General features: G+C 70.1%; 109 protein-coding genes, 3 tRNA genes and 1 pseudogene (2 of these 113 only partly in view). 62 read left to right on the top strand and 51 right to left on the bottom strand.

Annotation, left to right across the window (positions count from 1 at the left end):
• The 5 genes in view from NUH29_RS11225 to pknB are tightly spaced (at most 52 nt apart) and all read left to right on the top strand, a layout consistent with a single transcriptional unit that may run on beyond the window.
• Positions 1-613: the final stretch of a PP2C family protein-serine/threonine phosphatase gene (locus NUH29_RS11225; protein WP_258799220.1), read on the top strand. The gene continues 638 nt to the left of window position 1, outside the view; only the last 613 of its 1,251 coding nucleotides appear in the window; its start codon lies off the left edge, out of view; it ends in the stop codon at positions 611-613.
• 25 nt (positions 614-638) lie between these two features.
• Positions 639-2,039 (top strand): FtsW/RodA/SpoVE family cell cycle protein, encoded by a 1,401-nt coding sequence (locus tag NUH29_RS11220; protein WP_373317453.1) that lies wholly within the window; start codon positions 639-641, stop codon positions 2,037-2,039.
• The gene (locus NUH29_RS11215; RefSeq protein WP_258799219.1) at positions 2,036-3,493 is read left to right on the top strand and encodes a peptidoglycan D,D-transpeptidase FtsI family protein; all 1,458 of its coding nucleotides are present in this window, start codon (positions 2,036-2,038) and stop codon (positions 3,491-3,493) included. The genes NUH29_RS11220 and NUH29_RS11215 overlap by 4 nt, the downstream gene beginning before the upstream one ends.
• Positions 3,490-5,127 carry a protein kinase domain-containing protein gene (locus NUH29_RS11210; protein WP_258799217.1) on the top strand — a complete coding sequence of 546 codons (1,638 nt, stop codon included), beginning with the start codon at positions 3,490-3,492 and terminating at the stop codon, positions 5,125-5,127. Before NUH29_RS11215 ends, NUH29_RS11210 begins: the two co-directional genes overlap by 4 nt.
• 52 nt (positions 5,128-5,179) lie before the next feature.
• Positions 5,180-6,898 (top strand): Stk1 family PASTA domain-containing Ser/Thr kinase, encoded by a 1,719-nt coding sequence (gene pknB, locus NUH29_RS11205; protein WP_308445772.1) that lies wholly within the window; start codon positions 5,180-5,182, stop codon positions 6,896-6,898.
• Between the two features lie 25 nt (positions 6,899-6,923).
• Here the strand turns inward: pknB and NUH29_RS11200 are convergent, their stop codons facing one another.
• From NUH29_RS11200 to NUH29_RS11190, 3 genes are read right to left on the bottom strand one after another with little or no spacing between them, the layout of a single operon-like run.
• A complete protein-coding gene (locus NUH29_RS11200; RefSeq protein WP_258799214.1) occupies positions 6,924-7,562 on the bottom strand; it encodes an anthranilate synthase component II in 639 nt (212 codons plus the stop codon).
• On the bottom strand, positions 7,559-7,717 hold the full coding sequence (locus tag NUH29_RS11195; RefSeq protein WP_258799212.1) for a hypothetical protein: 159 nt from the start codon (positions 7,715-7,717) through the stop codon (positions 7,559-7,561). Before NUH29_RS11195 ends, NUH29_RS11200 begins: the two co-directional genes overlap by 4 nt.
• The gene (locus tag NUH29_RS11190) at positions 7,717-8,592 is read right to left on the bottom strand and encodes a class E sortase (RefSeq protein WP_258799211.1); all 876 of its coding nucleotides are present in this window, start codon (positions 8,590-8,592) and stop codon (positions 7,717-7,719) included. Before NUH29_RS11190 ends, NUH29_RS11195 begins: the two co-directional genes overlap by 1 nt.
• 72 nt (positions 8,593-8,664) lie before the next feature.
• Between NUH29_RS11190 and NUH29_RS11185 the strand changes: the two genes are divergently transcribed.
• Positions 8,665-8,907, top strand: a complete 243-nt coding sequence (locus tag NUH29_RS11185) for a cell division protein CrgA (RefSeq protein ID WP_258799210.1) — start codon at positions 8,665-8,667, stop codon at positions 8,905-8,907.
• Between the two features lie 81 nt (positions 8,908-8,988).
• Here NUH29_RS11185 and NUH29_RS11180 read toward each other — a convergent pair whose 3' ends face one another.
• Together NUH29_RS11180 and NUH29_RS11175 are read right to left on the bottom strand one after the other, a co-directional pair.
• Complete coding sequence (locus NUH29_RS11180) at positions 8,989-9,915, bottom strand: rhomboid family intramembrane serine protease (protein ID WP_258799209.1); 927 nt, start codon at positions 9,913-9,915, stop codon at positions 8,989-8,991.
• Complete coding sequence (locus NUH29_RS11175) at positions 9,912-10,451, bottom strand: peptidylprolyl isomerase (RefSeq protein WP_258799208.1); 540 nt, start codon at positions 10,449-10,451, stop codon at positions 9,912-9,914. The genes NUH29_RS11180 and NUH29_RS11175 overlap by 4 nt, the downstream gene beginning before the upstream one ends.
• A 66-nt stretch (positions 10,452-10,517) precedes the next feature.
• Here NUH29_RS11175 and NUH29_RS11170 point away from each other — a divergent pair, with 66 nt between their 5' ends.
• From NUH29_RS11170 to NUH29_RS11160, 3 genes are all read left to right on the top strand, one after another.
• A complete protein-coding gene (locus tag NUH29_RS11170; protein WP_258799207.1) occupies positions 10,518-11,090 on the top strand; it encodes a hypothetical protein in 573 nt (190 codons plus the stop codon).
• 74 nt (positions 11,091-11,164) lie between these two features.
• On the top strand, positions 11,165-12,001 hold the full coding sequence (locus tag NUH29_RS11165; RefSeq protein WP_258799206.1) for a TPM domain-containing protein: 837 nt from the start codon (positions 11,165-11,167) through the stop codon (positions 11,999-12,001).
• Between the two features lie 134 nt (positions 12,002-12,135).
• On the top strand, positions 12,136-14,094 hold the full coding sequence (locus NUH29_RS11160; RefSeq protein ID WP_308445771.1) for an amidase: 1,959 nt from the start codon (positions 12,136-12,138) through the stop codon (positions 14,092-14,094).
• 24 nt (positions 14,095-14,118) lie between these two features.
• On the opposite strand, the gene NUH29_RS11155 is transcribed toward NUH29_RS11160, so the two are convergent.
• The gene (locus NUH29_RS11155; protein WP_258799205.1) at positions 14,119-14,871 is read right to left on the bottom strand and encodes an SDR family NAD(P)-dependent oxidoreductase; all 753 of its coding nucleotides are present in this window, start codon (positions 14,869-14,871) and stop codon (positions 14,119-14,121) included.
• Positions 14,868-15,713 (bottom strand): fumarylacetoacetate hydrolase family protein, encoded by an 846-nt coding sequence (locus NUH29_RS11150; protein ID WP_258799203.1) that lies wholly within the window; start codon positions 15,711-15,713, stop codon positions 14,868-14,870. Before NUH29_RS11150 ends, NUH29_RS11155 begins: the two co-directional genes overlap by 4 nt.
• 149 nt (positions 15,714-15,862) lie before the next feature.
• Between NUH29_RS11150 and NUH29_RS11145 the strand changes: the two genes are divergently transcribed.
• Positions 15,863-17,017, top strand: a complete 1,155-nt coding sequence (locus tag NUH29_RS11145; RefSeq protein ID WP_258799201.1) for an SGNH/GDSL hydrolase family protein — start codon at positions 15,863-15,865, stop codon at positions 17,015-17,017.
• Positions 17,018-17,092: 75 nt separating this feature from the next.
• Here the strand turns inward: NUH29_RS11145 and NUH29_RS11140 are convergent, their stop codons facing one another.
• From NUH29_RS11140 to NUH29_RS11110, 7 genes are all read right to left on the bottom strand, one after another.
• Positions 17,093-21,298 (bottom strand): carbohydrate-binding protein, encoded by a 4,206-nt coding sequence (locus NUH29_RS11140; RefSeq protein WP_258799199.1) that lies wholly within the window; start codon positions 21,296-21,298, stop codon positions 17,093-17,095.
• Positions 21,299-21,468: 170 nt separating this feature from the next.
• A complete protein-coding gene (locus NUH29_RS11135; protein WP_258799196.1) occupies positions 21,469-24,471 on the bottom strand; it encodes an alpha-mannosidase in 3,003 nt (1,000 codons plus the stop codon).
• A 51-nt stretch (positions 24,472-24,522) separates the two neighbouring features.
• Positions 24,523-25,779 carry an amylo-alpha-1,6-glucosidase gene (locus NUH29_RS11130; protein ID WP_258799194.1) on the bottom strand — a complete coding sequence of 419 codons (1,257 nt, stop codon included), beginning with the start codon at positions 25,777-25,779 and terminating at the stop codon, positions 24,523-24,525.
• A complete protein-coding gene (locus tag NUH29_RS11125; RefSeq protein ID WP_258799193.1) occupies positions 25,779-26,732 on the bottom strand; it encodes an aldo/keto reductase in 954 nt (317 codons plus the stop codon). The genes NUH29_RS11130 and NUH29_RS11125 overlap by 1 nt, the downstream gene beginning before the upstream one ends.
• A gap of 34 nt (positions 26,733-26,766) precedes the next feature.
• Positions 26,767-27,612, bottom strand: a complete 846-nt coding sequence (locus NUH29_RS11120) for an alpha/beta hydrolase family protein (protein ID WP_258799192.1) — start codon at positions 27,610-27,612, stop codon at positions 26,767-26,769.
• Positions 27,609-28,367: an RraA family protein gene (locus NUH29_RS11115; protein ID WP_258799191.1), complete on the bottom strand. Its 759-nt coding sequence runs from the start codon at positions 28,365-28,367 to the stop codon at positions 27,609-27,611. Before NUH29_RS11115 ends, NUH29_RS11120 begins: the two co-directional genes overlap by 4 nt.
• Complete coding sequence (locus tag NUH29_RS11110) at positions 28,360-30,261, bottom strand: DUF8034 domain-containing protein (protein WP_258799190.1); 1,902 nt, start codon at positions 30,259-30,261, stop codon at positions 28,360-28,362. The genes NUH29_RS11115 and NUH29_RS11110 overlap by 8 nt, the downstream gene beginning before the upstream one ends.
• Before the next feature lie 86 nt (positions 30,262-30,347).
• Between NUH29_RS11110 and NUH29_RS11105 the strand changes: the two genes are divergently transcribed.
• Positions 30,348-31,172 (top strand): amidohydrolase family protein, encoded by an 825-nt coding sequence (locus tag NUH29_RS11105; RefSeq protein ID WP_258799189.1) that lies wholly within the window; start codon positions 30,348-30,350, stop codon positions 31,170-31,172.
• A 3-nt stretch (positions 31,173-31,175) separates the two neighbouring features.
• Here NUH29_RS11105 and NUH29_RS11100 read toward each other — a convergent pair whose 3' ends face one another.
• From NUH29_RS11100 to NUH29_RS11090, 3 genes are read right to left on the bottom strand one after another with little or no spacing between them, the layout of a single operon-like run.
• Positions 31,176-32,066 (bottom strand): carbohydrate ABC transporter permease, encoded by an 891-nt coding sequence (locus NUH29_RS11100; RefSeq protein ID WP_258799188.1) that lies wholly within the window; start codon positions 32,064-32,066, stop codon positions 31,176-31,178.
• A complete protein-coding gene (locus NUH29_RS11095) occupies positions 32,063-32,992 on the bottom strand; it encodes a carbohydrate ABC transporter permease (RefSeq protein ID WP_258799187.1) in 930 nt (309 codons plus the stop codon). The genes NUH29_RS11100 and NUH29_RS11095 overlap by 4 nt, the downstream gene beginning before the upstream one ends.
• Positions 32,989-34,257 (bottom strand): ABC transporter substrate-binding protein, encoded by a 1,269-nt coding sequence (locus NUH29_RS11090; RefSeq protein WP_258799186.1) that lies wholly within the window; start codon positions 34,255-34,257, stop codon positions 32,989-32,991. Before NUH29_RS11090 ends, NUH29_RS11095 begins: the two co-directional genes overlap by 4 nt.
• A gap of 136 nt (positions 34,258-34,393) precedes the next feature.
• On the opposite strand from NUH29_RS11090, the gene NUH29_RS11085 reads away from it, so the two are divergent.
• Complete coding sequence (locus tag NUH29_RS11085; RefSeq protein ID WP_258799184.1) at positions 34,394-35,047, top strand: GntR family transcriptional regulator; 654 nt, start codon at positions 34,394-34,396, stop codon at positions 35,045-35,047.
• Here NUH29_RS11085 and NUH29_RS11080 read toward each other — a convergent pair.
• Both NUH29_RS11080 and NUH29_RS11075 read right to left on the bottom strand, forming a co-directional pair.
• On the bottom strand, positions 35,036-36,580 hold the full coding sequence (locus NUH29_RS11080) for a sulfatase family protein (RefSeq protein WP_258799183.1): 1,545 nt from the start codon (positions 36,578-36,580) through the stop codon (positions 35,036-35,038). The two genes, NUH29_RS11085 and NUH29_RS11080, sit on opposite strands and share 12 nt — an antisense overlap.
• Positions 36,581-36,702: 122 nt before the next feature.
• Positions 36,703-36,778, bottom strand: a tRNA-Ala gene (locus NUH29_RS11075).
• A gap of 116 nt (positions 36,779-36,894) precedes the next feature.
• On the opposite strand from NUH29_RS11075, the gene NUH29_RS11070 reads away from it, so the two are divergent.
• Complete coding sequence (locus tag NUH29_RS11070) at positions 36,895-37,842, top strand: quinone oxidoreductase family protein (RefSeq protein WP_258799182.1); 948 nt, start codon at positions 36,895-36,897, stop codon at positions 37,840-37,842.
• Positions 37,843-38,014: 172 nt separating this feature from the next.
• On the opposite strand, the gene NUH29_RS11065 is transcribed toward NUH29_RS11070, so the two are convergent.
• From NUH29_RS11065 to dnaA, 9 genes are all read right to left on the bottom strand, one after another.
• Positions 38,015-38,088, bottom strand: a tRNA-Ile gene (locus tag NUH29_RS11065).
• Between the two features lie 67 nt (positions 38,089-38,155).
• On the bottom strand, positions 38,156-38,563 hold the full coding sequence (locus NUH29_RS11060) for a DUF3566 domain-containing protein (protein ID WP_258799180.1): 408 nt from the start codon (positions 38,561-38,563) through the stop codon (positions 38,156-38,158).
• Positions 38,560-41,184 carry a DNA gyrase subunit A gene (gyrA, locus tag NUH29_RS11055; RefSeq protein ID WP_258799178.1) on the bottom strand — a complete coding sequence of 875 codons (2,625 nt, stop codon included), beginning with the start codon at positions 41,182-41,184 and terminating at the stop codon, positions 38,560-38,562. The genes NUH29_RS11060 and gyrA overlap by 4 nt, the downstream gene beginning before the upstream one ends.
• Before the next feature lie 62 nt (positions 41,185-41,246).
• The gene (gene gyrB, locus NUH29_RS11050; protein WP_258799177.1) at positions 41,247-43,238 is read right to left on the bottom strand and encodes a DNA topoisomerase (ATP-hydrolyzing) subunit B; all 1,992 of its coding nucleotides are present in this window, start codon (positions 43,236-43,238) and stop codon (positions 41,247-41,249) included.
• A gap of 148 nt (positions 43,239-43,386) precedes the next feature.
• Positions 43,387-43,884 (bottom strand): DciA family protein, encoded by a 498-nt coding sequence (locus NUH29_RS11045; protein WP_258799176.1) that lies wholly within the window; start codon positions 43,882-43,884, stop codon positions 43,387-43,389.
• A complete protein-coding gene (gene recF / locus NUH29_RS11040) occupies positions 43,881-45,053 on the bottom strand; it encodes a DNA replication/repair protein RecF (protein ID WP_258799175.1) in 1,173 nt (390 codons plus the stop codon). The genes NUH29_RS11045 and recF overlap by 4 nt, the downstream gene beginning before the upstream one ends.
• A gap of 8 nt (positions 45,054-45,061) precedes the next feature.
• Positions 45,062-45,946 (bottom strand): phosphogluconate dehydrogenase (NAD(+)-dependent, decarboxylating), encoded by an 885-nt coding sequence (gnd, locus tag NUH29_RS11035; RefSeq protein WP_258799174.1) that lies wholly within the window; start codon positions 45,944-45,946, stop codon positions 45,062-45,064.
• Between the two features lie 35 nt (positions 45,947-45,981).
• Positions 45,982-47,130 carry a DNA polymerase III subunit beta gene (gene dnaN, locus NUH29_RS11030; RefSeq protein WP_258799173.1) on the bottom strand — a complete coding sequence of 383 codons (1,149 nt, stop codon included), beginning with the start codon at positions 47,128-47,130 and terminating at the stop codon, positions 45,982-45,984.
• Positions 47,131-47,497: 367 nt separating this feature from the next.
• The gene (gene dnaA, locus NUH29_RS11025; RefSeq protein ID WP_258799172.1) at positions 47,498-48,898 is read right to left on the bottom strand and encodes a chromosomal replication initiator protein DnaA; all 1,401 of its coding nucleotides are present in this window, start codon (positions 48,896-48,898) and stop codon (positions 47,498-47,500) included.
• Between the two features lie 286 nt (positions 48,899-49,184).
• Here dnaA and rpmH point away from each other — a divergent pair, with 286 nt between their 5' ends.
• The 9 genes and pseudogenes from rpmH to NUH29_RS10980 all read left to right on the top strand — a co-directional run bounded on the left by rpmH (position 49,185) and on the right by NUH29_RS10980 (position 55,007).
• Positions 49,185-49,322 carry a 50S ribosomal protein L34 gene (gene rpmH / locus NUH29_RS11020; RefSeq protein WP_021010601.1) on the top strand — a complete coding sequence of 46 codons (138 nt, stop codon included), beginning with the start codon at positions 49,185-49,187 and terminating at the stop codon, positions 49,320-49,322.
• Positions 49,323-49,331: 9 nt separating this feature from the next.
• A complete protein-coding gene (gene rnpA / locus NUH29_RS11015) occupies positions 49,332-49,670 on the top strand; it encodes a ribonuclease P protein component (protein ID WP_258799171.1) in 339 nt (112 codons plus the stop codon).
• Positions 49,667-49,981 (top strand): membrane protein insertion efficiency factor YidD, encoded by a 315-nt coding sequence (gene yidD, locus NUH29_RS11010; RefSeq protein WP_258799170.1) that lies wholly within the window; start codon positions 49,667-49,669, stop codon positions 49,979-49,981. The genes rnpA and yidD overlap by 4 nt, the downstream gene beginning before the upstream one ends.
• Before the next feature lie 9 nt (positions 49,982-49,990).
• Positions 49,991-50,965: a membrane protein insertase YidC gene (yidC, locus tag NUH29_RS11005; protein ID WP_258799169.1), complete on the top strand. Its 975-nt coding sequence runs from the start codon at positions 49,991-49,993 to the stop codon at positions 50,963-50,965.
• Entirely contained in the window at positions 50,962-51,462 is a 501-nt protein-coding gene (locus tag NUH29_RS11000; RefSeq protein WP_258799168.1) for a Jag family protein, read from the top strand. The genes yidC and NUH29_RS11000 overlap by 4 nt, the downstream gene beginning before the upstream one ends.
• A 34-nt stretch (positions 51,463-51,496) precedes the next feature.
• Positions 51,497-52,123 (top strand): 16S rRNA (guanine(527)-N(7))-methyltransferase RsmG, encoded by a 627-nt coding sequence (gene rsmG, locus NUH29_RS10995; protein ID WP_258799167.1) that lies wholly within the window; start codon positions 51,497-51,499, stop codon positions 52,121-52,123.
• Between the two features lie 443 nt (positions 52,124-52,566).
• A pseudogene (locus NUH29_RS10990) lies at positions 52,567-52,800 on the top strand (GIY-YIG nuclease family protein); the annotation flags it as partial.
• Positions 52,801-53,118: 318 nt separating this feature from the next.
• Positions 53,119-54,054: a ParA family protein gene (locus tag NUH29_RS10985; RefSeq protein WP_258799166.1), complete on the top strand. Its 936-nt coding sequence runs from the start codon at positions 53,119-53,121 to the stop codon at positions 54,052-54,054.
• Positions 54,054-55,007: a ParB/RepB/Spo0J family partition protein gene (locus tag NUH29_RS10980; protein ID WP_258799164.1), complete on the top strand. Its 954-nt coding sequence runs from the start codon at positions 54,054-54,056 to the stop codon at positions 55,005-55,007. Before NUH29_RS10985 ends, NUH29_RS10980 begins: the two co-directional genes overlap by 1 nt.
• Positions 55,008-55,028: 21 nt before the next feature.
• Here NUH29_RS10980 and NUH29_RS10975 read toward each other — a convergent pair whose 3' ends face one another.
• From NUH29_RS10975 to NUH29_RS10950, 6 genes are all read right to left on the bottom strand, one after another.
• Positions 55,029-55,982 carry a D-alanine--D-alanine ligase family protein gene (locus NUH29_RS10975; protein WP_258799163.1) on the bottom strand — a complete coding sequence of 318 codons (954 nt, stop codon included), beginning with the start codon at positions 55,980-55,982 and terminating at the stop codon, positions 55,029-55,031.
• Positions 55,983-55,995: 13 nt separating this feature from the next.
• Entirely contained in the window at positions 55,996-57,297 is a 1,302-nt protein-coding gene (locus tag NUH29_RS10970) for an aminotransferase-like domain-containing protein (RefSeq protein ID WP_258799162.1), read from the bottom strand.
• Between the two features lie 96 nt (positions 57,298-57,393).
• On the bottom strand, positions 57,394-57,717 hold the full coding sequence (gene trxA, locus NUH29_RS10965) for a thioredoxin (protein ID WP_258799161.1): 324 nt from the start codon (positions 57,715-57,717) through the stop codon (positions 57,394-57,396).
• 54 nt (positions 57,718-57,771) lie between these two features.
• Positions 57,772-58,731 (bottom strand): thioredoxin-disulfide reductase, encoded by a 960-nt coding sequence (trxB, locus tag NUH29_RS10960; RefSeq protein ID WP_258799160.1) that lies wholly within the window; start codon positions 58,729-58,731, stop codon positions 57,772-57,774.
• Positions 58,732-58,820: 89 nt separating this feature from the next.
• A complete protein-coding gene (gene murJ / locus NUH29_RS10955) occupies positions 58,821-60,473 on the bottom strand; it encodes a murein biosynthesis integral membrane protein MurJ (RefSeq protein ID WP_258799159.1) in 1,653 nt (550 codons plus the stop codon).
• Positions 60,466-62,196: a DUF6049 family protein gene (locus tag NUH29_RS10950; protein WP_258799158.1), complete on the bottom strand. Its 1,731-nt coding sequence runs from the start codon at positions 62,194-62,196 to the stop codon at positions 60,466-60,468. Before NUH29_RS10950 ends, murJ begins: the two co-directional genes overlap by 8 nt.
• Before the next feature lie 63 nt (positions 62,197-62,259).
• On the opposite strand from NUH29_RS10950, the gene NUH29_RS10945 reads away from it, so the two are divergent.
• The 6 genes from NUH29_RS10945 (at position 62,260) to dnaB (ending at position 67,277) form a co-directional block, all read left to right on the top strand.
• Entirely contained in the window at positions 62,260-63,687 is a 1,428-nt protein-coding gene (locus NUH29_RS10945) for a CCA tRNA nucleotidyltransferase (protein WP_258799157.1), read from the top strand.
• A gap of 125 nt (positions 63,688-63,812) precedes the next feature.
• On the top strand, positions 63,813-64,214 hold the full coding sequence (gene rpsF / locus NUH29_RS10940) for a 30S ribosomal protein S6 (RefSeq protein WP_258799156.1): 402 nt from the start codon (positions 63,813-63,815) through the stop codon (positions 64,212-64,214).
• A gap of 3 nt (positions 64,215-64,217) precedes the next feature.
• Entirely contained in the window at positions 64,218-64,706 is a 489-nt protein-coding gene (locus NUH29_RS10935) for a single-stranded DNA-binding protein (protein WP_258799155.1), read from the top strand.
• Positions 64,707-64,747: 41 nt separating this feature from the next.
• Complete coding sequence (gene rpsR / locus NUH29_RS10930; RefSeq protein ID WP_187675098.1) at positions 64,748-65,011, top strand: 30S ribosomal protein S18; 264 nt, start codon at positions 64,748-64,750, stop codon at positions 65,009-65,011.
• 9 nt (positions 65,012-65,020) lie between these two features.
• Positions 65,021-65,473: a 50S ribosomal protein L9 gene (gene rplI / locus NUH29_RS10925; protein WP_258799153.1), complete on the top strand. Its 453-nt coding sequence runs from the start codon at positions 65,021-65,023 to the stop codon at positions 65,471-65,473.
• Between the two features lie 427 nt (positions 65,474-65,900).
• Complete coding sequence (gene dnaB, locus NUH29_RS10920; protein ID WP_258799152.1) at positions 65,901-67,277, top strand: replicative DNA helicase; 1,377 nt, start codon at positions 65,901-65,903, stop codon at positions 67,275-67,277.
• A gap of 7 nt (positions 67,278-67,284) precedes the next feature.
• Here the strand turns inward: dnaB and NUH29_RS10915 are convergent, their stop codons facing one another.
• Complete coding sequence (locus NUH29_RS10915; RefSeq protein WP_258799151.1) at positions 67,285-67,656, bottom strand: UBP-type zinc finger domain-containing protein; 372 nt, start codon at positions 67,654-67,656, stop codon at positions 67,285-67,287.
• A 103-nt stretch (positions 67,657-67,759) separates the two neighbouring features.
• Here NUH29_RS10915 and nhaA point away from each other — a divergent pair, with 103 nt between their 5' ends.
• Genes nhaA through NUH29_RS10890 form a run of 5 tightly spaced genes read left to right on the top strand, consistent with a single transcriptional unit; the run spans position 67,760 to position 73,183 of the window.
• Positions 67,760-69,652 (top strand): Na+/H+ antiporter NhaA, encoded by a 1,893-nt coding sequence (gene nhaA / locus NUH29_RS10910; protein ID WP_258799150.1) that lies wholly within the window; start codon positions 67,760-67,762, stop codon positions 69,650-69,652.
• Position 69,653: 1 nt separating this feature from the next.
• Complete coding sequence (locus tag NUH29_RS10905; protein ID WP_258799149.1) at positions 69,654-71,285, top strand: FAD-dependent oxidoreductase; 1,632 nt, start codon at positions 69,654-69,656, stop codon at positions 71,283-71,285.
• Positions 71,286-71,320: 35 nt separating this feature from the next.
• Complete coding sequence (locus tag NUH29_RS10900; RefSeq protein ID WP_258799148.1) at positions 71,321-72,211, top strand: TIGR01777 family oxidoreductase; 891 nt, start codon at positions 71,321-71,323, stop codon at positions 72,209-72,211.
• Positions 72,212-72,248: 37 nt separating this feature from the next.
• Positions 72,249-72,878, top strand: coding sequence for an HdeD family acid-resistance protein (locus NUH29_RS10895; RefSeq protein WP_258799147.1), 630 nt, complete (start codon positions 72,249-72,251; stop codon positions 72,876-72,878).
• A complete protein-coding gene (locus NUH29_RS10890) occupies positions 72,875-73,183 on the top strand; it encodes an ABC transporter ATP-binding protein (RefSeq protein WP_258799146.1) in 309 nt (102 codons plus the stop codon). The genes NUH29_RS10895 and NUH29_RS10890 overlap by 4 nt, the downstream gene beginning before the upstream one ends.
• Before the next feature lie 169 nt (positions 73,184-73,352).
• Here the strand turns inward: NUH29_RS10890 and purB are convergent, their stop codons facing one another.
• Both purB and NUH29_RS10880 read right to left on the bottom strand, forming a co-directional pair.
• Complete coding sequence (gene purB, locus NUH29_RS10885; RefSeq protein ID WP_258799145.1) at positions 73,353-74,735, bottom strand: adenylosuccinate lyase; 1,383 nt, start codon at positions 74,733-74,735, stop codon at positions 73,353-73,355.
• Entirely contained in the window at positions 74,732-75,256 is a 525-nt protein-coding gene (locus NUH29_RS10880; RefSeq protein ID WP_258799144.1) for a low molecular weight protein-tyrosine-phosphatase, read from the bottom strand. Before NUH29_RS10880 ends, purB begins: the two co-directional genes overlap by 4 nt.
• 145 nt (positions 75,257-75,401) lie before the next feature.
• Between NUH29_RS10880 and NUH29_RS10875 the strand changes: the two genes are divergently transcribed.
• Both NUH29_RS10875 and NUH29_RS10870 read left to right on the top strand, forming a co-directional pair.
• A complete protein-coding gene (locus tag NUH29_RS10875; protein ID WP_258799142.1) occupies positions 75,402-75,650 on the top strand; it encodes a hypothetical protein in 249 nt (82 codons plus the stop codon).
• Positions 75,637-77,097, top strand: coding sequence for a hypothetical protein (locus tag NUH29_RS10870; RefSeq protein WP_258799141.1), 1,461 nt, complete (start codon positions 75,637-75,639; stop codon positions 77,095-77,097). The genes NUH29_RS10875 and NUH29_RS10870 overlap by 14 nt, the downstream gene beginning before the upstream one ends.
• Here NUH29_RS10870 and NUH29_RS10865 read toward each other — a convergent pair.
• A complete protein-coding gene (locus tag NUH29_RS10865) occupies positions 77,066-77,476 on the bottom strand; it encodes a phage holin family protein (protein ID WP_258799140.1) in 411 nt (136 codons plus the stop codon). The genes NUH29_RS10870 and NUH29_RS10865 overlap by 32 nt on opposite strands.
• 58 nt (positions 77,477-77,534) lie before the next feature.
• Here NUH29_RS10865 and NUH29_RS10860 point away from each other — a divergent pair, with 58 nt between their 5' ends.
• The 5 genes from NUH29_RS10860 (at position 77,535) to NUH29_RS10840 (ending at position 83,010) form a co-directional block, all read left to right on the top strand.
• Entirely contained in the window at positions 77,535-78,590 is a 1,056-nt protein-coding gene (locus NUH29_RS10860; RefSeq protein ID WP_258799139.1) for a histidinol-phosphate transaminase, read from the top strand.
• Between the two features lie 35 nt (positions 78,591-78,625).
• Positions 78,626-79,744, top strand: a complete 1,119-nt coding sequence (locus NUH29_RS10855) for a thiamine pyrophosphate-dependent dehydrogenase E1 component subunit alpha (RefSeq protein ID WP_258799138.1) — start codon at positions 78,626-78,628, stop codon at positions 79,742-79,744.
• Positions 79,741-80,721 (top strand): alpha-ketoacid dehydrogenase subunit beta, encoded by a 981-nt coding sequence (locus NUH29_RS10850; protein WP_258799137.1) that lies wholly within the window; start codon positions 79,741-79,743, stop codon positions 80,719-80,721. Before NUH29_RS10855 ends, NUH29_RS10850 begins: the two co-directional genes overlap by 4 nt.
• A gap of 26 nt (positions 80,722-80,747) precedes the next feature.
• Positions 80,748-82,076: a dihydrolipoamide acetyltransferase family protein gene (locus NUH29_RS10845; RefSeq protein WP_258799136.1), complete on the top strand. Its 1,329-nt coding sequence runs from the start codon at positions 80,748-80,750 to the stop codon at positions 82,074-82,076.
• Positions 82,077-82,167: 91 nt separating this feature from the next.
• Entirely contained in the window at positions 82,168-83,010 is an 843-nt protein-coding gene (locus tag NUH29_RS10840; RefSeq protein WP_258799135.1) for a DUF8757 domain-containing protein, read from the top strand.
• Here NUH29_RS10840 and NUH29_RS10835 read toward each other — a convergent pair.
• Entirely contained in the window at positions 82,993-83,424 is a 432-nt protein-coding gene (locus NUH29_RS10835) for a DUF488 domain-containing protein (RefSeq protein WP_258799134.1), read from the bottom strand. The genes NUH29_RS10840 and NUH29_RS10835 overlap by 18 nt on opposite strands.
• A gap of 328 nt (positions 83,425-83,752) precedes the next feature.
• Between NUH29_RS10835 and NUH29_RS10830 the strand changes: the two genes are divergently transcribed.
• The 6 genes from NUH29_RS10830 (at position 83,753) to rpsN (ending at position 86,707) form a co-directional block, all read left to right on the top strand.
• Positions 83,753-84,559, top strand: a complete 807-nt coding sequence (locus NUH29_RS10830; protein WP_258799133.1) for a metal ABC transporter ATP-binding protein — start codon at positions 83,753-83,755, stop codon at positions 84,557-84,559.
• The gene (locus tag NUH29_RS10825; RefSeq protein WP_258799132.1) at positions 84,556-85,425 is read left to right on the top strand and encodes a metal ABC transporter permease; all 870 of its coding nucleotides are present in this window, start codon (positions 84,556-84,558) and stop codon (positions 85,423-85,425) included. Before NUH29_RS10830 ends, NUH29_RS10825 begins: the two co-directional genes overlap by 4 nt.
• Positions 85,422-85,817 (top strand): Fur family transcriptional regulator, encoded by a 396-nt coding sequence (locus tag NUH29_RS10820; RefSeq protein WP_258799130.1) that lies wholly within the window; start codon positions 85,422-85,424, stop codon positions 85,815-85,817. Before NUH29_RS10825 ends, NUH29_RS10820 begins: the two co-directional genes overlap by 4 nt.
• Before the next feature lie 174 nt (positions 85,818-85,991).
• Positions 85,992-86,228 carry a 50S ribosomal protein L28 gene (rpmB, locus tag NUH29_RS10815; RefSeq protein ID WP_258799129.1) on the top strand — a complete coding sequence of 79 codons (237 nt, stop codon included), beginning with the start codon at positions 85,992-85,994 and terminating at the stop codon, positions 86,226-86,228.
• Positions 86,228-86,398: a 50S ribosomal protein L33 gene (gene rpmG / locus NUH29_RS10810; protein ID WP_120762131.1), complete on the top strand. Its 171-nt coding sequence runs from the start codon at positions 86,228-86,230 to the stop codon at positions 86,396-86,398. The genes rpmB and rpmG overlap by 1 nt, the downstream gene beginning before the upstream one ends.
• 3 nt (positions 86,399-86,401) lie before the next feature.
• Positions 86,402-86,707 (top strand): 30S ribosomal protein S14, encoded by a 306-nt coding sequence (gene rpsN, locus NUH29_RS10805; protein WP_258799128.1) that lies wholly within the window; start codon positions 86,402-86,404, stop codon positions 86,705-86,707.
• Between the two features lie 10 nt (positions 86,708-86,717).
• Here rpsN and NUH29_RS10800 read toward each other — a convergent pair whose 3' ends face one another.
• The gene (locus NUH29_RS10800) at positions 86,718-88,208 is read right to left on the bottom strand and encodes a carboxylesterase/lipase family protein (protein ID WP_258799127.1); all 1,491 of its coding nucleotides are present in this window, start codon (positions 88,206-88,208) and stop codon (positions 86,718-86,720) included.
• A gap of 228 nt (positions 88,209-88,436) precedes the next feature.
• On the opposite strand from NUH29_RS10800, the gene NUH29_RS10795 reads away from it, so the two are divergent.
• Together NUH29_RS10795 and NUH29_RS10790 are read left to right on the top strand one after the other, a co-directional pair.
• Positions 88,437-88,721, top strand: coding sequence for an HU family DNA-binding protein (locus tag NUH29_RS10795; RefSeq protein ID WP_258799125.1), 285 nt, complete (start codon positions 88,437-88,439; stop codon positions 88,719-88,721).
• A 103-nt stretch (positions 88,722-88,824) separates the two neighbouring features.
• Complete coding sequence (locus tag NUH29_RS10790; protein WP_258799124.1) at positions 88,825-90,792, top strand: bifunctional copper resistance protein CopD/cytochrome c oxidase assembly protein; 1,968 nt, start codon at positions 88,825-88,827, stop codon at positions 90,790-90,792.
• A 53-nt stretch (positions 90,793-90,845) separates the two neighbouring features.
• Here the strand turns inward: NUH29_RS10790 and NUH29_RS10785 are convergent, their stop codons facing one another.
• On the bottom strand, positions 90,846-91,790 hold the full coding sequence (locus tag NUH29_RS10785; protein ID WP_258799123.1) for a hypothetical protein: 945 nt from the start codon (positions 91,788-91,790) through the stop codon (positions 90,846-90,848).
• A gap of 59 nt (positions 91,791-91,849) precedes the next feature.
• On the opposite strand from NUH29_RS10785, the gene NUH29_RS10780 reads away from it, so the two are divergent.
• Complete coding sequence (locus NUH29_RS10780; RefSeq protein WP_258799122.1) at positions 91,850-93,142, top strand: ATP-dependent DNA helicase; 1,293 nt, start codon at positions 91,850-91,852, stop codon at positions 93,140-93,142.
• 30 nt (positions 93,143-93,172) lie between these two features.
• Here NUH29_RS10780 and NUH29_RS10775 read toward each other — a convergent pair whose 3' ends face one another.
• The 3 genes from NUH29_RS10775 to NUH29_RS10765 form a co-directional block, all read right to left on the bottom strand.
• On the bottom strand, positions 93,173-93,826 hold the full coding sequence (locus tag NUH29_RS10775) for a biliverdin-producing heme oxygenase (RefSeq protein WP_258799121.1): 654 nt from the start codon (positions 93,824-93,826) through the stop codon (positions 93,173-93,175).
• Between the two features lie 61 nt (positions 93,827-93,887).
• A complete protein-coding gene (locus NUH29_RS10770; RefSeq protein WP_258799120.1) occupies positions 93,888-94,274 on the bottom strand; it encodes a DUF4383 domain-containing protein in 387 nt (128 codons plus the stop codon).
• Between the two features lie 7 nt (positions 94,275-94,281).
• Positions 94,282-94,581, bottom strand: coding sequence for a DUF2470 domain-containing protein (locus NUH29_RS10765; RefSeq protein ID WP_258799119.1), 300 nt, complete (start codon positions 94,579-94,581; stop codon positions 94,282-94,284).
• Positions 94,582-94,632: 51 nt separating this feature from the next.
• On the opposite strand from NUH29_RS10765, the gene NUH29_RS10760 reads away from it, so the two are divergent.
• From NUH29_RS10760 to NUH29_RS10745, 4 genes are all read left to right on the top strand, one after another.
• On the top strand, positions 94,633-95,838 hold the full coding sequence (locus NUH29_RS10760; protein WP_258799118.1) for a cysteine desulfurase-like protein: 1,206 nt from the start codon (positions 94,633-94,635) through the stop codon (positions 95,836-95,838).
• A gap of 11 nt (positions 95,839-95,849) precedes the next feature.
• A complete protein-coding gene (locus tag NUH29_RS10755; protein WP_258799117.1) occupies positions 95,850-97,658 on the top strand; it encodes an SLC13 family permease in 1,809 nt (602 codons plus the stop codon).
• Between the two features lie 64 nt (positions 97,659-97,722).
• Positions 97,723-98,364 (top strand): winged helix-turn-helix domain-containing protein, encoded by a 642-nt coding sequence (locus tag NUH29_RS10750; RefSeq protein WP_258799116.1) that lies wholly within the window; start codon positions 97,723-97,725, stop codon positions 98,362-98,364.
• Positions 98,361-98,579: a hypothetical protein gene (locus tag NUH29_RS10745; RefSeq protein ID WP_258799115.1), complete on the top strand. Its 219-nt coding sequence runs from the start codon at positions 98,361-98,363 to the stop codon at positions 98,577-98,579. The genes NUH29_RS10750 and NUH29_RS10745 overlap by 4 nt, the downstream gene beginning before the upstream one ends.
• Positions 98,580-98,714: 135 nt before the next feature.
• On the opposite strand, the gene NUH29_RS10740 is transcribed toward NUH29_RS10745, so the two are convergent.
• A tRNA-Gly gene (locus NUH29_RS10740) sits at positions 98,715-98,785 on the bottom strand.
• 30 nt (positions 98,786-98,815) lie between these two features.
• On the bottom strand, positions 98,816-99,472 hold the full coding sequence (locus tag NUH29_RS10735; RefSeq protein ID WP_258799114.1) for a DUF4386 domain-containing protein: 657 nt from the start codon (positions 99,470-99,472) through the stop codon (positions 98,816-98,818).
• Between the two features lie 87 nt (positions 99,473-99,559).
• Between NUH29_RS10735 and NUH29_RS10730 the strand changes: the two genes are divergently transcribed.
• Together NUH29_RS10730 and dcd are read left to right on the top strand one after the other, a co-directional pair.
• On the top strand, positions 99,560-100,237 hold the full coding sequence (locus tag NUH29_RS10730; protein WP_258799113.1) for a TetR/AcrR family transcriptional regulator: 678 nt from the start codon (positions 99,560-99,562) through the stop codon (positions 100,235-100,237).
• Between the two features lie 16 nt (positions 100,238-100,253).
• A complete protein-coding gene (gene dcd / locus NUH29_RS10725; protein WP_258799112.1) occupies positions 100,254-100,859 on the top strand; it encodes a dCTP deaminase in 606 nt (201 codons plus the stop codon).
• A 3-nt stretch (positions 100,860-100,862) separates the two neighbouring features.
• Here the strand turns inward: dcd and idi are convergent, their stop codons facing one another.
• Positions 100,863-101,399 carry an isopentenyl-diphosphate Delta-isomerase gene (gene idi / locus NUH29_RS10720; RefSeq protein ID WP_258799110.1) on the bottom strand — a complete coding sequence of 179 codons (537 nt, stop codon included), beginning with the start codon at positions 101,397-101,399 and terminating at the stop codon, positions 100,863-100,865.
• 72 nt (positions 101,400-101,471) lie between these two features.
• On the opposite strand from idi, the gene NUH29_RS10715 reads away from it, so the two are divergent.
• Complete coding sequence (locus NUH29_RS10715; protein WP_258799109.1) at positions 101,472-102,560, top strand: ATP-binding protein; 1,089 nt, start codon at positions 101,472-101,474, stop codon at positions 102,558-102,560.
• 6 nt (positions 102,561-102,566) lie between these two features.
• On the opposite strand, the gene NUH29_RS10710 is transcribed toward NUH29_RS10715, so the two are convergent.
• Together NUH29_RS10710 and NUH29_RS10705 are read right to left on the bottom strand one after the other, a co-directional pair.
• Positions 102,567-102,980 carry a MarR family winged helix-turn-helix transcriptional regulator gene (locus NUH29_RS10710; RefSeq protein WP_258799108.1) on the bottom strand — a complete coding sequence of 138 codons (414 nt, stop codon included), beginning with the start codon at positions 102,978-102,980 and terminating at the stop codon, positions 102,567-102,569.
• A 175-nt stretch (positions 102,981-103,155) separates the two neighbouring features.
• The gene (locus tag NUH29_RS10705; RefSeq protein WP_258799107.1) at positions 103,156-104,589 is read right to left on the bottom strand and encodes an MFS transporter; all 1,434 of its coding nucleotides are present in this window, start codon (positions 104,587-104,589) and stop codon (positions 103,156-103,158) included.
• Between the two features lie 183 nt (positions 104,590-104,772).
• Between NUH29_RS10705 and dnaK the strand changes: the two genes are divergently transcribed.
• Genes dnaK through NUH29_RS10680 form a run of 5 tightly spaced genes read left to right on the top strand, consistent with a single transcriptional unit; the run spans position 104,773 to position 109,344 of the window.
• Complete coding sequence (dnaK, locus tag NUH29_RS10700; protein ID WP_258799106.1) at positions 104,773-106,623, top strand: molecular chaperone DnaK; 1,851 nt, start codon at positions 104,773-104,775, stop codon at positions 106,621-106,623.
• A gap of 2 nt (positions 106,624-106,625) precedes the next feature.
• Positions 106,626-107,228: a nucleotide exchange factor GrpE gene (locus NUH29_RS10695; protein ID WP_258799105.1), complete on the top strand. Its 603-nt coding sequence runs from the start codon at positions 106,626-106,628 to the stop codon at positions 107,226-107,228.
• A 15-nt stretch (positions 107,229-107,243) separates the two neighbouring features.
• Positions 107,244-108,215 (top strand): DnaJ C-terminal domain-containing protein, encoded by a 972-nt coding sequence (locus NUH29_RS10690; protein ID WP_258799104.1) that lies wholly within the window; start codon positions 107,244-107,246, stop codon positions 108,213-108,215.
• The gene (locus tag NUH29_RS10685; RefSeq protein WP_258799264.1) at positions 108,215-108,637 is read left to right on the top strand and encodes a heat shock protein transcriptional repressor HspR; all 423 of its coding nucleotides are present in this window, start codon (positions 108,215-108,217) and stop codon (positions 108,635-108,637) included. The genes NUH29_RS10690 and NUH29_RS10685 overlap by 1 nt, the downstream gene beginning before the upstream one ends.
• On the top strand, positions 108,634-109,344 hold the full coding sequence (locus NUH29_RS10680) for a potassium channel family protein (RefSeq protein ID WP_258799103.1): 711 nt from the start codon (positions 108,634-108,636) through the stop codon (positions 109,342-109,344). The genes NUH29_RS10685 and NUH29_RS10680 overlap by 4 nt, the downstream gene beginning before the upstream one ends.
• Here NUH29_RS10680 and NUH29_RS10675 read toward each other — a convergent pair.
• The gene (locus NUH29_RS10675) at positions 109,341-109,730 is read right to left on the bottom strand and encodes an SHOCT domain-containing protein (protein ID WP_258799102.1); all 390 of its coding nucleotides are present in this window, start codon (positions 109,728-109,730) and stop codon (positions 109,341-109,343) included. The two genes, NUH29_RS10680 and NUH29_RS10675, sit on opposite strands and share 4 nt — an antisense overlap.
• A 195-nt stretch (positions 109,731-109,925) precedes the next feature.
• Here NUH29_RS10675 and NUH29_RS10670 point away from each other — a divergent pair, with 195 nt between their 5' ends.
• Positions 109,926-112,097: an ATP-dependent Clp protease ATP-binding subunit gene (locus NUH29_RS10670; protein WP_308445768.1), complete on the top strand. Its 2,172-nt coding sequence runs from the start codon at positions 109,926-109,928 to the stop codon at positions 112,095-112,097.
• 7 nt (positions 112,098-112,104) lie between these two features.
• Here NUH29_RS10670 and acs read toward each other — a convergent pair whose 3' ends face one another.
• Positions 112,105-113,120 carry the 3' portion of an acetate--CoA ligase gene (gene acs, locus NUH29_RS10665; RefSeq protein ID WP_258799101.1) on the bottom strand. Its footprint extends 958 nt past the window's final position, so 1,016 of the gene's 1,974 nt are visible here — the last part of the coding sequence; its start codon lies off the right edge, out of view; the stop codon is at positions 112,105-112,107.

Below are 113,120 nucleotides of genomic sequence, written 5' to 3'. Positions count from 1 at the left end.
GGGCGCGGCGGACCGTCTCGTCAAGGAGAGCCTCGACCACGGCGCGCCCGACAACGTCACGGTGGTGCTCGTCGACATCGACGACTCCGACGGGGCATCCGGCGCCCCGCCGATCTTCGTCGGCTCGGCGGCGCATCCGCTCACCTTCGGCAAGGAGGAGGAGGAGGTGCGGCGCCCCATCCGCCTCCCCACCCTGCTGCTGCACCCGCTCAAGGCGGTGCCGCCGGAGGACGCCCACTTCGAACCGGAGAGCGAGAGCTACCTCGACGAGCTCATCGAGGAGGACCGCCGCCGCGCCATCCGCCGCCGGATCCTGTGGGGCGTCGGGGTGGGCCTCGCCGCGGCGGCCATCGTGCTGGCCGGCTGGCTCGGCTACCGCTGGACCCAGATGCACTACTACGTCGGCGTCGACGGCGGCAACGTCGCCATCTTCCAGGGGGTGCAGCAGTCGATCGGGCCGATCTCGCTGTCGCACGTGTACCAGACCACCTCGATCCCGGTCGACGATCTGCCGACCTACCAGCAGGAGGCCGTCGAGGCGACGATCAGCGCCGACAGCCTGCGCGACGCGCACGACATCGTCGACCGTCTGTCGGCGGCGGCGGGGGATTGACGTGAGCGCCCCGCAGACGAGCGCGATCGGCGGGCCCGCGACGCAGGGCTCCGCGCCGATCACCACGACCATCCGCATCCGGTTGCGCACGCCGGCGCGACTGCGCAACCTGGAGCTGCTGTTGCTGCTCGTCGCGCTCGCGACCTCGGCGGCGGCGCTCGCCCTCGTCGACCTGGGGGCGGTCGGCGAGATCGACGCCGCCATGTTCGCGCTGTGCGGGATCCCCGTCGTGCTCGTTCTCGTGCTGCACCTCGTCGAGCGCGTCGTGGCGCCCGAGGGCGACCCGTTCGTGGTGCCGATCGCGACCGTGCTGACGGGACTCGGCGTCGCCATGATCCACCGCCTCGACATCGCCGAGGGCCACGACGGATGGGCGGCCTACGGCGTGCGGCAGGTTGTCTGGGCCGCCATCGCCATCGCCATCGCGATCGCCGGCCTGCTGCTCGTGCGCAACCACCGGGTGCTGCAGCGCTACCGCTACATCGCGATGTTCCTCGGCGTCGTGCTGCTGCTGCTGCCGGTCATCCCCGTGATCGGCGAGACCGGGGCCAACGCCGACGTCTGGGTGCGGATCGGAGTCTTCTCGTTCCAGCCGGGCGAGTTCGCGAAGATCCTGCTGGCGATCTTCTTCGCCGGGTACCTCGTCACGGCGCGCGACTCGCTCTCCATGGTCGGGCGCACGTTCCTCGGGCTGCGCCTGCCGCGCGCCCGCGACCTCGGCCCGATCCTGGTGGTCTGGGTGCTGTCGATGGGCGTCATCGTCATCCAGCGGGACCTCGGCACCGCGCTGCTGTACTTCGGCCTCTTCCTCGTGATGCTCTACGTGGCGACGGGGCGGGCCAGCTGGATCCTGATCGGGCTCGCGCTGTTCGCGGGGGGCGCCTGGGTGGCCGCCCGTCTGCTCCCCTACGTCGCGGCGCGGTTCGAGAACTGGCTCGACGCCTTCAACCCCGAGGTCTACGACCGCGACGGCGGCAGCTACCAGCTGGTGCAGGGCATCTTCGGCCTCGCCGACGGCGGTCTCATCGGCACCGGCCTCGGCCGGGGTCGCCCCGACCTGGTGCCGCTCGCCGAGAGCGACTACATCATCGCGAGCCTCGGCGAGGAGCTCGGACTGATCGGCGTCTTCGCCATCCTGTGCCTCTACCTGATCTTCGTGGCCCGCGGTTTCCGCATCGGCGTGGCCGGTCAGGACGACTTCGGCCGCCTGCTCGCGGTCGGCCTCTCGTTCGTGGTGGGCCTGCAGGTCTTCATCGTGATCGGGGGCGTCACGCGGATCATCCCCCTCACCGGTCTCACGACCCCGTTCCTGGCGGCGGGCGGCTCGTCGCTCGTCGCCAACTGGCTCATCGTCGCCCTGCTGCTGCGGCTCTCCGACTCGGTCCGGCAGCAGCCGCACGCGGTCGTCGACGGGGGTGGGGCGTGAACAAGGAGCTCCGCCGCGTCAGCGTGCTCATCCTCGCGATGTTCCTCGCGCTGTGCACCTCGACCACCGTCATCCAGGTCGTGCAGCAGGAGTCGCTGCAGGCCGACTCCCGCAACGTGCGCACCCTCTACGCGAGCTTCTCGGTCGAGCGCGGCCAGATCCTCGCGGGGGACACGGTCATCGCGCAGTCCGTCGCGAGCAGCGACCAGTACAAGTACCAGCGGGTGTACCCGCAGGGTGAGCTGTACGCGCCCGTCACCGGCTACTTCACCCTCAACGGCGAGAACACCGGACTCGAGGGCGCCCTCAACGACTACCTGAGCGGGCGGGCGAACGAGCAGTTCCTCGACCGCCTGAACGCCATCCTGACGGGCCAGAACCCCCGCGGCGCCACCGTGCAGACCACGATCGACCCGGTCGTGCAGCAGGCGGCGTGGGATGCGCTCGGCGATCTCCAGGGCGCGATCGTGGCGATCGAGCCGTCGACCGGCCGCATCCTCGCGATGGTGTCGAAGCCCTCGTTCGACCCGAACCTCCTCGCGGGTCACGTGCAGTCGGATGTGCTGGCCAACTACGACCAGCTGCTCACCGACCCGACGGAGCCGCTGGTCAACCGCACCATCGCGGGCGATCTGAACCCGCCGGGCTCGACCTTCAAACTCGTCATGTCGTCGGCGGCGCTCTCGAGCGGCGACTACACGCCCGACAGCCAGCTGCCGAACCCGCCGAGCTTCGTGCTCCCCGGCACCAGCACGACGATCACCAACTCGGGCGGCAGTGCGTGCGGGGGCGGCGAGACCACGAGCATCGCGACGGCGCTGCGCCTGTCGTGCAACATCCCGTTCGCGAACCTCGGCTCGCAGCTCGGCTACGACACCATCCACGACCAGGCGGTCGCGTACGGATTCGAGGACCCCGACATCCAGGTGCCCATGGCGGTCACCCCGAGCGTGTTCCCCGAGCCGGAGAGCGAGGCGCAGCTGATGCTCCAGTCGTTCGGGCAGGGCAACGACCGGGTCACGCCCCTGCAGGTGGCGATGGTGTCCGCCGCGATCGCGAACGGGGGAGAGCTCATGAGCCCGACGCTCCTCCAGCGGGTCACCGCTCCGGATCTGTCCGTGCTGCAGGACTTCGCCCCGACCGTGTACGGGCACCCGATCAGCGCCGAGGTGGCCGCGACCATGACCCAGCTCATGGTCGCCAATGTCGCGAGCGGCGTGGCCAGTGGTGCCAGAATCGATGGTGTCGACGTCGCGGGCAAGTCGGGCACAGCACAGAACGGCAAGGACGACCCCTACACGCTCTGGTACACCGGATTCGCCCCCGCCGACGACCCCCAGGTCGCGGTCGCGGTGCTGCTCGAAGACGGGGCAGGTCTTGGTCAACACGGATCCGGCAACGGCAATGCCGGTCCGATCGCGAAGAAGGTCATAGAGGCGGTGCTGAACAGATGAGACCCACGAGCGGGCTCACCTTCGGGGGGCGATACCAGCTGTCGAGCCGGATCGCGATCGGCGGCATGGGCGAGGTGTGGCAAGCCACCGACCTCGTGATCGGACGCACCGTCGCGATCAAGATCCTGAAGGACGAGTACCTCGGCGACCCGGGCTTCCTCGAGCGCTTCCGCGCCGAGGCCCGCCACGCCGCGCTCGTGAACCACGAGGGCATCGCGAACGTCTTCGACTACGGCGAGGAGGACGGCTCCGCCTACCTCGTCATGGAGCTCGTCCCGGGCGAGGCGCTGTCGACCGTGCTCGAGCGCGAGAAGGTGCTGTCGACCGACCGGGTGCTCGACATCGTGGCCCAGACGGCATCCGCGCTGCAGGCCGCCCACTCGGCGGGGCTCGTGCACCGCGACATCAAGCCCGGCAACCTGCTCATCACGCCCGACGGGCGCGTGAAGATCACCGACTTCGGCATCGCGCGGATCGCCGACCAGGTGCCGCTGACCGCCACCGGTCAGGTGATGGGCACCGTGCAATACCTCTCGCCGGAGCAGGCGAGCGGCCACCCCGCCTCGCCGTCCACCGACATCTACTCCCTCGGCATCGTCGCCTACGAGGCGCTCGCCGGACGCCGACCGTTCACCGGCGAGTCCCAGGTCGCGATCGCGATGGCGCAGATCAACGAGGCGCCGCCGGACCTCCCGGTGACCGTCTCGGAGCCGGTGCGCAACCTGGTCTACTCGTGCATCGCGAAGCGCCCCGAGGACCGTCCGGCGACGGCCGCCCACCTGGCCCGGGCCGCGCAGGCCCTGCGGCGCGGCGATGTCGCGGGCGCCGCGGCCGCCGTGCCGGGTGTCGCCGCCGGGGCCGTCGCCCTGGCCGCCGCGTCCACCGCCGCCACGCGCATCATGCCGTCCGCCGCGCCGACGGCGACCACCCCCACCCCCGAGACCCGCCGCCGCAGCCCGTGGATGTGGCCGCTCATCGCGATCGTCTCCCTGCTCGCGGTCGCCCTCATCGCGATCATCATCGTGTTCGCGGTGCAGCCGAGCGGCCCCGATGGTCCCACCACGCCGGCCCCGACGACCCCGACGACCCCGAGCCAGACGCCCACACCCAGCAAGACCCCCGACACCGTGCAGATCACGCGCGCGGACTACGTCGGCCTGCCGGTCGACGAGGCATCCGACAAGCTGACCTCCATCCCCGGCGCCGACTTCAGCGTCACCGTGGTGCAGGGTTCCGCGGCCCCGTCGCCCGACAAGGTGAACACGGTGCAGGCCATCGACCCGGTCGGCAACGTGCCCAAGGGCTCCACGATCACCCTCACCGCCTACGGCGCCTTCCCGGCTCCCGTCGCCCCACCGACGCCCACCGCGTCGTCGACGACGGGCGACCCGGGAGACGGGATCACCCTGTCGTTCGCGAAGTACACCTCGTGCCCCGCGGGTTACGCGCTCACCGGTTACACGTTCACGCTGGAGAACGCGACCGCACCCGGCGGCACGACCGTCGACGCGAACGCGACCTCGATCGACATCGCGCTGGGCACCACGGGCGAGGCGAAGGCGAGCTACGTCGCGAACTGCGCGAGCGGCATCACGTCCCAGCCGTCGGGGCAGGTCACGATCACCGTGAACTGAGATCCGTCTTCCGACGGATCGACCCCCGCCGGGCCCCGGCTAGACTGACCGCGTGAGTGATGGGGTGATCGAGAGCGTTCGCACGCTCGCCGGTCGCTACGAGATCGGCAAGCTGCTCGGTCGCGGCGGCATGGCGGAGGTGCACGAGGGGCTCGACACCCGCCTCAACCGCCGGGTCGCCATCAAGCTCCTGCGCCCGTCGCTCGCCACCGACCCCGCGTTCCGCACCCGCTTCCGCCAGGAGGCGCAGGCCGCCGCCCGCATGGCCCACCCCACGATCGTGCGGGTCTTCGACGCCGGCGAGGAGACCGTGCGCGGTGCGGACGGCCACGAGGTGCAGCTGCCCTTCATCGTCATGGAGCGCATCGAGGGCAAGCTGCTCTCGGACCTGATCCGCAGCGGGCCGGTCGCCGCCGACGAGGCGGCCCGCATCACGGCGGGCATCCTCACGGCGCTCGAGTACTCGCACCGTGCCGGGGTGGTGCACCGCGACATCAAGCCCGGCAACGTCATGCTCACCCCGAACGGCCAGATCAAGGTCATGGACTTCGGCATCGCCCGCGCCATCTCCGAGTCGTCGGCGAACGTCGCGCAGACCAGCGCGGTGCTGGGAACCGCCAGCTACTTCTCGCCCGAGCAGGCACGGGGCGAGAGCGTCGATGCGCGCACCGACCTCTACTCCACCGGCGTCGTGCTCTACGAGCTGCTCACCGGCCGCACGCCGTTCCAGGGCGACAGCCCGGTCGCGGTCGCGTACCAGCACGTGAGCGAGCTGCCCACGCCGCCGGGCGCGGTGAACCCGTCCGTGTCGCCCGCGATGAGCGCGGTGGTCATGCACGCGCTCGCGAAGGACCGCTTCGACCGGTTCCAGACCGCGGCGGAGTTCCGCGCAGACCTGGAGGTGGCGGCGGGTGGCAAGGTCCCCGACCGCGCCCCCGTGAGCGACGACTTCAACGCGACGCTGTTCGGGGTGAACCCGAACTCGACCGCCGCCTCGGAGGCGACGCTGCGGCGGCTCGCGAACGACGAGAACCGCCCGACCCGCACCCAGAGCCGCCCCCCGGTGGCCTGGATCTGGGGCGGGATCGCGGTCATGGTCGTCATCATCGTGGCCGCCATGTTCTGGGTGTTCAGCCTCTCGCCCACCGACCTCGCTGCCGGCACCTCGATCGAGGTGCCGAAGGTCGCGGGACAGCAGGCCGAGGCCGGGATGCAGACCCTCACCGACGCGGGGTTGACCCCCGACCGCGTCGATCAGGCCGACGCGGATGTGGCGGCGGGTGTGATCATCTCGACCAGCATCGAGCCGGGCACGCGCGTGAACCGCGGCGAGACGATCGACGTCTACGTCTCGACCGGGCCGCCGTCGGTGTCGCTCCCCGCTCTCACCTACCTCGCCGAGCAGGACGCGATCGCCAAGATCGGCGAAGCCGGGCTCGTCTACGGCACCAGCACCCAGGCGTACTCGCCGAACGTGCCCGCGGGCCAGGTGATCGCGGTCACGATCGACGACGACCCCACGCCGCTCACCGGCGCTCAGCGGGTGGACGCGGGCAGCACCGTGAACCTCGTGATCTCCAACGGCCTCGTGAACGTGCCCGAGGTGGTCGGGCGGCCGATCTCCGAGGCGCAGAGCTCGCTGCAGGCCCTGCAGCTGACGGTCAAGCTCGCACCGGACCCTGGCTGCAGCGGTCAGAAGGTGACGAGCCAGTCGGGCAAGGGCGACATGCCGCAGCGCTCGACCGTCACCCTCGGCTACTGCGCCGGCTGACCTCGCCGAACTCGCCCGGCCGACCTCAGCCGAGCTTGACGAGCGGGCTCAGCGAGACCGCACGCTCCGCAGCCTCCGGGAGCCCGGTGGTCGCGAGCCAGTTGCCCAGCATCCGGTAGCCGCCCTCGGTAAGCACCGATTCGGGGTGGAACTGCACCCCGAAGACGGGAGCCTCGCGGTGGCGCAGGCCCATGATGATGCCGCCGTCGGTGCGTGCGGTCACCTCGAGCTCGCCGGGCACCGTGCCGTCGACGACGGCGAGCGAGTGGTACCGCGTGGCGCGGAACGGTTGCGGCACGCCGGTGAAGAAGTCGGAGTCGTCGTGTCGGATGAGCGAGGTCTTCCCGTGCATGAGCTCGTCGGCGTGGGTCACGGTGGCGCCGAGCGCCTCGGCGATCGCCTGGTGTCCGAGGCAGACCCCCAGCAGAGGCGAACCCGCTGCGAGCGCGGCGTGCACGATCGGGATGGACACCCCCGCGTCGGCCGGGGTCCCCGGACCGGGTGAGAGCAGCACCGCGTCGTACTCGGCGATCCGGCCGGCCGCGTCCTCGGCGGCGAAGGCGTCGTTCCGGACGACGTCGGTCTCGGCCCCGAGCTGCAGCAGGTAGCCGTTGAGCGTGTAGACGAAGGAGTCGTAGTTGTCGACGACGAGTACGCGGGTCACTGCTCCACCGTCACTTCCTGCACCGCCACGAACTGCTCCACCCAGGGGAACACCCAGAATATGAGAGCGGCGAGCACGGCGACCAGCAGGACGAGCAGGATCAGCACCCGCACCCACCAGGGTCCGGGGAGCACGCGCCACAGGGCTCCGTACATCAGCCTGCTCCGTTCACGGTCGCGGCGATCTCCGCCGGGGCGCCCTTGTCGGGTGCGGACGGGTCGCGGGGATAGAACCGGTCGAAGACACCGTAGGCGATGATGCGCTCGCGCGAGGTGTACTGCGGATTGCAGCTCGTCAGGGTGATGTAGCGCTCGGTCGCGGGGGTCTCGGGCGACTGGGGAACCGCGTCGAGCACCCCGACCCCGGTCGGGTGCACGTACTCGAGATTGCGGAAGCTGTACTGGTACCAGCCATCGGCGGTCTCGACGAAGATGTGGTCGCCGAGCTGCAGTTCGTTGATGTGGTGCAGCGAACCGCCGTGACCCATCCGATGGGCCGCGATGGCGAAGTTGCCGACCGCGCCGGGCATCTGGGTGGAGGGGTAGTGCCCGAGCTTGCCCTTGTCGAGCACGTCGGCGGTGCCGACGCCTTCGGCGATGGTGCGGGCGTAGTCGGAGCCCCACCGCGGCACCATCAGGATGGCGAAGTTCTTGTCGACGGCCGGCGCGGTGCCGACCGGGATCACGGTGTCCACCGGCTCCGGATCCTCGGACGGCTCGGGGGTGGCGCTCGTCGAGGGGCTGGGGGTGGCCGACGGCGTCGGGGTCTCCTGCGCCTGCTCGTTCCACTCCTGGCTCAGCTGACCCGCCTGCTGCTTGACCTCGTTGCCGACCAGGTACTCGCTGATCCAGAGCTGCCAGACGATGTAGAGCAGCACGACCAGCCCCGCCGTGATGAGCAGCTCACCGAGCACACCGACCACGGAGGTGCGGCGCCCGCGGCGTGCCCGCCGCCGCTCGTGCTCGCGCCGCGACCGTCGCCCGCCGTCCACGGCGGGGACCGACGGCGCGGTCTCGGGCCCGGCGCTCATGCACCGATTCTACGTGCCCCCCACCGGGCGCTCTCGCCGGGTTCCCCGGACGGCCAGGCTATGATTCTCGGCATGGCCCGTCCCAAGACCCGTACCAAGCCGGCCGCGCAGGAGACCGCGAAGGGCGAGGACGCCCCGAACCCGGTGTGGTTCAAGCCGGTCATGTTCGGCTTCATGCTCATCGGCCTCGCCTGGATCATCGTCTTCTACGTGAGCCAGAACTCGCTTCCGATCCCGCAGCTCGGCGCGGGCAACATCCTCATCGGCTTCGGCATCATGTTCGTCGGCTTCCTGATGACGACCCGGTGGCGCTGAGCGCTAATTACACGCGTGTGATTCTGTCCACACTGTGGACGCAGCTGTGGACAACCGGGCCGGACGCCCCGCGCTCCGCGACTAGCCGAGGTTGACGACGACGGCGACCGCCGCCAGCGCGATCGCCCCCGCGGCGATGATCAGGTACGGCGTCGACGGCTTCGAGCGGGCCCGGTCGTCGTAGAACTGCAGCAGATACGTCGACCCCGCACCCGCGAGCAGGCCGCCGATGATGAGCGGCAGCGAACCGCCTCCCAGGGCGAGGTTGATCACGAGGTTGATCGCCAGCACGACGAGGATCTGCATCCGCGCCGGCGGGTACGACCACATGAGCACCGCGTACGACCCGAGCAGGCCGAACAGGCCGGCGCCGAGGCCCGAAGCCAGGCCGCCGAAGATGAGCTGGGCGGATGCGCCGAAGACCGACGCCGCGAAGAACACGGTGAGGAAGCGGGTGCGTCCGAAGTTGCGTTCCACCGACGGCGCGAACAGCAGCCAGAAGAAGATGCTGATCGCGAAGAGCAGGATCCCCGACAGCGAGAACGCCGCGTAGTAGGCGAAGGGGAACGTCAGGAAGCGCCACAGCTGCCAGCCCGCGCCGGGGTAGGCGGCGAGCAGCACGAAGGGCAGGTTCGCGGTGAACAACCCGACGAGCCACAGCAGCACCGCCGTGCCCGCGAACACCCAGCTGAGCGGCGGCGACTCGCCGCCCGGGCGCAGCAGGCCGGTCACCCATCCGGAGAACCCGGATCCGGTCGACGCGGCCGGGGTGCGCCGGGCGGCCGCGCGCTTGCGCGCGGGTTTGGTGTGGGTGGGGGTCCACTGGGCGGACCCGCCGGCCTCCCGGACGCAGTCCGGGCACTGCACGCCGACCGGCGCGAGGATCTGGCACTCCGGGCAGATGGTGCGGCCGCAGCGCTGGCAGAGCACCCAGCTCTGCCGATCCGGATGGCGGTAGCAGACGGACGGGTCGTCCTCGATCTGCTCGCCGAAGCGAGGTGAGCTCACCGGGCCTCGACGTCGATGCCGGTGATCACGACATCCTCGAGCGGCTTGTCGCGCCCGTCGGTGGGAACGGCCTCGATCGCGTCGACGACGCGCTTCGAGGACTCGTCGGCCACCTCGCCGAAGATGGTGTGCTTGCCGTTGAGCCAGGGCGTCGGCACCGTCGTGATGAAGAACTGCGACCCGTTGGTGCCGCGGCCCATCTGCGTGCCGGCGTTCGCCATGGCGAGCAGGTACGGGGTGCTGAAGACGAGCTCCGGGTGGATCTCGTCGTCGAACTGGTAGCCCGGACCGCCGATGCCCTGGCCGAGCGGGTCGCCGCCCTGCAGCATGAAGTCCTTGATGATGCGGTGGAAGATGACGCCGTCGTAGAGCGGTGCGGTCGACACCTCTCCCGTGCCCGGGTGCTTCCACTCCTTCGCGCCGGTCGCGAGACCGACGAAGTTGTCGACGGTGACGGGCGCGTGGTTGCCGAAGAGGTTGACGGTGATGTCGCCCAGAGTCGTGTGGATGGTCGCGACGGCGGTGGGAAGTGGCATTCGCCCATTGTTTCACACGGGCCCCATGGCAGGATGGGAGGACGCCGAGCCGCAACGGAGGTCGTCATGGCACTGTCCCGCACGCGTCAGAAGGAGCTGAAGAAGCTCAAGCGCTCGGCCGATGATCTCTGGGATCAGCAGCGCGAGGCGCTCGACCAGGCCAGCTACGTGCTGCGGGAGGCCACCCGCCAGGCTCGCGCGCTCTCCCGCGAGGAGGTCGCACCCCGCGTCGCCGGCGTGTACAGCGACCACGTGCAGCCGGTCGTCGCGACGGGCATCGCCGGGGCGCGCACCGCGAGCGGAGCGGTGAAGGACAAGGTCGTCGGGGATGTCATCCCCGCGCTGTCGGGCGCGGTCGGATCGGCGATCGCGGTCATCGAGGCCGTGCGTGATCCGCGCGTGCGCGAGGTCGTGCGCTCCGCGGCCCGCTCCGGGGGCAAGATCGTCCCGATCGCGCAGCCCAAGAAGGGCCCCGGGCCCGGCACCTTCATCCTCATCGGGCTCGGCGTCGTCGCGGTCGCCGCCGTCGGCTACGCGGCGTGGCAGACCCTGCGCGCCGACGAGGACCTCTGGATCGAGGATCTGGCCGACGTCGGTGCGATCGACGTCGGCGAGGACGACGACGAGGACGAGTTCTGAGCGCACCCGGGGAGCCGCCGAGCGACCCTCCCGTCGACGACGGCTCGCAACCACCACTCGCGCCCCAGCGCTGCGTGAACTGCGGGTCGACGCAGCTGCACCAGGACACCGACGGCGTCTGGCACTGCGACTTCTGTCGGTCCACGTTCCGTGCAGACGACCCCGCGATGATCGTCGTCGACTCCCCGGATGTGCAGCAGGCGGGCGAGAACGTCGTCGACACCGCCGACATGCTGACCTACGACCAGCAGCAGGTGGTGGCCGCGCACCTGCACGGCATCCGCACGGAGCACGACATCGTGGTCGTGGTCGAGACGGTCAACACGATCACCGAGAACGTGGAGTACTACGCGCGCCGGCGCGCGCAGGAACTGGGCGTCGGTGACGACGCGACCGACAACGGCATCTACATCCTGCTCGTGCGCTCGCCGCGCCGCATCCAGGTGCAGGCCGGCAACGGCGTCTCGACCTACCTGAGCGGTGGCGACATCGACGCGGTCGTCAAGGCGGCGATGGTGCCGAAGTTCCGCGGCGGCGACTTCGTGGCCGGCATCGAGGCGGGCGCGGACGCCCTCGTCGACACCTACCTCGGCAACAAGGCCACCAACACCATCCGCACCGGGTCGCGTGCGTCCGGCAGCAGTTCGAGCAGCACGCGCTCGTTCCGCGGGTCGCCCTCCCGGCTGCGCCGCACCGGCTTCCCCGTGGCGGGCCTCGTGATCGTCATCGTCGTCGTCGTGATGATGTTCTGGATCGGCATCGGATCGGGCGGCGGAGGCGGAGGCGGCGGGTACGACTCCGGATACGACTCGGGCTACGACTCCGGTGGCGGCGGCTTCGACTCGGGCGGAGGCTCGGACTTCGGAGGCGGCGACTTCGACTCCGGCTCCGGCGGCGGCTCCGACTGGTAGCCGCCGGCCGGCCGCGCCCGCGAGGAAGACCGCCGTCCCGACGCCCGCGGGCGCAGCGCCCCCGGCCGTCTTCGTCGTCCGGGGCACCGGGCGGCGCGGGGTGGAAGATGGTCTCACGAGAGAAGGGCTGCGGGATGGTCGGGTTGGATGTCGTGGAGGCCGGGGTGCCGCGGCTGCTCGCCGCGCTGGATGCCGGCGAGGTCACGAGCGTCGACCTGATGTGCGCGTACCTCAACCGCATCGCGTACTACGACCGCACCGGACTGTGCCTGCACGCGATCGCCGTGCTCAACCCGGACTGCCTTGCAGAGGCCGCCGCATCCGACGCCCGGCGCCGGGCGGGCACCGCCGGGCCGCTCGAGGGCATCCCGTTCACCGTCAAGGACAGCTACAAGGTGGCCGGGCTGACGGTGGCGTCCGGATCGCCGGCGCTTGCGGATCTCGTCGCCACCGAGGATGCCGCGACGGTCGCCCAGTTGCGCGCCGCCGGTGCGGTGCTGCTCGGCAAGACCAACATGCCGCCCATGGCGGCGGGCGGAGTGCAGCCCGGCGTCTACGACTACGCGCGCAGCCCGTACAACCCGCAGTACCTCACCGCCGCCTACGGTTCCGGATCGTCGAACGGCTCGGGCACGGCGACCGCCGCCAGCATGTGCGCCTTCGGGATGGCGGAGGAGACGGTGTCGTCCGGACGCTCCCCGGCATCCAACAACGCCCTCGTCGCCTACACGCCCTCCCGTGGGGTGCTCTCGATCCGCGGCAACTGGCCGCTTCGCCCGAGCTGCGACGTGGTCGTCCCGCATACCCGCGCGGTCGACGACCTCCTGCCGCTGCTCGAGGTGCTGGCCGTGACGGATCCGGTGCGCCGTGGCGACTTCTGGCGCCAGCAGAGCACCGTCGAGCTGCCGTCCCCGGAGTCGGTGCTGCCCGCGCCGCTCGTCCGGCCTCGCCCGGAGCGACTCGACGGGGTGCGCATCGGTGTGCCGCGGATGTTCATCGGCGATGACGACCGGATGCCCGATCCGCCCGTCATCCGGGCGTCGGTGCGGCGACTCTGGGACCGGGCCGCCGGCGACCTGCGCGCTCTCGGAGCGGAGGTCGTCGAGGTCGACTTCCCGGTTCAGACGAACTACGAGGAGAGCCTCCCCGACGCGGAGGGGCTCGTGGCGCGCGGTCTCGTGCCCGCCGTGTGGAGGGCGCTCGAGGGCAGCACCATCACGGCGATGGCGCTCGACCAGTTCCTGCGCGACAACGGCGACCCGCTGCTGTCGAGCTGGGCGGACGTCGACGGCGACACGGTGTTCCCGGCGGAGGATGCACCCGTTCCGGTGTGGATCACGCGGGCCCGCGGCGGATTCGACTGGCAGCGGCTGGCGGAGCTCGTGAAGCAGGGGCTGCCCGCGGAGTACGACGAGATCCCGGAGCTCGCGCACCTGCTCACCGGCCTCGAGGAGGCGCGGCGGGTCGATTTCGAGGAATGGATGCGCGCCGAGCGACTGGACCTCGTCGTGTTCCCCGCGGCGGGCGACGTCGGGCGCGACGACCTCTTCACGCGACCCGAGAGTCTCGAGGCCGCGTCGCGCAACGGCGTCGTGTACTCGACGACGAACCGGGTGCTGCGGCACCTCGGCATCCCGAGCGTCACGGTGCCGATGGGCTTCATGTCGGACATCCAGATGCCGGTCGGGTTGACCTTCGCGGGCGCCGCCTACACCGATGACCGTCTCCTCGACGTCGCGAGCGCCTACGAGCGCGCGACCCGGCGACGGGAGGGCGGCGCGTTCCTGACCCCGAGCCTGCCGAGCAATGTCGTCGAGGCGGGGGAGCGGGGGGAGCCCGCCGATGCGGATCCCGCGTTCTCGGTGTCGATCGCCCGTGGCGTGCGTCAGTGGGAGATCGAAGTGCGGACGGCGGGGGTCGGTCCCGCAGAGGTCTGGGTCGATGGCCACATCCTCCGTGCGGTCGACGGGGAGCCCGGCGCGTACGCGGGCCGGGTGTCGCTGTCGCGCGCCCGCCTCACCGAGGAGGTGTTCGTGCTCCTGAAGGCGGGAGGACGGGCGGCGATGCGGCTGGAGCCGCTGCCGGCCGCCTAGCTGCCGCGTCGATCGGATGGCATCTCAGCCGACCGGACGCATGCGCAAGTGCGTCACGCCGGCGTCGACGTCGAGGGAGGTTCCGGTGGTCGAGCCCGACGATGGTGACGCGAGATACATGATTGCGCGCGCGACTTCCTCCGGGGTGACCATGCGGCCGGTGGCCTGACGCGCGTCGAGGGCGGCACGCTCCGCCACGGGGTCGTCGAACTGCTGAAGGTAGCCCTCAACGAAGGGGGTCGCAACAGTGGCGGGCGAGACCGCATTCACCCGGATGCCCTCGCGCACGTGATCCGTCGCCATCGCGAAGGTCAGCGCGAGCACCGCGCCTTTCGACGCCGAGTACAGCGCCCGATCCGGCAGCCCGTTGCGCGCGGCGATCGACGACACGTTGATGATCGACGCCGCAGGGGATCGGCGGAGGTGGGGCAAGGCGGCGGCGCTCGCACGCGCCATCCCGACGACGTTGATGTCGAGCACGCGCTGCCACTCGGCGTCGCTGGAGTCTTCGACGGTGCCGATCGCCGAGACACCGGCATTGTTGACGAGCACGTCAATTCGGCCGAAGCGGGCCGCGACGGCGTCGATGGCCGCGGTGAGCAACTCGCGGTTCCGCACATCGGCGGTGAAGCCGATCAGCGGAGATTCGACCGAATCCGGCGCGAGATCCAGCACCGCGACCTGCGCTCCGGCTTCGGAGAAGGCTCGCGCCGTCGCGAGACCGATGCCCGAAGCCCCGCCGGTCACGACGACGACCAGACCAGCGAAGTCGCTCATGCGGCGACGCACCGTTGACGGGCTGAACCGAGGTGCTCGATCTCAAGGTCGACGACGTCGCCGGGCCGAAGGTAGGTCGCCGCGGGGTCGCCGAGCGCGACGCCGGCCGGGGTTCCGGTGTTGATCAAGTCTCCGGGGTGCAGGACCATGAACTGCGACAGATACCGCACGATCTCGACGACGGGGAAGATCATGTCGGCGGTGGTGCCGTCCTGACGACGGATGCCGTTGACATCGAGTCGCATGGCCAACGACTGCGGGTCGGGCATCTCGCGCGCCGGCACGAGATAGGGCCCCAACGGGTTGAAGGTCTCGCAGCTCTTCCCTTTGTCCCACTGCCCGCCGCGCTCGAGTTGGAACTCGCGCTCCGAGACGTCGTGCGAGAGCACGTAGCCACTGATCGCCTCTGCCGCCGCCTCGACGCTGTCGAGGTACCGCGCGGTCCGCCCGATCACCACGCCGAGCTCCACCTCCCAGTCGGTCTTCGTCGAGCGGCGCGGGATGCGCACGTCGTCGAACGGACCGACGATCGTCGAGGGGTCTTTGAGGAAGACGATGGGCTCACTCGGGATGCTGGCTCCCGTCTCTTCGGCGTGGTCCCGATAGTTGAGGCCGATGCAGACGATCTTTCCCGGGCGAGCTATCGGCGGACCGAACCGCATCCCGGCGGACACGGGATCCAGAATCCGGTCGTGCAACGCTCGGCGCACCTCCGTCGCTGGATCGGCGGCCAGGAAGTCGGCGTCGATGTCGGCGGTGAGGGGGCGCAGATCGAAGGTCGACCCCTCGTCGTCGACGACGGGGATCTCCGCCCCCGGGTCACCGAGTCGCGCGAACCTCATCGGGCGTCGCCCATCGCGGGCAGCGTCATCGCATTCCTCCGTTATCGGTTATCGATAGACTCAATCTAATGGTTTCCCCATTCCCGAGCAAACGAGGGTCTCGCACGGCCGATGTTCGGGACCGTGATCAGACGAAGGAGAAGTGACCCGTGAACGAGGTGCTTGCCGGTGCGGTCCGCGGCGCGATGTCGGTGAACGTGGATGAACGGGGCGTCGCCATCCGGCGGCTTCCCGACTGGACCCGCGCCCAGTACGGCAACGCCGGGTGGGTGGATCGTGTCTCCGCCCACACATCGGGAGTTCGGCTCGAATGGGAGACGGCGGCGAGCTGGATCGAACTCGAGGCCGTCTTCACCCGTTTCACTGTCGACTTGGCCGTGGCGAGCCCCGACCCGGTCGTCGTGGCGGCCGTCGACGGGCATCCGGATGTCGTCATCACCGTGCCGTTCACCGGACCGGTCCTGCCCGACGACGCCACCAGCAGCCTGGCGTTGGGCGACCAAGTGCCGATCGAGCCGATCGCCGAGTCGCGGGAGTGCGTCGTGCGCATTCCCCTCCCGGAGAGCCCGGTCCCGCGGAAGGTGGTGGTCTGGCTGCCCCATCGGCACGCCACGACGCTCCGGTATGCGACCGCCGATGCAGCCCTGCACGAGACGGCCAACTCCACCGCTCCTCGCTGGGTGCACTACGGCAGCTCGATCAGCCACGGCGGCGAGGCGGACACCCCCGCGGATGTCTGGCCCGTGGTGGCTGCGCGACGCCTCGGCCTCGACCTCGTGAACTTCGGTTTGGCGGGGCAGGCGCACCTGGACCCGTTCGTCGCGCGTTCGATCGCCGATACCCCCGCGGATCTGATCTCGCTCAAGATCGGCATCAACGTCGTCAACGGGGCCACGTTCCGCAAGCGGAGTTTCGTCCCGGCGGTCCATGGCTTCCTCGACCTCGTGCGGGAGGGACACCCGACGACGCCGATCGTCGTGGTGTCGCCCATCCACTGCCCCGCCCACGAGGACTCCCCCGGGCCCACGGTGTTCGGGGCGGACGGGGTGGCGCGCAGTGCCGGGTTTCCGGTCACGCCCGGCGACGGGCAACTGACCCTGGTCGCCATCCGACGTCTGCTCGAGGAACTCGTCGCGGCGCGCACCGCACAGGGAGACCCGAACCTCAGCTATCTCGACGGATTGACGCTGCTCGGCACCGACGACGTCGACCTGCTCCTCGATGGGCTGCACCCGGGAAGCGCCGGGCTCCGGCAGATCGGAGAGCGCTTCGCGGCCCACGACCTGCCCCTCCGGCGCAGCTGACTCGTTCGCCGGATGGGCGTTCAGGCGGCGTCCCGATCGCTCAGATCCACCTGCTGTGACGGAGGACGATGTCGGTCACCTCGACGGCCGGCTGCTGTCCCTGCGCAGGACCACCCGGGACGTCGACACGTTGTCGGCTTGGTCGCGCGCGGTCATCTGGAGGTAGTAGCTGCCGTCCGGCAGCTCGTCCCAATCGACCTCCGGGATCACGAGCTCACCGCTCTGCGGCTTGTACGCATAGGCTGCGATGCCCGGAACCGCCACCCCGTCCCGGGTATAGAGCTGCGCGTGGTACGCGAGGGGATTCTCCTCGACGACGGTCACGCGCACATCCTGGGTGCCGGCCACGAACTGACCGTCCTCCAGATCGGTCGAGATGACCGGCGCGACGTGGTCGAGGACTCCGCCGACGAACGTGAACGCGCGCAGGTTCCCGGCGGTGATCCCGGTTCCCGGGAAGACCAGGTACAGATCGTGCACACCGCGCACGCCGCCGATCTCGGTCGACTGCGTCGTGTAGACGTTGAAGGTTCCGGTGTTGGCGACCGTGAGGGTGCCGATCAGGGGACCGTCGGCGGCGTCGAGCCGGAACTCGACGGCACGACCGGCATTGTTCGCGTTCACGCCGATCTCGACGTCGACCCTGTCCACCCCGGTCCCGAAGTCGACATTGCGGTACTCGGCCCATCCGCCGAGCCCGGTGTTCTTGATCTGGGTCCCGTTGAGGTCGAGCACAGGGTAACTCTTGGCGTCGTAGTCGCCGCCGTCGGTCCGGGCGCGGGCATCCCGGTTACGGATGGTCGTGATTCCGTCGACCGAAACCCCGTCGTACGTCACCCGGGCGGTGACCGTCACGGTGCCGACCGTGAGCACTGAGACCACTCCGTCGGCGGAGACGGTCGCGACGCCGGCATCCGAGGACAGGTACTCGACCTCGGCAGCGCTCAGATCCAAGTCGGCCCCGCTCAGCAGCGACGCGCTCAGGTCCAGCGGGGCGCTCGTTCCCGCCGACACCCGCTCGGGGAGGTCGACCGACACCGACGCGAGGCGATCCTGGACGACCTCCACGAGCAGCAGGAGTCGGATGACGTCGTCGCCTTCTCGGACACGCACGTCGATCGCGGTCGATCCGAACTCGACGCCGGTGAGTTCCAGCCGTGTCGCGGGAGACGGAGCGGTGCACGCGCCGGCGTCGCTGTCGACGGTGACGATCGAGTCGTCGACATCGCAGTAGCCGACCTCCGCCGATCCCGGGTCGACACCCAGACGCGCCAGGAGTTCCGGGAGCAGGTCGACGGGATGCCCGGGTAGGACCCCCCGACGCAGAGCCGTGTCGAAATCCACGAGCACGCTCGCATGACGGACGAGGGTGGCGCCGTCGCGTGTGGCCGTCGCCGTGATCTCGGCGAGACCGGCCCCCGCACCGGTGACGACGCCGGACGCCGACACCGTGGCGACCGACGGGGTGTCGGACCCGTATTCGAGGGAGTCGGGATCGACCACGAACCCGTCGGCATCGCGAGCGAGGACGGTCAGCGCGACCGACTCGCCGACGCCCACTCGTACCGCGCCGTCGCCGGCCGACGGGTCGGTGCCGAGCGCGATCTGAGACATCGGCTGCCCGCGGGTGAACGGATGATCCGCGGCCAGGCCGATCGAAGTCGTGTCGATGTCGTGGATGTCCAGCGACCGCGCGGGAGAGTCGTACGCCATCTGATACGGGTGCATACCGTCCTCGACGAAGTCGGCGTCGGCGATCAGCGACTGCTGATCGAACTGTCCCTGCGCGATCCACTCGTTCAGGTCGGCTGCCCCGACGACACCCTCGACCTCGGGAACGCCGCCCTCGGCCAGGAAGAGGTTCAGGTCCGCGTCACCGATCGCGACCGCGGCGCCGCCGTCGGAGACGTAGGCGTTGCGTCCGCAGTTCTGCACGACGTTGTGAGTGATCGAGATGTCGGTGCCGTTGGAGAACACCCCGAGCGTGTTCGGGCAGTCGACGAGGACGTTGTTGTCGAATCTCGCTCGGGCCTTCGAGACGAACATGGTGTCGATCCACCCGTCGAAGCCGTCTTCGGCCTTCTGCAGGTTGGAGAAGAGGTTGTCGGCGACGAGGACATCGGAGTTCAGATCGCTGCCGTCGAGGTAGACGCCGCCGACGCCGTGGTTGAGCCCGGGCCAGGCGCGGAATCCGCTGTGGTGCACCCAGTTATGGACCACCTCCATCCCGCCGCCGTTGATGCCCCAGAGGTAGATCGGCGCGCAGTCCGAGCAGTCGGATGTCGCGTCGGAGATGTCGTTGTGGTCGACGGACACGTTCAGGGTATGCACGAAGTCTGCCTGGTTCTCCGCGGTGACCAGGATGCCGTCGATCTCGCGCCCGATCGGCGGAGGGTTGCCGTTCACCGAGATCCCGCCGCGAGCGGTGTGCGCCACCCGGTTGTGACTGACAGTGAGGTCACCGGTGTCGCTGACGAAGATGCCGGGTGCGTCGTGCACGGCGAGCTGCCCGGAGTCGTGGATGTCGTTGTTCGAGATGTCGTTGTCGCGGCTCACGTAGGAGCTCGTATACACCGGCCCGGCGATCCGCACACCCGCCATCCCGGTGTTCGCGATCTCGCTGTTCCGGATCGCGGATCCGATCGCCGTTCCGTTGAAGCTGATGCCGTTGACTCCGGAGTTGAGGATCCGGCCACCGTCGAAGACGATGCCCTCGGCATCCTTCACGAAGACGGTCGCCGGATCCGGGTTCGTTTCCGTGGCGACGTAGTTGTTCGGCACGCGGTAGATCTCCTCGGGTGCGTCCGAGTTCATGACGGTGAGTCCGGAGAACGTGATGTCCCGCGCGAGCGTTGTCGGGGAGTCGCCCCGGACTTCGATCACCCGGGTGAGGGTCGGGACCTCGACAGCGGCGTCGGCGATGGCGCCCGACGGCTTGTAGTAGAGGTACCCCTCGTCGCGATCGAAGTAGTACTCGCCCGCGGCGTCGAGCAGCGACAGGTCGTTCTGCAGGAAGTAGCGGGTCTCCCGCACGATCGAGCTGAGGTAGATCGGGGTGTCGAGCGTCACGATCCCCGCGTCGTAGTCGACGTCCTTGACGTCGTAGAGCCCGCCGTTCCAGTTCGCGTTCGGGAACAGACTCGTCTGCAGACCGCTCGGATCGTCGACCATGGGAACGTCGTCGCCCACGTAGTGGAATCGATCGGCGACCGGGATCCCCTCCGGGATCAGGAAGTACTGGTTGCGCCCTCGATCGTCGACGTTGGGGGTGCGGGCGACCACCACCCGCTCCTCCCCGTCGTAGACGGTGTGGAAGTCGGGACCGACGTAGCCGTCGGGGTTGAGGATCCGTGCGACGGAGACGTCGTCGTAGTACGCCTCACCCGCCGCCGCGCGATAGGTGCTCCCCGGCTCGAGGCGCGTCTCCAGTTCCACTCGGAGTTGCGTGACGCCGTTCAGCCAGGCCACCGTCGGCGCGGTGGATGCCGGACCGATCGTGGAGGTGAGGTCGACCCAGGTGTCGTACTCGGTGCCGAGCGTGATGTTGGTGAATCCGAGGACCTGACCGGCGGCGTTGAGCTGGGTCAGCCGATACGCCATCGCACCGCTGAGCAGCAGTGCCTTGAGGTCGACCTGGTAGAGCGCCGCGGGATCGACCTCCACGGTCTGCGTGAATGCGGCGTCCGCCTGGCCCGCGATCTTCACGATGTGCGCACTGGCCACGCCCTCCGCGGCCTCGCCGGAACTCACCTCGAGCAGGTTGCCGACGTTGTTGGCGGCCCCGCCGGGGTAGACCAGCTCCCAGCCGAGGCCCGATTCCTCGAATCCGCCGTCGGCGAGCAGGTCCGGTCCGTACACCGGGTCGGCGCCGAGCCCGACCGAGGCCCGGTAGATGCCGTTCGCGCCCCACGGCTCCCAGCCTGTGACGGGCATCGAACCGGAGATCACCGGACGCTCACCCGGGTAGTTGCGCCACAGCACCCGGTGCCCGTCGCGTCCGGAGTCCGCGGGCGTGAACACCAGCGTGCTCGACGGTCGGTAGACGCCGCCGCGCAGCACCACCACCACGTCGTCGGTCATGCCTCCGGCAATCGCCGCCCGAACCGCCGTCTGCGCCCGCTCGAGGGTGAGGAAGGGCGCCGCCTCGGTTCCGGGATCGAGATCGTCGCCGTCCGGGGCGACGTAGAAGTCACCGGTCACCGTCTCCGCCGACGCAGACGCCGCGGCGACGACCTCGCTTCCCGTCGCCTGTGCCGAGATCGGCACTCCGACCGTCGTCATGACCGTGGCCGCCGCCAGGACGCCCCCCAGAACGAACCCTGCACGTCGATTCAGCTTCATCGCTCGATCCCCATTAATCGTTTATCGATAGGCGATTTACAACGTAGTCTCGGGAACAGTCAGAATCAACCCCGTCCGGTGGTCGCCTCGGCGCGCGGAGACTCGAGGCTCTAAATCGCGCGACGGAGCCGCAGGGTGACGATCTGGAAGGGCCGGAACGCGAACGGTTCGCCGCCGAGCACGCGGCGCCCGTCGACGTCACGCTCGAGCAGATCGTTCTCCACGACCTCCGTGACCGGGATCCCCCACTCGAAACTCGCCATCTGCCGGGTTCCGGTCGATTCGTACAGCCGCACGATCAGATCACCGCTGCGGTCATCGGCGAACTTGAGCGCTTCGACCACGACGGCAGGGTTGTGCGAGGTGACGAGGGGCCCCACCGGACCAGCCCCGGTCAGGGGGCGATTCGGGCTGTTGATCGCGTAGCCGGCCGCGACCGCGTCGGCCGGGTGCGCGGAGGGCACGAGCCAATAGGTCAGCGAGTGCGTGCCCTCGTCAGCTCGCGGGTCGGGGAAGGTCGGCCCGCGCAGGATCGTCAGATGCACGGTCGTGGTCGTACCGGCCGGCGACACCGTCCGTCGCACGTCGTGCCCGTAGGTCGAATCGTTGACCAGGGCGACCCCGACGTCGCCCTCGTGGATCTGCAGATACCGGTGTGCACAGATCTCGAAGCGTTCGAAGTCCCAACTGGTGTTCTCGGGGATCGGTCGCTCGATGAATCCGAACTGGGTCTCCGAGCTCGAGGTCGTCGCCCGCAACGGGAAGGGGAAGGCCACTTTCACCAGGGTCTGCCGCTCGTGCCAGTCCACGTCGAGACCGAACTCGACCCGCTCGGCGCCCGGACGCAGCGCGACCGTCTGCACGAACGTGCTGCGGTGATGGCGGCGGCGCACGCGGATGCCGATCCGGTCGCCGTCCTCGAACGGCTCCATCCCCTCGGTCGCGGCGTCGAGCTCGACGACCGAGTCCCGGTAGTAGCGGTCGATGTCCCACGCATCCCATTGCGCGGGAACGTCGGGATGCACTTGGAGCAGGTTCGCGGGCGACTCCGGGGAGATCACTTCACGTCCGGTCGCCGTTTGGAGGACCGACCGCACGAGGCCGGCGTCGTCGATGCGCACCCGCAGCATCCCGTTGTCGAGGACGTAGCCGCCCGCGTGGGGCGCGATCGTCACCGCCGCCTCATCACGCGGAGGCGCGGCGTCGATCGCCGCCGAGGTCGCGCCTGCCGCGTCGTGGGGGGCCGACCGCGCCACCAAGGGCACGTTTCCTTCGCCGGCGAGCACACGGAGGGATTCGGCGATCATCGCCTCGAGCCGCTCCGCGATCACCGCGTACTCCTCCTCGACCTCGCGGTGCACCCACTCGATCGACGACCCCGGGAGGATGTCATGGAACTGGAACAGCAGCACCCGCTTCCAGAGGGCGTCCAGATCGTCGTATGGATACGGGGCGCCCGCCGTGACCGCTGCGGTCGTCGCCCACATCTCGGCGGCTCGCAGCAGGTGCTCCGCGCGACGGTTGCCCTGCTTCGTCGACAGATGCGACGCGAACACGCCCCGGTGCATCTCGAGGTACATCTCCCCGGTCCACACCGGGGGATCCGCGTGGTCGGCCGCCGCGTCGTCGAAGAACTGCTGCGGGCTCGCCATCCGCACCCGCGGAGCGCCCTCGATGTCGGCGAAGCGATGTGCCCGGCCCAGCATCTCGCGGGTCGGGCCTCCTCCGCCGTTGCCGTGCCCGAACGGGAGCAGCGAATGCCGGGCCTTGCCCTTCTCCCGGAAGTTGCGCACGGCACGGGCGAGCTCCTCGCCGGTCACCTTGCCGTTGTAGGTGTTGACCGGCGGCATGTGCGAGAACACCCGGGTGCCGTCGATCCCCTCCCACAGGAAGGTGCTGTGCGGGAAGACGTCGGTGCGGTTCCACGAGATCTTCTGCGACATGAACCACTCGGAACCCGACAGGGCCATGATCTGCGGGAGGGCGCCGGAGTAACCGAACGAGTCCGGCAGCCACGCCCCGCGCGGCTCGGTCCCGAACTCCTCCATCACGAATCGCTTGCCGTGTACGAACTGCCGCGCGAGGGCTTCACCGCCGGGCAGATTCGTGTCCGACTCCACCCACATCCCGGCGACCGGGACGAACTGGCCCTCCGCGGCCTTCTCCTGCAGGTCGCGGAAGAGCTGTGGCTGGTTCTGCTTGATCCACGCGAGCTGCTGCGCCTGCGACATCACGAACACGAACGAGGGATCGCGGCGCATCAGGTCGAGCGCGTTCGAGGCCGTGCGCACCGCCTTGCGTTCGGTCTCGCGCAGCGGCCAGAGCCACGCCGTGTCGATGTGCGCGTGACCGACGGCGGTGAGCACGTGGGCCGACGCGACGGCGGGAGACCTCATCACGTCGCGCAGTTCGGCGCGGGCCGCGGTCGCACTGCCCACGACATCCTCGAGGTCGACGGCGGCGACGGCGCGGTTGAGGGCGTAGAGGACGTCCCAGCGGCGCGGGTCCGCCTCCGCCAGCTCGCCCATGAGCTCGCTGAGCACCTCGATGTCGAGCACGAGCTCGGCGACCTCCTGGTGGAACACCGCGACATCGGCGACCGCCAGTCGATAGATCGGCGCCGCGCCGAGACCGGCGCCGAGTTCGCGCGCCGCGAGGCCGTCTTCGATGTGCGGATTGCCGGCGGCCTCGAGGAAGAAGGTCAGCTCCGCCGACCCGTCGTAGTCGTCCGTGAGGCGGAGCCACCGGTTCGTCGGATGCAGCCCTTTGAGCGGAGATCCCTCCGCCGAGTAGGCGAGCCCCTCGGCGCTCATCCCGGGACGACCCTCGGTGAATCCGAGATCGATCACCGCTTCGAGCACCGAGCCGGCCCAGCTCGCCGGCGGCCGCGCCGTCATCCGGAACCAGGTCGTCCCCCAGGCGTTGCCCCACGGATCCCCCACCTGGAACGGGGTGAAGTCGCGGGCGAGGGCCTCCGACGCGGGCACCGGCTCCCCGTCGAGATGGTGGGCGGAGACCTCCAACCGCTGGGCGGGGGCGTGCACCGCGGGCCGCAGAACCTCCACGAGGATGCGGCGGATGCGCAGTTCCAGGATCTTGCGTTCGTCGTGCATAGAGAAAGACGTTCCTGTTCGTTCGAGGGGCGGCCGGGACGGGACGCCGGGTCAGATCGACGTCGGGTCGACGTGCGTCCGCAGATCGGCGAGGATGCGGCGACCGAGCATGTTCCAGCTGATGAAGTCGGGATTGATGAGGGGCGCGCCCGTCTCCGAGTCGTAGTACTCGTGGATGGTGCCGTTCGCGACGATGTCGTCGCACATCACTCCGACGAGGCGACCGGCGATGCGATCCGCCTCCGCGGTGTAGCCGTAGCGCGCCAGCCCGTAGCAGACCAGGAACGTCGGGAGCCCCCACACCGGTCCCTGCCAGTTCGAGGGATTGCTCATGGCGACGTTGTTGAAGAAGCCTTGGCTCTTCGCGCTGGAGCGGATGCCGACACCGGACAGGAACTCATCGCTGTCGAGCACGTATCGGCGGATCAGGCGATCAGCCTGCTCGCCCGTCGCGACCCCCGCCCACAGGGGGAACAGACACGCCCAGGTGTGCCCCTGCAATTGCACGGCCCAGGTGATCTCCTGGTAGGTGCGCCAGGTGGGTTCGGTCAGGTCGACGTGGCAATACCGTTCGGTGCTGCGGTCCCACATGTAGGTGTTGATCGCGTCACGGAGCTCCTCGGCGCGCGCCTCCCACTCGGGTGCGACCTCGGGGTCGGCGACGGCCGCGAGTCGCGCCATCGCCCGCAGCTCGCGGTAGTGGAAGCAGTTCATGTCGACCAGCGCGACGCGACTGCCCGGACGACCGTAGATCGCCGGATCGTTGTCGATCCCGGTGCCCGAGCCGTCGACCCAGGCGTACAGCCCGAACCGGTCGCGCGTGGTGCGATCGAAGAAGCCGCGGATCGACACCAGCGTCGACCACCAGGCCCGGATGGTATCGGCGTCGCCCTCGAACGCGCACACCGCCCACTGCGCGTGAAGCGGCTGCGCGACGTGGTCGTGCTCCGCAGTGCCGTCCGCCCGGATCAGGCTCGGCGGCCGGCCGTCGTCGAGCACGTTCTCCAGCAGATTCTCCAGAGAGCCGCGGAAGTGGGTCTCGGCTTGGGGCAGTAGACCGAGCCCCAGGAAGTAGGCGTCCCATGTCCAGAGCGAGTCGTAGACCGCGCCCGGCACGAGGTAGGGATGCGCGAGCCCCTGGTCGCGCATCACGAGCGGGCCGATTCGATCCAGGTAGTCGGCGAGTTCGTGCCGTTCCCCGAGGGGGCGCGGGCGGATCGGGAAGGTCGCGCGGGGATCGGGGTTCTTGCCGGAGGCGGCCCGCTGACCGTCCCGGTCGAACTGCGCCGGCCACGGTCGGTCGCTCATCACGCTCCTCGTTCCTCGCTCGCGGGGGCGGCGGTGGGCAGCTCCGCGGGGATCAGCTCCCGCTCCTTGAGGGCGTCCCACAACTCCGACGGAATGTCGTGGTCCACCGCCGCCCGATTGGCGCGCACCTCGTCTGGTGTCCTCATCCCGACCACGATCGAGGCCACCGCGGGATGGGCGAGCGCGAACTGCAGGGCGACGGCGGATATCGGAGTCTCGTACTCGGCGCAGACCGCCGAGATCCCGCGTACCTTCTCGACGATCTCGGACGGAGCGGCCTTGTACTTGTGGCGGCCACCCGGGTCGCCGTTCGCGAGGATGCCGGTGCTGAGCACACCTACCGGAACGACCGAGGTACCCGCCTCCCGGCACTCGTCGAGGAGTGCGGCGCCCGTCGTATCGAGCAGGTTGTAACGTCCGGCGATCATCACGACATCGACGTCGAGCCGATCGACGAATCGCCGCGCCATCTCGACGTCGTTGAGCCCGAACCCGATCGCCGACACGATGCCCGCGGCGCGCAGATCCCGCAGGGCCGGCCACGTGCTGCGGTGCACTTCCGCCTCGACGTGGTGCGGGTCGTGGACGTAGACGATGTCGACCGCGTCGACCCCCATCCGGCGCAGACTGTCGTCCAGCGAGCGCTCCACGCCCCCCGCGTCCCAGGCCTCCACCAGTCGGGTGTGCGGTCCGCCGGGGAAGGCTTCGGGGGCGGTCGCGTCCGGTACCACGACGCGACCGACTTTGGTGGAGATGATCGGACGTTCTGCGAACGGGCGCACCGCACGGCCGACCCGTTCTTCCGCGACGCCGTGCCCGTAGAGCGGCGCGGTGTCGAGGTAGCCGATGCCCTGCGCCACGCTCTCCCGGATCGTCGCGACCGCGTCGTCGTCGGAGACGCTCTCGTAGAGCCAGCCGAGCGGCGCGGTGCCGATGCCGAGTGCGGGCACCATCAACTCGGTCGCTCCCACCCGCCGGAGGGGTCGGTCACCCATCGGCGACCGCCCGTTGGTCGACGGGAGCGACATGCGCCAGCCACTCCATCACGTGGTCGAGTTCGCGCGCGTGATAACCGTGACCGGCATCCGACATCTCCTCGTATTCGACGGCGTCGCCTGCTCCGTCGGGATCGGCACGCAACCGCACGGCGAACCGATGGGCGAGCGCCGCCGGAGCGATCCAGTCGGTCTGCCCGGCAAGCAGCGACAACGGGCGCCCCGCGAGATGCTGCCGCGTGAGCTCGGTCAGGTCGAGGTCGGCCAGGCGGGAATGCGCGCCGAACTCGGCCAACGCCGGCAGCGAGGTGGGCTCGATCACCGGGATGAGTGCGACGCCTCCCCGGATGCGCGCGTCGCCAAGCAGTCGGAGGATGGCGTGGAGACCACCCCAGGAATGTCCGACGATGACGACGTCCTCGGCTCGCCCGACGAGTCCCGCACTGACCGCGCCGTCGATCAGGGCGGGAGTCTCCTCCATCGCGGTGCGCAGCAGATCAGCCCCCTCGCCGCGAGCGCACCTCGCGAGAGCATCGAAGGGCGACGGGGCGTCGCCGAGCCGTTCGCCGTGACCCGGATTCTCGGGGACGAGGATGCGGTACCCCGCCGTCAGCATGCCCGCGACGAGCCGCGGCGAGATGCGGTTCTGCGGAATGCCCGGCAGCACCGCTTCGGATCGCGGGGCGCCGAACCCGTTGGAGAACAGCACCATGGGCGCATCCCCACGATCGGGCTGCGCGAGGTACGTCGACGGGATCCCGGCCAGCGTCACGTCGGAGACGAAGGGCCAGACACCGTTCTCGTCGACAGCCCGCACGTCGGACGTCTCTGTCGTCACGAGCCCGTCTTCCACCGCTCGTATTCGTCGCGGGAGTTCGCGCTCAGCGGGTAGTAGTCCGACAGCCGCGCCCCCTGGTCGAGCCGCATCCGGCTGAATGCCTCCCACTCCTGGTGCTCGCGCACGACATCGCCGAGCTCTTTCGCCCGGGACTGCGGAACCACCACGGCTCCATCGTCGTCCGCGACGATCGCGTCGCCCGGCAGGCAGAGCGCGCCGCCGACCGCGATCGGTACGTCGTACGCCCACGGGAACAGGTCCGACTGCGACGCGTAGTGCGGGGTCGCTCCGAGGCACCAGATGGGCACCCCGAGCCGGGAGACCCGGTCGAAGTCGCGGATGTACCCGTCGACGACGATGCCGGCTCCGCCGCGGCGTTTGAAGTAGCGCACGAGCATGTCGCCGAGGCAGCCCGTGTACGGGTTCCCATATGCCTGGATGACCAGGACGTCACCGGGTTGCACCTGCTCGAGCACGGCCCAGAGCGCCGTGGTGCGTTCGATGTCCTCCTGCGCGGTGCCGGAAGCGATGTCCTCGCGTTGCGGCATGAACTGCAGCGTGAGGGCGGCGCCACGCACCGACTGCCCCGGGCTGATCGGACGCGGACCTTCGATGAAGGTACGCCGGATGCCCATCTGGTGGAGCTTGGCGCACGCGGTCGCCGCGCCCACCTCGGCCAAGCCTTCGAGCATATTCGCGTCGGGGCGGCGATACTCACCGCCCCGGATCGGGAGCTCGAAATTGAGGTCACCCATGGGTCACACCCTCCTGTCGTGTAAGTCGGTCGGGACGCGAGAACGGGCTCGCGGCGGTCGGAGGATTCGCGTTGAGGTCGAGGCGCAGTTCGAGTACGGCGACGCCGCGGCCGGGGAGGTCGAGCCACAGCTCCGAGCGGCCGTGCGGCACCGCGGAGCCGTTGACGGCCGCCTCCCGCACGGCATGCTGCGCGAAGGCACCCGCCTGCACGACAACCGACCGCGCTGTCTGCTCCGTGTTGACGATCTCGACCCGGAACCGGTCGGGGTCGATCGACGTGACCAGCGCCGCGACGCCGGGTGGGAGTCCCGGTCGGCGGGCTGCGGGATCGAAGTACCGCACCCGGGCTTGGGGCAACCCGCCGTTGTAGAGCACCTGGGGCGCACCCCAGGTCAACTGCATCAGCGCCTCGGTCACGACCGGGGAGAGCTGCTGCCAGAGATTGAAGTCCGCCCCGACCTCACCCGACGAGGCGCGGATGCGCGCGAGACGGTCGGCGACGACGGCGAGCGCGGCGTCGAGCACGCGGCGGGGGTAGTCGGGGTTGCGCCCGTCGAGATAGACCAGCCAGGGCTCCTCATGCCCCGCTTCCTCTTTGCTCCTGAACACATCGACGTCGGTCCAGGGGTAGCTCGAGCCCGCCTCCAGGTCGTCGAGTTGCAGCCGGTCGCGCTCGTCGCCGGTGAGGTGCCACATCCCGAAGCTGAGGGCGGTGCGCATGGGCTGGAAGTCGAACCATCCGTGTTCACCGTGGCGGAGCGGCACGAGCAGCGTGGGCTCGACCCACCGCGGGCCGAGCCGCTCCTTCCAGCGCTCCGGGAAGCTCATCGCCTGCTCGGCCGGGATGGCGACCCGTGCCTGGTCCACGGCCATGCGCAGCGGGGTACGCCCGAGTTCCTGGAACGAGGTCCCCCCGCCGATCAGCACCGCGTTCTGCGTCGCGACGACGGCGGCGGTCCCGACGGAGTTGATGCCGTGCGGCCACGTCCATCCGTAGTGCCCGCCGTACCAGCGGCCGCCCAGCAGTTCGCCGACCGTGCCGTCGGGGCCGACGTTGTCGGGAAGCGTGCCGCCGAGCGCGCGATCGCGCCAGGCACCGGCGTACTCCAACACCCAGTCGCGATAATGCGGATCGCCGGTCACCAGGTACGCCGTAGTGGCCAGGCTCGTCGCGACGAGGTTCACGGCCACATCGCCGCGCCCCATGCGCCGCGCCATCTCGTCCGCGTACGTGCGCGCCTTCGCCGGGTCGTTCATCAGGTCGTCGATCGTGGTTCCGGGAGCTACCCACTCCAGCGGCAGGCCGTAGCGGGCGAGGACCGGACTCCACGGGAACACTCCACTACCGTTGAGGCCCTCGCGCGGACCGTCGGCACCCGACTGCGGGGCACGGATGATGCGGTGCGCGGGGTCGTAGTTGCCGTTCCGGGGATCGGTGTATAGGCCGGCGAATCGCACGACCCGCGCACGGAAGGCATCGTCATCCGGATCCGCGAGGCAGATGCCGAAGAAGAACAGCAGGCCCTCTCCCTGGTGGAACCAGTCGTACCCGCGGTCGTACTCCCGCGTCAGCATCCCCATCTCGGCGAGATGCGCTGTCGTGCCGGTCCAGTGCCATTTCGACACCTCGAGCAGATCGCTGCTGCCCCCGAGCATGTAGAGCAGGGGCCAGTTGAAGAACGGCTCGTAGAAGTCGTCGACACCGTCCCGGTCGTCGGGCAGTCCTCCGAGTCGGCCCGAGAACCGCAACCGCCCGTCGGGCTCGGCGAACGTCACACTGAACGTGCGCCACGCCTCGTCGAGGGCCGCGAAGAGTCGCCGCTGCCCGAGCGCCCAGTCAGGCGCGGTCTGCCACGTCTCCGTCACGGCGATGTGGCTCATCGTCGAGTCCACCTGTCTCGCTCCTCCGGATTCCGAACGCTACCTCGCGCCGTCAACCACGCTAACACACCTAATTCGATAATCGATAGAGTGCACCTATGACCGCGGACGCCTTGCCCATCGACACCCACGCCCATGTATGGAATCCGCAGCGCGGGCACGCGTGGTTGGCGAACTCGCCCGCCGTGATGCGTCGCGAGTACTCGGTCGCAGATCTGCTCGCTGAAGAGCTCGGATCTCCGCGACGCCACATCCTCGTCGAGGCCGGGCACGGCGACCCCGCGGCGGAGGCAGCCGGCCTCCTCGCGATCGCCGCCGCTGAACCGCGCATCGCCGGCGTCGTCTGTGCCGCGCGATTCGACTCCCCCGCCGACGTGGACCGTGCCCTGGATGCCGAACGCGGCCCGGGCGCCCTCGTCGGCCTGCGTGACTCCCGGCGGGGCGCCGGGGCGCCGACCGCGGCAGGGATCGCCGCCTTCGCGGCGGCCGCCCCGTCGGTCGCGCTCGAGACGGCCGCCCCGTGGCACGGTCGGCCGTCCTGGTACCGCGCGGCCTCCGAAGCCGCCCCGTCGCACGTGGTGATCGACCACCTCGGCGGCGTGCCCGCCGACCCCGAATCCCGGGCGGAATGGCGGGCCGCCATGCTCGACCTCTCGACCGTGCCCACGGTCTTCGTCAAGGTCTCCGGGCTCCTCACCAACGACGCCTGGCGGGACAGCGGACGGCCAGCCCCTGACGTCGTCGACATCCTGAACGCGTTCGGCGCCGACCGGCTGCTGGTCGGTTCCGATTGGCCGATCTGCCGCCGGGTGGCCGACTCGACGGCGTCGTTGGAGACCGCCGTGACCCTGGTGGTCTCGACGGTGCCCGGGCTCAGCGAGGAGCATCTGTCCGACAACGCGTCGCGGGCGTACCACCTCTGACCGTCACGACTTGAGCGCTCCCGTGGTGAGACCGCTCACGATATGCCGCTGCATGAAGACAAAGAAGATGAGCAGCGGCGCGATCGCCAACAGCAGGTCGGGGAAGATGATCGTGTAGTCGTTGACGTAGAGCCCGAAGGCCGCGTAGATGCCCGTCGTCACGGTCTTCGGCGAGAACGGCCCGAGGATGATCTGCGGATGGACGAAGTCGTTCCAGACGCCCATGCCGGTCAGAATCACGACCGTCGCGACGATCGGCCTCATGAGAGGAAATATCACTGACCAGTAGCGCCTCAACATCCCGGCGCCATCGATGATCGCGGCTTCGTCGATGCTCCGCGGGATCGATCGGATGTACCCCACGAACAGGAAGATCGTGACCGGCAGGTGGGCGACGACCTGGAACAGCACGAGCCCGGGGAAGGAGTTCATCAGCCCGAGGGTGCGCAGCACCGTGGTCGCCGGGATCAGGATCGCTTGTCCCGGAATGAAGGTGCCGAGCAGGAAGTAGAACAGCAAGGCCCGATGGCGGGTGTTCAGTCCCCGCGAGATCACGTATGAGACGGGACCGGCGATCACGATGAGCAGAACGATGTTCACCACGACGAGCAGCGCCGTGTACCCGTAGGCGCCGACGACGTTGAAGTTCGGGTTCACCAGGGCGAACTGCAGGTACTCCAACGAGATGCGGTCGAACGGGATCTCGAACGGGGCGGCGACGATGTCGCCATTGGTCTTGAACGCGTTGATGATCACCACGTAGAGCGGCACGAGCCAGAGCAGGGCGATCGGGATCAGCACGGCGTGGCGCACGACGGCGGCGGCACGCGCACCCGCGCGGCCGCGCCGACGCCGTGTCGGGCGCACGGGAGCGATCGAGGGGGTGGTGGTCATGTGATGTCCTCGTTCCGGCGACGGAGTAGCAGTACGACACCGGCGAGGACGATCGTCGCCAGGAAGAGCAGTACGGCGCCCGCACTCGACTGTCCGACCTGACCACCCGCCAGGCCCAGCGAGATGATTCGGTAGGCGATGGTCTCGGTCTGTCCCGCCGGCCCGCCGCCGCCGGTCAGCGAGACGATCAGGTCGTAGGTGCGCAGCAGACCGATCGACGTCAACACGATGTTGATCGTGACAGTGGGTCCGAGTAGCGGCCAGACGATCTTGCGGAATCGCTGCCAGGCGTTCGCCCCGTCGACCGACGCGGCCTCGAGCAGCTCTGCCGGGACGGTCTGCAGCCCCGCGAGGTACAGGATGACGGTGACGCCCAGACTGTTCCAGATCGTCACCCCGATGACGGTCGCCAGCGCGGTGTTCCCGTCCGAGAGGAAGGGGATCGCGGGGAGCCCGATGCCGCGCAGCAGGGAATTGATTGCCCCATCCGGATTGAGGATCGCACGCCAGATGAACCCGACGACCAGTCCGCTGATCACGAACGGGTAGAAGATCGCGGCCCGATAGAGGTGGTAGATCGTGCCGGGGTGGTTGAGCAGTACCGCGAGGCCGACCCCGATCACGTTGATCAGCACCGTGCCGACCGACGCGAGCACCGCTGTGACCCCCAGCGCCCGCACTGAGTTCGCGTCGCTGAGCAGCCGCACGTAGTTGTCGAATCCGACGAAGCCGCGGAACGTGCCGAACGAGTCCAGCGACGCGAAGCTGTAGACGACTGCGAGCACCGTCGGCAGCAGTTCGAACAGGGCGAACAAGGCGATCGCCGGGAATGCCATCGGGAACTCGGCGAGGCCGGCGAGCCGGCGACCGAGGGGCGCGGTGGGACGGGAGACCCGCCCCACCGCGCCCTTGGAGATGGCCGTCACTGGCCCACGTTCGAGGTCCACCACTGGTCCATCTCGGCGGCGATATCCGCCGGGGAGGAACCCGTGAAGAGCTTCTGGGAAAGGCTCAGCACGCCCTGCGGGAAACCCGGGGGCGGTACGTTGTCGCCGCGCTCGAACGAGATCGGCGTCGAGGCGTCACCGAGATCCTGCAGCTCCGTCAGCAGAGGGCTCATCTCGAACGAGGTGTACGGCGAGAGTCCGCCATCCGCCTTCACGAGGATGTTGATCGCATCGCTGTCGGTGGACAGGAACTCCACCAGCGTACGGCCAGCGTCTTCGTGGCGCCCGGCGGTGAGGACGCTCCAGCCCATGGTTGGGTTGACCGCCCGCGGAGGCAGGTCGTCCGAGGACGAGGACGGCAGCGGGAAGACGCCGATGTCGGCCGGGTCGGTCGCCTGGTCGACGTTCGCGTTGAGGAAGCTCCCGATCGGGAACATCCCGTAACCGCCGGTTGCGAAGTCCGCGGCGACGGTGCCGTAGTCGAGTCCGAGCGCATCCGAACGCACGTAGCCCTCCTGGATCCAGCGCTGGGTGCGCTCGAGCACGTTCTGCCAGGCGCTGTCGACGAAGGTGGCGTCACCCGCATACCGATCCTCCAGCCACTGGTCGCCGTCGTCCATGAATTCCTGGTACGCCTGCATGCGCAGCTGCGCCCCGGGCACGAAGCCACCGGACGTCGCGATCGGCACGTAGCCGGCCGCCTTGAGCGCAGCGGCGGCCTCGTCGACCTCTTCCCACGTGGTCGGCAGCTCGGTGATCCCGGCGTCTTCGAACATCGTCTTGTTGTAGAAGAAGACGCCGGAGATCTGATAGGCGGTCGGCACGTAGTAGATCGCGTCACCGAAGAGCCCGGCCTGACCCAGACCAGGTTCGGCCGCCGCTTCCTGCGCCCACGCCTCGTCGCTCAGGTCGACGAACTGCTCTTCGTTGTCGGGCGTGATCGGCGTCGACCCAACGACGTCCGGCGCGTTGCCGGAGGCGACGAGGGTGGCCAGGAAGGTCGCGTAGTCCTGCCCGCCCGAGTTGAGGAGCCGCACGGTCACATTCGGGTGCTCGACGTTGAAGTCGTCGATGACCGACTGGTAGACCGCTTCGGTCAACGTGCCCGTGATGTTCACGTACCAGTCGACCTCTTGCGGCTCTTCGGGGGTTTCAGTTGCCGCGCAGCCACCGAGGGCCATGACGCCGGCGAGCAGGATGCCGGTGCCGACGAGCGCGCGTGATCGCTTAAGTTGCATCACCATTGTTGCCTCTCACGAATCGGCTATCGCATATCGATAGCACTCTGGCAGTTTGCCGTGACCGTCGAAGGACGTCAAGTCGCGCGTTCTCGATTTGCTCGTATCGATATGGTGTCGGAAGAACGCGAGGAGCCAAACCGTGACCTCAACTGCACCCAAACTCAACCGGGATCTTCTCTCGGATCAGATCTACTCGCAGATCCGTGACCAGATCGTCTCGGGCGAGCTCTCGCCGGGCGACCGGGTGGTCGAATTCGACCTCTCGCGCTCGCTCGGCGTCAGCCAAGCGCCCGTGCGCGAAGCCGTGAAGCGCCTCGCCCACGAAGGACTGCTCATCCACGTGCCGCGACGCGGCAGCTACGTGGCCGAAGTCCGTCCGGAGGAGGCGGATGCCGCCCGCCAGGTACGCACCGTCGTCGAGGAGATCGCGGCGCGCGCGGTCGCGGCGCATCCTGAGCCGGAGACGATCGCCGCCCTCCGCGCACGGGTCGAGGAGATGCGCGCCGCCGCGGCCGCGCACGACATCGGAGCCTTCCGGGATGCCGACATCGCCTTCCATCGCGAGGTCTGCGAGGCCTCCGGCAACGGTTTCGTGACGCGCCTGTGGACGCTCATGGAACCCAGCCTGCGAATGTGGCGGGTGGTCTCCGACCCGCTGTTCACGGGCGACTGGACGCGGATGGCGCTGGCGCACAGTCCCATGGTCGACGCCGTCGAGGCCGGCGACGCCGACGCGGCGGGGCGGCTCTTCGCCGCCCACGCCCATGGCCGGGGCGCCGACTCAGCGCTCTGAGTCGGGCGCGGTCTGCTGGTAGTCCCCCGCCGCCCCCAGCTCGAACGCGCTCAGGGTGGGGTCGTAGTCCAGGTCGCCGATCTCGTACATAGAGGTCATCCAGTGGAAGAAGTTGTCGCCACGGTCCCGCAGAGCGCGGTACAGCCGACCGATCAGGTCACGCCGCACGTGCGCGAACTCGGGATGCTCATACCGGTTGTGCAGTTCGAACGGGTCGGTCGCGAGGTCGTACAGCTCGTTGCGTGACTCCGGATTGACCACCAACTTGACGTCCCCGCGGCGGATCATGCGCTGCGGGTACGGGAAGTGATGGCCGTGGAACTCGCAGATGATCTGGTCGTCCCATTCGACATCCTCCCCGCGCACGAGCGGAAGCAGACTGCGGGAGTCCACTGCGGGAGCGGGGTCCAGACCGGCGAGCTCGAGAATCGTGGCCGTTGTGTCGAGCAGGCTCACGAGTTCGTCCGACTGGCCGGGGGGACATCCGGGTACCGCGACGATCCCGGCTGTGCGATAGATGTCGTCGTACATCGCCGGGCCCTTGTCGTGCAGCCGGTGCGCGCCGGTGAACTCGCCGTGGTCGCTGGAGAACAGGATCGCAGTCGAATCCGAGAGCCCGAGCCGCTCGAGCGCCTCGTTCAGCCGACCGATTTCGGCGTCGATGAGGGAGACGTATCCCCAGTAGACCGCGATGAGCTTGCGTGACTCCTCGGGCGTGAGAGTGTCGAACCCCCAATGCGCGCTGTAATTGCGCTGCACTGCCGGCTTGTCGGCGAAGGTCTCGGCGACGGACTCGGGGAGTTCGATCGCATCGGGGTCGTACATGTCGTAGTACTCGTCCGGAACCAGATACGGCAGGTGCGGCCCGAAGAAGTTCAGACTCAGGAAGAACGGCCGCGCCGATTCCTTCCACTCGCCGCCGTAACGTTCCAGGTGCTCGATCGCCCGATCGGTCAGGTAGCGCTCGAAAGTCGCCTCGATCGGCTGACGCAGTCGGGCCGCCAGCAGATTGCCCGCGCGCCCGTTGGGGAGTGTGCCGCGGATCGGTTCCGTGATCTCATACTCGGGCAGTCCTCGCTCGCGGAGGTAGGCGAGATAGTCCGGATGATCCACCGGATTGTGCCACCCCGGCAGGTCGACCGAGTCGAACCCGTAGTCGGCGGCGGTGAGGTGATACCCGGCGTGCCACTTCCCCACGAGCCCGCAGTTGTAACCATGCTCCCGCAGAGCGCGCGAGAAGACGAAGACATCGTCCGGGAGGTCCTCGACGTAGGCGACATTGCGCTCGTGATTCGCGAGCACGCCGTGCCGGAATGGCGCCTGGCCGGTGAGCACGCTCACCCGAGCCGGCGTGCAGATCGCGGTCGGCGTATGCCAGCGGTCGAAACGCATCCCGCGGGCGGCGAGCGCATCCAAGGCCGGCGTCGCGACCACGTCGTTGCCATAGCAGCCGAGGGTGTCGCGGCGATGCTGATCGGTGAAGAGGAACACAATGTTCCGGGGGCCGGGCGTCGTCGCGTCGGCGTCGACCATCGGGACTCCATTCTATCGATAATCGTTTTATGATGATAGCGGACCCGTCGGGCACACGAGGAAAGGCCGACCCTCAGGTCGACCTTTCACGCTCCAGAGCGTGCGACAGCGGCGATGGTTGATGGTGGAGCCTAGGGGAATCGAACCCCTGACCTCCTGCTTGCAAAGCAGGCGCTCTACCAATTGAGCTAAGGCCCCGTTCGACCCACGAGCCTACCCGTTCGAAGCGGGGACATCCTCCACGACCGCTGGACACCCCAGCGCCGGTGTCCGAGGCGCGGTAGACATGTCTACGGACGGAAGAGGGGGAGCGGATGGCTCGGTTCGTGCAGTACGCGGAGTTCGGGGGACCGGAGGTGCTGCGCGTCGTCGACGGCGACGTGCCGTCGGCGGGTGCGGCGGAGGTCGTGGTTGCGCTGCGCGCCGTCGGGGTGAACCCCATCGACGGCAAGCTGCGCTCCGGCAGGCGCGCCAGCGATCCGTTGAGCGCGCCGCGCACTCCCGGGTCCGACGGCGCGGGCGTGATCGCGGCGATCGGCGAGGGTGTCGAGGGGTGGGCGGTCGGCGACGAGGTCGTCGTGACGAGCGCGCGCGGCAGCTACGCGACGCACGCCGTGGTGCCGGTACGCGGTCTCACGCGCAAGCCGGCGTCGCTCGGCTGGGCGCAGGGCGCCGGCATCCCGATCCCGGCGGGCACGGCGTATCAGGCGCTCCGCTCGCTCGATGTCGGACCCGGCACGACGGTGCTCGTGCACGCGGCATCCGGATCGGTCGGGCAGGCCGCGGTGCAGTTCGCGCGGAAGCTCGGGGCGCGCGTGATCGGCACCGCGAGCGCGGCGAACCATGATCGCCTGCGCCAGCTGGGCGCCGTTCCCGTCAGCTACGGCGAGGGTCTCGTCGAGCGGGTGCGGGCCGTCGCACCCGACGGTGTCGATGCCGCGCTCGACGCCGCCGGCACCGACGAGGCGATCGAGGCGTCGCTCGAACTCACCGGTGACCCGGCGCGGGTCGGCACCATCGTGCGCGGGGCGGACGCGCCGCGCTGGGGGATCCACGCCTGGGGCGGGGGCAGCGCCGTTCCGCTCACGCCCGAGCAGTCCGCCTGGCGCGCGGAGGGCATCCGGCTCGCGGTGGAGCGCGCCGCCGCGGGGGAGTTCGATGTGGAGATCGCGCGCACCCTGCCGCTGGACAGGGCGGCCGACGCCCAGCGCATGATCGAGGACGGCTCGGCCCCCCGCGGCAAGATCATCCTGCTGCCCTGAGGGTCACAGATCTCGACACGCCCGCTGCGCGGGCTACTCGATCAGCTGCGTGGGCGAACCGAGCGGCCACCGCACCCGACGCTGCCAAGTCTCCACAGCGATCCGCGCGACCACGCTCGTGCGGATCGCGGAGCGACGCGCCGCGGATTACCGCGGCGCAGAACAAACACAGTGGGGCTACCAGGACTTGAACCTGGGACCTCTTCGTTATCAGCGAAGCGCTCTAACCGCCTGAGCTATAGCCCCGAGAGGGTCCGTTCCGTGGAACGGCCTCGCCTAGAGTACCCCACGCGTCGGCGCGGGGCGAATCGGCTCAGCTGTTCTGGAAACCGACCAGGATGCCGCCCGTGAACCGCACGCTCAGGTTGTAGAGCAGCGCGCCGAGTGCCCCGAGGATCGTGCCGGTCACGGTGTTGAGCACCGCCACGACGAAGGAGAACAGCACGACCTGGCCGAGACCGAACGAGTCGGTGATCGAGAAGTTCTCGTTGCCGAGGATGTCGCGCAGCAGGCTGTTGAGGCTGCCGAAAATGCCCGTCGAGTTGAGCACGATCCAGACGAGCACCGCCGCGACGATGAGCACGATGCCGAGGCACAGCCAGATGAGGAAGCTGAACTTCACGACCGACCAGAAGTCGAGGTAGACGAGCTTCAGCCGCACCTGCTTGGCGCTCGCGCTGCGGTGCTCCTTGCGCTGGAGCTTCTCGGCGACACTGCTCATGATTCGCTGTCGTCCTTTCCGGGCGCCTCATCGGGCGTTGCGTCCGTGTTCTGGGCATCCGGGCCCGCGGGCTCGGTTTCGTCGGAGTCTGTTGTGCCGAGGTTTCGCTCGCTGTTGCGCGCGACCTGGATGATCCGGTCGTCGTCGGCGAGCTGGGCGAACTTTACGCCCATCGTGTTCCGGCCCTTCGGCGGGACCTCGGCCACGGCAGACCTTATCACCTTGCCACTGGCGAGAACTGCGAGCACCTCGTCGTCCGCATCCACGATGAGAGCGCCCGCCAGTTCGCCGCGCGCCTCCGTCAGCTTGGCCACCAGGATGCCGAATCCGTTGCGCCCCTGCACCCGGTACTGCGACACCGCGGTGCGCTTGGCGAAGCCGCCCTCGGTGACCACGAACACGAACGGCCCCTCGACCACGTCTTCGGCGTCGTCCTCGCTCGGCTCGGTCTCCGATCCCCGGGCGACCACGGATGCCGACAGCAGCGTGTCGCCGTCGCGGAACTTCATCCCGTGCACGCCGGCGGTGGAGCGGCCCATCGGGCGCAGGGAGTTGTCGTCGGCCGTGAAGCGCAGCGACTGGCCGTGGCGCGAGACCAGCAGCACGTCGCTCGACTCGTCGACGAGCAGCGCCGAGACCACCTCGTCGCCCTCGTTGAGGTTGATGGCGATGATGCCGCCGGTGCGGTTGGTGTCGTACTCGGTGAGCGCGGTCTTCTTGATGTAGCCGCCGCGCGTCGCGAGCGCGAGGTACGGGGCGACCCCGTAGTCGCGGATGTCGAGCACCTGCGCGATCTGCTCGTCGGGCTGCAGCGCGAGCAGGTTGGCGACGTGCTGACCCTTCGCGTCGCGGCCCGCCTCCTGCAGCTCGTAGGCCTTCGCGCGGTAGACCCGGCCCTTGGTGGTGAAGAACAGCAGCCAGTGGTGGGTGGTGGTGACGAAGAAGTGCTCGACCACGTCGTCCGCGCGCAGCTGCGCGCCCTTGACCCCGCGGCCGCCGCGGTGCTGGCTGCGGTAGTTGTCGCTGCGGGTGCGCTTGATGTAGCCGCCGCGGGTGACGGTGACCACCATCTCCTCCTCGGGGATGAGGTCTTCGACCGACATGTCCCCGTCGAAGCCGAACAGGATCTCGGTGCGCCGGTCGTCGCCGTACTTGGCGGCGATCTCGGTGAGCTCCGCCGTGATGATGCCACGCTGGCGCGACTCGTCGGCGAGGATCAGCTTGTACCCGGCGATCTCGGCCTCGAGCTCCGCCAGCCGGTCCTGGATCTTCTTGCGCTCGAGTGCGGCGAGGCGACGCAGCTGCAGAGCGAGGATCGCATCCGCCTGCAGCTCGTCGATCTTCAGCAGTTTGATGAGGCCGGCCCGCGCCTCCTCGACGTCGGGGGAGCGGCGGATGAGGGCGATGACCTCGTCGAGCGCGTCGAGCGCCTTCACGTAGCCGCGCTGGATGTGCGCGTCGGCCTCGGCCTTGTCGAGGCGGAACTGCGTGCGGCGGACGATCACCTCGATCTGGTGGGTGATCCAGTGGCTGATGAAGGCGTCGATCGACAGCGTGCGCGGGACGCCGTCGACGATGGCCAGCATGTTCGCTCCGAAGTTCTCCTGCAGCTGGGTGTGCTTGTAGAGATTGTTCAGAACGACGCGGGCGACCGCGTCACGCTTGAGGATGATCACGAGCCGCTGACCGGTGCGGCCCGAGGTCTCGTCGCGGATATCGGCGATGCCCTGGAGCTTGCCCTCCTTGACGAGCAGCGCGATCTTCTCGGCGAGGTTGTCGGGGTTGACCTGGTACGGCAGCTCGGTCACGACGAGGCAGGTGCGCCCCTGGAGCTCCTCGACGTTGACGACGGCGCGCATCGTGATGGCGCCGCGGCCGGTGCGGTAGGCGTCGTGGATCCCCTTGACGCCCAGGATCTGGGCACCGGTGGGGAAGTCGGGGCCCTTCACGCGGGCGATGATCGCCTCGAGCAGTTCCTCGCGCGTCGCGTCCGGGTGCTCGAGCGCCCACAGCGCGGCGTCGGCGACCTCGCGCAGGTTGTGCGGCGGGATGTTGGTGGCCATGCCGACGGCGATGCCGACGGACCCGTTGACGAGCAGGTTCGGGAACCGCGCCGGCAGCACGGTGGGCTCCTGCGTGCGGCCGTCGTAGTTGTCCTGCAGATCGACGGTGTTCTCGTCGATGTCGCGGACCATCTCCATGGCGAGCGGCGCCATCTTGGTCTCGGTGTACCGGTGGGCGGCGGCGCCGTCGTTTCCGGGGGATCCGAAGTTGCCCTGGCCGAGGGCCAGCGGGTAGCGCAGCGACCACGGCTGCACGAGTCGCACGAGCGCGTCGTACACCGAGCTGTCGCCGTGCGGGTGGAACTGTCCCATGACGTCGCCGATGACGCGGGTGCACTTCGAGAAGGCGCGATCGGGGCGGTATCCCCCGTCGTACATCGTGTAGATGACGCGGCGGTGCACCGGCTTCAGGCCGTCGCGCACGTCGGGCAGCGCGCGCCCGACGATGACGCTCATCGCGTAGTCGAGGTAGCTGCGCTGCATCTCGAGCTGCAGGTCGACCTGCTCGATGCGGTCGCCGGCCGGCAGGTCCTGCTCGGTCGTGGTGTCGTCTGCCATGGTTCTCTCTCGCTAGTCAGCCGGTTGAGTAGCGGCGAAGCCGCGTGTCGAAACCGACGTCGCTAAATGTCCAGGAACCGCACGTCTTTGGCGTTCGTCTGGATGAAGTGGCGCCGCGCCTCGACGTCGTCGCCCATGAGCGTCGCGAAGATGCCGTCGGCGATCGCCGCGTCCTCGAGGGTCACCTGCCGCAGGGTGCGGGTGTCCGGGTTCATGGTCGTGTCCCACAGCTCCTGGTGGTTCATCTCGCCGAGACCCTTGTAGCGCTGCACGCCGTTCTCCTTCTGGAGGCGGCGCCCGGAGGCGAGTCCCGCCTCGAGCACGGCGTCGCGCTCGCGGTCGGAGTAGACGTACTCGTGGTCGGCGTTCGTCCACTTCACCCGGTACAGCGGAGGCATCGCGAGATACACGTAGCCCATCTCGATGAGCGGACGCATGTAGCGGAACAGCAGGGTGAGCAGCAGTGTCGTGATGTGCTGGCCGTCGACGTCGGCATCCGCCATCAGCACGATCTTGTGGTATCTGGCCTTCGCGCCGTCGAAGTCCTCGCCGATGCCGGTGCCGAAGGCGGTGATCATCGCCTGGATCTCGGCGTTGCCGAGCGCGCGGTCGAGGCGCGCCTTCTCGACGTTGAGGATCTTGCCGCGCAGCGGCAGGATCGCCTGCGTCTCGGGGTTGCGGCCGGTCTTGGCCGAACCGCCGGCCGAGTCGCCCTCGACGAGGAAGATCTCTGAGCGCGACGGGTCCTTGCTGGAGCAGTCGCTGAGCTTGCCCGGCATGCCGCCGCCCTCGAGCAGGCCCTTGCGTCGGGTCTGCTCGCGCGCCTTGCGCGCGGCGATGCGGGCGCTGGCCGCCTGGATCGACTTGCGGATGACATCCCGTGCCTGGTTCGGGTTGCGCTCGAACCAGTCGCCGAGCTGCTCGCCGACGACGCGCTGCACGAACGACTTCGCCTCGGTGTTGCCGAGCTTGGTCTTCGTCTGCCCCTCGAACTGCGGCTCGCTGAGCTTGACCGAGATGACCGCGGTGAGGCCCTCGCGCACGTCGTCTCCGGAGAGGTTCTCGTCCTTCTCCTTGAGCAGCCCCTTGTCGCGGGCGTAGCGGTTGACGAGAGTGGTGAGCGCCGCCCGGAATCCCTCCTCGTGGGTGCCGCCCTCGTGGGTGTTGATCGTGTTCGCGTAGGTGTGGACGCTCTCGGAGTACGCCGTCGTCCACTGCATCGCGATCTCGAGCGAGATGCGCTTCTCGACGGTGTCGCCGCCACCCGAGACCTCCTCGGCGGCGAAGTCGATGATCTCCGGATGGATCACCTCGGCCTTCTTGGTGCCGTTGAGGTACTCGACGTAGTCGGCGAGGCCCCGCTCGTAGAGGAACACCTCGTGCCGCGACGCACCCTCGTCGTCCAGCTCGCGCTCGTCGGTGATCTGGATGCGCAGGCCCTTGTTGAGGAACGCCATCTGCTGGAAGCGCGTGCGCAGTGTCTCGTAGTCGAACTCGACGGTCTCGAAGATGTCGCCGTTCGGCCAGAAGGTGACCGTGGTGCCGGTGGCGTCCGAGCTCGCGCCCTGCGCGAGCGGCGCGTCCGGCACGCCGTCGTGGAACGACATCGTCCAGTGCGAGCCCTGCCGCTCGACGTCGACCTCGAGCCGGTGCGAGAGGGCGTTGACGACCGAGCTGCCGACGCCGTGCAGGCCGCCCGAGACGGCGTAGCCGCCGCCGCCGAACTTGCCGCCGGCGTGCAGGATGGTGAGCACCACCTCGACGGTGGACTTCTTCTCGACCGGGTGCATGTCGACCGGGATGCCGCGGCCGTTGTCGTAGACCCGCACCCCGCCGTCGCCGAGGATCGTCACCTGGATGTCGTCGCAGTAGCCGGCGAGCGCCTCGTCGACCGCGTTGTCGACGATCTCGTAGACGAGGTGGTGCAGGCCGCGCGGACCGGTCGACCCGATGTACATGCCGGGTCGTTTGCGGACCGCTTCGAGACCCTCGAGAACCTGGATGGCTTCGGCGCCGTAGTTGTCCGGCGCGGGGCGCGAAGAAGGGGCGTTCATGTAGGACGGGGCTCCTGACGATCACGATCGGGATACCCTGGTGAGGGGCTCCGCTGACCCTCTCGATCCTACCTCAGCGGGCTGTCTGAAACCTGCGGAATCGCCCCTCTGAGCGACTTTTCCGACCCGGTCGACCTCTTTTGTCGTCTCAGCCGTAAGTATCGCGCGGGCCGCGCCCTGGAATGGCGCGAGGACCGCGTTTCCACGAGGGGGCGTCCGGCCCCAGGAACCGGATCGACTCGATACCCGCCGCCGGATGCCGCTCCGCGATCCGCGCGAGCACGGTGGTGCGCATGGAGCGCAGCTGCTGCGCCCAGGCGGTCGAGTCGCAGCGCACGGTGAGCTGACCGTCCTCGACCGACACCGGCTCCGCGTGCGCCGCGACATCCGCGCCGATGAGCTCCGCCCACCCCACGAGCAGTTCGGACTTGGCCAGCGGCGAGGTCCACCCCATCGACGAGGTGAGCGCGTCGAGCACGGCATCGAGCTCCCGCGGATCGCGTCCGGTGCCGTAGGGCACGGTCGTCTCGTCGCGCGATGCGCTCTGCCGCCGCCGGGCGTCGGAGGAGCGCAGCTCGGGGTCGCCGAAGATGCGACGCATCCTCCGGTAGACCGCGATGTGCTCCGGTTCGCGATCGCCGGTCATGCGCCGCCCGCCTCGTCGATCACCTCTCCGGCTCGGATGCGCACCGTGTGCGCCGCGAGCGCCGGCGGCACATCCGACTCCACCGCCGCGGTGATGAGCACCTGCTCGTAGCCGGCCACCGCGTCGGCCAGCCGGAGCCGGCGGCTCTCGTCCAGTTCGGCGAAGACGTCGTCCAGGATGAGCACCGGATCACCGGAGGCGGAGTCCGCCCGCAGCAGCGCCGCGGAGGCGAGGCGCAGAGCGAGCGCGAACGACCAGGACTCCCCGTGACTGGCGTAGCCGCGCGCGGGCAGGCCGTTCAGGCGCAGTAGCAGATCGTCGCGGTGGGGACCGGCGAGGGTGAGCCCGCGCTCGAGCTCCGCGCGACGGTTCCGCGCGAGGGCCGTCGTGAACGCGGAGACCGCCTCGGTCCGATCGATCTCGGACCGCACCGACTGCTCGCTCACCTCGGTCTCCTCATCCGGCGCAGCACCCAGGATCGAGAGCTCGCTCGCGAGCTCGGCTTCGTGCACCTCTCCGGCGATCGCGGCGTACGCCGTTCCCACGAAGGGACGCAGGCCCCCGACGAGCTCACCGCGCGCCTCGATGATCTCGGAGCCGAGGTCGATCAGGCGCTCGTCCCACACGTCGAGGGTCGAGAGCTGGGCCGCTCCCACGCGCGCCGCCCGCGCCGACTTGAGCAGTGTGTTGCGCTGCTTGAGCACCCGGTCGTAGTCGGCGAGCACCCCCGCCATCCGCGGGGTCAGCTGCACGAGCAGTTGATCGAGGAACCGCCGTCGTCCCGACGGCTCGCCCCGCACGAGCGCGAGATCCTCCGGGGCGAAGAGCACGGCGTGCACGTGGCGGGGCAGGTCGCGGGGCTTCGCGGCGGCCCGGTTCAACTGCGCCCGGTTGGCGCCCGTGCGGTTGAGCTGCAGCTCCACCAGAAGCTGCCGCCCGCCGTGCTCGAGGCGGGCGCGCACCACCGCGACGTCCCGACCGTGACGGATGAGCGCCTGGTCCGTCGAGACCCGGTGCGACCCGAGGGTGGCGAGGTAGTTGATCGACTCGACCAGGTTGGTCTTTCCCTGCCCGTTGCTGCCGACGATGAGGTTGGGCCCCGGTGCGAGGGCGAGCGAGGCGGAGTGGTAGTTCCGGAAGTCCGCGAGTTCGAGGTGCGAGACGAACACGGACCGGGTCAGGCCTTGCGGACCGCGTGGCCGCCGAACTGCTTGCGCAGCGCCGCGACCGCCTTCATCGCGGGGGAGTCCTTCTGGCGCGACACGAACCGGGCGAAGATCGATGCCGAGATCGTCGGCACCGGCACCGCGTTGTTGAGCGCCTCCTCGACGGTCCACCGACCTTCGCCGGAGTCCTCGACGTAGCCCTCGATGTCGGTGAACTCGGGGTCTTCCTCCAGGGCCCGCACGAGCAGCTCGAGGAGCCATCCGCGCACGACCGTGCCGCGCTGCCAGGCCTTGAAGACGCCGGTGACGTCGTGGATCAACTCGTCCTTGGCATCCAGGAGCTCATAGCCCTCGGCCCAGGCCTGCATGAGTGCGTACTCGATGCCGTTGTGCACCATCTTCGCGTAGTGCCCCGCCCCGACCGCGCCGGCGTGGACGAAGCCCTCGGCGCGCGGACCCTCGGGCCGGAGCGCATCGAAGACCGGCATGGCCCGCTCGATGTCGGCGGCCGCACCGCCGGCCATCAGGCCGTAGCCGTTCTCGGCGCCCCAGATCCCCCCGGAGACGCCGCAATCGGCGAAGTGGATGCCGTGCTCGGCGAGGAGGGCGGCGTGCGGGGCGTCCTCGGTGAACTTGGAGTTCCCGCCGTCGATCACGAGGTCGCCCTCGCCGAGCACCCCGGCGAGCTCGGTGATGACGTTCGTGGTGATCTCGCCCGACGGCACCATCACCCACACCACGCGGGGCGAGGGGACCGCGGCGGCGAGCGCACTGAGATCCGGGACGTCGGTGACCTCGGGGTTCGGGTCGTACCCGGTGACTTCGATGCCGGCGGCCCGCAGCCGGGTGCGCATGTTGTTGCCCATCCGGCCGAGCCCCACGAGTCCGATGTGCATGGGAGCTCCCCTTCCGCGCGGAGCGCGGTCGATTCTCAGCGCAGCAGCAGGTTCGGCTGCAGCAGGTACTTGTAGTTGTCGGATCCCGGTGCCTCGCGGGAGGACTGGCTCGTGATGAGCACGGGGCCGGGCTTGTTGGGATTCTCCGTCTTGGTGAAGGAGATCCGCACGAACTCCGAGTGCACCGCGCCGAGACCGTCGAGCAGGAACGAGGGCTTGAGGGAGACCACGGTGTCCTCGCCGACGAGGTGCGCGTCGATCGTCTCCGATGCCTGCGCCTGCTCGGAACCGGCCGCCTCGAGGGTGAGACCGTCGGTCGACGAGAAGCTGAAGCGCAGGGCCGCCTCGCGCTCGAGCACGAGCGACACGCGTCGCGTCGCCTCGATCAGTTCGCCCGTGTTGAGCACCGCGTAGTTGTCCACGGACTCGGGGAACAGGCGCTTCACCGGCGGGAAGTTGCCCTTGATGAGCAGGGAGGTCACCGTCTTCTTGTCCGCCTTGAACGCGATGAGCTCACGGTCGTCACCGCGCACGATCGAGACGCCGATGGTTCCGGAGTGCGCGAAGGTCTTGCCGATCTCCGACAGCGTGCGCGCCGGGACGAGCGCCGTCGTGCCGGCGGCCGACGAGGTGCCGGAGTCCCAGTCGATCTCGCGGACGGCGACGCGATAGCGGTCGGTGGCGACGAGCGACAGGTTGTTCTCTCCCACCTCGAGCTGCACACCCGTGATGACAGGGGTGACATCGTCGCGCGAGGCGGCGACGGCGACCTGCGACACGGCGGCCGCGAACTCCTCGGCGGGGAGCACGCCGGTCTGCTCGTCGATCTGAGGAAGAGTCGGATACTCCTCGACGGGCATGCTCAGCAGGGTGAAGCGCGCGGAACCGCAGCTGACCTGGATCTTGCCGTCGACGGTCTCGAACACGACGGGGGCGTTGGGGAGCCGGCTCGCGATGTCGGCGAGCAGTCGACCCGACACGAGTGCGGTTCCCGGGTCGTCCACCTCGGCGGTGATCTCGGTGCGGCTGGAGACCTCGTAGTCGAACGACGAGAGCGTCAGCGATGAGCCGTCGGCCTCGAGCAGCACGCCGCTGAGGATGGGCTGCGTCGTCCGCTGCGGCAGAAGCTTGACCGCGAACGACACAGCTTCGCTGAAGACGTCGCGATTCACCTGGAACTTCACGCGCCACTCCTGTCTGAGTTCGGGATGAATCCGCACCCGGGTCGGTGTCCAACGATCTTGGCACGGACCGGGCGGTGTTCGGTTATCGGGCGGCCAAGAAGGGATGGAGAGAGGTAATCGTGTTAACGCCTGTGCGAACTGTGGATAAGTATCGTGTGCCCCGCCGACGCCGGGGAACTACATCCGTGGAAGATGTGGGCGGCCTGCGCACTCCTCGGGGTCGACAGGGGTGAACTCGCCGGCGACGGATTCCGCTGTCCACATGCGGTCTCGGCGCGGTGCACATCCCATCCCGAAGTTATCCACATGTCATTCCACAGACTGTGCAACCACCGTCAGGCGGTTTCCCAGCTTCGCCGCGGCGGGATCAGGGACGGTAGCGCTGGTCCTGCTTGATGCGTGCCGTGAGCTCGGTGACCTGGTTGTAGATCGAGCGACGCTCCTTCATGAGCTCGCTGATCTTCTTGTTGGCGTACATCACCGTGGTGTGATCCCGATTGCCGAACAGCTGCCCGATCTTCGGCAGCGAGAGGCTCGTCATCTCCCGGCACAGGTACATCGCGATCTGGCGGGCGGTGGCCACCGCCTGCGACCGGGACGAGCCGTAGAGGTCGTCGACCGAGAGCTTGAAGTACTCCGCGGTGTGGTTGATGATGTCCACCGGCGAGATGACGTTGTCCTCGTCGAGGGTGATCAGATCCTTCAGCACCGTCTGGACGAGGGCCAGATCGACCGGCGTCTTGTTGAGGTTGGCGAAGGCGGTGACGCGGATGAGGGTTCCCTCGAGCTCGCGGATGTTGCTCGAGACCTTGGTGGCCATGTACTCGAGGATGTCGTCGGGCACCTGCAGACGCTCCGACTGCGCCTTCTTGCGCAGGATCGCGATGCGCGTCTCGAGGTCCGGCGCCTGGACGTCGGTGATGAGACCCCACTCGAACCGCGACCGCATCCGGTCCTCGAATCCCGTGAGGTGCTTGGGCGCCACATCGCTCGTGATGACGACCTGCTTGTTGTGATCGTGCAGCGTGTTGAACGTGTGGAAGAAGGCCTCCTGGGTGGAGTCCTTGCCCTGCAGGAACTGGATGTCGTCGATCAGCAGGATGTCGATCTCGCGGTAGCGCGACTGGAAGACCGAGGCGCGGTTGTTGGCGATCGAGTTGATGAAGTCGTTGGTGAACTCCTCGGAGCTCACGTACCGCACGCGGATCCCGGGGTAGAGGCTCTCGGCGTAGTGACCGATGGCGTGCAGGAGGTGGGTCTTACCGAGTCCGGAGTCGCCGTAGACGAAGAGCGGGTTGTAGGCCTTCGCCGGCGCCTCGGCGACCGCGACCGCGGCCGCGTGGGCGAATCGGTTGGATCCCCCGATCACGAAGTTGTCGAAGTTGTACTTCGGGTTCAGCCGCGAGTCGCTGCGTCGTCCCAGCTCGATGACCGGGCTGACCTGCTCGGAGTGTGAGGGGGTGTCGAGGCCCTCGTCGACCACGGGCTGGAGCGTGGGCTGGATGTCGGGGTTGACGACGATCGCGAAGTTGGCGACGTCGCCGTCGAGGTCGACGAGCGCGTCGAGCAGGGGCACACGGATGCGCTGCTCGAGCATGCCGCGGGTGAGCTCGTTCGGCACCTCGAGGTAGATGGTCTCCCCGAGCACCCCCTTCGGCTCGACGAGGTTGATGAAGCCGTGGAGCTGCGGCGTGATGCGCTCATCCGACGCGAGTCGTGCCTGGACGGCCGTCCACAACTCCCGTGTGGGGTCTCCGGGTTCGCTCATCTGTCGTCGGTTCCTCGATGGTTATTCACAGCTCTGTCCACAAGACGGGACGCGGTTCTCCGCCGAGCCTGCCGGGTTCTGGGCTCGCACGAGGCTGACGACCACCTTAGTTGTGGATAGCCGACTGTGGACAAGTCCCTCTCGGCGGACGTTGAGGTCGTGCGCGTATGCTCGCTCACGGTTTGACCGTTGCCGGTCGAGGCCCTATTTTTAACAGGTTGTCGGCATTCAGGCGCCGACCCCGTTCTTTCCCGGTCGCCGTACACCGGGTCCAGGAGATATCACCATGAGCAAGCGAACCTTCCAGCCGAACAACCGGCGCCGCGCCAAGAAGCACGGCTTCCGCCTCCGCATGCGCACGCGCGCCGGCCGTGCCATTCTGGCGGCCCGCCGTCGCAAGGGGCGCACCGAGCTCTCCGCGTAGTCGGGCGACGTGCTGGCCAGGGCGAACCGAGTGGTCAAGCCCTCGGACTTCCGTGCGATCGTGCGCCGTGGGCGCCGAACGTCGACCCCCGGCACGCTCATCTACCGCGTGGAGCGCGATCCCGCCGATCCCGCCCGCTTCGGGTTCATCGTCGCCAAGACGGTGGGCAACGCCGTCGAGAGGAATCTCGTGCGACGCCGGATGCGGGCGGTCTGTCGTTCCATCGTCGATGCGGGCGGGCGCGGCTCCGACGTCGTGGTGCGAGCCCTCCCCGGTTCCGCTCAGCGCGACTGGACTAGTCTCTCCGCCGAGATGCACGCGATCCTCGACCCCGCACTGATCCGATGAAGCGCATCGGCCTCTTCCTCTGGCTTCTGCCGAGGAACATCTGCGTCGCCGTGCTGCGCGGGTACCGCGCCGTGATCTCGCCGCTGTACGGAGATGTCTGCCGCTACTACCCGAGCTGCTCCGCCTACGCGATGGGTTCGATCCAGCAGCACGGCGTCATCAAGGGGATCGCGCTCGGCAGCTGGCGCATCCTGCGCTGCCACCCCTGGGCGCGTGGCGGCATCGACGACGTGCCCGAGTCGCGCCGTCACCACGACCACTATCACCTCACCCGATTCGGCTTCGTGGCCGCGGGACACGGAAAGGGCTGATCAAGCCGTATGGACTTCTTGGGAACGATCCTCTGGCCCATCAAGTGGGTCATCGAGGCCATCCTCGTGGGCTTCCACTGGACCTTCACCCAGCTGGGTCTCGACCCGGCGGCCGGCCTCACCTGGGTGCTGTCGATCGTGGGCCTCGTGCTCATCGTGCGCGCGGCCCTCATCCCGATCTTCGTGCGGCAGATCAAGAGCCAGCGCAAGATGCTCGAGGTCGCTCCGGAGCTCAAGAAGATCCAGGACAAGTACCGCGGCAAGAAGGATCAGTTCTCGCGCGAGGCGATGCAGCGCGAGACCATGGCCCTCTACCAGCGCGCGGGCACCAACCCGCTCTCGTCGTGCCTGCCGCTGCTCATCCAGATGCCGATCTTCTTCAGTCTGTTCTCGGTGCTGAACGAGGCCCGGCAGGACAAGGCCGGCGTCGGGCTGCTGACGCAGGAGCTGGCGGACCAGTACACGAACGCGACCCTCTTCGGCGTCGCGCCCCTCAAGTACAGCCTCGTCGACGCGTTCAACTACGGGAACGTCGCCGTGGCGGTCATCGCCATCGCGATGATCCTCATCATGACGGCGTCGCAGTTCTACACGCAGCTGCAGATCATGTCGAAGAACCAGACGCCCGAGATGAAGGCGAGCCCGATGTACCGCCAGCAGCGGGTGCTGCTGTACATCCTCCCGGTGGTCTTCCTGTTCTCGGGTCTCGCCTTCCCCATCGGCGTGATGTTCTACTGGCTGACCTCCAACATCTGGACGCTCGTGCAGCAGTGGCTCGTGATCCGCAACATGCCCACTCCCGGTTCGGAGGCTGCGCTCGCACGTGAAGCACGACTCGCGAAGCGCAACCGGAACAAGATGGCCGACGACGCAGCAGCCATCGCGGCGTCGGTGGACGACGAGCCGGAGAAGCCGGTGACCACGCAGCGCCAGCAGCCGGTCGGCAAGTCGCGCGCCAAGAAGCAGGGGGGACCCAAGAAGTGACCGACGAGAACGTGACCGAACTGGACGTCGCGCCGACCGAGCAGGAGATCGTCGACGAGGGCGACATCGCCGCCGACTACATCGAGGAACTGCTCGACATCGCCGACATCGACGGTGACATCGACATCGACGCCCGCGCGGGACGCGCCTACCTGTCCGTGACGGCGTCGTCCGGTTCGAACCTCGACCTGCTGTCCAAGCCCGACACGGTGACGGCGCTGCAGGAGCTGACCCGCCTGGCGGTTCAGGCGAAGACCGGTCGGTTCTCGCGGCTGATCCTCGACATCGGGGGGTCGCGCGACGCGCGAGCCGAAGAGCTGGCGGCGATCGTGGAACACGCGATCTCGCGCATCGAGGGTGGTGCGGCGTCGGCCTCCCTGCCCCCCATGACTAGCTACGAGCGCAAGCTCGTGCACGACATCGTGAGCGAGCGCGGCTACCACTCGGAGTCCGAGGGTGAGGGCCGGGACCGCCACACGGTGATCACCGCCAAGTAGTCGTGATGTTTCACGTGAAACATCGGGGCGCGCGGTGACCGAGTTCGAGGCCGAACCGGAGGCTGCCGCAGCCCTCTTCGGAGATCGGCTCGAACTCGCCCGACGCTTCACGGCGGATCTCGCGCGCGAGGGCGAACTCCGAGGTCTCATCGGACCCCTCGAGCTCCCGCGTCTCTGGTCGCGGCATGTGCTGAACTCCGCTCTGCTCGCCCCACTGTTGCGCCCGGGTCGCGTGGGCGACGTGGGAAGTGGGGCCGGTCTTCCGGGACTGGTGCTCGCGATCGCGCGTCCGGACGTGCGCATGGTCTTGATCGAGCCGATGGAACGCCGGGTCGATTGGCTCACCGAGGAAGCTGCAGCACTCGAGCTCGACAACGTCGAGGTGCTGCGGGCGCGCGCTGAAGACGTGCGACTTCCGGCGCCTCTCGATCAGGTGACAGCCCGCGCGGTTTCCGCCCTCTCAAAGCTCCTCCCCATCACCGCCCCGCTCCTGCGCTCGGGCGGCGAATTCGTCTTCATGAAGGGCGCCCGCGTCGCCGACGAAATGGTCGCGGCGTCGAAGACGATCCGGAAGCTCGGTCTGCGCGATGTCAGCACGCGCGTGCTGGGGGAGGGGATCGTCGACGAGCCCACCCGCGTCTTCCTCGCGACCCTCCCGTGACCCCACCGAAGTTTCACGTGAAACATCGCCCATAACGCAGCAGCAGATCCGGTGGGTCGAGTAGCCGCGCAGCGCGTATCGAGACCTCCCGCACGCACACGACTTGCCGGTCTCGATACACCGTGCTGCGCGCGGCACTCGACCCACGGGTAGGTTCGAGCATCCGCGCAGCGCCAGGCCCCGCGGGTTGAGTAGCCGCGCAGCCCCGGGCCCCGTGGGTTGAGTAGCCGCGCAGCGGCGTATCGAAACCCCGAGCCACCGCCGGAGCGAGCGACCCGCGAGAGCGCGGTGGACACGACCCCTCACGAGTCGTCGATCTATCGCCCACTCCACAGGAAAGCTCCGGCGCGATTGCGGCGCCTCTCGAGAGCAGGCACCATCTCCGCATGATCGCCATGTACATCCTGCGGTGCTCCGACAGGAGCTACTAGGTCGGCTCCGCTCGCAACCTCGAGGCTCGCATGCATCAGCACGCGGCGGGAGAGGGGAGCGAGTACACCCGTCGCCGGATGCGGGTGGAGCGCGTCTTCGTGCAGGAGCGCGCCAACATCGGCGAGGCGTTCGCGGTGGAGAAGCGGGTGCAGGGGTGGTCGCGTGCGAAACGGGAGGCGCTGATCCGCGGGGAGCAGCATCTGCTGCCGGCGTTGAGCAAGAAGCGATTCGATCGAGGTGAGTGAACGTGACGTCCTTGGCCGAGTGCCGCTTCGGACGTCCCCCTGGTCGAGTGCCGCGCGCAGCGCGGTGCATCGAGACCGGTGATTCGTGTGTATGGGATTCGATTCGCCACTGCGCGGCTACTCGACCCGCGAGATGGGGGAGGTGCTTTCATTCACCTCGCCGGTGGGGCGGGCACGGCTGGTCTGGCGTACCCGTGGGTTTCGATACGCCGCTGCGCGGCCACTCAACCCGCGGGGGTCGGCGCGGCGGGCGGTGTATCGGGGAGTCGTTCGGCGGCTCGGGCGATTACAGTGGAGAGTCGCGGTCCGACGGCCGCGATGTTTCACGTGAAACACCGAAAGGGAGTCGTGACCACCCCCAGTCCCTTCGACGCGTCGACGCCGCTCGCGCGCGAAGTCGCCGAGATCACCCGACGTCGACTCGCGCTCGCCGCCGAGTCGTTCCCGCTACCCGAGAAGACCCGCGTCTTCACCGTGGCGAACCAGAAGGGCGGCGTCGGCAAGACGACCACCGCCGTCAATCTCGCAGCCGCGCTCGCCCAGTCCGGCGCGCGCGTGCTCGTGATCGACCTCGACCCGCAGGGCAACGCCTCGACGGCTCTCGGGGTCGAACACCGCTCGGAGACGGTCAGCGTCTACGACGTCATCATCAACGATGTGGCGATGCGCGAGGTCGTGCAGTCGAGCCCGGAGTTCGAGGGCCTGGACTGCATCCCCGCGACGATCCATCTCGCCGGAGCCGAGATCGAGCTCGTGTCGATGGTGGCACGCGAGCAGCGGCTGCGGTCCGCGCTCGAGACCTACATCGAGGAGAGCGACGCACCCCCGCACTACGTCTTCATCGACTGCCCGCCGTCGCTCGGACTGCTCACCATCAACGCGTTCGTCGCCGCGAAGGAGGTGCTGATCCCCATCCAGTGCGAGTACTACGCGCTCGAAGGCCTGTCGCAGCTCCTCAACAACATCAAGCTGATCGAGCGCCACCTCAATCCGGAGCTCGCCGTCTCGACGATCCTGCTCACGATGTACGATTCCCGCACCAACCTCGCCCACCAGGTCGTCGAGGAGGTGCGTCAGCATTTCCCCGCGGAGGTGCTCGACACGCTGATCCCCCGCTCCGTCCGCATCTCGGAGGCTCCGAGCTACGGCCAGAGCGTCATCAGCTACGACCTCAATTCGCCCGGCTCCCTGTCGTATCGTGAGGCCGCGGCCGAGATCGCCCGGCGCGGTGCGACCAAGCAGGAGGAGAACTGATGGCAGCCCCCAAGCGCACCGGACTGGGCCGCGGTATCGGGGCCCTCATCCCGACCTCCGACGACCACGCCGAGCGGCCCGTCGACGTCTTCTTCCCCTCGGCCGACGATCACGCCGAGCTGGTGGCGGTGCCCGGTGCGCGGCTCGCGAGCCTGTCTCCCTCGGACATCGTGCCGAACCCGCAGCAGCCCCGCCACGAGTTCCGCCAGGAGGAGCTCGACGAGCTCATCGTGTCGGTGCGGGAGTTCGGCGTGCTGCAGCCGATCGTCGTGCGCCCGCGTCCCGGCGCCGCGGCGGGGGAGCCCCAGTACGAGCTCATCATGGGCGAGCGTCGGTTGCGCGCCTCGAAGGCCGCGGGCCTCGAGGCCATCCCGGCGATCGTGCGCAACACCGACGACGACGCGATGCTGCGCGACGCCCTGCTCGAGAACCTGCACCGTGCGGAGCTCAACGCGCTCGAGGAGGCGTCGGCCTACAAGCAGCTGCTCGAGGACTTCGGCATCACCCAGGAGCAGCTCGCCGATCGGATCGGTCGGTCGCGCCCGCAGATCACCAACACCCTCCGCCTGCTGCGCCTGCCGCAGTCGGTGCAGCGTCGTGTGGCGGCCGGCGTGCTGACCGCGGGCCACGCGCGTGCCATCCTCTCGGTCGGCGGCGACGCGGCGATGGAGAAGCTCGCGGACAAGATCGTCAACGAGGACCTGTCCGTGCGTGCGGCGGAGGCCGCGGCGGCCGTCGCCGAGGGTCGTCCGACGAAGCCCGCCAAGCCCTCCGCGGGCAAGCGCCAGGATCACCTCGCCGAGATCGCCGAGCGCCTCGGCGATCGCCTCGACACCCGGGTGAAGATCTCGCTCGGTGCGAGCAAGGGAACGATCGTGATCGACTTCGCGACCGTGGGCGACCTCAATCGCATCCTCGCGGAGCTCGGTCAGGATCCGTTCGAGGGTCGCTGAAAAACCCTGGTCAGAGGGCGATCAGCCCTCTCGTCGCGCGTCTTCGGCGAGGGCGGCGTAGATCCACCCGAGGTCGTGCCCGGCCGCCTCGAGCGCCTGCGGCAGCAACGAGGTCTCGGTGAGACCCGGCAGCACGTTCGCCTCGAGGAACCAGGGCGTCCCGGCTCCGTCGATGATGAGATCGACCCGCGAGATGTGACGCATGCCGAGCGCCCGATGCGCGGCGAGGGCGGCGTCCGCCGCCCGGGACGCCACCTCGTCGTCGAGGCGGGCGGGCACATAGAAACGCGTCTCGCCCGCGTTGTAGCGGGCCTCGAAGCTGTAGACGCCCGAGAGGGGCTCGATCTCGACCGCGGGGAGGGCGACGGGGCCGTCGCCGGTGTCGATGATGCCCACCGCCACCTCGGTGCCGCGGATGCACTGCTCGACGAGCGCGACGTCGCCGTAGGTGTACGCGTCGACCATCGCACGGGGGAGGTCGGGGCGCTCCTCGACGATCGTGACGCCCTGTGCGGAACCTCCGCGTGCCGGCTTCACCACGAGCGGTACCGGCAGTTCGTCGGCGATCGCCTCGAAGACGGCATCCGCGCCCAGTTCGCGGAAGGCGTCGCGGGGCAGGGTGATCGACCGCGGGGTCATCACGCCGGCGCGCTCGGCGACGACCTTCGCGGTCGGCTTGTCCCACGCGAGGCGCGCCGCGCCCGAGCGCGAGCCGACGAACGGCACACCCAGGAACTCGAGCAGCCCGCGCAGCGCGCCGTCCTCACCGCTCGCACCGTGCAGCGCAGGCCACACCACGTCGGGACGGGTGTCGCGGAGGTAGGCGAGCAGCGTCGCATCGGGATCCCGGAGCTCGACGTGAGCCCCGTGCCCGCTCAGTGCGTCGGCGACCCGGCGGCCCGAGCGCAGCGAGACGTCGCGCTCGTGCGAGATCCCACCGGCGAGCACGACGATGTGGAGCGGTGTCTCGGTCATGCGGAACCTCCGGTCAACCGGCGTACGGCGGCAGCACGTCCCGCTCGGCCGGCACGATGGGCAGCGGCGCGGTCTGCGAGAACTCGCCGAGCAGCGCGAGCTCGCCGTTGATCACGGTCGCGAGCCGGCGGATGCCCTCGCGGATGAAGTCGGGCTGCGGGTAGCAGAACGAGAGCCGCATGTTGCGACGTCCGTTGCCGTCGGCGTAGAACGCCGTCCCCGGGGTGTAGGCGACGAGCTCCTTGACCGCGCGGGGAAGCATGGCCTTCGAGTCCAGGTGCTCGGGCATCGTCAACCAGACGTAGAACCCGCCGTTCGGCACGGTCCAGCTCATGCCGGGCAGGTGGTCGTGCAGCGCCGACAGCATGGCGTCGCGCCGCTCGCGGTAGACCCCGCGGAAGGTGTCGATCTGGCCGCGCCAGTCGGCCGTGTCCATGTACTCCGAGATGACCGTCTGCGAGAACGAGGAGGGCGAGAGGACGGCGGCCTCGTTCGCCAGCACGAGCTTCTCGCGGATGGCGTGCGGCGCGATGGCCCATCCCACCCGCAAGCCGGGGGCGAGGGTCTTCGAGAAGGTGCCGAGGTACACGACGCCCTCGTCGTCGATCGACCGGATGGCCGGCGGCGGCGCCTGATCGAAGTAGAGCAACCCGTAAGGGTTGTCTTCGAGCACCAGAATGCCCTCGGCGCGCGCGATCTCGAGGATCTCGACGCGCCGCTCCCAGGTGAGGGTGACACCCATCGGGTTCTGGAAGCTCGGGATCATGTAGAGGAACTTGATGCGCTTGCCGTCCGCCTTGACGCGCGCGATCGTCTCGCGCAGGCCCTGGGGGTTCAGCCCGTCGGCGTCCATCGGCGAATGGATCGTCTCGGCCTGGAACGACCGGAACACCGTGATGGCGGTGACGTAGCTCGGCCCCTCGGCGATGACGACGTCTCCCGGGTCGAGGAACAGCTTCGCGAGCAGCTCGAGCGCGTGCTGCGACCCGGTCGTGACGACGACGTCGTCGACCGAGCCGTGGATCCCCTCGAGCGCCATCACCTCGAGAATGTGCTCGCGCAGGTGCGGGATGCCCTGACCGGATCCGTACTGCAGCGCCACGGCGCCCTGATCGGCGACCGTGCGGAGCGCGGCGGTCTCGACGAGCTCGCGGGGGAGCGCCGACACGTAGGGCATGCCGCCCGCGAGCGAGACCACCTCGGGTCGGCTCGCGACGGCGAAGAGGGCTCGGACCTCGGACGCGGCCAGGCCGGCCGTGCGGGCGGCGTAGTGGCCGTACCACGGGTCGAGGTTGGTGCCCTGGGTGTCGTGCATGACGTATCCGTTCGGTCAGTGCGTACCAGGGTAGCCGCAGAAACACGGCGGCCCCCGCTCCGACAGGGGAACGGGGGCCGCGAGGTGCGGGGTGGCCTACGCCAGGAACTCCGCGAGGTCCGCCTCGAGGGCCGGCTTCGGCTTCGCGCCGATGACGCGCTTGACGACCTCGCCGTTCTGGAAGACGTACATCGCGGGGATCGAGGTGATGCCGTACTTCATCGCGGTCTCGGGGTTGTCGTCGACGTCGAGCTTCACGATCGAGATCTTGTCCGCGTGCTCCTCGGCGATCTTGTCGAGGATCGGCGAGACGGCGCGACACGGGCCGCACCAGGTGGCCCAGAAGTCGACCATGATCGGCTTGTCGGAGGCGAGGACCTCGTCGGCGAAGGTGGCGTCGGTGACGGCCTTGGTGGACATGTGATTCCTTTCGATGGGGCGGCGATCTCGGCACGCCGCTGCGCGGCTAGTCGATCAACGGGGGGTGGCGACCAGTTCGGCCTTCTCGGCATCCGCGATGTCGGCCAGGTAGTGCTCGGCGTCGAGGGCGGCGACGACGCCGGAACCGGCCGCGGTCGCGGCCTGCTTGTAGGTGGGGTCGACCACGTCGCCCGCGGCGAAGACGCCCGGCAGGCTCGTCTTCGAGCTGCGGCCCTCGACCGCGATGGTGCCCTCGGGCGCGAGATCGAGCTGACCGTGCACGAGGTGCGTGCGCGGGTCGGCGCCGATGGCAACGAACATGCCCTGCACGTCGAGAGTGGTCTCGGTTCCGTCGACGGTGTTGACGATGCCGATGCCCGTGACCTTCTCGTCGCCGTAGATGTGGGCCACCTCGTTGTTCCAGATGACCTGGATCTTCGGGTCGGCGAACGCGCGCTCCTGCATGGCCGCGGAGGCGCGGAAGCTGTCGCGGCGGTGGATGAGGTACACGACGTCGGCGAAGCGGGTGAGGAAGGTGGCCTCCTCGAGGGCGGAGTCGCCGCCGCCGATGACCGCGACCTTCTTCTGACGGAAGAAGGCGCCGTCGCAGGTGGCGCACCAGGAGACGCCGTAGCCCGAGAGGCGCTCCTCGTCGGGGATGCCGAGCTTGCGGTAGGCCGAGCCGGTCGCGTAGATCACCGCGTGCGCCTCGTGCACCGAGCCGTCACCGAGGGTGACGCGCTTGACGGGGCCTTCGAGCTCGAGCGAGACCACGTCGTCGTAGACGATCTCGGCCCCGAAGCGCTCCGCCTGCTCCTGCATCCGGGTCATCAGCTCGGGACCCATGATGCCCTCCGGGAAGCCGGGGAAGTTCTCGACCTCGGTGGTCTTCATGAGCTCGCCGCCGAACTCCACGGAGCTGGCGATCACGAGCGGCTCGAGGTTGGCGCGGGCGGCGTAGATGGCGGCGGTGTAGCCGGCGGGTCCCGAGCCGATGATGATGAGGTGTCGCACCGAATCTCTCCTGTCGAGGGGGTCGCGAGGTACAACACATCCTAGGTCGGCGGCATTCCGTCCTCCCGGTGACACCGGGCGGCATCCGATCAGCGTCGGCCGACGATGCGTCGCAGGGGCCCGATGGCGGCGCGGGCCTCCGGCACCCGGGTCGCCAGCAGGGCGAGGGCGTAGACGGCGAGCACCGTGCCGCCGACCAGCACGATCGACGCGAATGCGGATGCACGGTCGGCCACCGCGAAGCCGGCGTCGAACCCTCCGAGCAGGGCGAGCACGCCCACCCCCGCGCCGATCGCCACGACGGCGGCGGCCAGGAACAACCCGAGACGCACGAGCACGCGCGGCGCGTCGATGCCGTGCAGACGACGACGCAGCACGAGCGCCAGCACGAGCGCCTGCACGGTGCTCGCGATCGACGTGCAGAGGGCGACGCCCACGCCCACGAGGTCGGGGCGCAGGGGCGCCACGACGACCGCCACGACGATCAGCGCGAGCGTGACGGTGGCTCCCTGCGCGAGCTGGATGAAGAACGGGGTGCGGGTGTCGCCGAGCGCGAAGAACGCACGCTGCAGCACGAACATCGTGGAGAACGGCACGAGTCCCACGAGGTAGGCGAGCAGCACGGAGGAGATCCCGACGACGCTCGCCGGGTCGGAGCCGAAGAACGCCGCGAGCGGGATGGCCGCCGCGCCGACCGCTGCGCCGCCTCCGACCACGAGCAGCAGGATGCTGCGCAGGCTGCTCGACAGGTCGTCGCGGACGCCCGCGACGTCACCCGCCTGCGCGTGCCCGCTCATCCGCGTGAAGTAGGGGGTCGCGACCGACAGCGCGAGGATCGAGTGCGGCAGCATGAACAGCAGCCAGGCGAGGTTCAGCACGGCGATCGACGGGTCGCCCTCGCCGGCGAGGCTCGCGACGTTGGTCTGCACGATGATCGTCAACTGGGTGATGAGGATCATGCCGAACGTCCAGCCGGCCATCCGCCCGGTCGAGCCGAGGCCGACGCCGCGCCAGCGGAAGTCGGGCCGGAATCCGAACCCGGTCCTGCGCCAGAAGGCGACGAGCACGAGCGCCTGCACCGCGATGCCGAGCGTCGCGCCGCCACCGAGCAGCGCGATCTGCTCGGAGGTCCAGCCGGAGGGGTCCGCGTGCGCGGGGTCGGTGCCGAACACCGCCCCGAAGATCAGCAACGACGTGATGAGCACCACGTTGTTGGCGACCGGGGCCCAGGTGAACGGTCCGAACACCTTGCGGGCGTTGAGCACCTCGCCGAGCAGGGCGTAGCTCGCGTAGAAGAACACCTGCGGCAGGCACCAGTAGCCGAACGAGACGGCGAGCGCCACGCCGGACGGCCCGAGGGCGCCCGACGCCCGGTCGCTCGAGTACAGCGCGATGAGCAGCGGCGACGCCACCGTCGCGAGCACGCCGATTCCGAGGAAGAGCGTGAGGCCGAGGGTCACGAGCCGGTTGACGAAGGCCTGCCCCCCGTCGTCGTGACCGGCCGCGCGCACGATCTGCGGCACGATCACGGCGCTCGTGAGACCGCCGGCGATGAGCGCGTAGATGTTGGTCGGCAGCGTGTTGGCCAGCGAGAACGCGTTGGCCGCGGGGTTCTGCACGCCGATCGTCCACACGAGCACGGTGGCGCTGACGAATCCGAGAGCCCGCGAGACGAGCGTGCCCGAGGCGATCACCGCGCTCGCGCGGCCGATGCCGCCGCGGGATGCCGTGGTGTCAGTCATGGCTCGTCTCGGCGGTCTCGGCCGCCTCGGCGCCTGCGCGGCGCTCCGCACGTGCGCGGCGCCGGGTGATCACGAGCCGCAGGATGCCCGCCGCGAAGACCAGGGCCAGCACGATCACGATCACGAGGGTGCCGATGCCCTCCCATTCCGCGTGCACCGTGACGCTCGCGTGCCCGGAGTCGAGCGGCACCCCGGTCGGGCTGGTGATCGAGGTGAGCACCTCGACCTCGCCGTTCGCGACCGCCTCGACGGGGACGAGCGCGGTGCCCGTCGACTCGGGCTCGACCGTGAGGTCGATCGCCCGGTCCGCCCGCAGGATCGGGCTCTGGGGGTCGACCACCACCCGCACGGTCACCGCGTAGGGCAGGGAATTGCTGACGGCGACCTTGAACTCGGCGTTGCGGGCCAGGAGCGCCACGTCGCTGCCGGACTGCAGCTGCACCGAGCTCTGGATCTCGGCCGAACGGGTGTGGAAGTCGGAGACGGCCCGGTCCCACGCGCTCGTCGAGGCGGTCCAGGCGAGCCCGTAGAGCGCGATCCGCTCCAGGCGGCGCTCGTCGAGCAGCACCGACGGGTCGTCGAGCACGGTCGAGAACGACGTCTCGGCGGCGGCGTCGTCGGCCAGCCCCGTGAACACGGCATCCCGATCCGGGGTCGCCGTGCCGTCGTCGATGCCACCCGGGACGGCGGCGGTCGCCAGGATGTCGCCGAGCGTCACGAGCCCGACGGATGCCGTGGCATCCAGGCGCGCGAGCGCGTCGGCGAGGCCGGGGAGGGCGTAGGGCCACCCGCGGTCGACGGTGAGCACCACGCCGCGCCCCGGATGCGCGGCCGTCTCGGCGGCGAAGGCCGCGTCGAGCGCGTCGAGTGCCGCCGTCCGCGCCGCGGGGGAGCCCTCGGTGATGGCGGCGCCCAGCAGGTCGGACAGCTCGTCGTCGGCGACGATGCCCTGGATCCCGTCGAGGGCGATCAGGGGTGCGGTCGGGTCCCCCGCCGAGGAGGACGGCACGATGACGTCCGCGTAGCCGGCGGAGGCGAGCGCGGCCAGGTCGGCGGAGCCGACATCCTCGCCCGGCCAGGCGATCCGCGGGAGCTCGGTCGTCCAGGCGAGGAGGTCGTCGGTGCTCGGATACGGCGGGGCGGCATCCGGATCCGGCTGCGTCGTGGCGCTCGGTGCGGGCGTGGGCGTCGCCGTCTGCGCCTCGGAGAAGTCGGCCTCGTCGAGGACGAAGCCGAATCCGCTCGGGGCGAGGTCGGCCATGGTGCCCGTGCGGGCGGCGGCCACCAGGTCCGCGTCGCCGTAGGCCAGCAGGAAGACCTCGTTCGAGGTCGCCTGCAGCCGTGCCAGCCACTGCGTGGCCGACTCGGGAGCGGAGGCGCCGAGCACCCGGATGGAGGCGAGGATCATCGGATCGAGCCCGATGGCGACGGGGGTTCCCGCGGCCGCGTCGAGCTGACGCGTGAGCGAGCCGAACGGGCCGGTGTACCGCTCGAGATCGTCGGCCGACACCAGCCCGGTGGTGGTCGTGGGCAGCGTGACGGGCATCACGATCGACGCCGAGACCGGCCCCGAGCCGGGCGTGATCGCCGCGCTCGCGGGCTGCGTGCGGGGGTCGGACGCGTCGGGACCGGATGCCGCCCATCCGACGGCTGCGGAGCCCGCGACGAGACCCGTCGCGAGGAGCGTCGAGGCGAAGGCGCGTCCCGCGCGGCCGAGGGTCAACGGCACAGCGGAGCGCTCACGTTCCACACGGCCGACATGGTCGAAAGTCTAGACTCGACCGCTATGCAACCCGTCGCGACAGCGGTCGAGCGGCTCGGCGCCCTCGCCGACTCGCCCCGCATCCGTCGGCTGGCGGATCGCTTCGCCGAGGCGGGCTTCGAGCTCGCGCTCGTGGGGGGTCCGGTGCGCGACGCCTTCCTCGGCCGGGAGTCGCACGACCTCGACTTCGCCACGTCCGCGACGCCCGACGAGATCCTGGGCCTCGTCGCCCCGCTCGCCGACGCCCACTGGGACATCGGCCGCGCGTTCGGCACCATCGGCGCGCGGCTCGGCGACGACACGGTCGAGATCACCACCTACCGCTCCGACGTGTACGACGGCGAGACCCGCAAGCCGGTCGTCGCCTTCGGCGACTCGCTCGAGGGCGACCTGCTGCGCCGCGACTTCACCGTGAACGCCATGGCTCTGCGCCTTCCCGAGAAGGTGCTCGTCGACCCCTCGGGGGGGCTGGAGGACCTGCTCGCGAAGCGGCTGCGCACGCCCATCGAACCCGAGGTCTCCTTCGGGGACGATCCGCTGCGGATGCTGCGCGGCGCCCGGTTCACCTCGCAGCTCGGGTTCGCGCTCGACCCGGCCACCGCCGACGCGACCGCGGCGCTCGCCGATCGCATCGCCATCGTCTCGGCCGAGCGGGTGGGCGAGGAGCTGACCAAGCTGCTGCTCTCGCCCGACCCCGTGGTCGGCATGCGGGTGCTGGTCGACACGGGACTGGCCGAGCTCGTGCTGCCGGAGATCCCGGCGCTGCGCCTCGAGATCGACGAGCACGCGCATCACAAGGACGTCTACGAGCATTCGCTGACCGCGCTGACCCAGGCGATCGCGCTGGAGCGCTCGCGCGGGCACCGGCCCGACCTCGTGCTGCGGCTGGCGGTGCTGCTGCACGACATCGGCAAGCCGGCGACGCGCCGCATCGAGCCGGGCGGGGCGGTCAGCTTCCACCACCACGACGTGCTCGGGGCGAAGCTCGCGACCAAGCGGCTGCGCGAGCTGCGCTTCGACGGCGACACGATCAAGGCGGTCGCCACCCTCATCCGCCTGCACCTGCGATTCTTCGGATACGCCGACACATCCTGGACGGACGCGGCGGTGCGCCGCTACGTGCGCGACGCGGGGGAGCAGCTCGAGCGGCTGCACATCCTCTCCCGCGCCGACGTGACGACCCGCAACCAGCGGAAGGCCGCCCGTCTGCAGCACGCCTACGACGAGCTCGAGGAGCGGATCGCGACGCTCGCGGAGGAGGAGGAGCTCGCCGCGATCCGGCCCGACCTCGACGGCGAGGCGATCATGGCGATCCTCGGCATCCGTCCCGGCCCCGAGGTGGGCGAGGCGTACCGCTACCTGCTCGAGCTGCGGCTCGACGAGGGCCCGCTGGGTGCGGACGAGGCGGAGGCGCGCCTGCGCGCCTGGTGGGCGGACCGCTCCTCGCTCTGACTGGAAGCGCGCAGGCGCTGTGGCTATACTCGACAGGTTGCCCGCGCGCCCGCGTGCGAGCAGATGCATTCAACCCTCCTGCTGCAGACATCCTGCAGCCGTTCTAGTCCGAAGGAGGTGGGTCAATGACGCATCAGTACGAGTTGATGGTGATTCTCGATCCCGAGATCGATGAGCGCACCGTCGCACCCAGCCTGGACAAGTTCCTCGGCGTCATCCGCAACGACGGTGGCACCATCGAGAACGTCGACATCTGGGGTCGTCGCCGCCTGGCGTACGAGATCAAGAAGAAGGCCGAGGGCATCTACGCCGTCGTCAACTTCACCGCCACGAGCGAGGCCACCCTCGAGCTCGACCGCCAGCTGAAGCTGTCGGAGGCCGTGCTGCGCACCAAGGTGCTCCGCGCGGAGGAGGCCGTGGCCCGTGCCGACAAGCACGCCGAGGCCGAGGCCAAGAAGGCGGCCCGTAAGGCCGCCGCGAAGCCCGCCGAGAAGCCGGCCGCCAAGGCCGACAAGGACGCCGAGTAGGCCATGGCCGGCGAGACGATCATCACGGTCGTGGGCAACCTCACGGCGGACCCGGAGCTGCGCTACACGCAGTCGGGCCTCGCGGTCGCGAACTTCACGATCGCGTCGACGCCGCGCAGCTTCGACCGCGCCAGCAACGAGTGGAAGGACGGCGAAGCGCTGTTCCTCCGCGCCTCGTGCTGGCGTGAGTTCGCCGAGCACGTCGCCGGATCGCTGACGAAGGGAAGCCGCGTCATCGCGACCGGCCGCCTGAAGCAGCGCTCCTACGACGACCGCGACGGCAACAAGCGCACCGCGATCGAGCTGGAGGTCGACGAGATCGGCCCGAGCCTGCGCTACGCGACCGCACAGGTCACCCGTGCCGCGGGTGGTTCGGGCGGTGGCCGCTCGCAGGGCGCCGTGGCCGACGAGCCGTGGGCGGCATCCGCTCCGGCCGACTCGGGGGATGTCTGGAACACCCCCGGCTCCTACTCCGACGAGACCCCGTTCTGATCCGCAGCTGATCAGCACACAGATTCATTAAGGAAACAGCAATGGCTGGAAAGAGCAGCGGCGGCCAGGACCGCCGCAAGCGCGGAGCCAAGGGCGGCAAGAACGCCGCTCCCGCGAAGTCGATCAAGGTCGGCGTCATCGACTACAAGGACGTCGCCACCCTCCGCAAGTTCATCTCGGAGCGCGGCAAGATCCGCGCCCGCCGCATCACCGGTGTCTCCGTGCAGGAGCAGCGCCTCATCGCCCGCGCCGTCAAGAACGCGCGCGAGATGGCGCTCCTCCCGTACGCGGGCTCGGGCCGTTAAGGAGTACTGATGTCGAAGCTCATCCTCACCTCCGAGGTGACCGGCCTCGGTTCGGCCGGTGACGTCGTCGAGGTCAAGAACGGCTACGCCCGCAACTACCTCATCCCGCAGGGCTTCGCCGTGGCCTGGAGCCGCGGCGGCGAGAAGCAGGTCGAGCAGATCAAGGCGGCCCGTTCCGCCCGCGAGCTCGCCACCCTCGAAGAGGCTCAGGCGCTCAAGGCGAAGCTCGAGGAGGCCCCCATCAAGCTGTCGGTCAAGGCCGGCCGCGAGGGACGCCTGTTCGGCTCGGTCAAGACGGCGGATGTCGTGGCGGCGGTCGAGGCCGCCGGTCTCGGCACGATCGACAAGCAGACCGTGGAGCTCTCCTCGGCCGTGAAGTCGACGGGCCGCTACGAGGCCACCGTGCGCCTGCGTCAGGACGTCGTCGCGGCTCTCCAGCTGGAGGTCGTCGCGGCCAAGTAGTACGCGATCACGAGTGACGGCGCATCCCTTCGGGGGTGCGCCGTTACTGTGTTCCCGGGCGCCCTGTCAAGACTCTTCTCCACATGCAGCATGTGGAATCTCACAACCCTCAACCGGGACTCTAGACATCTTTCTACACACAGGGTGTGTACGAAGAAAACGCAGGTCAGCGGACGGTTTCCCGCGCAAGATGGCAAGTTCTCCACCGACTACTCCACACCTTCTGCACACGGGTCCCGGCGTTTCCCGCCGATCATCCACAGCCCCATCCACAGGCCGTCTTGAAGGCGCATCGCCCGCTGCCTACCGTGGCATCAGGCACGGGGAACCCGACCTCGACGACCACCACACACCTCGTCCGAACGACGGCGCGCCTGCTCCTCGATGTCGGAGGCGACACGTAGTTTCCGGCTGGGAAGGAGCACCTGTGTCCATCGCCCACCTGGGTCTCGCATCCGAGGCGGAGCGCCCGCGCGACGGGTGGCAGGGGGAACGCACGCCGCCCCACGACCTGCTCGCCGAGCAGAGCGCCATCGGCGGCATGCTGCTCAGCAAGGACGCGGTGGCCGACGTGCTCGAAGCCGTGCGATCGGTCGACTTCTACATCCCGAAGCACGAGATCATCTTCGAGGCGATCCTCACCCTGTACTCGCACGGCGAGCCCACCGACGTCATCGCCGTCACCGACGAGCTGACCAAGACGGGCAACCTGCAGCGGGCGGGCGGTCCCGAGTACCTGCACACGCTCACCGGTCTCGTGCCGACCGCGGCCAACGCCGGCTACTACGCCTCGATCGTCGCCGAGAAGGCGGTGCTGCGGCGCCTCGTCGAGGCGGGCACCCGCATCGTGCAGATGGGCTACGCGAGCGAGGGCGAGGTCACCGACCTGGTCAACAACGCGCAGGCCGAGATCTACGGGGTCGCGGGGGGAGTCGAGGCCGAGGACTACGTGCCGCTCGTGCAGGCGATCGAGGCGGCGACCGAGGAGATCGAGCACGCGAGCGGTCGCGACGGTCAGATGCTCGGCGTGCCGACGGGGTTCACCGAGCTCGACGCGCTCACCAACGGCCTCCACCCGGGCCAGCTCATCCTCATCGCGGCGCGTCCCGCGCTCGGCAAGTCGACGCTCGCGCTCGACTTCGCCCGGGCGGCGGCCATCACCAACGACCTGCCGGCGATCTTCTTCTCGCTCGAGATGGGCCGCAGCGAGATCGCGATGCGACTGCTGTCGGCCGAGTCGAACATCTTCCTGCAGAAGCTGCGCAAGGGAGACGTGCGCCCCGACGACTGGACCACCCTCGCCTCCACCCGCGGACGCATCGCCGACGCGCCGCTCTACATCGACGACAGCCCCAACATGACGCTCGTCGAGATCCGCGCGAAATGCCGCCGCCTCAAGCAGAAGGCCGGCCTCAAGCTCATCGTGATCGACTACCTGCAGCTCATGACCTCGGGCAAGAAGGTCGAGAGCCGCCAGCAGGAGGTGTCCGAGTTCTCCCGTGCGCTGAAGCTGCTCGCGAAGGAGCTGCAGGTGCCGGTGATCGCGCTGTCCCAGCTGAACCGTGGCCCGGAGCAGCGCGTCGACAAGAAGCCCGCCCTCTCGGACCTCCGCGAATCCGGGTCGCTCGAGCAGGACGCCGACATGGTGATCCTGCTGCACCGCGAGTCGGCCTACGAGAAGGAGTCGTCGCGTCCCGGCGAAGCCGACCTCATCATCGCCAAGCACCGCAACGGCCCCACCGGCACGATCACGGTCGCCTTCCAGGGCGCCTTCTCCCGGTTCGCCGACATGGCGCCCGCCTGACCCGGGATCAGCCCTCCGCCTCCGCGCGGTCGCGGAGCGCGAGCCGCCGGCGCCAGTCGTCGGGCACGCGATCCGCGGGGCCGGGACTCGGCTGCTGCTCCGGCCGGGAGGAGGGCGGCGCGAGCTCGGGTCCGTCGACGAGCTCTTCTTTCGCGTAGTCCCAGAACCAGTCCTCGCCGGGCTCGAAGCTCTGCACCACCGCGTGGCCCGTCGAACGGAAGTGCGCCGTCGCGTGCCGTCCGAGCGAGGTGTCGCAGCATCCGACGTGCCCGCACCCGGCGCACCGGCGCAGGTGCACCCACCAGCCGCCCAGTTCCTCGCACTCCCGGCATCCGGACCCGGACGGGGGTACCGTGACGTCGATGCGCAGCTCGGTCATGCCCGCAACCCTATGCCGGTGCGGTTGACCCCGGTCGCGGCCGCGCGTCAGGATGAGCGGGCACGCCACCGGCACGCCCGCGGGTGACCAGCGGGAGGGCCGGATGACGGACGTCGAGATCACCGCACGACCCGAGGAGGGCGGCGGTCGGTCCGAGAGCGGGCAGCGGGGGCGACGGCACTCGATCGCCGAGAAGGTCGGGTCGGTGGGTCAGCAGCGCCTCGGTGCGCTCATGCTGCTGCTCGCCACCGTCGCGGCGATCGTCTGGGCGAACGCCGCCGCCGGATCGTACGCCTCCTTCTGGGAGACCCACCTCCAGCTCGGGGTCGGCGAGCTGCACCTCGAGTTCACGCTGCACGCGCTCGTCAACGACGCGCTCATGGCGATCTTCTTCTTCACGGTCGGTCTCGAGGTACGCCGGGAGTTCGCGATCGGGGAGCTCACCAGCTGGTCGCGCGCCCTCGTGCCGGTCGTGGCGGCCGTCGTCGGGCTGGCGATCCCGGCTCTCCTGTTCCTGCTGATCGCGGGACCGTCCGGCGAAGGACGCGCCTGGGGGGTGGTGATCTCCACCGACACGGCCTTCCTGGTGGGGGCGCTGGCGCTCGTCGGCCCGCGCGTGCCCGGCCGGCTCCGGGTCTTCCTGCTCGCGCTCGCGGTGGTCGACGACATCGGCGCGCTCAGCATCATCGCGCTCGTCTACACCGGCGACTTCACGCCGCTGCCCCTCGTCGTCGCGGCCGTCGGGCTCGCAGGCATCTTCGCCACCCGCTATCTCCGGATGGGCCGCGGTCTCGTCTACGGCACCCTCGCCGTCATCGTGTGGCTGGCCTTCCTCGCCTCCGGGGTCCATCCGACGCTGGCGGGCGTGGCGATCGCGCTCATGGTTCCGGTGTACCGACCGAACCGGCGCGACGTGGAGCACGCGCTCGATGTCGCGCGCACCTTCCGCCAGTCGCCCAACAGCGAGTACGCGCGGGCGGCGGCCAACAGCCTGCGCGAGTCGATCTCGATCAACGAGCGCCTGCAGTCGGCGTACGGCCCGTACGTGGCGTTCGTCATCCTGCCGCTGTTCGCCCTCGCCAACGCGGGCGTGCTGCTGACCCCGGACATCCTCGCCGCCGCCCTGACGTCGTCGCTCACCTGGGGGATCGTCGCCGGGCTCGTGCTCGGCAAGTTCCTCGGCGTCTTCGGTGCATCGGCCGTCATGAAGCTGCTGCACGTCGGCGAGTTCGGCGCCGGGCTCACCCTCGACCGGATCGCCGGCGGTGCCGTGCTCTGCGGCATCGGCTTCACGATCTCGCTGTTCATCGTCGACCTGGCGATCGACGATCCGGGCGCGCAGAACGAGGCGCGGGTCGGCGTGCTGGTGGCGTCGGTGATCGCGTTCGCCGTCGCGACGATCGTGTTCCGGATCTCGGACGCCCTGCATCCCGACGAGGACACCGGCCAGGTGCTCGCCCGCCCGGTCGACCCGAAGCGCGACCACGTCTACGGAACGGACACCGCCCGCTACGAGATCGTGGAGTACGGCGACTTCCAGTGCCCGTTCTGCTCGAAGGCGTCGGGCGTCATCCAGGACGTGCGCGAGCGTCTCGGCGACGACGTGCGCTACGTGTGGCGGCATGCGCCGCTCGTCGATCAGCATCCGAACGCGCTCGCCGGGGCCGAGGCGGCGGAGGCCGCGGCACGCCAGGGCAGGTTCTGGGAGTTCGAGCGCGGCCTCTTCGCCGACCAGGACAATCAGCTGCCGTCCGACATCGTGCGGCTGGCCGGTGCACTCGGCCTCGACGTGCCGCAGTTCGAGCGCGACCTGCAGTCGGCGGAGGTGACGGCGCGCGTGCGCGACGACATGCTCGACGCCGAGGCGATGGGCATCACCTCGGTGCCGACCTTCTTCATCAACGGACGCCGCCACACCGGCCCCTACGACGCCCGCTCCCTGCTCCGAGCCCTGCAGCAGACGGACGCCGAACCGAACACGACCCCGAGGAGCTGACGTGGCCGACGAGCCCGCGCGGACCGACCCCGTGATCACCCCGTCGCTGACCGACGCGCAGTGGGATCGTCTGCTCGCGCACGCCCTGCCGCGGGAGGTCGCCGCGGGCGAGACCGTCTTCCGCGCCGGGCAGCGGGACCACCCGATGGTGCTGGTCGAGGAGGGTGAGATCGAACTGGTCCGCGACGCCCTCGCCTGGATGGGCGAGGAGGTGCTCGTGACGATGGGCCCGCGCACCTTCGCGGGCGAGCTCGGCCTGCTTAACGGGCAGAGCGCCTTCCTGACGGCGCGTGCCGGCGTCTCCTCCCGCGTGCGGGTGCTCGACCGGGTCGAGCTGCGCCGCATCATGAACGAGGACGACGCGCTGTGCGACGTGATCCTGCACGCCCTGTGGGCCCGACGGGAGTCGTTGCGACGCGGATCGGCGGCGATGACCCTCAAGTTCGTGGGCACGCCCGGCTCCGGGGACTTCCTCGCCCTGCGACGATTCGCCGAGCGGCTCGACCTGGTGCACACCGCCTACGCCATCAGCTCGGACGACCCGAACCCCGCTCACCGCTACCGCGAGGACGACCTGCCGATCGCCTTCATCCAGGGCGAACCGGTGCTGCATGCGACGCCGGGGATGGTCGCGGAGCGGCTCGGCCTGTCGTACGAGGCGAACGGCGACGGCGCGGTCGACCTCGTGGTGATCGGGGGCGGGCCGGCCGGGCTGGCGGCAGCCATCTACGGAGCGTCCGAGGGTCTCAGCACCGTGCTGCTGGATGCGGTGGCCCCGGGAGGCCAGGCGGCCGCCACCAGCCGGATCGAGAACTTCCTCGGCTTCCCGTTCGGGGTGAGCGGCGGAGACCTCATCGGCCAGGCGACCCTGCAGGCGCTCAAGTTCGGGGTGCGCGTGTACGCGCCGTGCGAGGCGATCGCCCTCGAGGAGCAGGACGGGCTGCTCGACGTGACCCTCGCCGACGGCCGCATCATCCGCGCGCGATCGGCGATCGTGACCTCGGGAGCCGCCTACCGGCGGCTCGACCTCGACCGCTGGACCGACTTCGAGCAGTCCGGCATCTTCTACGCGGCGACCCCGCTCGAGCTGCGGCAGGTCGCCGAGTCGCCGGTGGTCGTGGTGGGCGGCGCGAACTCGGCGGGCCAGGCGGCGCTCTACCTCGCCGCGAACGGCTGCCCCGTCCATCTCGTGGTCCGCGGCGAGCAGCTGGGAGCCGGGATGTCGTCGTATCTCGTCGACCGCCTCGGCGACGAGCCGCGCATCCAGGTGCACCTGCGCTCCAACGTCGTGCGCCTCGACGGCGACGCGGCACTGCGCACCGTGGCGATCGACTCCGCCGGTGAGGTCGCCGCCCGCGGCCTGTTCTGCTTCATCGGCGCCGAGCCCGCGACCCGCTGGCTGCGCGCCCTCGACACGGATGCCGACGGCTTCATCCGCACCGGCACCGACGTCACGGAGCTGTCCCTCGCGCGCTGGCAGCAGCTCGGGCGCGACCCGTTCCCGTTCGAGACCTCGATGCCGCGCGTCTTCGCGGCGGGGGATGTGCGCCGCGGCTCGATGAAGCGGGTCGCCGCCGCCGTCGGCGAGGGGTCGAGCGCGGTCGCCTCGGTGCACCGGGCGCTCGCGTTCTGACTGCGCATCGGGCCCCTCGCGCGTAGCGTGGTGCCATGCGCGTCGTCGTCGGGGGAGCATCGGGGATGATCGGCCGTGCCCTGGTGGCCCGGTTGCGCGAACGCGGTGATCGGGTGGTCGTGCTCGTGCGGCGCACCCCGGAGGGGGCGGATGAGATCCGCTGGGATCCGGCGCGCGGTCACCTCGACCCCGCGGCGCTCGCCGACGCGGATGCGGTGGTCAACCTCTCGGGAGCGAGCCTCTCGAAGCTCCCGTGGACCCGCCGCTGGCGGGGCGAGATCCTGTCGTCGCGGGTGCAGGCCACGACGGCGCTCGTCGGCGCGCTCCACGCGCGCGCCGCAGCCGGGTCGCCCGTGCCCGTCTTCGTGAGCGGCTCGGCGGTCGGCGTCTACGGCGACCGGCCGGACGAGGAGCTCACCGAGGCCTCGGCGCCGGGCGGCGGCTTCCTCGCGGAGGTCGTGCGCACCTGGGAGGCCACGGCGCTCGGCGCCCCGGACGGCACCCGTGTCGCGCTCGCCCGGACGGGGCTCGTGGTGGGACCCGACGGGGCGACGGCCCCCCTGCGCGCCCTCGCCCGTTTCGGGCTCGCCGGCCCGCTCGGCTCCGGGCGACAGCACTGGCCGTGGATCTCGCTCGACGACGAGGCGGATGCGCTGGTGCATCTGCTCGACGCCGACATCCGCGGGGCGGTGAACCTGGTCGGCCCGCAGTCCGCGACGGCCGCCGACGTCATCCGTGCGGTGGCGGCCGACGCGGGCCGACCGTACTGGCTGCCGGCGCCGTCCGTCGCGATCGCGACACTGCTGGGCGACGCCGGCCGCGAACTGCTGCTCTCCGATCAGCTCGTGCGTCCCACCGTGCTCGCCGACACCGGGTTCGCCTTCCGGCACCCGAGCGTCGAGCAGGCGGTCGCGGCGGTCGCCTGACGCAGCCGGTCCTCGCATCCGAACGTAGGATGGGCGGGTGCCCACCGAAGCTTCGCCCGCTCTCGGAGCGCCGGACACCTGGGTCGCTCCGCTCGCCCGTGCCGTTCCCGCGCTCGTGCTCGGGCTCGTCGTCACCTTCAGCCAGGATCACTCCGCGCGGCTCGGGCTGGTCGGCTTCGGGGTGTTCGCCGTCGTCACGGCCGCCGTGCTGCTGGCCTCGGGGCTGCGGGCGGATCGCGGCCTGCGCGGTGTGGTGCTGATCCAGGGCGTGGTGACGGCGGCGGCCGGGATCGCCGCCCTCGTGCTGCCGGGCGGCGGCATCGGCTACCTGGTGTCGGTCGTGAGCGCGTGGGCGATCATCGCGGGGGCGCTCGAGACGGTCGACGGCATCCGCTTCCGCCGCACCCGACCGGCGGCGCGCGACTGGCTCGTGACCGGCGTGCTCACCGTGGCGCTCGGGCTCGCGTTCCTGCTCGTGCCGCAGACCTTCGCCGATCCGTACTCCGTCGAGGACAAGGGGCAGACCATCTCCGGAACCGTCACCGCCGACATCCTGCTCGTGGGCATCCTCGGGGCGTGGGCCGTGCTCGTCGGCGTGCAGCTGGCGATCGCCGCCGTCACCCTGCGCACCCCGCGACCCGCCGAGGCGAAGGCGGTGGGCGCGTGAGCGGTCAGTCGCCGACGCCCTCGTGGCGCGACAAGATGCGTCCCGTCGAGCTGCTCGTCATGGCGGCGGTCTTCGGGGTCTTCGTCGGTGCGTTCGTGTTCATGGGCACCCGCGAGTGGGGACTCGCGCTCATCATGGCGGCGGTCGCGTTCATCGCGTCGCTCGTGATCCTCGCCACGCTGCTCATCGCGGTCGGCCCGAAGATCGGCGGCGACGAGCGGGTCGACCCCGTCGACCCGGCTGCGCCGAGCGGGTCCGCCGGATCCGTGCACCGCGATCCCCGCACCGACCCGCACGGGCACTGAGCGGGCGCCCCGCCGCACGCCCCGCCGCACGGCCCACCCGGGGTCGGTTCGTCGCATCCGTCTCAGAAATGCAGGACGTACGGACGGCATCCGCTGGATCCGCGGCCGCAGGTCGGACCCGAGCCGAGGATCTCCTGCATTTCTATGGGTGGACGGGCGGACGCCGCGGCTAGTCGAGGTAGTCGACGAGCTCCGACGCGAGGCCCGTGTAGCTCGCGGGTGTGAGGGCGAGCAGGCGCTCCTTGGCGGCGTCCCCGATGTCGAGGCCGCGGATGAACTCCGCCAGATCCGACGCCGTCGCGCGCTTGCCGCGGGTCAGCTCCTTCAGCAGCGCGTAGGGGTCGGCGATCGACGAGCGGCCCGCCGTCACCTCGGCGCGGATCACCGTCTGGATCGCCTCGGCGAGCACCTCCTGGTTCGCCTCCAGGTCGGCGGCGAGCGCCTGCGGGTTCACGGCGATCTCACCGAGACCCCGGCCGAGGTTGTCGAGGGCGAGCAGCGAGTGGCCGAGGGCGACGCCGATGTTGCGCTGCGTCGTCGAGTCGGTGAGGTCGCGCTGCAGGCGGCTCGTGGTGAGGGTCGCGGCGAGCGCGTCGAGCAGCGCGCTCGAGAGCTCGAGGTTCGCCTCGGCGTTCTCGAAGCGGATCGGGTTGATCTTGTGCGGCATCGTCGACGACCCCGTCGCACCCGCCTGCGGGATCTGCGTGAGGTAGCCCATCGAGATGTAGGTCCAGATGTCGGTGGCCAGGTTGTGCAGGATGCGGTTGGCGTGGGCGATGCGCCCGAACAGCTCCGCCTGGCCGTCGTGCGACTCGATCTGGGTCGTGAGCGGGTTCCAGGTGAGCCCGAGCCGGGTCACGAACTCGCGCGACAGGGCGGGCCAGTCGGCATCCGGGTCGGCGGCGAGGTGGGCGGAGAAGGTGCCGGTGGCGCCCGAGAACTTGGCGGGGAACTCGACGGCGACGATCCGCTCGCGCTGACGCTGCAGGCGGTGCACGACCACCGCGATCTCCTTGCCGAACGTGGTCGGCGTCGCGGGCTGGCCGTGGGTGTGGGCGAGCATCGGCTGCGCGCGGTGCTCGACGGCGAGCTCGCGGAGCTTGCCGAGCACGAGGTCGAAGGCCGGCAGCCACACGTCGGTCAGCGCCGACCGCAGCGTGATGCCGTAGGAGAGGTTGTTGACATCCTCGCTCGTGCAGGCGAAGTGCGTCAGCTCGGCGAGCTCGGTGAGGCCCTGATCGGCGAGCCGTTGACGCACGAGGTACTCGACCGCCTTCACGTCGTGCCGCGTGGTCGCCTCGAGCCGTGCCAGCTCGTCGATCTCGGGCTGGCCGAACTCGACGGCCCAGCTGCGCAGGGCGCGGGCCTGCTCCGCGTCGACCGGCGCCGACCCGAACATCCGGTGGTCGGCGAGGAAGAGCAGCCACTCCACCTCCACGAGCACCCGGGCGCGGTTGAGCCCGGCCTCCGAGAGGTGGTCGCCGAGACCCTCGACAGCGGCGCGATAGCGGCCGTCGAGCGGACTGAGCGGCTGGGGGGGAAGCGGACTCATGAGACTCCCTGTCGGATGGCGGGCTCCAGCTGCCGGAACAGCGAGGTGCACGCCCGTTCGATCACCACGAGCACGGTGTCGAACATGGCGGCGTCCGAGTAGTACGGATCCGGCACGTCCATTGTCCCCGATGCGTCGGGGTCGAAGCTCATCAGCAGCTGCACCTTGCTCTGGTCCGCCTCCGAGGGGGCCCACTCGCGCAGCACGCGCTCGTGGCCGCGGTCGAAGGCGATGACGAGGTCGAACTCCGGGAACCACGTCGGATCGAACTGCCGCGCACGATGGCGTCCCGCGTCGAAGCCGTGCGACTCGAGTGCCGCGATCGTGCGCGGATCGGCGCTCTCGCCCACGTGCCAGTCGCCGGTGGAGGCCGAGGTGACCGCGACGCTCTTGCCGTAGCCCGTCGAGGTGACGATGCTGCGCATGATCGCCTCCGCCATCGGCGAGCGGCAGATGTTGCCGGTGCAGACGAAGCAGATGCGGAAGACGGCCGGTTCGTCCGTCGTCCGATCGAAGGCCATGCGCCCATTGTGGCCTCTCGCCCCGGGGGGCGGCACCCCTCCTCCCCGATCCGTCCACGCGCGGCTGCTCCCCGAGGGGCGCAGCGCGGGGATCCGCGGCTCCCCCCGGCGGGCAGCATGGCCGCACGATCGGAAGGGAGGCGGGATGCCGTCGGATCCGTGGGAGTCGGAGCGGGCGCACGACCGCCTGCTGCAGCTCGCGACGCTGCACCGGACCGCGCTCGCCCGCGCGGCCCACCCGCCCCGGGTCGACCCCGAGGCCTGGCGGGGGCCGGCCGCCGACGCCTACGGCTGGTGCGCCGAGCTGGTCGCCGAGCGGATGCGCGAGGCGGCCGCCGAGCTCGGCGACGCGGTCGCCCTCGCCCGGCTGGAGGCGACCCGTGCGCTCGGATGATCCCGCTCCGGGGGCGCCCGCGTCCGTGACCCCGGCGAGCCCGCTCGTCGTGCACTCCGGCCGGTCGACGCTCGTCGCGACCGACGCGCTGCTCGCCCACCTGTCGCGGCTGGCGGCGCTCGCCGACGAGGTCGAGGCCGACGGGCATCGCCTGGCGCTGCTCGCGCTCGACTGCCCGCCCGGGACGCTCCGCGGCTCGGTCGACCGCTGCCGCGGCGCCGCCCTCTCGCTCGCCGAGGAACTCCGGGCGCTGCGGCGCTCGGTGGCGCTCGCCGAGGAGGTCTACGACGCGGGGGAGCGCATGGCGACCTGGATGCAGGACGCCGCCGCCGAGTGGCTCACGGGCGCGCTGTCCCGCGCCGTGCTGTCCCTGCTGCCGGGCGCCGTGCTCGGCGGGGTCATCGCCTGGAACATGGCGCCCGGAACCGCCGCCCAGAAGAAGGCCGCGGTGCAGCGCTGGATGCTCGACCATCCCCGCCTCATCACGAGCCCGGGGTTCTCGGAGGTGGTGCGTCGGGTGGTGACAGGAGCCGACGACGCGGCTCTCGGGGCGGCGGGCGCGCCGCCGTGGTTGCCGGTGGTGCTCGGCGAGCACGGCCTCGGAATCCTCGGCGTCGACACGAGCGCCGCGGTCATCGTCGCCGCAGGAGGGCTGAGCGGCACCCGTGTCTTCCACGAGACACCCGTGCGCGTCGAACGGATCGCGCAGCACTCCACCGCCATGGCACCGAGCGGGGCCGAGCAGCGCCTCGCCCGGGTGCCCGACGACGAGCAGGTGCGCATCGAGCGCTACAGCGCACCCGGCGAGGCGGATCGTTTCGTGGTCTACGTCGCGCCCACCCAGACCTTCTCGCCCGTCGCCGACGAGGAGGCGTGGGATCTGACGAGCAATGTGGCCGGGGTCGCGGGTCTGCCCGCCGGATCCATCCGCGCGACCGAGCAGGCGATGGCCGACGCGGGCATCACGGCCGACTCCGAGATCGTGCTGGTCGGGTTCTCGCAGGGCGGCCTGGTCGCGGATGCGATCGCCGCGTCCGGCGACTGGAACGCGGTGGGCCTCGAGACCTACGGCGACCCCGGGGGCGGCATCGCTCTGCCCGAGGGGGTCCGCGGCGTGGCCGTGCGGCACAGCGACGACTTCGTGGTGGCGACCGGCGGCCCGCAGGGCGCCACCGACCGCACGATCGTCGAGCGACGGGCGTATCCGGAGGGGTCGACCATCCCCACCGACCTGCCCGCGCCGGCGCACCAGCGACGCGCGTACGCCGAGACCGCACGACTGCTCGATGCCGCCCGGTCGCCGGAGCTGCGGGGTGAGCTCGACGCCATCGACGCCTTCACGCACGACTACGCGAGTCGCGCGGGCTCGGAGATCACGACGTTCGGCTATCGCGCCGAACGCCTGCCCGCCGAGGTCAGCGCTTCTTCGTCAGCGGGCGGAAGATGATGCCGATCAGCCACCCGATGATGCCGAGCACGAGCGCACCGAGCACACCCCACCAGAAGCTCTCGACCGACAGGCCGAAGCCCATGAGGGTCGAGATCCAGGCCACCAGCAGGAACAGCAGGCCGTTCACGATGAGCGAGATGAGCCCGAGCGTCAGGATGTAGAGCGGGAACGCGACGATCCGGATGGCGGTGCCGATCACGCCGTTGACGATGCCGAAGATCGCGGCGAACAGCACGTAGGTCCAGAACAGCGGCCACGACCAGCCCGTCCCGTCGGCGGCGGCGTCCCAGGACGAGACCTGCACGTGCGGATTCAGGATCAGCACGGTCAGCCAGAGGGCGAGGGCGTTGATGAGCAGGCGGACGACGAATCGCATGCCGCCATCATCCCAGCGGCCACGTCCCGGCGCCAGGCGCCGCGCTTAGGCTGGGCGCATGGCCGTCACCCTGCGCCCCGAGATCGCCGCGCTCGACCCGTACCGCCAGGGCCGCCCGGCGCCCGCCGACGCGTTCAAGCTGTCGAGCAACGAGAACCCGTTCCCGACCCTCCCCGCCGTCGTCGACGCGATCGCCGCGTCGAGCGTCGCGCGCTACCCCGACGGCGCCGCCACCGCCCTCCGGGTGCGTCTCGCCGAGCGCGCCGGGGTGACGGTCGACGAGGTGCACGTGGGTGCCGGATCGGTGTCGATCCTGCACCAGCTGGCCCAGGCCAGCTCCGGTCCCGGCGACGAGATCCTCTACTCCTGGCGCTCCTTCGAGGCCTATCCCGGCATCGTGACCGTCTCCGGCGCGACGAGCGTCACCGTGCCGAACCTGCCCGACGGCTCGCACGACCTCGAGGCGATGGCGGCCGCCGTGACCGATCGCACCCGCCTGGTGCTGGTGTGCACGCCCAACAACCCGACCAGCGCGACCGTGACGGCCGCCGCGTTCGAGACGTTCATGGCCGCGGTGCCCGACACCGTGCTCGTCGTGCTCGACGAGGCCTACCGCGAGTTCGTGACCGACGCGGATGCCGTCGACGGGCTGCCGCTGCTCGAGCGCCACCCGAACCTGGTGGTGCTGCGCACCTTCTCGAAGGCATACGGCCTCGCGGGGCTGCGGGTCGGCTACGCGATCGGCCCCTCCTACGTGCTCGACGCCTGCCGGGCCACCGCGATCGCCCTCTCCGTCACCGAACCGGCGCAGCGGGCCGCGCTCGCGGCACTCGACAACGAAGACGTCTACCGCGCCCAGATCGCCGAGCTCGTGGAGCGCCGCGACCGCATCCGCGACGGCCTCCGGGCTCAGGGGTGGGACCTCCCCGAGCCGCAGGGCAACTTCGTCTGGCTGCCCACGGGAGACCGCACGGCAGCCGCGGCGCAGGTGTTCGAGGCCCACGGGATCGTCGCCCGGGTGTTCGCACCGGAGGGAATCCGGATCACCGTCGGCGAGGAGGAGTCTGTCGAGACGCTCCTACGAGCCGCGGATGAGGTTGTGCGCACCCTCTGAACGGCGGGGAATACGGCGCGGCTAGGGTAGAGCCCATGTCCTATACCGAGGCGACGGTCCAGCTGCTCTCGCCCCAGGGCTCGCTCGTCGAGAGCGACGCGACCGCCCCCTACCTGCCGCTCATCGCGGGGCTCGACGAGAGCCGGCTGCTCGACTTCCACCGTCAGATGGTGGTGATCCGCCGCTTCGACATCGAGGCGGGCAACCTGCAACGGCAGGGTCAGCTCGCCCTGTGGATCCCGAGCCTCGGCCAGGAGGCCGCGCAGGTCGGCTCGGGCTACGCCGCCCGCAGCCAGGACCACATCTTCCCCGCCTACCGCGAGCACGTCGTCGGCCGCATCCGCGGTCTCGACCCGATGCGCATCATCGAGATGCTCCGCGGCCTCAGCCACGGCGGGTGGGTGCCGGAGGAGACGGGCAACTTCCACCTCTTCACCCTCGTGATCGGATCCCAGGCGCTGCACGCGACCGGCTACGCGATGGGCATGCGCTTCGACGGGGTCGTCGGCACCGGCGACCCGGAGGTCGATGCGGCGACGCTCGTCTACTTCGGCGACGGGGCCACCAGCCAGGGCGACGTCAACGAGGCGTTCGTCTTCGCCGCGAGCTACCAGACGCCGCAGGTGTTCTTCCTGCAGAACAACCACTGGGCGATCTCGGTGCCGGTCGAGCGCCAGTCGCGCACCCCGCTGTACCTGCGCCCCGCGGGTTTCGGCATCCCGAGCGTGCAGATCGACGGCAACGACGTGCTCGCGAGCTACGCCACCACCCGGGCCGGCCTGGACGCCGCGCGCGCCGGCGAGGGACCGCGCTTCATCGAGGCGCTCACCTACCGGATGGGCGCCCACACCACGAGCGACGACCCCACCAAGTACCGCGAGGACGAGGAGACGCGCTTCTGGAGCGAGCGCGACCCCATCACCCGCTACGAGGCGTACCTGCGGGGCAAGGGCGTCGGCGACGACTTCTTCCGCGAGGTGGCCGTCGAGGCCGAGGATCTGGCCGCCGACGCGCGTCGCCGCACCCTCGCGCTCACCGACCCGCCCACGAGCAAGGTGTTCGCGCACGTCTACACCGACGCGCATCCGCTGGTCGCCGAGGAGGCGGCCTGGTACTCGGCCTTCGAGGCCGGCTACGAGGAGGCCGGGTCATGACCGAGCGGATGATGCCGATGGCGAAGGCCATCAACGAGGGACTGCGCGCGGCGATGACCGCCGACCCGAGCGTGCTGCTCATGGGCGAGGACATCGGCACCCTCGGCGGCGTGTTCCGGGTCACCGAGGGTCTCAAGGCGGAGTTCGGCGAGAACCGGGTGCTCGACACCCCGCTCGCCGAGTCGGGCATCGTCGGCACGGCGATCGGCCTCGCCATGCGCGGCTACCGTCCCGTGTGCGAGATCCAGTTCGACGGCTTCATCTTCCCCGGATTCGATCAGATCACCTCGCAGCTGGCCAAGCTCACCTACCGGCACGAGGGCTCGCAGGCCTTCCCGGTCGTCATCCGGGTGCCGTACGGCGGCCACATCGGCGCGGTCGAGCACCACCAGGAGAGCCCCGAGGCGTACTTCGCCCACACCGCGGGCCTGCGCGTGGTGAGCCCCGCCACCCCGAACGACGGCTACTGGATGATCCAGCAGGCGATCGCCTCGAACGACCCGGTGCTGTTCTTCGAGCCGAAGAGCCGCTACTGGCAGAAGGGCGAGGTGGCCGACGACGGCGTGCCCACGCCGCTGCACCAGAGCCGCGTCGTGCGCACCGGAACCCAGGTGACGCTCGTCGGGCACGGCGCGATGGTCGCCCAGCTCCTGCAGGCCGCCGAGGTGGCGGCGGGGGAGGGGACGAGCGTCGAGGTGATCGACCTGCGCTCGCTGTCGCCCATCGACTTCGCGCCGATCCTCGCCTCCGTGCAGAAGACCGGCCACCTCGTCGTCGCGCAGGAGGCCCCCGGCAACGTGTCGGTCGGGTCCGAGATCGCCGCCACCATCGCCGAACGGGCCTTCTTCTCGCTCGAGGCGCCCGTGCTGCGCGTCTCCGGATTCGACACCCCGTTCCCCCCGGCCAAGCTCGAAGGCGCGTATCTTCCGGATGTGGACCGCATCCTGGAAGCCGTCGACCGCTCGCTCGCCTACTGACCTTCCCCCAGCCGTAAGGAGGCCCCGTGGCCCACGCAGAGTTCCCCCTGCCGGATGTCGGCGAAGGACTGACCGAGGCGGAGATCGTCGCCTGGAAGGTGAAGCCCGGCGACCAGGACGCCGTGAACCAGGTGCTCGTCGAGATCGAGACCGCGAAGTCGCTCGTCGAGCTGCCGTCGCCGTTCGCGGGCACGGTCACCGAGCTGCTGGCCGAAGAGGGGGCCACCGTCGAGGTGGGCGCCCCCATCATCCGCGTCGACTCGGCGGGCGGCACCATCGAACTGCAGGCCCCGGCCAACGACTCCGAGAGCCTCGGGGCCGTCTCCGATCCGGTGCACATGGCCGAGAAGGAGGAGGCGGGGTCCGGCTCCGTGCTCGTCGGCTACGGCTCCAAGGGCGGCCACGGCGGCGCGCGCCGCCGCCGCCCCGGGCCCGCCGTCGCGACCGACACGGCGCCCGTGCGCACGGTCGCCCGCACCGCCGCCCGCCCCGGCGCGCAGGTGATCGCGAAGCCGCCCATCCGCAAGCTCGCCAAGGACCTCGACGTCGACCTCTCGCAGGTGAGCGCCACCGGGCCAGGCGGCGAGGTGCTGCGCGAAGACGTCATCCGGCAGGCCGAGCAGGCGAGCGTCTTCCGCAACATCCAGACCCCCGCCTGGCCGAGCGAGCGCGAGGAGCGGATCCCGGTCAAGGGCGTGCGCAAGGCGACCGCGCAGGCCATGGTCGCCTCCGCGTTCACCGCGCCGCACGTCTCCGTCTTCACCGACGTCAACGCCACCCGCACGATGGAGTTCGTCAAGCGCCTCAAGGCCTCGCCCGACTTCGCCGGGGTGCGCGTCTCGCCGCTGCTCGTGATGGCGAAGGCGATCATCTGGGCGGTGCGCCGCAACCCGACGGTCAACTCGACGTGGACCGACGAGGAGATCATCGTGCGGCACTACGTCAACCTCGGCATCGCGGCCGCGACGCCGCGCGGTCTGATCGTGCCGAACGTCAAAGACGCGCAGGACCTCAGCCTGCTCGAGCTGGCGCAGTCGCTCGAGCAGCTGACGCTCGTGGCCCGTGAGGGCAAGACCCAGCCGGCGCAGATGTCCGGCGGCACCATCACCATCACCAACCTCGGCTCGTTCGGGATGGACACCGGAACCCCGATCCTCAACCCCGGCGAGGTCGCGATCGTCGCGCTCGGAGCGATCAAGCAGAAGCCGTGGGTGGTGGACGGCGAGGTGCGCCCCGCCTACGTCACGACCGTCGGCGCCTCCTTCGACCACCGCGTGGTCGATGGCGACGTCGCCTCCCGCTTCACGGCCGACGTCGCGTCGGTCCTCGAGGAGCCGGCGCTGCTGTTGGACTGATCCTTCATGCGCGGTTCGGTGTGTGCGCCGAGGGGTCGGGAGATCCCCACCACAGGCCACTCGTGTCCGGGGCGTTCAGTACGTTCGCCTCATGCAGATTCGAGGAGAGCTCGCTCGAGTACTCATCACCGTCAAGGCATCCCCTCAGCCATCGGCTAAGTATGGCGACACGGTCTGCGTTGCCGGCATCCGTATCGACGGTGGCCGTGCCGACTGGATTCGCCTTTACCCAGTTCCGTTTCGCTGGTTGGGAGGCGAACAGCAGTTCAAGAAGTATGACGTCGTCGACCTGGAGGTTCGGCGCGCCGTAGGCGATTCCAGGCCGGAGAGCTACAAGCCTGACATCGAGACCATCCGCGTGGTTGGCCACCTCGACGACTGGAGCCGGCGACAGCCGATCTTCGAGCGCGTGGTTCGCACGACAACATGCCAATTGAGCCGAGCGGCGACCGAGCGACACGATGCGCTGTCGCTCGGAATGGTGCAGGTGCGATCGCTCGACGGCTTGGAGTTCGAGGTCCACCCAGGGTGGTCTGACGCGGAGAAGCTGAAGATCGCGGCAAGCGTCCAGGGCACCCAGTTGTCACTGTTCTCGGAGCCTGGTCGTACTCCCCCGGAGTTGAAGGCACCCAGGTTCAAGGTTCGCTACCGATACCGCTGCATGGAGGCTGACTGCCCTCGCCACGTGGGCCAAATTCTCGATTGGGAGCTCACGGCACTCCAATACCGGCAACGCGGCAGCGACGCCGAACTCAAGGCAGCTGTGGAGGAGCGGTTCGCGGCGGGGATGTTCGAGGGACGGACGACTTCGTTCTTCATGGGCAACTTCGAGGATCCACGCAAGCGGCACGGCTTCAGCGTCTTGGGAGTGCACTATCCCCCCGCCGGCATCGCCAGCCGCCTCGGGCTCTTCGATCTAGACAGCGACGCTTGAGGTCAATGCTTCTCGGACCGCGTCCAGCACCTGTTGCCGGTGGCAATGCTCCTCCGCCGACTCGTAGCAGAGCAGCGCCACGGTGTGGTGTTTGCTCAGTTCCGCAACCTCTTGAATCGCACTCGCGGCCGCCCCGTCTTCGAGCAGCTGCCGGAATCGCGCTCGGGCGCCGTCTCCCTCGGACGTCGCAACTTCGGAATACGCCGAACGATTGTCCTTTGGGTTACCGAGCCGTCTTTCGTGCACGTACCTGATACCAGCCACTTCTAGTGCCTCGGCGAGGGCACGTTTCGAGTAACCCTTTTTTCGTGAAAGGGCATTGAGCCGGACATCGACCACGACATCAGCGCCGCGAAGCCTCAGCCGCGAAACCAAGTCATCCACGGTAAGACCTTCGTATCCGATTCCGAACACCGTCATCTCCTTGATCGAGTGGCGTGCATGCGCCCGATGAAGCCGAACTCGGCAACGAGTTGAGCACGTCCGTGCCCCGGCTCTCGCTATGAACACGCTCCCGCAACTAGCGCAGCGCTGGCTTCCTGCACGCCGCCGCAAGAGTTCGAGCCGGACTTCGCGGGCCAGTGACGCGAGCCGTTGATCGGTCTCAGCTCGCAGCTCCATGAAACGAATATATGTGTTACGTCAGTCGGACGCTGCCCATCGCCCGCTCCAGCCGCACCACGCTGCGCGCGGCGACCGCCTCTCGCAGCGGGTGAGAACGGTTCTCATGTAGCATGGCGCGGTGAGCGAACCGGTACTGAGCGTGCGGGACGCCGAGCTGCGGCTCGGCGCGCGCACCCTGTGGTCGGGGCTCGACCTCGACGTGGCGCCGGGGGAGTTCGTGGCTGTGCTCGGCGCCAACGGCTCGGGCAAGACGAGCCTGTTGCGGGCGATCCTCGGGCAGCATCCGCTCGCGGCGGGCGAGATCCGCTTCGCGGGCGAGCCCGTGCACCGGGGCGACCGGCGCATCGGCTACGTGCCGCAGCAGCGCGGCCAGGATCCGGCGATGCGCATCCGGGGCCGCGACCTGGTGCGTCTCGGTGTCGACGGCGAGCGCTGGGGCCCCGGGTGGCCGAGCGCCGCGCGACGGGCGCACGTGGACGGGCTGCTCGAGGCGGTCGGCGCCACCCACTACGCGCGGGTGCCGGTGTCGCTGCTCTCGGGCGGCGAGCAGCAGCGGCTGCGCATCGGGCAGGCGCTCGCCGGCGACCCGCTGCTGATGCTGTGCGACGAGCCGCTCGGCTCGCTCGACCTGCGGGCCCAGCGCGTGGTGAGCGAGCTCATCGACCGGCACCGCGCCGAGCGCGGGTTCGGGGTGCTGTTCGTCACGCACGACGTGAACCCCGTGCTCGGCATGGTCGACCGCGTGCTGTACCTCGCGGGCGGCCGCTTCCGCATCGGAACCGCGGATGAGGTGCTCACCTCGGAGGTGCTCTCGGAGCTGTACCAGGCCGAGGTCGACGTGATCCGCACCCACGGCCGCGTGATCATCGTCGGCGCCCCCGACCACTCGCACCACGAGCACGAGCACCACGGGGGTGCGGCGTGAGCGACTGGTGGAACGCGCTGTTCGACTTCAGCGACTACGGGGCACTGCTCGCGCTCCTGCACAACTCGATCCTCGCCGGCGCGGTGCTCGGCATCGCGGGCGGACTCATCGGCGTCTTCGTCATGACGCGCGACCTCGCCTTCGCGGTGCACGGCATCAGCGAGCTGTCGTTCGCGGGCGCCGCGGCGGGCCTGCTGTTCGGGGTCGGCGTGGTCGAGGGGTCCATCATCGGGTCGCTTGCGGCGGCGCTCATCATCGGCCTGCTCGGCTCGCGGGCGCGCGAGCGCAACTCGATCACCGCCGTGCTGATGCCCTTCGGGCTGGGTCTCGGCATCCTGTGCCTGGCGCTCTATCCGGGTCGCGCCTCGACCAAGTTCGGGTTGCTGACCGGGCAGATCGTCGCGGTCGACGATCCGCAGCTCGGGTGGCTCGCGTTCGTGTGCGGCGTCGTCGTGCTCGGACTTCTCGTCGTGTGGCGTCCGCTCTCGTTCGCGAGCCTCGACCCCGAGGTCGCGGCGGCGCGCGGTGTGCCGGTGCGCGGACTGTCGATCGTGTTCATGCTGCTGCTCGGCCTCGCCGTCGCGGCGAGCATCCAGATCGTCGGCGCGCTGCTGGTGTTGTCGATCCTCGTGACGCCGGCGGCGGCGGCGCTGCGCATCTCGAGCTCGCCGCTGTGGGTGCCGCTGCTCTCGATGGCCTTCGCGCTCGTCTCGCTCGTGGGCGGGATCCTCCTGGCGCTCGGGTCGAGCGTGCCGATCAGCCCCTACGTCACGACCATCTCGTTCCTGATCTGGGGGGTCTGCGTGCTCGCCTCCCGGCGCCGCAAGGATCGCCGTACCCTTGTCGCGAGGGAGGTGGCGGCGTGAAGCGGAACACCTGGCAGCGCGAGGCCGTGCGCGATGCGCTCGGCCGCACCGAGGGCTTCGTGTCGGCGCAGGCGCTGCACGCCTCGCTGCGCGGTACCGGCTCCGAGGTCGGCCTGGCGACGGTCTACCGCGCCCTCGCCGATCTCGCCACCGAGGGGGAGGCCGACTCGCTCGTGCAGGAGGGCGAGAGCCTCTACCGCGCGTGCACGCCCGGCTCGCACCACCACCACCTGATCTGCCGCAACTGCGGCACGGCGGTCGAGATCTCCGCGGACCCGGTGGAGGCGTGGGCGCGGCAGGTCGCCGCCGAGCACGGCTTCACCGAGCCGAACCACGTGGTCGACGTGTTCGGGCTCTGCCCCGAGTGCAGCAGGGCGGCGTCCTCCCGCTGACCCGACTGGCGGGCGCGGCATCCGTCGGGTATCCTCGGAGGGTTGCGCAGCAATGCGCTTCCCTGTGCGCCGTCGCGGCCCCGCAGTCACCATCGCGGGGACCACGTCCTGGCGTGCCGACAAGTGACCTTGGGTGGGGCGATCGCCCCACGGTAGCGATTAAGGAAAGAAACCATGGCAGCTGTGTGCCAGGTGACCGGAGCCGTCCCCGGCTTCGGACACAACATCTCGCACTCGCACCGCCGGACGAAGCGCCGCTTCGACCCGAACGTGCAGAAGAAGAAGTACTACGTGCCCTCGCTCAAGCGCACCGTCACCCTCACGGTGTCGGCTAAGGGCATCAAGGTGATCGACGCGCGCGGCATCGAGTCCGTCGTCGCCGAGATCCTGGCCCGTGGGGAGAAGATCTGATGGCCAAGAAGGCACAGGACGTCCGTCCGATCATCAAGCTCCGCTCGACCGCCGGCACCGGGTACACCTACGTGACCCGCAAGAACCGCCGCAACGACCCCGACCGCATCGTGCTGAAGAAGTACGACCCCATCGTGCGCAAGCACGTCGAGTTCCGAGAGGAGCGTTAAGCAATGGCCAAGAAGAGCAAGATCGCGAAGAACGAGCAGCGGAAGGTCATCGTCGAGCGCTACGCCGCGAAGCGCCTCGAGCTCAAGAAGGCGCTCGTCGACCCGAACTCGACCGACGAGCAGCGCGAGGCCGCACGCCTGGGCCTCCAGAAGCTGCCCCGCGACGCCTCGCCGATCCGCGTGCGCAGCCGCGACGCGATCGACGGCCGCCCGCGCGGTGTGCTGACGAACTACGGCATCTCCCGTGTGCGCTTCCGCGACATGGCCCACCGCGGCGAGCTGCCCGGTGTGACCAAGTCGAGCTGGTAAGCAGCACGCATCACGTCCGAGGGGGCGTCGGCTTCGCGCCGGCGCCCCCTCGTCGTCCGTCCGGATGCGGTCGACGCCTCCGCAGGGTGGCCAGCGCCTCCGCGCGCGGCAGCGGCACCTCGGTCGTCTCGGTGTCGTAGCGGCGTACGCGTCCGCCGTCGCGGAACGGCGACCAGCCCGGTGACTGCTGCGTGACGAAGCGCACCCAGTCCCCGTGCATCCGGTCGGCGAGCGCCTGCGGCGCCGCGTCGCCCGCCATCCGGCGCGCGTCGTCGGTGTCGAGGGCGTCGAAGACGAAGCCCAGCTCGAGGGCATGGGCCGCGCGCAGGTCGCGCACCGGGCTCGGCCAGGTGAACTCGTACAGGTGGGTGGCGGCGGCGCGCGCCTCGGCCACCGCGACGGCATCCGCGCGCAGCAGACGATCGGTCGCGAGCTGGCCGAGCAGCTCGCCGGGCGAGGCGTCGGGCCAGGCATCGCGGTAGGCGCGCACCGCCCGCCCGGGCATCCTCGTCGCGAGGGCGGCGAGTCGCAGCTTGACCGAGCCGATGCGCGCGAGCGCCGCCGGATCGAGCCACAGCCGGTACTCGTCGGTGTTGGTGCCGATCACGAGCGGGGCGTCGACCGCCGCCAGACCGTCGACCGGCGAGACGGGGAGGGATGCCGGGTCGAGGCACAGCGTGAATCCGGGGGTGCCGCTGAGCGGGGTGCTGCCGGCGGACTGTGCGGACCGCGCCGCGAGCAGCTCGGTCGGGGCGACCTCCCGGAACGACTCCGCGGTCGCGGGCCTCCTCATCACGGTCGCCAGCTCGCGTGTCACCCGGCCGGCCCGCTCGGGCGGCTCGGCCACGAGGGGACCGCTCTCGACGATCGCACCCGCGACCCGCTCGGCGACGCCCGGGCGCATGAGCAGCGCCGCGACGAGCGCCCCGCCCGCGGACTCCCCGGCGAGGGTGATCCGGGTGGGATCGCCGCCGAACGCGCCGATCTCGCGATGCACCCACTCGAACGCGGCGGCCACGTCTTCGAGGCCGAGGTTGCGCGGGATGCCCGGCAGCACCGAGAAGCCCTCGGCGCCCAGGCGGTAGTTCATCGACACGAACACCACGCCGTCGCGGGCGAACGGCGCCCCGTCGTACAGCTCGAGCGCGGAGGTGCCCCGTTCGAGCGCGCCGCCGTGCACCCAGAGCATCACGGGCGCGCCCGCGGCACCCGCCGGCGCCCACACGTTGACGGTCAGGATGTCGTCGCCCGGGATCACGAGGCTGCGCAGCAGCTCGGCGGCGCCGGCGCGGTACGGCAGCTGCGGCGCGGTGGGGCCGAACTCGACCGCGTCGCGCACCCCGAGCCACCGTTCGACGGGCTGCGGAAGGCGGAACCGGAGCTCGCCGAACGGCGGTTTCGCGTAGGGGATGCCGAGGAACCGGTTCCACCCGTCGCCCGAGGTGCCGGTCAGCGCACCAGTCGAGATCGTCGCCGTCGGTCGGTCATCGGGTCCGCGCACCTCCTCATCATGTCGTCCGGGTGCCGGAACGCCCCGGATGACGCAGGCGAAACCCTCAACCATCACCTGAGGTCGAGTTCGGGAAAAGGCCCGAAAAGCCCGGGAATGTCGGGGATCGCTGGTAGTTTCGTGCACGGTTCAGGGGCCGACAACCTCCGGGCCGACCCCCCGCGGCATCCTCTTCGGGCGCCGCACCGAAATCGAGTAAACCGTCCGAGGAGGACACCCATGGCTGACACCCTCAACAAGAGCGACCTCGTCGCCGCCATCGCGGCCGAGACCGGCGAGAGCCAGGCGGCCGTCAACAAGGTCGTCGACGCGTTCTTCTCCGTCGTCGCGTCGCAGGTCGGCGGCGGCACCAAGGTCAGCATCCCCGGCTGGCTCTCGTTCGAGAAGACCCACCGTGCCGCGCGTGCGGGCCGCAACCCCGCGACCGGTGAGACCATCCAGATCGCCGCCTCGAACGGCGTGAAGGTCTCGGCCGGCAGCAAGCTCAAGGCCGCCGTCAAGTAACGACGCCGAACGCTCCTCAGGGGCGCCGACCATCGATGGTCGGCGCCCCTGTCGCGTTCCCGGGCGGTTCGGCGGCTCCGGGCACCGCGCTTAGGCTGGACGGGTGCGGCGCCTCGCCTGGGTCACCGGACCCGCCCTCCTCCTGCTCGCCGCGTTCGCGGCGCTGCTGGTGGCGCTCGCCGTCGGCGGGGGAGCCGACCCGTTGCCGCTCGTCGATCCCGGCGCCGTCGTGCGCTACGGCATCCCGGTCGCGACCGTGTTCGTCGACCTCGGCGCGGCAGCGACCCTCGGGGCGCTGCTGCTGGCGTGCTTCGCGCTGACGCCCGGCGAGAAGGCATACGACCGTGCGGTCGACGTCGCCGCGGCCGGCGCCGGCGTCTGGGCGGTCTCGTCGGCGGCCATGTGCTTCCTGCTCTTCCAGAGCCTGCACATCTCGGCACCGACGCTCGACGACGCGTACGGCCAGCAGCTCGGCACCTTCCTCACCGACGTTCCCGTGGGGCGCGCCTGGCTCGCGGTCACGCTCATCGCGGCCGCCGTGACCGCGGTGTGCTTCGCGGTGCGCCACGTCGTCGCCCTCGCGCTCGTCGGGATCGCCTCCGCCCTCAGCCTGCTGCTCATCGCCCTGCAGGGGCACGCCGGCTCGACCGCCGACCACGACATCGCGGTGAGCGCCCTGTGGCTGCACCTGCTGTTCGCGGGCGTCTGGGTCGGCGGCCTGCTCACCGTCGTCATGGTGCGGCGTCACCTCGACCGCACGCGGCTCGCGGTCGTGCTCTCGCGCTACTCCACCGTCGCGCTCATCTGCTTCATCGTGGTCGCCGTCTCCGGATACGCGTCCGCCGCCATCCGGGTGGGGGAGTTCGCGAACCTCACCACGCCCTACGGCGTGATCGTGGTCGGCAAGGTGCTGTCGCTGCTCGCGCTCGGAGCGCTCGGGGCCGTCCAGCGGCGGTGGGCGATCGGTCGGATCGCCCGCGACGGATCGCGACGCTGGTTCGCGCTCGTCGTCACCGCCGAGATCGTCTTCATGGGGGTCGCGTCGGGTCTCGCGGCGGGACTGGCGCGCACGGCGCCCCCGATCGACGAGGTTCCCGCCACCGATCAGGCGAACCCGTCGCCCGCCGAGTACCTCACCGGCATCCCGCTCCCGCCGGAGCTCACCCCGCTGCGCTATCTGACCGAGTGGCGGCTCGAGCTCGTGTGGGCGCTCGTCGTCGCGTTCGGCGCGTTCTTCTACCTCGCCGGCGTCTGGCGACTCCATCGCCGCGGCGACCGCTGGCCGATCCACCGCACCGTCCTCTGGATGCTGGGGCTCGCGGGCCTCGCGTGGGTGACGAACGGCGCGCCCGCCGTCTACGAGCAGTTCCTGTTCTCGGCCCACATGCTCGGCCACATGATCCTGACGATGGCGATCCCGATCCTGCTCGTGCTCGCGGCACCCGTGACGCTGCTGGCGCGCGCCGCCCGCAAACGCGACGACGGCAGCCGCGGTGGACGCGAGTGGGTGCTGTGGGCGGTGCAGTCCCCCGCGGGATCGCTGCTCACCAACCCGTTCGTCGCCGCGGTGCTGTTCGCGGCGTCGCTCTGGGTCTTCTACTACACGCCGATCTTCCGCTGGGCGGTCACCGACCACGTCGGCCACCTCTGGATGGTGCTGCACTTCCTGCTGACCGGGTACCTCTTCGTCCTCGTGCTGGTCGGCGTGGATCCCGTGCGGAAGCGCCCGCCGCACGCCCTGCGGCTGCTGCTGCTGCTCGCGACGATGGCGTTCCACGCCTTCTTCGGGCTGGCCATCATGTCCGACCAGGGGTTGATGCTCGCCGACTGGTTCGGGGCGATGGGACGCACCTGGGGCCTGCCGCCGCTCGAAGACCAGCGCTGGGGCGGGGGGATCGCCTGGTCGGTCGGCGAGATCCCGACCGTCGCGCTCGCGATCGTGGTGGCCATCCAGTGGGCGCGCAGCGACGACCGCGAGGCGAAGCGCCGCGACCGGGCCGCCGACCGCGACGGCGAGGCCGAGCTGGCCGCCTACAACGAGATGCTGGCGAAGCGCGCCCTGCGGCCGTAGGGGGCCAGGCACGCGACGCGTCGCGGACACCGAGATCGACTCGGGGTGCAGACTCAGCGCAGGGCGGGGATGAGGCGGAGCGTGTCGCCATCGAAGGCGACGCGATAGCCGGCGGAGAACGGCACGTCCTGCTCGAGCGTCGAGATCGAGCCGTCGAAGATCGACTGCACCTCGACGCTCAGGTGCGCGACGCCGTCGGCGGGAGGCACCGCCCACAGGCCGATCTCGTCCGACGCGGCGACCGTCGCCTGCGGCATCCGGGCGATCGTCCACTCGGGCACCCCGGCGACCCGGTTCTGGATGGCGAAGCCGAACGGGCAGCCGGTCGGGAAGAGCACCTGCTGGGTGGTGCACGCCGTGAGGTCCGCCTCCATCGCGTCCTGCGCGGCGGCGACGAACGCGTCGTCGGGCTCGACGGCGACGGCGACGGATGCGGGGGAGCCCGTCGCGGCGACCGTGACGGGGTCGGCGGTGAGGTACTCGGAGTCGTGGGCGACGGTGTAGACGCCCGGGCTGAGCGCGGCGAAGACCACGGGGCCGCCGTCGGCGACGTCGAGGGGGAGCCGTCCGACGCTCACCCGGGTGTCGCCCGTCGTGGTGAGCGTCAACGCGGTGACCGGGGAGTCGGCGAAGCCCCACTCGGGGAAGAGGCCGAACCGGGTTCCGACGCGCTCGACCGTCAGGTGTGTGCGTCCGCTCGTGCCCGCCCCCGAGAACGCGACGATGACGGTGTGCACTCCCGCGGTCTCGTCGTCGCCCTCGATCGACCAGTCGAACTGCGTGAGGGCGAGCGGGTCCAGCAGCCGGGGGTCGAGGCCGTCCGCGTCGACGCCCGGGAGGGCCAGCACGTCGTCGACCCGGCCGGCGCTCAGCGCGCCGAGGTAGTCGCGCACGAAGGCGGATGCGGAGAACACGGTCGCGCCCGCGACCGCGACCCCGCCGATGATCGCGCCGAGGAGCACCACCGCGGCTCCCACCCAGCCGAGCACGATCCTCATGCTGCACATTCTGCCGCGCCCGCGCGGCTGCGGCGGCGCGCCTCGGTTAGCCTTCTGGGATGCCGCGATCCGATCTCGCCCCCGAGCAGCGGGCGGTGTTCGAGGCGATCGAGACGACGCGCGAGCACATCTTCGTCACGGGGCGCGCGGGCACCGGCAAGTCGACCCTGCTCGAGTACCTCGCCTGGAACACCTCCAAGCAGCTCGTGATCTGCGCGCCCACCGGGGTCGCTGCGCTCAACGTGGGCGGGCAGACCATCCACTCGCTGTTCCGGTTGCCGATCGGGGTGATCGCCGACCACGAGATCGAGCAGTCGGCCGAGCTCAAGAAGCTGCTGAACACCATCGAGACCCTCGTGGTCGACGAGGTGTCGATGGTGAACGCCGACCTGCTCGACGCGATGGACCGCAGCCTCCGCCAGGCGCGGCAGCGGCCGCACGAGGCCTTCGGCGGGGTGCAGCTCGTGCTCTTCGGCGATCCGTTCCAGCTGGCGCCCGTGCCGGGCGACGGTGACGAGCGCGCCTACTTCGCCGACCGCTACCGCTCCATCTGGTTCTTCGACGCCCGGGTGTGGGACGAGACCGAGCTCACCATCTACGAGCTCGGCACCATCCACCGCCAGCACGAGCTCGAGTTCAAGCAGCTGCTGAACGCGGTGCGCTACGGCATGGTCACCGCCGAGATGGCGGGGCGCCTCAACTCCGTCGGGGCGCGTCCGGCGCCCGACGACGGCACCATCACGCTCGCCACCACCAACCAGACGGTCACCCGCATCAACCAGACCGCTCTCGCCCGCCTCCCCGGGCGGGTGCTGTCGGCCGTGGCCGACGTGAACGGCGACTTCGGCGGCCGTGCGTACCCCGCCGACGAGCGGCTCGAGCTGAAGGTCGGCGCGCAGGTGATGTTCCTGCGCAACGACGCGGGCGGCGAGGGCCGCTGGGTCAACGGCACGATCGGCGAGGTCGTGAAGATCGCCGACGACGTCACGGTCGAGGTCGACGGTGAGAGGCACCTGGTCGCGCCGGTCACCTGGGAGCGCTACAAGTACAGCTACTCGCCCGTCACCAAGCAGCTCACGAAGGATGTGGTGGCCGAGTTCACGCAGTTCCCGCTGCGGCTCGCGTGGGCGGTCACCATCCACAAGTCGCAGGGCAAGAGCTACGACTCGGCGATCGTCGACCTCGGGCAGCGCAGCTTCGCCCCGGGCCAGACCTATGTGGCGCTCAGCCGGCTGACCACGCTCGACGGGCTCTACCTCACCCGACCGCTGCGGCCGAGCGACATCATCGTCGACGACAACGTGCGCCGGTTCATGTCGCGCGCGAAGCCCATCCCGGGCATCGAGGCGTAGCGGTTTCGATACGCCCGCTGCGCGGGCTACTCAACCAGCGAGAGGCGCCTTCGCGCGGGCCAGGTCGTCGAAGAGCTCGGTGTTGAGGCGGTAGGCGAGCAGCACCTCGTCGATCACCCGCTCGCGCTCGGCGTCGTCCCAGTCCACGCGGTCGAGCTCGTCGCGGTAGGTCTGCTTGAACGACTGCGGGTCGGCGATCTCGTCGAAGAGGTAGAAGCCGACGCCGTTGGTCTCGAAACCGAAGCGGCGCTGCATCACCGTGCGGATGAACTGGCCGCCCGAGAGGTCGCCGAGGTAGCGGGTGTAGTGGTGCGCGACGAAGCCGCCGGACCAGCGCTCGGCGGCGACGCGGCGGATGCGTTCGACGTACGCGACCGTGGTGGGGAGCGGGGCGATCTGCGCGCGCCAGTCGTGGCCGAGCAGGAACCCGAGGTCGGACTCCAGCGCGGGGAGCCGCGTCAGACGCGGGGTCACGAAGTGGGCGACCACGGCATCCCCGGCGAACGCCGCCTCGGCGGCCTCGAGCGCCTCGTAGATGAAGTAGTGCTGGGCGACGAGCGCGATGTAGTCGGCCCGGGTCCCCTCGCCCTTCATGAGGTCGGACATGAACCCGGCGCCCTCGCTGTCGGAGTGTCCGGTCCAGGTGCGCTCGCGCAGAGCCTGGGAGAAGGGCAGCACCGACACGGGGACTCCTCGAGGTTAGGTTCCCCTTAGCTTATGTGCGACTGAAGGTTTGCACCAGGCGTCATCCCGCCGCGGTCCGCGCCGCGCCGATCCCCGTCGCGAGCAGGGCCGAGGCGGCGGCGAAATGCAGCACGTTTCCGACGCCCGACAGCGCGAGCACGTTGAGCGGCGTGCCCACCACGAACAGGCCGACGAACCCCAGCACCAGCAGCAGCAGGCCGACCCCCACGTTCATCGGCCGCGCGAGGCGATCACCGCGGAGGGCTCCGGCCGCCAGGCAGCCGGCGATCACGAGGTGCACGCCCGCGAGGGCCAGGTCGGTGCCGAGCAGGCCGGCCAGCAGCACGCCGGCGCCCTGGTCGGCGCCGGCCGCCGCGATCGCGCCCCAGATCCCGAGCACGCCGAAGACGAGGGCTCCCGCCGCCCCGGCGATCCGATTGGGCGTCACGGCCGGATCAGGCGTGCGGCCGGGGCTCGACGCCGAGCTTGCCGCACGCGGCGTCGTAGAGGGCGACGATCTCGCGGCGGATCTCGGGACGCTCCTGCAGGTCGCGGGACCACGGCAGATGCAGCTCGGCGTCCTCGCCGGCCACCGTGTAGCGCCAGGTCCCGCCCCGGTGGTCGAGGTCGATCATGCGGGCCGCCTCCGGATCGCGGCCGGCGAAGGCGCGCACGATGAGGAGGTTGTCGTCGAGATGGTCGTCGTTCATGTGCGCGAGCACCGCCTCGACGACCTCGGGGGCGAAAACGGTCACGCGCACACGCTAATCCACCCGCCTGGGCATCGGGTCTGCTGTGATGAGCGGGTGAGCTTCGACCTCGACGCCTTCCGTGCCCGCTTCCCCGCCCTCGAGACCGGGGTGGCGCACTTCGACGGCCCGGGCGGCACGCAGACGCCGCGCGAGGTGGGCGAGGCGATCGCCCGCACCCTGACGGGACCGCTGTCGAACCGCGGAACGGCCACGACCTCGGAACGCAATGCGACGGATGCGGTGGCGGCGATGCGCGCGGCCGTCGGCGACCTGCTCGGCGTGCCGGCATCCGGGGTCGTCTACGGGCGCAGCGCCACCCAGCTCGCGTACGACTTCTCGCGACACCTGTCACGGGACTGGGTGCCGGGCGACGAGGTCGTCGTGACGCGCCTCGACCACGACTCCAACGTGCGCCCGTGGGTGCAGGCGGCGGCCCGGACGGGGGCGACCGTGCGCTGGATCCAGCTCGACCCCGCCACCGGCGAGCTGCTGTTCGACGACCTCGACGAGGTGCTCTCCGAGCGCACGCGGGTGGTCGCGCTCACCGCCGCCTCCAACCTCATCGGCACCATGCCGCCGGTGCGGGCGATCGCGGATGCGGCGCACGAGCGCGGCGCGCCCGTCTACGTCGACGCCGTGCACTACGCGGCGCACGAGCTCGTCGACCGCGAGGCCCTCGGCGCCGACTTCGTCGTCTGCTCGCCGTACAAGCTGCTCGGTCCGCACTGCGCGGTGCTCGGCGCCGACCCGGTGCTGCTCGAGACGATCCGCCCCGACAAGCTCGCGCCGTCGACGGATGCCGTGCCCGAGCGCTTCGAGTTCGGCACGTTGCCGTACGAGACGATGGCGGGTGTCACGGCGGCCGTCGAGGTGCTCGCGGGCCTCGCCCCCGGGGACGCGACGACCCGCAGGGGCGCGCTCGTCGCATCGTTCGAGGCGCTGCACGCCCACGAGTCGTCGCTGCTCGCCCGCCTCGAGGGGCATCTCGCCTCCCTCGGCGACCGGGTGGTGGTGTGGTCCCGGGCGGCGCGGCGCACCCCGACCGTGCTCATGACATTCCCCGGCCGCTCGGCCGCGGAGGCCGCGGAGTACCTTGGGCTGCGGCAGGTGCACGCCCCGAGCGGCAACTTCTATGCGCTCGAGGCGTCGCGCGCGCTCGGCCTCGGCGACGGCGGCGGATTGCGCGTCGGCCTCGCGCCGTACACGACGGCCTCCGAGATCGACCGGCTGGCAGAGGGACTCACCGCGTTCCTCGGATGACGGAGGCGAGCATGAGCATCGACCTGATCGTCGTCCTCGTGCTGCTCGCCGTCGCGATCGCGATGTTCGCGATGGGCCGCCCGCGGATGGACGTGGTCGCGGTGCTGGCCATCGTCGCGCTGCCGCTGGCCGGCATCCTGAGCGTTCCGGATGCGCTCTCCGGGTTCGCCGACCCGAACGTGGTGCTGATCGGGGCGCTGTTCGTCGTGGGGGCGGGCCTCTCGCACACCGGGGTGACCTATCGCCTCGGCGACTGGCTGGCGGCTCGCGCGGGACGCGACGGGCGACTGCTCGTGGTGCTGCTGATGCTCGCGGTCGCCGTGCTCGGTTCGATCATGAGCTCGACCGGCGTCGTGGCGATCTTCATCCCCGTGGCCCTCAGCATCGCCGCCCGCACCGGCATCTCGCCGCGACAGCTGCTCATGCCGCTGAGCTTCGCTGCGCTCATCAGCGGCATGCTCACGCTCATCGCGACCGCGCCGAACCTCGTCGTGGACGCCGAGCTGCGACGCGCCGGCCTCGACGGCTTCGGCTTCTTCACGGTCACCCCGGTGGGCCTCGTCGTGCTCGTGCTCGGCATCGGCTACATGCTCGTGGCGCGCCGCTTCCTCGGAGGCGGACCGACCGCCCGCGGCGCATCCGCGCGCACCTTCTCGACCCTCGTCGCCGACTACGCGGTCGACTCCCGCGTGCGCACCTTCCGCGTCGAACCGGGGTCGCCGCTTCTCGGCCGGGCGCTCCTGGGGCTGGAGGTCGGAACCGCGCACAGCTCGGTGCTGGGTGTCGAGCGCCGCCGACTGCTGCGGGGCACCACGCTGACGGCCGGAGCGGAGACCACGGTGCGCCGGGGCGACACGCTGGTGTTCGATCTCGCGCCCCCCGAGGAGCGCCTCGACGAGCTGGGGCTCGTCGAGGTCGAGCTCCCGGGCGACTTCTTCGCGAGCTACTCGCGGCAGCTGGGGATGGCGGAGCTGCTGGTGGCGCCCGACTCCGCGGCCGTCGACCGCAGCGTGGTCGAGCTGCGCATCCGGTCCGACCACGACCTGACCGTGCTCGGCGTCCGCCACGCCGGCCGCGCCGTCGGACCGGCGTTCCTCGAACGACGCCTGGCGCTCGGCGACACCCTGCTGGTCGCGGGCGCCTGGGAGACCATCCGGCGGATGCGCGCGGCGGGCGGTGATTTCGTCGTGCTCGATCTGCCCGTCGAGTCGACGGAGGCGGCGCCCGCCGCTGACCGGGCACCCCTCGCGATCCTCTCCGTGCTCGTCATGATCGTGCTCATGGTGACCGGCACGGTGCCCAACGTGCTCGCGGCGCTCATCGCGGCCCTGCTGATGGGGGCGGTCGGCGCCGTCGACCTGAAGACCGCCTACCGGGCCATCCACTGGCCCACGCTGCTGCTGATCGCCGGGATGCTCCCATTCGCGCAGGCGCTCGAGCAGACCGGTGGAGTCGACCTCGCGGTCGACGGGCTGCTCGCGGTGACGGGCGGGGCCGGGCCGTACCTGGTGCTGGCGGTGCTCTTCGCGATCACCGCGCTCATCGGCATGTTCGTCTCGAACACCGCGACGGCGGTGCTGATGGCGCCGGTGGCGATCACGGCCGCGCAGCACCTGGGCTTCTCGCCGTATCCGTTCGCGCTCATCGTGGCGCTCGCGGCGTCGGCGGCCTTCATGACCCCGGTGTCGTCGCCGGTCAACACGCTCGTCGTGGAGCCGGGGCGCTACCGATTCGGGGACTTCGTGCGGATCGGGGTGCCGTTCACCCTGGTGGTGCTGGTCGTGAGCGTGGTGCTGGTGCCGGTGCTGCTGCCGTTCTAGGCGATCGGACGCATTCGCAAAGAAGTGTTTGCAAAGATTGCTTTGCAAAGGTACCTTTGCCTTCATGGAACCGATCGAGCAGCAGCCCAGCAGCAGCCGGCACCCTGGCATCGACCACGTGCTGCCGACCGAGGCGCTGCGCGCCCTCGCGCATCCGCTTCGGGTGCGCATCTTCGACGAGCTCTCGGCCTACGGCCCCCTGACCGCGAGCGGCCTCGCGGAGCGGCTGGCCGAGTCGAGCGGGGCGACGAGCTATCACCTGCGCCAGCTCGAGAAGCACGGCCTCGTGCGAGAGGTGGTCGGTCACGGCGCGCGCCGGGAACGCTGGTGGGAGCGCCGGCCGGGATCCATCGCCACCCCCGAGCCGCGGGACCTGCCGCCGGGCAGCGCCGAGCGCCTCGCCGCGCAGCTCGTGGAAGACGAGTGGTACCGGGCACGCGACGCGAACCTGCACGACTTCCTCGGCGCCGGCGAGAGCGTCTTCGGCGACGAGTGGCTCGACGCCGCGACCTTCGACACCATCAACCTCCGGCTCACCGCGCCGCAGCTGCACGAGCTGATCGCCGACATCGACGTCGTGCTGCAGAAGTACATCGCCGCGTACAAGACCACCCCGACGCCGGGCAGCCGCCCGGTGCAGATGCACATCAACGCCTTCCCGCTCGTGCGCGGCGAGGTCACCCCGGGAGAAGAGGACCGACCATGAGCGCTGCGACCGCCCGCGACGCGATCCCCGCGACCCGCATCGGGGTCGGCGAGCTGGCCATCCGGCTGGGCCGCGCGCTCGAGCGCTGGGGGCGACGCCATCCGTCCGCACCGACCCGCGCGGAGCTCGAGCGGCGGATCAGCCGCCGGCTGCAGGCGCAGGCCGCGGATGCAGAGGCCCGCGCCCTCGTCTTCCGGGCGACCGCGCGGGGCTGAGAATCGTCCCCACCGCCCCTCCACCCGCGGCTGCGCCGCGCGCGGAGCCTCCGGCGGCGTGGGCCCACCCAGGGGTTCGATCCACTGCAACTCGAAGGTCCTGCCGAACGGCAGACGCCGTCCGTCAGGACCTTGAGGGGCTGACGGGAATCGAACCCGCGCTGTCTGCTTGGGAAGCAGAAGTTCTGCCATTGAACTACAGCCCCGCAGCCGCCAGGCGGCCACAGACGTAGAGCCTATACGAGGGCGTCGACCGCGGTATTCCGGAAGCCGGCGAAGGTCAACCACAGCCCGAGGCTCAGCTCCCACAGCGCGATCGGCGCGGCGGCCGCGGCGGCCAGGGGCGACGTCTGCTCGAACACCCCGAACACGGTCGCCGTCGCCGAGGCGAGCAGCAGCGGGATGCCGATCATGCCGACGATCGGGATCGCCCGCGGCACGAGCCGCCCGCGGTACAGGGCGGGCGCGAGGCACAGCGCGTTGATCGCCGGGATGAGGCCGGGGCCGAGCAGGAACGCCCAACGGTGGGCCTCCACCAGGAGCTCGGCGGAGGGGTCGTCGGCGGCTGCGCCCGCGACGCGGAGCGCGGACAGCGTGAGCACGGTCGCCACGCCGACCAGGATGAGCGCCGCCTCGGTCGTGCGGGCCGCGACGAAGCCGAGCGCGGCGACCTCGCTCACCCGGCGCACGACGGGCGCGAGCACCACGGCGGTGCCGATGCAGCTGACGGCCAGCACGATCTCGAGCACGGCGCCCGTCGCGGTGGGTGAGGGGTCGGGATGCGCGCCGCCGGCGAGCAGGGGTACGTAGAGCGCGGCCGCGGGGATCGAGGTGACGAAGGTCAGCAGGTAGAGCACGCCCGCGGCGAGCGAGAGGCGGCGATGGTCGGGCACGGTGATCCTTTCGGTGGGGTGTACGGCGTACACCAAGCGACTCGAAGCCTAGGTGTACGATGTACACCTGTCAAGCGGGAGGTGCGGATGGTGGTCGAGACGAAGCGCGCCCCCCTCGACCGCGCCCGCGTGCTCGCCGCCGCCGTCGCGCTCGCCGATCGGTCGGGGCTCGACGCCGTGAGCATGCGCGCCGTCGCCGCCGAGCTCGGCGTGGTGCCGATGGCGCTCTACAAGCACGTCGACGACAAGGACGACCTCGTGGGCGGCATGATCGACACCGTCATCGAGGGTTACGACGTCCCGGATGCGGCGCCCGCCGGAGCCGACCAGGTGCGCGCCCGCATCCGCGCCGCCCGCACCGAGCTGCTGCGGCATCCGTGGCTGCGCCCCGCGATCGAGACCCGCAGCCGTCGCACCCCCACCGTGATCGCCCACATGGACGCCGTCGCGGGCGCCTTCCTCGCCGACGGGTACTCGGTCGACCTCACCCACCACGCCATGCACGCCCTCGGGCACCGCATCTGGGGCTTCAGCCCCGAGGCCTTCGAGGAGCCGCCCGCCACCCCGCCGAGCCCCGCCGAGCAGGAGGCGATCATGCGGATGATGGCGACGCGCTACCCCAGCGTCACCGCGATCGCGATCGACGCGGCGACCCGCAACGCGAGCGGCGCGTGCGACGACGACGCGGAGTTCGACTTCACCCTCGACCTGCTGCTCGACGCGTTCGCGCGGTTGCGGGCCGCGGGGTGGGTCTCGCGGGCGTAGCCGATACGCTCGACGCATGCTGCTCAGCGACCGCGACATCGCCGCCGAACTGGACGCCGGACGCATCGGACTCTCGCCCCTCGACCGGGAGATGATCCAGCCGTCGAGCATCGACGTGCGCCTCGACCGGTACTTCCGGCTCTTCGACAACCACAAGTACCCGTTCATCGACCCGGCCGAGGAGCAGCCCGAGCTCACCCGGCTGATCGAGACGAAGCAGGGCGAGCCGTTCATCCTGCACCCGGGGGAGTTCGTGCTCGGCTCCACCTACGAGCTCGTCACCCTGCCCGACGACGTCGCCGCCCGGCTCGAGGGCAAGAGCTCGCTCGGCCGTCTCGGCCTGCTCACCCACTCGACCGCCGGCTTCGTCGACCCGGGCTTCTCCGGGCACGTCACGCTCGAGCTCTCGAACGTCGCCACCCTGCCGATCAAGCTGTGGCCGGGCATGAAGATCGGCCAGCTGTGCTTCTTCCGCACCAGCTCGCCCGTCCTCAACGCCTACGGCTCCGGTGCCTACGCCAACCGCTACCAGGGGCAGCGCGGCCCGACCGCCTCGCGGTCGTGGCAGGACTTCCACCGCACCGACGTCACCGCGACGGATGCGGGATCGCGCGGCGAGTGAGCGCTACTTGCCGGCCGGCCAGGCGGCCAGCTGCAGCGAGAACCACGGGCTGAAGGCGAAGGGCGCCGCGGTCACCGCCATCCGCACCGACATCGGCTCCGCCCACACCCACTCGGCCACCTCGTCCGTCGACGGCTTCGGGTCGACGTCGACGACGGCGCGGAACACGGGGCAGATCTCGTTCTCGACGATGCCGTTCGCGTCGGCCGCACGGTAGCGGAAGTGCGGCAGCACGATCTCGACGTCGCGCACCGAGACCCCGAGCTCGGCCTGCGCGCGGCGCTGGATGGCGTCGATCGCCGTCTCGCCCGGCGCCGGGTGACCGCAGAACGCGTTCGTCCAGACCCCGGCGAAGGTGTCCTTGCCGAGGGCGCGCCGAGTCACGAGCAGACGCCCGGCCGGGTTGAACACGTGGCACGAGAACGCGAAGTGCAGCGGGGTGTCCGCGCCGTGCACGGTCGCCTTGGGGGCGGTGCCGATCGGCTTGCCGTCCTCGTCGAGCAGCAGGACGAGATCGGTGCCATCAGGGGCGGGCGACATGGCCACAGACTAGCGAACAGCACACCCGGATCGGGTGGAGGCGCCCGCGGGCGACGCCCATAGGATGCCCCCGTGACCACCGAGCTCCCCGTCGGCACGCTCGTCGACTCCTCCGACGCGGCGACCGCGTCCCTGCTCGCCGAGCGGTTCAACCGCCACACCTTCTGGTGCGGGCAGTCGGGCTCCGGCAAGACCTACGCGCTCGGCGTCGCGCTCGAGCAGCTGATCCTGCGCACCCGGCTGCCGATCGTGATCTTCGACCCCAACACCGACTTCGCCCGCATCGGGGAGCTGCGCGACGGCGCGCCGGAGGCGGTGGTCGCGGCGTGGGCGGAACGCGACATCCGGGTGCTCCGCAGCTCGGGCGAGGGCGGCGACCGGCTGCACGTGCGCTACGTCGACATGAACCGCAAGGCGCGCGCTGCGGCGCTGCGGATCGATCCCCTGCTCGACCGTGCCGAGTACAACGCCCTCATGCGGTGGGAGGTGTCGCCGGCCACCACGACCGCGGCGGAGCTCGTCGCGGGCTTCCGCGCGGCCGACGACCCCACGCTGCTCGACGTCGCGATGCGCGTCGAGAACCTGGGCGTGCTCGACTGGCCGCTCTGGGCCTGGGGCGGGGTCGCCGCGACCGACGTGGTCGACGAGCGGGCCGACGTGACGGTGCTCGATCTCGGCGGCTTCTCGAGCGCGGAGGAGCTGCGCGCGGCGGCGCTCGCGGTGCTCGACCACCTCTGGGAGAACCGCGAGCAGCGCGTCCCGCGGCTGCTCGTCATCGACGAGGCGCACAACCTGTGCCCGCCCGACCCCGAGACCCCGCTCGAGATCGCGTTGACCGAGCGCATCGTCCAGATCGCCGCCGAGGGTCGCAAGTACGGGCTCTGGCTGCTGTTCTCCACCCAGCGCCCGTCGAAGGTGCACGTGAACGCGCTCACCCAGTGCGACAACCTGACGCTCATGCGCATGAACTCGCCGCGCGACCTCGCCGAGCTCGCCGAGGTGTTCGGCTTCGCGCCGACGTCGCTCATCGAGCGGGCGCCGGGTTTCGCGAAGGGGCAGGCGCTCATGGCGGGCGGCTTCATCGAGCAGCCGTCGATCGTGCAGCTCGGCGCGCGGCTCACACGCGAAGGCGGCTCGGATGTGGCGGTGCCGGTGCGCTGAGCGCGCTCAGCCGTCCCAGCCGAGGTTGCGTGCCATCCGCTCGAGCAGCGCCACCGTGGCGGCCTCCTCCTCGGGGGTGATGTCGGTGAGCACCCGGCTGCGCAACTCGGCCACCGCGTCGAGGATGTGGCCGTGGGCGACGCGGCCGCGCTCGGTCAGCCGATACGCATCCGCCGACTCCACCCATCCGGACTCCACGAGCTCGCCGAGCTGCTCGGCCGCCGTCGCGTCGTCGTCGTAGGCGGGCATGTCGGCGAGCGCCGCGTCGAGCTGGTCCGCCGTGGCCGGCCCGTCGCCGAGCGCGGTCAGGATGCGCCACTGCATGCGCGTGATGCCGTGCTCGTCGAGCGCCCCGGCGAAGCCGCGCTCCACGAGACGGTCGACGAGCGCCAGCCAGTAGGCGAGGGTCCGCGTCGACATGCCCCCACGCTAGCCCGCCACCCCGCGCCCGGTCACCCCAGAAATGCAGGAGTTCCTGCGGCGGAGCCCCGGGATCGCCGCATCCACCGACCCCCGGCGGGGATGTCTCCTGCATTTCTGGGGTGGGGGAGAGGCGCGGCTGCCCGGCGGGGGTGCGGCCGGGCCGGCGCCGGCGTCAGCGGATGGGGCGCACGTGCCTCGGCAGGCGCACCAGGAGCAGCAGCACCAGTCCCACCAGCAGCACGAGGGCGATGCCGAGCACGCCGTAGATCGTGGCGCCGAAGAGGGCGATGGATGCGGTCCACAGTGCCGGCGAGATGAAGCTCGCCACGCGCCCGGTCGTCGCGTACAGGCCGAAGATCTCGCCCTGGCGGCCGACCGGGGTCACCCGCGCCAGGAGCGACCGGCTCGCGGCCTGGGCCGGCCCGACGAACGCCGAGAGCGTGAGGCCGCCGACCCAGAAGATCACCGTGCCGAGGTCGTGGAAGGCGAACACCACGATCGCCATGACCACGAGGCCGGAGAGCGCGAAGACGATGACGGCCTTGGCCCCGAACCAGTCGTCGGCGCGCCCCGCGAAGATCGTCGAGACGCCCGCGACGAGGTTCGCCGCGATGCCGAAGATGATCACCTCGTTGGGGCTGAAGTGGAAGGCGACCGCGGCGAGCACGCCGCCGAAGGCGAAGACTCCGGCGAGACCGTCACGGTAGATGGCGCTCGCGAGCAGGAACCAGAAGGCGGGGCGCGCCTCGCGGTAGAGCCGCGCGATGTCCTTCACGAGCACCACGTAGCCCGCGAAGAACCCGACGCGCGCACCGGGTTCCGCCGACGGCGCGGCCTCGGGCACGTTGCGGAACAGCGGGATCGAGAACACGACCGTCCAGACGGCCGCGCCGACCGCGATGAGGCGGTAGACGAGCCCGTTCGAGGTGTCGATGCCGAACCAGTCGACCGCGTTGAGGGCGACGACGATGACGAGCGCGACGATGCCGCCGATGTAGCCGAGGCCCCAGCCGAGCCCGCTCACCCGTCCGATCGTCTTCGGGGTCGAGACCTGCACGAGCATCGCGTTGTAGTTGACGCCCGCGATCTCGGACACCACCGCGCCGAGCGCCAGCACGATCGCGCCGTACCAGAAGAACGCGGGGTCGGCGTAGGCGAAGAAGAGCGCGAACTGCAGCAGGGCGAGCAGGTAGGTGAAGACGAGCAGCATCCGCTTCTTGCGTCCGCTCGCGTCCGCCCGCTGGCCGAGCACGGGGGCCAGCAGCAGGATGAGGATGCCGGCGAAGGTCGTGGCGAGCCCGTAGCCGCTCGACAGATCCGCGAGCGCGCCCTCCTTGACCGGGTCGGTGTCGGGCAGCGCCGCGATGTCGGCGGGCAGGAACGAGTCCGACACGAGGTAGAGGGCGGCGAAGACGAAGGTCAGGATCACCGAGTTGAAGGGCTGCGTCGACCAGTCCCAGAACGCCCAGGAGACGACCTGCTTGCGCGGCACCACGCGGTCCGGATCCTGGAGTCCGCGTGACATGGACGCGATCATGCCGGTGTTGGCGGCGGTGGGCGGAGGGGTGACGGAGGCCGCGGCCTCGTCGCCGTTCGGGTCGGTCATGCGCGCAACGCTACTGCCGGCGGGTGAACGGGCGGTATCGTCGCGGGGCGCGCCGTCCGCACCGGCGAGTTGAGTCGGAGCGACTCAACGTTTCTTGACTTCCCCCCGGACGGGGTGCAAACTTGATACGTTGCGGCTCAACTCTGAGCGCGCATTCACCGGTTCTACAAGGAGCAACAGAACATGGCACGAGCAGTCGGTATCGACCTCGGAACCACCAACTCCGTGGTCGCCGTCCTCGAGGGTGGAGAACCCACCGTCATCGCCAACGCCGAGGGTTTCCGCACCACCCCCTCGATCGTCGCCTTCACGAAGGACGGCGAGGTGCTCGTCGGCGAGACCGCCAAGCGCCAGGCCGTCACGAACGTCGACCGCACCATCGCATCCGTCAAGCGGCACATGGGCACCGACTGGAAGAAGGAGATCGACGGCAAGAAGTACACGCCGCAGGAGATCTCGGCGCGCATCCTCCAGAAGCTCAAGCGCGACGCCGAGCAGTACCTCGGCGAGGACGTGACCGACGCCGTCATCACCGTGCCCGCGTACTTCAACGACGCCGAGCGCCAGGCCACCAAGGAGGCCGGCGAGATCGCGGGCCTCAACGTGCTCCGCATCATCAACGAGCCCACCGCGGCGGCTCTCGCCTACGGCCTCGACAAGGGCAAGGAGGACGAGCTCATCCTGGTCTTCGACCTCGGAGGCGGCACCTTCGACGTGTCCCTGCTCGAGGTCGGCAAGGACGACGACTTCTCGACCATCCAGGTGCGCGCCACCTCCGGCGACAACCGCCTCGGCGGCGACGACTGGGACCAGCGCATCGTCGAGCACCTCATCAAGAAGTTCAAGGACACCACCGGCGTCGACGTCTCGAAGGACAAGATCGCGCTGCAGCGCCTCAAGGAGGCCGCCGAGCAGGCCAAGAAGGAGCTCTCGTCGAACATGTCGACGAGCATCCAGCTGCCCTACCTCTCGCTCACCGAGAACGGCCCCGCGAACCTCGACGAGACGCTCACGCGCGCGCAGTTCGAGCAGATGAGCTCCGACCTGCTCGACCGCACCAAGAAGCCGTTCGACGACGTCATCAAGGAGGCGGGCATCAAGGTCGCCGACATCGCGCACGTCGTGCTCGTCGGAGGCTCGACCCGCATGCCGGCCGTCACCGAGCTCGTCAAGAAGCTCACCGGCGGTCAGGAGCCCAACAAGGGCGTCAACCCGGATGAGGTGGTCGCCGTCGGCGCCGCCCTCCAGGCCGGCGTGCTGAAGGGCGAGCGCAAGGACGTGCTGCTCATCGACGTGACCCCGCTCAGCCTCGGCATCGAGACCAAGGGCGGCATCATGACGAAGCTCATCGAGCGCAACACGGCGATCCCGACCAAGCGCAGCGAGACCTTCACGACCGCCGACGACAACCAGCCCTCGGTGGCCATCCAGGTCTTCCAGGGCGAGCGCGAGTTCACCCGCGACAACAAGGCGCTCGGCACGTTCGAGCTCACGGGCATCGCCCCGGCGCCGCGCGGCGTGCCGCAGATCGAGGTGACCTTCGACATCGACGCGAACGGCATCGTGCACGTGTCCGCCAAGGACAAGGGCACCGGCAAGGAGCAGTCGATGACGATCACCGGCGGCTCGTCGCTGCCGAAGGACGACATCGAGCGCATGGTGCGCGAGGCCGAGGAGCACGCCGCGGAGGACAAGGCCCGTCGCGAGGCGGCCGAGGTGCGCAACAACGCGGAGCAGCTCGTGTACTCGCTCGAGAAGCTCATCTCCGAGAACGAGGACAAGATCGCCGAGCCCGTCAAGGACGAGGTGAAGGCCGACATCGAGTCGCTCAAGACGGCCCTCCAGGGCGAGGACGAGGGCGCCATCAAGTCGGCGTTCGAGAAGCTGGGCGAGTCGCAGACCAAGCTCGGCGAGGCGATCTACCAGGCCAGCTCCGAGGCGGCCGAGGGGCCGAGCCCGACGAGCGGCACGAGCGCCTCCGACGAGGACGTGGTCGACGCCGAGATCGTGGACGACGAGGACGAGAAGAAGTAGGCATGGCCGACAAGAACCGCGACGAGGACAACGAGGCCGAGGAGCCGACGGTCCAGGACAAGCGGAAGATCGACCCGAGCACCGGCGAGCCGCGGGCCCAGACGCCCGCGGCCGACCGGGTGCCCGACGAGGGCGACGGCCTGAGCGACGAGGATCTCGCGCTGCTGGCCGACGCCGAGAAGGACCTCGTGGCCGAGTACCGCGAGATCGCGGCGCGGGCGCAGGCCGACCTCAAGAACTTCCGCACCCGGGTCGAGCGCGACCGGGCGGCGAATCGCGAGGCGGTCATCGCCGAGGTGATCCGCTCGCTGCTGCCCGTGATCGACGACCTCGATCGCGCGGACGCGCACGGCGACCTCGTCGAGGGCGCGCCCCTCACGATCGTCTCGCAGAAGCTGCGGGCCGGATTCGAGAAGTACGGGCTGCGTCGCGTCGGCGAGGTCGGCGAGCCGTTCGACCCCAACATCCATGAGGCCGTCGTGCACCTGCCCGACCCGGAGGCCGAGGGCGAGACCGTGAAGGACGTCATCGAGACCGGATACGTGCTCGGCGACCGCCTGATCCGCGCCGCCAAGGTCGCGGTCAGCGCTCCCCCCACCAGCTGATCCGAGAGGGGTCCGATGGCCAGCCAGGACTGGTTCGACAAGGACTTCTACGCCGTGCTCGGGGTCTCGAAGGACGTCTCCGAAGCCGAGCTCAAGAAGGTCTACCGCAAGCTCGCGCGGCAGTACCATCCGGACTCCAACCCGGGTGACGCCGCCGCCGAGGCGCGGTTCAAGGAGATCAGCGAGGCCTACGCGGTGCTCGCCGACCCGCAGGAGCGCGCCGAGTACGACCAGATCCGCGCCATGGGCACGGGGGCCCGGTTCACCTCCGGCGGGCAGGGCTTCGAGGACGTCTTCGGCGGCATGTTCGGCGGAGGCGTCCCCGGGGCGCGCACCGGCTACAGCGCGGGCGGTTTCGAGGATCTGCTGGGCGGCATGTTCGGCTCGGGCCGTTTCGGCAACGTGTCGGGCGGGTACCGCGGCTACGGCGGCCCGACCCCGGGTGCCGACATCACCGCGACGACCACGCTCGACTTCCTCACGGCGATCCACGGCGACACCGTCACGCTGCAGCTGCCCGGCGGCAAGGCGACGAAGGTCAAGATCCCGGCGGGCGTGCGCGACGGCCAGAAGATCAAGCTGCGCGGCAAGGGGCAGCCGAGCCCCGACGGCGGCGACGCCGGCGACCTCGTGCTCACGGTCTCGGTGAGGCCGCATCCGGTGTTCGAACGCGACGGCGCGAACCTGCGGGTCGACGTTCCGATCACGTTCACCGAGGCGGCGCTCGGCGCGACCATCGAGGTGCCGACGCTCGACGGCGATCCGGTGCGACTGCGGGTCGCCGCCGGCACCCCGAGCGGACGCGTGCTGCGGGTCAAGGGGCGCGGCGTCACGACGAGCGGATCCGTCGGCGACCTGCTCGCCACGGTGCACGTCGTGGTGCCGAGCCACCTGTCGGGCGACGCGAAGAAGAAGCTCGAGGACTTCGCGGCCGCGCTGCCGGACGAGAACCCGCGCGAGGAGCTCATCGAGAGGGCCCGCGGATGATGGACGAGTCGACGCCGATCTTCGCGATCGCGGTCGCCGCCGAGCTCGCGGGCATGCACCCGCAGACCCTGCGGCAGTACGACCGGATGGGGCTCGTGAGCCCCCAGCGCACGGCGGGCAAGTCGCGTCGCTACTCGATGCGCGACGTCGTGCAGCTGCGGGAGATCGCCCGGCTCTCCGCCGAGGGGCTCAACCTCGAGGGCATCCGCCGCATCCTGGAGCTCGAGAACCAGGTGACGGCGCTCACGGCGCGCGTGCGCGAGCTCGAGGGCGCCCTCGCCGACGAGCTGCTGGCGCGTCCCGGGCGGCGCGTGTTCGCGGCCGGGGCCGAGGGCGAGGTGGTGTCGCTGCGGGCCGGAACGCGGGCTCGCAAGCAGAATCAGCTCGTGGTGTGGCGTCCTCTGGGCACGGGTCGGCAGTGACCTCCGACCGGGACGCGCGACGCGTGCGCTGGGAGGAGCGCACGCGGGTGCCGTTCCTGGTGCTCGCGTTCCTCTACCTGATCGCCTGGAGCATCGTGGTGCTCGTCGACGACACCCACTCGGCGCTCTGGGGTGTGGCGGCCGTCCTCCTGATCGGGATCTGGCTGACGTTCATCGTGGACTACGTGGTGCGCCTGGCGCTCGCGAAGCCCCGCCGGACGTTCGTGCTGGCGAGCATCCCCGATGCGGTCGCGGCGCTCCTGCCCGTGTTCCGCCCGGTGGTGCAGCTGCGCCACGTGGTCCGCGTGCCGCTCCTGCGCGACCGGGGCGGCGCCTACCAGCGGGTGCGGATCGGGGTGATGACCGCCGCCTTCGCCGTGGTCTTCGTCTACTCGATCGCGCTCGCCGTGCTGGTCGCGGAACGGACCTCGCCCGACGCGACGATCACGACGTTCGGCGAGGCGATCTGGTGGGCGTGCGTGACGGTCTTCACGGTCGGCTACGGCGACTACGCGCCGGTCACGGTGCTCGGGCGGTTCTGGGCGGTGGTGCTCATGATCGGCGGCGTCGCGATCATCGGCGTGACCTCCGCCATCGTGGTCACCTACCTCGGCGACCGCATCCGACACCACGAGGGCGAGTCCGCGGACGCCGACGGCGCCGCACCCGGACCGGATGCGGCGCCGTCGATCGAGCAGCTGGACTAGCCGAGCGCCTTGGCCTTCAGGGCGTCGAACTCCGCCTGGGTGATCGCGCCCGCGTCGAGGAGCGCCTTCGCCTTGGCGATCTCGTCGGAGGGGGTCGCCGTGCCGGCGACCTCGCGGATGTAGGCCTCGCCCGCGCGCTGGCTGGACGCCGCGGCGGCCGCGCTGCGCTCGGCCATGCCCTTGCCGCGCGCGATGAGGTAGACGAGAGCCGTGAGGAACGGCACGAAGATCAGGAAGATGATCCAGAGCGCCTTCCACCATCCGTTGAGCTTGTGGTCGCGGAACAGGTCGCCGATGATCGCGAAGATCGCGAACAGGTAGGCCACGAACGCGAAGGTCCAGAACAGCAGCCAGATGAAGTCCCAGAGGGAGCTCAGGAAGGTCATGGCGATCCTTTCGAGATGGCGGCACCTCCCATGCGAGACGCCTTGGGGCTTTTCTACACCGCGGGTGCGGGCCCCCGTCACCCCGGCGGGGTGAAATCCGCATCGCGTGGACGGGCGATGGCAGATGGCTCGTGCAATCGCGGGCGCGGCGCGCTAAAGTTGAGTCACCACAACTCAACTCTTACCCGGAGAATCATGGCCAACATGCAGGGCGCCCCCTCCACCCAGGAGGAGCCGAAGAGCGCTCTCGAGCAGTACGGCATCAACCTCACCGAGATCGCCAAGAGCGGCAAGCTCGATCCGGTCATCGGCCGCGATGCCGAGATCCGTCGCGTCAGCCAGGTGCTCACCCGACGCACCAAGAACAACCCCGTGCTCATCGGCGAACCCGGCGTCGGCAAGACGGCGGTCGTCGAGGGGCTCGCCCAGCGCATCGTCGCGGGCGACGTCGCCGACTCGCTGAAGGGCAAGCAGCTCGTCTCGCTCGACCTCGCGGCGCTCGTCGCGGGCGCCAAGTACCGGGGCGAGTTCGAGGAGCGGCTGAAGGCCGTGCTCAAGGAGATCAACGACTCCGACGGCCAGGTCATCACCTTCATCGACGAGCTGCACACGCTCATGGGCGCGGGCGGCGGCGAGGGCTCGGTGGCCGCGGCCAACATGCTGAAGCCCATGCTCGCCCGCGGCGAGCTGCGCATGATCGGCGCGACGACGCTCAACGAGTACCGGGAGTACATCGAGAAGGATGCGGCCCTCGAGCGCCGCTTCCAGCAGGTCTACGTGGGCGAGCCGTCCGTCGAGGACACCATCGCCATCCTGCGCGGCCTCAAGGAGCGCTACGAGGCGCACCACAAGGTCGCGATCGCCGACAGCGCCCTCGTCGCGGCCGCGACGCTCAGCAACCGGTACATCACAGCCCGGCAGCTGCCCGACAAGGCGATCGACCTGATCGACGAGGCCGCCTCGCGCCTCAAGATGGAGATCGACTCGAGCCCCGTCGAGATCGACGAGCTCAAGCGCGCCGTCGACCGGCTGAAGATCGAGGAGCTCGCCCTCAAGAAGGAGAAGGACGCGGCGTCCAAGGAGCGCCTCGAGAAGCTGCGCGCCGACATGGTGGTCAAGGAGCAGCAGCTCGACGCCCTCCAGACCCGCTGGCAGGCCGAGAAGAGCACCCTGCACAGCGTCGGCGACCTCAAGTCGCACCTCAACGACGCCCGCATCGAGCTCGACCGGGCGATGCGCGAGCAGCGCTACCAGGACGCCTCGAAGCTCAACTACGAGACCATCCCGGCGATCGAATCCCAGCTGCTGCAGGCGGAGGCGATCGAGCAGCAGGGCCCCCGCATGGTCAACGACCAGGTGACCGACGAGGACATCGCGGCCGTCGTGGCGGCGTGGACCGGCATCCCGGTCGACAAGCTGCGGCAGGGCGAGACCGAGAAGCTGCTCGGCCTCGAGGCCGAGCTCGGCAAGCGGCTCATCGGGCAGCGCGACGCCGTGCGCGCCGTGTCGGAGGCGGTGCGCCGCACGCGTGCGGGCATCTCCGACCCCGACCGGCCGACCGGATCGTTCCTCTTCCTCGGCCCGACGGGCGTCGGCAAGACCGAGCTCGCGAAGGCGCTCGCGGCCTACCTCTTCGACGACGAGAAGGCGCTCGTGCGCATCGACATGTCCGAGTACGGCGAGAAGTTCGCCGTCTCGCGACTCGTCGGCGCCCCTCCCGGCTACATCGGCTACGAGCAGGGCGGTCAGCTGACCGAGGCCGTGCGCCGGCGCCCGTACTCGGTGATCCTGCTCGACGAGGTCGAGAAGGCGCACCCCGAGGTGTTCGACGTGCTGCTGCAGGTGCTCGACGACGGCCGCCTCACCGACGGCCAGGGCCGCACGGTCGACTTCCGCAACACCATCCTGATCCTCACGTCGAACCTCGGCAGCCAGGTGCTCGTCGACCGCGACATGAGCTGGGAGAAGAAGCAGGACGCCGTGCAGGAGCTCGTGCGGCAGGCGTTCAAGCCCGAGTTCGTGAACCGCCTCGACGACATCGTCGTGTTCGCGCCGCTGTCGGAGGCCGACCTCGGTCAGATCGTGTCGCTCTACGTCGACCGCCTCGAGCGGCGTCTCGAGGAGCGCCGCCTGCAGCTCGCGGTCACCCCGGATGCGCGCGCGTGGCTCGCCGAGCGCGGCTACGACCCGATCTACGGGGCGCGCCCGCTGCGCCGGCTCATGCAGCACGAGATCGACGACCGTCTCGCGAAGTCGCTGCTGGCCGGCGAGATCCGCGACGGCGACACCGTGCGGGTCGACCTCGACCGCCGCGGCGACGAGCTGCGGGTGACGCGCTTCGAGGAGGCCGCGGCCCCCACCGCCTAGCCTCGGGTCAGGTGGCCCGCACGAGCTCCGCGATGCGCGCCGGGCCGTCGGGGTTCTGCAGGCTCGTGGTGTCGCCGAGCGGGCGCCCGTCGACGATGTCGCGCAGCAGGCGCCGCATGATCTTGCCCGAGCGGGTCTTCGGCAGCTCCGGCACGATGTGGATCTCGCGCGGCTTCGCGATCGGGCCGATCGCCCGGGCCACGTGCGCGCGCAGCTCGGAGACGGCATCCGGTCCGAGCTCACGCGCGGGGATCACGAACGCGACGATGGCCTCGCCCGTCACGGGGTCCTCGGCGCCGGTGACCCCGGCCTCGCCGACGAGCGGATGCGCGACGAGCGCCGACTCGATCTCGATCGTCGAGAGGCGGTGGCCGGAGACGTTGATGACGTCGTCGACGCGACCGAGCAACCAGACGTCGCCGTCGGCGTCGACCTTCGCGCCGTCGCCGGAGAAGAAGTAGCCGCGGTCGGCGAAGCGGCGCCAGTACGAGTCGAGGTAGCGCTGCGGGTCGCACCACACCGTGCGCGCGAGCGACGGGAAGGGGTCGGGGATCACCAGGTACCCGCCGGCCCCCCGCGGCACCTCGTCGCCGTGCTCGTCGACCACGAGCGTGCGCAGACCGGGGAGCGCGCGGGTGGCGGAGCCGGGCTTCACGGTCGTGAGCCCGGGCAGCGGGGCCATGACGGCGGCGCCGGTCTCCGACTGCCACCAGGTGTCGACGATCGGGGCCGACCCCGCGCCGATGTTGTCGCGGAACCACACCCAGGCCTCCGGGTTGATGGCCTCGCCGACCGAGCCGAGCAGTCGGATGCTGCCGAGGTCGAAGCCCTCCGGAACCCCGTCGGGGAACCAGGTCATGAGGGTGCGCACGAGCGTCGGCGCCGTGTAGTAGACGGTCACCCCGTAGCGCTCGATGATCTCGAAGTGCCGGGTGCGGCGCGGCGCATCCGGGGTGCCCTCGTAGATCACCTGGGTGGTCGCGTTGCTGAGCGGTCCGTACAGCTCGTAGGTGTGCGCGGTCA

The sequence above is a fragment of the Protaetiibacter mangrovi genome (assembly GCF_024752305.1).
Classification (GTDB): Bacteria; Actinomycetota; Actinomycetes; order Actinomycetales; family Microbacteriaceae; genus Homoserinibacter; species Homoserinibacter mangrovi.
The sequence above is the reverse complement of the archived record's forward strand: the minus strand, read 5'-3'. Positions and strand labels throughout refer to the sequence as shown.

Coding starts and splice junctions, on each gene's coding strand:
- NUH29_RS11210 (WP_258799217.1), top strand. CDS start 3,490: ATGAGACCCACGAGCGGGCTCACCTTCGGGGGGCGATACCAGCTGTCG.
- NUH29_RS11195 (WP_258799212.1), bottom strand. CDS start 7,717: ATGTACGGAGCCCTGTGGCGCGTGCTCCCCGGACCCTGGTGGGTGCGG.
- NUH29_RS11190 (WP_258799211.1), bottom strand. CDS start 8,592: ATGAGCGCCGGGCCCGAGACCGCGCCGTCGGTCCCCGCCGTGGACGGC.
- NUH29_RS11185 (WP_258799210.1), top strand. CDS start 8,665: ATGGCCCGTCCCAAGACCCGTACCAAGCCGGCCGCGCAGGAGACCGCG.
- NUH29_RS11175 (WP_258799208.1), bottom strand. CDS start 10,451: ATGCCACTTCCCACCGCCGTCGCGACCATCCACACGACTCTGGGCGAC.
- NUH29_RS11170 (WP_258799207.1), top strand. CDS start 10,518: ATGGCACTGTCCCGCACGCGTCAGAAGGAGCTGAAGAAGCTCAAGCGC.
- NUH29_RS11160 (WP_308445771.1), top strand. CDS start 12,136: ATGGTCGGGTTGGATGTCGTGGAGGCCGGGGTGCCGCGGCTGCTCGCC.
- NUH29_RS11155 (WP_258799205.1), bottom strand. CDS start 14,871: ATGAGCGACTTCGCTGGTCTGGTCGTCGTCGTGACCGGCGGGGCTTCG.
- NUH29_RS11150 (WP_258799203.1), bottom strand. CDS start 15,713: ATGAGGTTCGCGCGACTCGGTGACCCGGGGGCGGAGATCCCCGTCGTC.
- NUH29_RS11140 (WP_258799199.1), bottom strand. CDS start 21,298: ATGACGACGGTCGGAGTGCCGATCTCGGCACAGGCGACGGGAAGCGAG.
- NUH29_RS11135 (WP_258799196.1), bottom strand. CDS start 24,471: ATGCACGACGAACGCAAGATCCTGGAACTGCGCATCCGCCGCATCCTC.
- NUH29_RS11130 (WP_258799194.1), bottom strand. CDS start 25,779: ATGAGCGACCGACCGTGGCCGGCGCAGTTCGACCGGGACGGTCAGCGG.
- NUH29_RS11125 (WP_258799193.1), bottom strand. CDS start 26,732: ATGGTGCCCGCACTCGGCATCGGCACCGCGCCGCTCGGCTGGCTCTAC.
- NUH29_RS11115 (WP_258799191.1), bottom strand. CDS start 28,367: ATGGGTGACCTCAATTTCGAGCTCCCGATCCGGGGCGGTGAGTATCGC.
- NUH29_RS11105 (WP_258799189.1), top strand. CDS start 30,348: ATGACCGCGGACGCCTTGCCCATCGACACCCACGCCCATGTATGGAAT.
- NUH29_RS11100 (WP_258799188.1), bottom strand. CDS start 32,066: ATGACCACCACCCCCTCGATCGCTCCCGTGCGCCCGACACGGCGTCGG.
- NUH29_RS11090 (WP_258799186.1), bottom strand. CDS start 34,257: ATGGTGATGCAACTTAAGCGATCACGCGCGCTCGTCGGCACCGGCATC.
- NUH29_RS11080 (WP_258799183.1), bottom strand. CDS start 36,580: ATGGTCGACGCCGACGCGACGACGCCCGGCCCCCGGAACATTGTGTTC.
- NUH29_RS11070 (WP_258799182.1), top strand. CDS start 36,895: ATGGCTCGGTTCGTGCAGTACGCGGAGTTCGGGGGACCGGAGGTGCTG.
- NUH29_RS11060 (WP_258799180.1), bottom strand. CDS start 38,563: ATGAGCAGTGTCGCCGAGAAGCTCCAGCGCAAGGAGCACCGCAGCGCG.
- gyrA (WP_258799178.1), bottom strand. CDS start 41,184: ATGGCAGACGACACCACGACCGAGCAGGACCTGCCGGCCGGCGACCGC.
- gyrB (WP_258799177.1), bottom strand. CDS start 43,238: ATGAACGCCCCTTCTTCGCGCCCCGCGCCGGACAACTACGGCGCCGAA.
- NUH29_RS11045 (WP_258799176.1), bottom strand. CDS start 43,884: ATGACCGGCGATCGCGAACCGGAGCACATCGCGGTCTACCGGAGGATG.
- gnd (WP_258799174.1), bottom strand. CDS start 45,946: ATGCACATCGGACTCGTGGGGCTCGGCCGGATGGGCAACAACATGCGC.
- dnaA (WP_258799172.1), bottom strand. CDS start 48,898: ATGAGCGAACCCGGAGACCCCACACGGGAGTTGTGGACGGCCGTCCAG.
- rpmH (WP_021010601.1), top strand. CDS start 49,185: ATGAGCAAGCGAACCTTCCAGCCGAACAACCGGCGCCGCGCCAAGAAG.
- yidD (WP_258799170.1), top strand. CDS start 49,667: ATGAAGCGCATCGGCCTCTTCCTCTGGCTTCTGCCGAGGAACATCTGC.
- yidC (WP_258799169.1), top strand. CDS start 49,991: ATGGACTTCTTGGGAACGATCCTCTGGCCCATCAAGTGGGTCATCGAG.
- NUH29_RS10985 (WP_258799166.1), top strand. CDS start 53,119: ATGTTTCACGTGAAACACCGAAAGGGAGTCGTGACCACCCCCAGTCCC.
- NUH29_RS10980 (WP_258799164.1), top strand. CDS start 54,054: ATGGCAGCCCCCAAGCGCACCGGACTGGGCCGCGGTATCGGGGCCCTC.
- NUH29_RS10975 (WP_258799163.1), bottom strand. CDS start 55,982: ATGACCGAGACACCGCTCCACATCGTCGTGCTCGCCGGTGGGATCTCG.
- NUH29_RS10970 (WP_258799162.1), bottom strand. CDS start 57,297: ATGCACGACACCCAGGGCACCAACCTCGACCCGTGGTACGGCCACTAC.
- trxA (WP_258799161.1), bottom strand. CDS start 57,717: ATGTCCACCAAGGCCGTCACCGACGCCACCTTCGCCGACGAGGTCCTC.
- murJ (WP_258799159.1), bottom strand. CDS start 60,473: ATGACTGACACCACGGCATCCCGCGGCGGCATCGGCCGCGCGAGCGCG.
- NUH29_RS10945 (WP_258799157.1), top strand. CDS start 62,260: ATGCAACCCGTCGCGACAGCGGTCGAGCGGCTCGGCGCCCTCGCCGAC.
- rpsF (WP_258799156.1), top strand. CDS start 63,813: ATGACGCATCAGTACGAGTTGATGGTGATTCTCGATCCCGAGATCGAT.
- NUH29_RS10935 (WP_258799155.1), top strand. CDS start 64,218: ATGGCCGGCGAGACGATCATCACGGTCGTGGGCAACCTCACGGCGGAC.
- rpsR (WP_187675098.1), top strand. CDS start 64,748: ATGGCTGGAAAGAGCAGCGGCGGCCAGGACCGCCGCAAGCGCGGAGCC.
- rplI (WP_258799153.1), top strand. CDS start 65,021: ATGTCGAAGCTCATCCTCACCTCCGAGGTGACCGGCCTCGGTTCGGCC.
- NUH29_RS10915 (WP_258799151.1), bottom strand. CDS start 67,656: ATGACCGAGCTGCGCATCGACGTCACGGTACCCCCGTCCGGGTCCGGA.
- nhaA (WP_258799150.1), top strand. CDS start 67,760: ATGACGGACGTCGAGATCACCGCACGACCCGAGGAGGGCGGCGGTCGG.
- NUH29_RS10900 (WP_258799148.1), top strand. CDS start 71,321: ATGCGCGTCGTCGTCGGGGGAGCATCGGGGATGATCGGCCGTGCCCTG.
- purB (WP_258799145.1), bottom strand. CDS start 74,735: ATGAGTCCGCTTCCCCCCCAGCCGCTCAGTCCGCTCGACGGCCGCTAT.
- NUH29_RS10880 (WP_258799144.1), bottom strand. CDS start 75,256: ATGGCCTTCGATCGGACGACGGACGAACCGGCCGTCTTCCGCATCTGC.
- NUH29_RS10875 (WP_258799142.1), top strand. CDS start 75,402: ATGCCGTCGGATCCGTGGGAGTCGGAGCGGGCGCACGACCGCCTGCTG.
- NUH29_RS10865 (WP_258799140.1), bottom strand. CDS start 77,476: ATGCGATTCGTCGTCCGCCTGCTCATCAACGCCCTCGCCCTCTGGCTG.
- NUH29_RS10860 (WP_258799139.1), top strand. CDS start 77,535: ATGGCCGTCACCCTGCGCCCCGAGATCGCCGCGCTCGACCCGTACCGC.
- NUH29_RS10855 (WP_258799138.1), top strand. CDS start 78,626: ATGTCCTATACCGAGGCGACGGTCCAGCTGCTCTCGCCCCAGGGCTCG.
- NUH29_RS10850 (WP_258799137.1), top strand. CDS start 79,741: ATGACCGAGCGGATGATGCCGATGGCGAAGGCCATCAACGAGGGACTG.
- NUH29_RS10840 (WP_258799135.1), top strand. CDS start 82,168: ATGCAGATTCGAGGAGAGCTCGCTCGAGTACTCATCACCGTCAAGGCA.
- rpmB (WP_258799129.1), top strand. CDS start 85,992: ATGGCAGCTGTGTGCCAGGTGACCGGAGCCGTCCCCGGCTTCGGACAC.
- rpmG (WP_120762131.1), top strand. CDS start 86,228: ATGGCCAAGAAGGCACAGGACGTCCGTCCGATCATCAAGCTCCGCTCG.
- rpsN (WP_258799128.1), top strand. CDS start 86,402: ATGGCCAAGAAGAGCAAGATCGCGAAGAACGAGCAGCGGAAGGTCATC.
- NUH29_RS10795 (WP_258799125.1), top strand. CDS start 88,437: ATGGCTGACACCCTCAACAAGAGCGACCTCGTCGCCGCCATCGCGGCC.
- NUH29_RS10785 (WP_258799123.1), bottom strand. CDS start 91,790: ATGAGGATCGTGCTCGGCTGGGTGGGAGCCGCGGTGGTGCTCCTCGGC.
- NUH29_RS10780 (WP_258799122.1), top strand. CDS start 91,850: ATGCCGCGATCCGATCTCGCCCCCGAGCAGCGGGCGGTGTTCGAGGCG.
- NUH29_RS10755 (WP_258799117.1), top strand. CDS start 95,850: ATGAGCATCGACCTGATCGTCGTCCTCGTGCTGCTCGCCGTCGCGATC.
- NUH29_RS10750 (WP_258799116.1), top strand. CDS start 97,723: ATGGAACCGATCGAGCAGCAGCCCAGCAGCAGCCGGCACCCTGGCATC.
- NUH29_RS10745 (WP_258799115.1), top strand. CDS start 98,361: ATGAGCGCTGCGACCGCCCGCGACGCGATCCCCGCGACCCGCATCGGG.
- NUH29_RS10730 (WP_258799113.1), top strand. CDS start 99,560: ATGGTGGTCGAGACGAAGCGCGCCCCCCTCGACCGCGCCCGCGTGCTC.
- dcd (WP_258799112.1), top strand. CDS start 100,254: ATGCTGCTCAGCGACCGCGACATCGCCGCCGAACTGGACGCCGGACGC.
- idi (WP_258799110.1), bottom strand. CDS start 101,399: ATGTCGCCCGCCCCTGATGGCACCGATCTCGTCCTGCTGCTCGACGAG.
- NUH29_RS10710 (WP_258799108.1), bottom strand. CDS start 102,980: ATGTCGACGCGGACCCTCGCCTACTGGCTGGCGCTCGTCGACCGTCTC.
- NUH29_RS10705 (WP_258799107.1), bottom strand. CDS start 104,589: ATGACCGACCCGAACGGCGACGAGGCCGCGGCCTCCGTCACCCCTCCG.
- dnaK (WP_258799106.1), top strand. CDS start 104,773: ATGGCACGAGCAGTCGGTATCGACCTCGGAACCACCAACTCCGTGGTC.
- NUH29_RS10695 (WP_258799105.1), top strand. CDS start 106,626: ATGGCCGACAAGAACCGCGACGAGGACAACGAGGCCGAGGAGCCGACG.
- NUH29_RS10690 (WP_258799104.1), top strand. CDS start 107,244: ATGGCCAGCCAGGACTGGTTCGACAAGGACTTCTACGCCGTGCTCGGG.
- NUH29_RS10685 (WP_258799264.1), top strand. CDS start 108,215: ATGGACGAGTCGACGCCGATCTTCGCGATCGCGGTCGCCGCCGAGCTC.
- NUH29_RS10675 (WP_258799102.1), bottom strand. CDS start 109,730: ATGACCTTCCTGAGCTCCCTCTGGGACTTCATCTGGCTGCTGTTCTGG.
- NUH29_RS10670 (WP_308445768.1), top strand. CDS start 109,926: ATGGCCAACATGCAGGGCGCCCCCTCCACCCAGGAGGAGCCGAAGAGC.